The sequence below is a fragment of the Stenotrophomonas sp. MYb238 genome, from assembly GCF_009496535.1.
In the GTDB taxonomy this organism is placed as follows: Bacteria; Pseudomonadota; Gammaproteobacteria; order Xanthomonadales; family Xanthomonadaceae; genus Stenotrophomonas.
The window spans coordinates 1-114028 of the sequence record NZ_WIDL01000003.1 but is presented as its reverse complement, the minus strand read 5'-3'; the positions used below and the strand labels follow the sequence as shown (position 1 = coordinate 114028).

Genomic DNA, 114028 nt, shown 5'->3' with positions numbered 1-114028 from the left:
GGCAGCCTAGCAGGTTGGCAGGACATGCAGAAGGTAGGCGCGGGACTTGGACTGCGCCGCGCGTGTCCGCACAATGCCGCACCCTCAACTCCACGCCAGCTGCCAGGAGACCTGCATGTCCACCATCGACATCCGCCACGCCCATTCCCTGACCGAAGAGCGCGCGCGCGAGGCCATCGCCGAGGTCGCCCGCAAGCTGCAGGAACGTTTCGAGGTTAATGCCCGCTGGGAGGGCGACACCCTGCACTTCGCCCGCTCCGGCGTCGACGGCGCGATCGAGATGCTGCCCGGCGCGGTAAGGGTGAAGGCCGAGCTGGGTTTCCTGCTGTCGGCGATGAAGGGCATGGTCGAATCGGAGATCCAGCGGGTACTGGCCGAAAAGCTGGGCTGAACGAAAGCGCCCCGGGCCGGATTCCATCACGCCGCGCAGGCATCGCCGCCGCTACGGTGTTCCCCGGTCGCCAGCACAGAGGAACGCCACCATGAACACCCACGAACACCACGATGCCGGCCGCGACGCGGGCGGCGCCGCGCATGACCGGACCGGGCGTGCCGGCCGCAGCCTGGGCGAATCGGCGCAGCAGGTATGGCTGGCCGGACTTGGCGCGCTGTCGCGGGCCCAGGCCGAGGGCAGCCGGCTATTCGACTCATTGGTCCGGGAAGGCGAATCGATGGAGGCGCGCAGCCGAGAGGACTCCGCGCGCGGCGAGAGCCTGCGCGACTCGGTCGAGTCCACCCTGGGCAATGCCCGCGAACGCGCGGCCGGCACCTGGGACCGGGTCGAGAAATCCTTCGAGGACCGCGTGCAGCGGGTGCTGCGGCGCATGGACATTCCCAGCCGCTCGGACATCGAGGCGCTCAATGCGCGCCTGGACGCGCTCAACCACCGCCTGAACCGCGCCGAGGCCCACGCTACCCCGTCCCAGTCCACGTCGCCGCAGCCGCCCGGAAAACCATGATGTTGCAAAGCAACATCAACTGAGCAAGAATCGACCCGACCCGCCAGCAGTACCGCGCCGTTTGTTCCCTCCCCTCACGGCTCCGGATGGCGGGTTTTTTGTGCCCGCCGTCCATCGGCCGCAACCTGGCGGTCACCGAAGGGCGATGCCGGGAGCGGTCCGGACGATTCCTTCAGTCCGTCCGGAGCGTCCACGCTCCAGTTCCATCAGCGCCCCTGCGTCCGAACGCGTGCGCGACCCCGCGCCGCCGATCCATGTCCTCTGGCTAGCGCACGATCAGATCGATCAGCCACTGCGCCTTCCGATAGGGCGGCTTAAGCAGGTCGCCGCCGGTGCGCCGCGCCTGCCACAGGATCGGCAACTGCTTGCTCATCGCGTCGAAGCCGCTGCGGCCGTGGTAGGCGCCCATGCCGCTGGGGCCGATGCCGCCGAACGGCAGGCTGTTGATGGCGAAATGGAACAGCGTGTCGTTGACGCAGATGCCGCCGGCCAGCGTATTGCGCAGGATCGTCTCAACGCGGGCGCGGTCGTGGCTGAACGGATACAGCGCCAGCGGCCGGTCGTGCGCGTTGACGTAGGCGATGGCCTCCTCCAGCGAGCGCACGCTGCGGATCGGGAACACCGGGCCGAAGATCTCCTCCTGCATCACCGTCGCATCCTCGCCCGGCTCCAGCACCAGGGTAGGCGGGAACAGCCGCTGGGCCGGATCGGCCTCGCCCAGCACGATCACCTCCAGCCCGCGCGCGCGCGCGTCGTCCACCTGCGCCTGCAGCCGCGCGTACTGGCCGTCGTTGACGATGCGGCTGTAGTCGCCGTTGCCGGCCAGGCCCTGCCCGTAGCGCGCGCGCACCTGCTCGCGCAGCGCCTGCACCAGCGCGTCGCGGCGCGCCGCGTCGACCAGCACGTAGTCCGGGGCGATGCAGGTCTGCCCGCAGTTGAACCACTTGCCGGTCGCCAGCCGCGCGGCGGCCTGCTCCGGCGGGTAGTCGTCGCAGACGATGGCCGGCGACTTGCCGCCCAGTTCCAGCGTCAGCGGAGTCAGGTTCGGCGCGGCGGCGGCCATCACCTTGCGCCCCACCGCGGTGGAACCGGTGAATACCAGGTGGTCGAACGGCAGCGCGGCGAAGGCGCCGGCCACGTCCGCGCCGCCTTCGGCGACGGCGACGCGGTCGGCCGGGAACACCTCGGCCAACAGCGTGCGCAGGAAGGCGCTGGTGCGCGGCGTGTGCTCGGAGGGCTTCAGGTAGGCGTGGTTGCCGGCGGCGATGGCGGTCGCCAGCGGGATCAGCGCCAGGTTGACCGGGTAGTTCCACGGCGCGATGACGCCGACCACGCCGACCGGCTCGGGACGGATCTCCGCGCGTGCCGGCCAGAAGCGCCAGCCCACGCCGACGCGGCGCGGCTTCATCCAGCGGCGCAGGTGCCGGCGCAGGTGGTCGATCTCGTTGAGCACGGTCATGCCGTCGGCGATGCGCGATTCGTGCGGCGAGCGATGGCCGAAGTCGGCGGAGATGGCGGCCGCCATCTCGTCAAGCCGCCGCTTCAGGGCCTCGCGCAGGCGCAGCAGGTCGGCGCTGCGCTGCGCGTGGTCCGGCTTGTGCGCCTGCCAGGCGGCGCGCAGGCGGTCGAGGGTCGGGCGCAGTTCGGCGGGGGGCGTGGTGGCGTTGGTGTCCATGCGTCCAAGTCTACGAGGGGCGTCGATTCCGGCGGTGCCGCGGCAGGAGAAGCCTCCGCATCCATCGTGGATGCGGAGGCTTGCGCCAGCACCGGCAGTGCCGGCGGCTACGGCATGTGGCGTTGGATCAGAACCGGTACATCAGTTCCATGCCGTAGAAACGCGGTTCGCTGATGCCGGCGGCGGTGGTGCCGACCACCGTGGTGCCATAGGTGTACAGGCCGTTGACGTAGCGGTTGTCGAACGCGTTGTTGACGTAGGCGGCCACGCTCCACTGCGTGGAGGGCGAGCGCCAGCGCAGGTACAGGTCGGTGCGGTTGCGCTCCTCGCCGATGGTGAAGGTGGCGTAGCGCCCGCAGTTGCCCTGGCTGGAGGAGCCGGAGTTGCAGCGGCCGCGGCCGCCGTAGGAATGGCGGGCCGAGAACATCAGGTCGCCGTATTCGCCCAGCGGCACGGTGTAGGCGGCGCCGGCGGCGAAGGACAGGTTCGCCTCGCCGGTCGGCTGCCCGCTGAGGTCGATGCCGTCCGGGGTGACGAAATCCTTGTAGGTCGAATCGATCCACTCCACGGCGAAATCCATGCTCAGCCGGTCGGTGGCCTGCCAGCGCGCGCTGAAGTCCACGCCGCGCGCAGTGAGGTCGCTGGTGCTGACCACGTAGCGCGGGATGTCGGCCGAGGTGTCCAAGCGGATCGCCTGGCGGTTGTCGTACACGTAATAGAACGCCGAGGCTTCGTACTGGATGCGCAGCTCGCGCAGGTCGCGCTTGATGCCGGCCTCGAAGTTCCACACGCTTTCGTTGTCGAAGGCCGCGCCCGGCGAGAACACGTTGTAGCCGCCGGCCTTGTAGCCCTTGGCCACCGAGGCGAACAGCATGGTGTCGTCGGACGGGTGGTAGTCCACGACCAGGCGCGGGCTCCAGTCGCTCCACGCGTTCTTGGCGCGGTTGGTCACGCCCTTGTTGGCCATCGAGATCGGGTCGCTGAAGGCCAGGTCGAAACCGGCCAGGAACGCCGCGTCGATCGGGATCAGGCCATCGCCGTCCTCGTCCATGGCGCACAGGCCCAGCGCCTCGCACGGCACCGGCTGCGGCAGCACGCCGTATTGCTCCAGCGTCTGCAGCGCCTGGTTCAGCGCGTCGGCGCGGTGGTAGTCGTTGAACCAGGTGAACTTCTTCTCGTCGCGCGTATAGCGCAGGCCGAAGGTCAGGTTCAGCTTGTCGGTCGCGTGCCAGATCACGTCGCCGAACGCCGCATACGCGGTGGCGTCCACCGTGTTGTCGTACGACTCGCGCCATGGATGGCCGAACAGCTGCACGGGGATGCCGTAGAAATCGGCCGCCTGCTGCAGCATGCCGAACAGGGGCATCCCATACAGGCCGGCGGCGGCGGTATTGATGCTGTCGCTGGTCAGGTCGACCACGCTGGACTGGCTGGCCTTCTCCTGGAACCAGCTGGCACCGGCCACCCAGTCCAGGCGCTCGGTGTTGCCGCTGAACTTGAACTCCTGGTACCAGGTGGTGTTGTCCTCGATGTTGATGGTGTCCAGGTACAGCTCGCGGCGGTTGGTGCCGTCCTCCTCGGCGCGGTTGTAGGTGTCGAAGGTGCGCCAGGAGGTCATCGAGCTCAGGTGGCCCCACTCGAAGGCGTGGTCGAGGATCAGGGTCGCGCCATCGAACTTCCGGGTCTCGTCGTTGTCGGGCACGTCGGTGTACGCGGCGTGGCCGAACGGGTCCTGGTAACGCGCCGGGTCGGCGGGCACCGGCGGCACGTCCGGCGCCGGCGGCAGCGCGACGATGCCGATGGCCGGGCGCGAGCGCTGGTCCAGGTCCTCGTGGTCCCAGCTGAGCAGCATCTGCGTGTTGTCGCCGATGTCCCAGCGCAGCGCCGCGCGCGTGGCCCAGTTGCGGCCATCGTCCAGCGGCTTGCCGGTGGCCGCGTCCTTCATCCAGCCATCGGTCTGGCTGCTCATGGCATTGAGGCGGAAGGCCGTGGTTTCACCGGCCGGCAGGTTGAGCATGCCGTCGAAATACTGCTTGCCGTAATTGCCCATGCGCACGCGCGCACGGCCTTCGAGCTCGTTGCCGGGGCGCTTGGTCACGATGGATACCGCACCGGCGGCGGTGTTGCGGCCGAACAGCGTGCCCTGCGGTCCCTTCAGCACTTCGATGCGCTCCACGTCCAGGAACGGCAGCACCGTGCCGCCGCCGCGGCCGGCATAGACCCCGTCCACGTACACGCCGACGGTGGGATCGGTGCCGATGCCGAAATCGCCGGTGCTCAGGCCGCGCAGCTTGAAACCGGCCTGGGTCGGCTGGTCGTCGCTGACCGACAGGCCCGGAACGAAACTGTCCAGGTCGCCGAGGTTCTCGGCCATGGTCTGTTCGATGACGTTCTCGCCCACCACCTGCAGGGCGATGGGCACGTCCTTGAGTTCCTGCTCGCGGCTCTGCGCGGTGACCACGATCCGGTCCAGTTCGATGGCCTCGGCCTGGGCGGGCGCCGGCGGCGGTTGCTGCGCCTGCGCGGCCAGCGCCGGCGATGCCAGCAGCGAAGTCAGCAGGGCCTTGCGGACACCACGCGTCAATCTGTTGTACGTCATCGAGTTCCCCTTTCCCATTGAGTTCCCCTCACGTCGATTCCGCGCGGCGATGCGGGGCCGTGTGCCTGTTCCAACCACCTGCCTATGCGCCGCACTCCTGCGCGGACATGGCCGCGATCCACTGCCGTATCAGTTCCACGCCCTCCTCGTGGACGATGCTGCGCCCCAGCTCCGGCATCATCACGCCGGGGTCGGTGCTTTCCATGCGGTAGGTCAGGATCGAATCGTCCGGCTTGCCGGGCGCGATGTCCCAGGCCCGGTTGCCGGTGCCCTGCCCCGCGGCGATCGGCAGCTTGCAGCGGCCTACCCGCAGCGGATCGTGGGTGTTCGAATCCAGCCACATGCCCGACGTGCGCGCCGCGCCCTTCTGGCTGTGGCAATGCCCGCAGTTGATGTCCAGGTACGAACGCGCACGCGCTTCCAGCGGCGCCTGCGCGTCGTTCCAGGCGACGTTGCGCGGCAGCTCGCCGGCCGGCACGTCGGCCAGATAGCCCACGTCCTGCCAGTGCCGCAGCTGGTTGGCCTTGCCGCCGGCGTAGGCGAAGTCGTGGTTGAGGTGCCGCGCTTTCGGCCCGATCGGGAAAATCTGCTTGGACTTGAGGTCGGTGCCGTGGCAACCGGCGCACTGGTTCTCGTCCGGCACCAGGTATTCCAGCTGCTGGCGCTTGCCGTCCGCGCCGGCCAGAGTCAGCGGCACCAGCTCGCCGGTGCGCATCAGCCGGGCCTCGTTCTGTTCGGCGTTCCACACGTACGGCAGCGCGACCCAGCCCGAGGCGCGGCGCACCAGCAGCCGCGTCTCCACCAGCCGCACCTTGGCCAGCGTCAGGCCGCCGTCCGGCTCGGGGCCGGTGTCCTCGCTGCGCAGCACCGTGTCGCCTTCGCCACGGGGGTAGTAGAAGGTCTTGCTGATGATGGTGCCGACCGGGAAATCCATGGCCTCGTCCGGCTGGTAGCGCGCCGGCGTGCCGGCCGGCATCCACACCGTGCGCAGCTTGTGCGCGTGGTCGGTGAACAGCGCCGAGTCCAGGTCGTAGGGCAGCACCTGGGCGTTGAGCCGCAGCCGGCCGTCGGCCACGTACAGCACGCTCCAGTCGGACAGGCGCTCGGGCATGCCCTCGGCGAAGAACTGCACCGGCTTCGGCGCCGGGGTGCGGGCGCAGGCGGCCAGCATCAGCAGCGCGGCCAGCGCCGGCAGGGAGCGGAGCAACGACATGCGCGCCACCTCAACCGCGCTTCAGGTCGACCGCCGGCAGCGACGGCAGCGTGCAGTCGTAGGGCCTGGCGTCCTTGCTCGGGTTCTTGTAGCCGCCGGGACCGTCGGCGTTGAGCACGCCGGACACGTCGCGCAGGCAGATCTGCGGGCCGTCCTTGCGCTGCGGGTTGACGTAGCCGTCGAACAGCACGTCCGGGAAGCTGCCGGTAAGGCCGTACATCGCCACCTTCAGCGCCTTGAAGTCCATCCGGTCGGGCGAATCGCCGCCGCCGGACAGCCGGTTGCCGTGCACGTGGATGCGCTCGGGGTACGGATCGAACTCACCGGAGGCCTTGTCGTCCTTGTAGCCGGTGGAATACACGCTGGAGACGATGATGTTGGCGGTCTGGTTGCCGGTAATGTCGTTGTCGAAGATCTCGATGTTGTCGTTGGAGTTGATCACCACGCCGCTGCCGGCCGGCACGCTGGCCACCGGCGTGCCCTTGGCGCCGAAGTTGTCGTGGTTGTTCTCCACCACCTTGTTCTTGAACACGCGGATCGCGTCGCCCTGCTGGGTCAGCGCCGGCATGTTGAACACCAGGATGCCGCCGGTGTTGCCGGTGGCCACGTTGTCGTACACGTCGGCGTTGATGGTGTTCTCGATCTCGATGCCGGCCACGTTGCGCTCGGCGCGGTTGTTGCGCACGATCACATCGCGCGACTGGCCGACGTAGATGCCCGAATCCGAGGCGCCGATCGCCACCGAGTTCTCGATCAGCACGTTCCTGCACAGCACCGGGTACAGGCCATAGCCGCCGTTGCTGGTCTTGGGGCCGCCGGTCCATTCCACGCGCACGCCGCGGATGGTGACGTTCTCGGACTGGCTGATCTTGAAGCCATCGCCCTTGCTGTCCTCGATCGCCAGGTTCTCCAGGGTGAAGCCATCGGCGTTCACCAGCAGGCCTTCGGCGCCGGCCTTCTGGCCCTTGAAGCTGAGGATGGACTTGTCCATGCCCTTGCCGCGCAGGGTGACGTTGTCCACGCGCAGGCTGAGGCTGCGGTCGAACTGGAAGATGCCTTCGGGCACCTCGATCACGTCGCCGGGCTTGGCGTCCAGCAGCTTCTGCTGCAGCACCTTGGCGAAGCCGGCATCGCCGGGCGCCGGCGCCGGCGTGTCGGGCGCCTTCTGGCAGCCGGAGAGAAGGAGCGCAAGAGCGCCGATCGTGCCGACAAAAATGCTGCATTGCATGAATTCTCTCCCGTACGTGCTCGCCAAGTCTGCGCCGCAGTCTGGTGCGTATTGACGCGTTGCGCGAAGGGCCGAAGCGGCATACAAAGGGGGGCAAAACGGACAATCGGAAGGATTTCGGATGCGTTTCAACACCGCAATCGGTGATCGCCTGTCCGTCGCCGACCGGCCCACCAACATCCTCTGCGGCCTGATGCAGCTGGCCGCCGAGCGGGGCGTGGACTGCGACGACTGGTTCGCCGGAACCCGCCTGCAGCCCGCGGAAATCAGCCTGCCCGACACGCGCATGTCCTACCGCCAGGCCAGTACCGTGATCCGCCGCGCCCTGCTTGCGCTGTCGATGGAAGGCCTCGGGCTGGAACTGGGCAGCCGGCAGAACCTGGGCAACTTCGGGCTGCTCGGGCTGGCGATGAAGACCGCGCCCGACTTCGGCGAAGCGGTGCGCATCGGCCTGGCCTACCAGCGCAGCAGCGGCGCGCTGATGGACATGTCGCTGACCGAACGCGACACCGACTGCCTGGCCGCGGTCGCCACCGCGCCGGACGAGGCCTGCGACCTGCTGCCGTTCCTGTGCGAGGAACTGTTCTCCAGCGTGCTGAAACTGATCCACGAGCTGGTCGGCCCCGGCTTCCGCCCACTGCGCCTGGAACTTGGCTACCCGGCGCCGCGCTATGCGCAGCGCTACCGCGAGGTGTTCGGCTGCGACGTGCGTTTCGACCAGTCCCGGCACGCGATGGTGATCGAACGCTGCTGGCTGGAACTGCCGTTCGCCAGCTACAACCCGGTGACCTCCAACCAGGTGCTGACCCTGTGCCGCATGCAGCTGGATGCGCTGCCGGCGTGCGGCGAAACCACCGCCGCGCTGGAAAGCCACCTGCGCATGCGCCTGCGCGACAACCCGCAGATGGCCGAAATGGCCGCCGAACTGCACCTGAGCGAACGCACCCTGCGGCGCCAGCTCGCCGAGGAAGGCACCTCGTTCAGCGCGGTCCACGACCGCGTGCGCACCAACCATGCGATGGAACTGCTGCGCGACCCGAAGTTGAGCATCGTCGCCATCGGCGGCCAGCTGGGCTTCAACGACGCGCGCGAATTCCGCCGCGCGTTCAAGCGCTGGACCGGGCGCGCGCCGAGCCAGGCGCGGCGCTCCACCGGCTGACTGGCCGAGACGGCACAGCGCGCTGGTACCGGCTTGGATCGATGCCGACAAAGCGCCAGCGCGGCGAGTCCCGCTTGCGCGGCATACCGCCACGCGCTCTCCAGGCGGTTGTCCTGATCCGGGCGAAGACCCAAAAGAAACGCCGCGCATCGCTGCGCGGCGTCTGCCGTTGCCCTGCGGTGCCGATCAGGCGCGCAGCTGCGCCAGCGCCTCGCGCGTCATCGGATCGGCGATCTCCACCGCCTCGCCCTGCAGCGCAGGCAACAGCTGGTTGGCCAGCTGCTTGCCCAGCTCCACGCCGAACTGGTCGAAGGCGTTGATGCCCCACACCAGCGACTGCACGTAGACCGCGTGCTCGTACATGGCGACCAGCGCGCCCAGCGCGTGCGGGGTCAGCGCGTCGAGCAGGATCAGCGTGCTTGGGCGACCGCCGGGATACTGGCGGTGCGGATCGTCGCTGTCCTGGCCGTTGGCCAGCGCCTCGGTCTGCGCCAGCAGGTTGGCCAGCAGCGCCTGGTGGTTGACGGTGTACGGGTCGGCGTTGTGCACGCAGCCGATGAAATCGGCCGGCACGATGCTGGTGCCCTGGTGCAGCGCCTGGAAGAAGCTGTGCTGCACGTCGGTGCCCGCCCCGCCCCACCACACCGGCACGGTGTCGGCGTCGACCGGGCTGCCGTCGAGCTTGACCCGCTTGCCCAGGCTTTCCATCACCAGCTGCTGCAGGTAGGCCGGCAGCAGCGCCAGGCGCTGGTCGTAGGTCATCACCGCGTGCGTGGCGCGGCCGAGCGCGTTGCGGTTCCAGATGTCGGTCAGCGCGTGCAGCACCGGCAGGTTGCGTTCCAGCGGCGCGCTGGCCGCGTGCGCATCCATTTCCGCCGCGCCAGCCAGCAGCTGGCCGAAGCGCTCGAAGCCGATCGCCAGCGCGATCGGGAAACCCACCGCCGACCACAACGAGTAGCGGCCGCCGACCCAGTCCCACATCGGCAGCACGCGCGCGGCGTCGATGTCGAAGGCCTTGGCCGCGCGCTCGGGATTGGCGCTGACCGCGTACAGGCGCTCGCTGCCGCCCAGCCAGTCGCGCAGGATCGCGCCGTTGAGCAGGGTTTCCTGGGTGCCGAAGGTCTTGGAGATCAGGATGCCGGCGGTGGTGGCCGGGTCCAGCGTGGCCAGCGTGCGCTGCATCGCCGCGCCGTCGACGTTGGAGACGAAATGCACTCGAAAGCGCGCGCCGCTGGCCGGACGCAGCGCGTCGGCCACCAGGCGCGGGCCGAGGTCGGAGCCGCCGATGCCGACGCTGACGATGTCGGTGACGTCGCTGGCTTCCAGCGCCTGGACCAGTTCGCCCATGCGCCGCTGCACGGCCACCGCCTCGGCGTGTTCGGCCGCCGCCTTCGGGCTGGCGTCGCCACGCAATGCGCTGTGCAGCACCGCGCGGCCTTCGGTGACGTTGATCTTCTCGCCGCTGAACAGGCGCGCGAAGCCGCCGGCGACATCGCACGCGGCGGCCAGCTCGAGCAGCGCCTGCAGGGCCGCGCGGTCGTAACTCTGCCGCGCGAAGTTCACGTACAACGGACCGACCTTGAACGCCAGGGTTTTCACCCTGTCCGGCTCGGCGGCCAACAGCGAGGGAATACCCGTGCCCTGCAGACGCTGGGCGTGGGCGTGCAATGCGGTCAATCCGTTGTGCGTTGTCATGCGGCCTGTGTGGGGATGGAGTGGTTGGTATGGGTGATGCGGTTGTTGCCGTCGACGTAGACCAGCTTGGGCTGGAAGCTGTCGGCCTCGGCTTCGCTCATGCCGGCGAAGGCGGCGATGATGATCACGTCGCCCACCTGCACGTGGCGCGCGGCGCCGCCGTTGAGCGAGATCACGCCGCTGCCGGCCTCGGCGCGGATGGCGTAGGTGGAGAAACGCGCCCCGTTGGTCACGTCCCAGATGTGCACCTGTTCGAACTCGCGGATGCCGGTGGCTTCCAGCAGGTCGCCGTCGATCGCGATGGAGCCTTCGTAGTTCAGCTCCGAATGGGTGACGGTGGCGCGGTGGATCTTGGTCTTGAGCAGGGAAAGTTGCATGGCGATGCCGGAATACTGCGAAAGAAAGCACGCAGTCTAGCACCGGCGCGGGCCCTTGCCCGCACTGCAACATGGGCTGTCCGGCCCGGTCGCGGACGTGAAAATGGCGCCACGAGGGCGCCATCGCATGACGTTCGGCCGTCGCCGCCGGGACAGCGCCGGTCCCGGCGCGGGCGTCAGAACTCGATGTTGTCGATCAGCCGGGTATTGCCCAGCCGGGCCGCGACCAGCGCCACGCGGGCGCCGGCATCGCCCTCGCCCGGTTCGCCCAGGTCCGGCAGGCGCACCACCGCGTAGTCGACCTGGAAACCGGCCGCCTGCAGCTGCGCCGCGCCCTCGGCCTCGACCTGCGCCCGCGGGGCGCCGGCCAGGCTGGCCTGGCGCATGGCCAGCAGCACGCGGCGGATCACCGCGGCCTGCGGCCGGGTTTGCGCGGTGAGGTACTGGTTGCGCGAGCTCATCGCCAGGCCGTCGTCCTCGCGCACGATGTCGCCGCCGACGATCTCGATCGGGAACGCCAGGTCGGCCACCATCTGCCGGATCACCGCCAGCTGCTGGTAATCCTTGCGGCCGAACGCGGCCATGTCCGGCTGCACCTGGTTGAACAGGCGCGTGACCACGGTGCACACGCCATCGAAATGACCGGGCCGGTGCGCGCCTTCCAGCAGCGCGCTGACGCCCGGCACGTGGACATTGGCGGCCAGCTCGACGCCAAACGGGTACATGGATTCGACCGTCGGCAGCCACAGCACGTCGCAGCCGGCCTGCTCAAGCCCGGTGGTATCGGCCTCGGGCGTGCGCGGGTAGCGGGTGAAGTCCTCGTTCGGGCCGAACTGGGTCGGGTTGACGAACACGCTGGACACCACGCGGTCGGCATGCCGGCGCGCCAGCGTCACCAACGAGTAGTGGCCGGCGTGCAGGTTGCCCATGGTCGGCACGAAGCCCACCCGCAGGCCCTCGCGCTTCCAGCCGCCGACGATGGCGCGCAGCCGGGAAAGTTCGGTGACGGTCTCGATCATGATGCGTACGCATGCTCCGCGTCGGGGAAGGTGCCGGCGCGCACCGCGTCGGCGTAGGCGCGGACGGCGCCGGCCACAGAACCGCCTTCGGCAAGGAAATCCTTGACGAACTTGGGCCGGCGGTGGCCGCTGTCCAGGCCGAGGAAATCGTGCATCACCAGCACCTGGCCGTCGCAGCCGGCGCCGGCGCCGATGCCGATGGTGGGAATCGCCACCTCGGCGGTGACCTGCGCGGCCACCGGCGAGGGCACGCATTCGAGCACCAGCAGCGCGGCGCCCGCCTCGGCCACGGCGCGGGCATCGGCGCGCAGGCGTTCGGCGGCATCGCCCCGGCCCTGCACCTTGAACCCGCCCAATGTCAGCACCGACTGCGGGGTCAGGCCCAGGTGCGAGCACACCGGGATCTCGCGTTCGACCAGGTAGCGGATCACGTCCAGCTTGAAGCCAGCGCCTTCGAGCTTGACCATTTCCGCGCCGGCGCGCAGCAGCTGCAGCGAGGCCTCGAGCGCGCGCTCGGGCGTGGCGTCGGCGCCGAACGGCAGGTCGGCCACCAGCAGGGCGCGCTGCAGTACGCGCGCGACGGCAGTGGTGTGGTAGGCGATGTCGGCCACGGTGACCGGCAGCGTCGAGTCGTGCCCCTGAACCACCATGCCCAGCGAATCGCCGATCAGGATCAGGTCGACCCCGTTGGCGTCGAAGGCGCGCGCGAAACCGGCGTCGTAGGCGGTCAACATCACCAGTTTCTGGCCATTGCGCTTGGCCTGCGCCAGCGCCGGGACGGTCCAGGGCTTGCTGTCTGCGTGGGTGCTCATGTGGGGATAACGATCGGTGATGAGCCGCGCATTATCCCCCTATCGGCGCGATACCGCAGGTTTGAATGCCGGCCAGCACGCCACGCACCGTTCCATGGCCGGGAATGGCCGCCTCCGGCGCCACCTCGGCCAGCGGCAGCAGGGCGAAGGCGCGCTCGTGCAGGTGCGGGTGCGGGACCGTCAGCTGCGGCAGGTCGATCACCTGCTCCCCATACAGCAGCAGGTCCAGGTCGAGGGTGCGCGGCCCCCAGCGCTCGCCCGGCAGGCGCACGCGGCCGAAGGCCTGTTCGGTGGCCAGCAGCCGCTCCAGCAGCGTCGGCGCCGGCAGCGCGGTCTCCAGCGCCGCCGCGGCGTTGATGAAATCCGGCTGGTCCTGGTTGCCCCACGCCGGCGTGCGGTACAGCCGCGAGGCGGCCAGCAGGCGGCAATCAGGCAGTGTCGCCAGCGCCTGGATCGCCTCGCGCACGGTCGCCGGCGCATCGCCGAGGTTGGCGCCCAGCCCGATGCAGGCCACGACCATGGACGTTACTCGCCGGCGACCGCGCTGCTGCGACGGCGACGACGGCGCCGCCGCTTGGGCGCGCCTTCTTCCAGCGCGTCGTCGGCATGCAGCGAATCCAGCGCCGATTCCAGCTCGCGGCCGGACTGCTGCTGCGCCTCGCGCCAGAACTCGATGTCGGCCGCATGCTCGCTGGACGCGGCCTGGCGCAGCACCAGGAAGTCGAACGCGGCGCGGAAGCGCGGATGGGTCAGGGTGCGGAAAACGCGCTTGCGCTGGCGCGAGGAGAAGCGCGACTGCAGCAGCCAGATCTCCTGCATCGGCAGCGAGAACCGGCGCGGCAGCGCGATGGTGGTCAGCTGGTGCAGGGTGACCCGGTCGGCGGCGCGGCGCTGCGCTTCTTCCGGCGCCAGCCCCTGCCGCTGCAGGGAAATCAGGGTGCGGCAGAACGCCGGCCACAGCAGCAGGGCGAACAGGAAGGCCGGCGACACCGGCTCGTCGTTGGCCACGCGTTCGTCGGTGCTGCGCAGCCCCTCGACCACGAAACGGCGCAGCGCACCGCTGCGGTTGCTCTTCAGCGCGGCCGCGCTCTCCGGGAACAGCGCCGGCAGCAGCCCGTGGCGCTCCAGCCCCTCGAAACTGGCCACGCCGTGCCCGGACAGGAACAGCTTGAGCACTTCCTCGAACAGGCGCGCCGGCGCCGCTTCGTCCAGCAGGCCGGCCAGGCGCGGGAGCGGCGCGGCGGTGGCCGCCTCGATCTCGAAATCGAGCTTGGCCGCCAGGCGCACCGCGCGCAGCATGCGCACCGGGTCCTCGCGGTAACGCTCTTCGGGATCGCCGATCAGCTTCATGCGCCGCGCCAGCACGTCCTCGAAGCCGCCGACGTAGTCGCGCACCGAGAAATCCTCGATGGCGTAGTACAGGGCGTTGCAGGTGAAATCGCGGCGCACCGCGTCTTCCTCGATGCTGCCGTAGATGTTGTCGCGCACCAGCATGCCGTTCTCGACCTCGCGGTCGCCGCTGCCGTCGTCGCTGTTGGCGCGGAAGGTGGCGACCTCGATGATCTCGCGGCCGAACACCACATGCGCCAGGCGGAAGCGGCGGCCGATCAGCCGGCAGTTGCGGAACAGCTGCTTGACCTGCTCCGGCGTGGCGTCGGTGGCCACGTCGAAATCCTTCGGCCGCCCGCCCACCAGCAGGTCGCGGACGGCGCCGCCGACCAGATAGGCGCCGAACCCGGACTCGCGCAGGCGGTAGAGCACGCGCAGCGCGTTCGGACTGACGTCCTTGCGCGAAATGGTGTGCTGGTCGCGCGGGATGACGCGCAGGGTGAACGGCGTTGTAACTGTGGAATTGATGGTGGCGATTCCGGTTGGGGTTGCGGGGTTGCCTGGCGGCAAACAGGTGCATATACTAGCGCGCTCGCCGGACGCGACAAAACGCTCCCTTCGTCTAGTGGTTAGGACGTGGCCCTCTCAAGGCTAAAACAGGGGTTCGAGTCCCCTAGGGAGCGCCAACTCCGTCCGCGAAACCAGAGAACCCCGCCTGTGCGGGGTTTTTTGTTGCCGCCACCCAGAGCGGCAACCCCTTCGGGCCATCGACAAGCGATGTCGAAAACCGCTTCTGGCGGTTGCTGTCGGCTTCCCGGTATCCACCCAGCGCGACATTCAGGCGCGTTGCCGAAATGCCGGCGCCTTTCCGGCCAGCCCGGGAACGACGCCCCGGGCCTGCGACATCGCGTCGCAGCCGACGCACCACGCCGCCCCATCCGCTCTCGCGAAGAACGAAGCTTCAGCCGCTCCCGCTGATCGCCGCGCTCTGACAGCCGGCCCCGGGGTAGCGCGCAACCTGCCCGCAGCCGCACGCCCACGCGCGCAGACGCGCCGCGAATGAAAATGGTCCCGCCCTCCGGTCGCATCCTGCTCTAGAATTACGGGGTTCAATGCCGGACCCCGTCATGCCTTTCGTCGTCACCGAAAACTGCATCAAGTGCAAACACACCGATTGCGTCGAAGTCTGCCCCGTGGACTGCTTCCATGAAGGCCCCAACTTCCTGGTGATCGATCCGGACGAGTGCATCGACTGCACGCTGTGCGAACCGGAGTGCCCGGTCAACGCCATCTATCCCGAGGACGACGTGCCCGCCGGGCAGGAAGGCTTCGTCGCCCTGAACGCCGAACTGGCCAAGGCCTGGCCGGTACTGACGGTACGCAAGGATCCGCCGGCCGACGCCGCCGAATGGGACGGCAAGCCGGACAAGCTCAAGCTGCTGGAACGCTGAGCCTCCGGCGGGAACGGAAAAAGGGCGCCGCAGGCGCCCTTTTCGTTTCCGGCATGCCGTCGCCGGCGAGAGCCGAGCCATGGCGGCATCGCCGCCGCCATGGGCGGGCGCCAGCGCTTACTGCGCCAGCTTGGCCTTCAGCGCCTCGAGCAGCTTGATCGCCGCCGGGTCGGTGGCCGGCAGGCCGCGCGGATCCACCGCCGACACATAGGCACCGGCCTCGACGCCGACCACGCGCACCAGGAAGTTGCTGCCTTCATAGGCCACGTCGTAGGAACCCAGCAGCTGGGCGCGGCTGGCGATGGTCACGCCGTCGACGGCCGCGAGCGCGTCGCCGACCTTGCCGAACACCTCATCGCGGCTGCCCGGAACGGTGAAGCCGCCCTGCGCGGGCTTGGCCGCCGGGGCCGGGCGCGCGGCCGAGGCCAGCGCCGGCACCTGCGACGCGCCGGCGGTGTTGGGCAGGTTCAGGTCCGGCGGCACTTCGAGCGGGCGCATTTCCGGCGCCAGCGCGTAGTCGCCGCGTGCGCCGCGGTGGCAGCCGGTCGCGGTGACGGTGGTGGCGACGGCGAGCAGGGCCAGCGAAAGTGCGCGTACAGCGGAACGGGAATGACGCATGGTGGATCTCCAGGTTCTGGCCACTGCAGGTTCAGTGGCTGGATAGTTCTTCCAGCGCGCCCACGTCGGCCGCCAGGTGGTCGGCGGCGGCATGGTGCGAGGCGGAAAGCGGCAACAGCGGCAGGCGCAGCCCGTGGCCGATGCCAAGGCGCTGCAGCAGCGCCTTGACCGGGATCGGGTTGGACTCGAGGGTGAAGAAATCGTGGTAGGGCTGCAAACGCGCGTCCCAGGCCTCGGCTGCATCGTGGTTGCCGGCGCGGGCCAGGTCGCACATGGTGCGGAACGCGCCGGGCAGCACGTTGGAACCGACCGATACCATGCCGTCGGCGCCGGCCAGCATCGCGCGCGCGGCGCTGGCGTCGTCGCCGGCGAGGATGGCGAACCCTTCGCCGCGCAGTTCCAGCAGCGCCTTCAGGCGGGCCATGTCGCTGACCGCCTCCTTGATGCCGACGATGTTCGGGTGCGACGCCAGTTGGGCGACGGTGTCCGGCAGCAGGTCGCAGCCGGTGCGGCTAGGCACGTTGTACAGCACCACCGGCAGGCCGCCCTGTTCGGCGACGGCCAGGTAGTGCCGGTGCAGGCCTTCCTGGGTCGGGCGCACATACGGCGGGGGGACCACCAGCGCGTGGGTGGCGCCATTGCGCGCCGCGCGACGGGTCGCCTCGATGGTGCCGGCGGTACCGGACTGGCCGGTTCCCGCCAGCACCGGCATGCGGCCGCCGAGGAAATCCACGGCCGCGCGCAGCAAGCTGTCGTACTCGGCATCGGCCAGCATCGCCGCCTCGCCGGTGGAACCGGCCACCACCACGCCCTGCGCGCCACCGGCCACCTGCAGCGCCAGCAGGCGTTGCCAGCCCTCGGTATCGAGCGCGCCGTCGGCAAGGAAAGGCGTCGCCAGGGCGGTGATGAGGCCGGAAATGGACAAGGGAGCGCCGTTCTTCGTGGGGGCTGGGAATCCCGCCGGAACGCGGGTTCGTGACCGGGGGCATGTTACTTGCCGGTCGAAAGCACGGGCAAGTATGCTGGGTGCCAGTGAACGTGCCCGCGCCGGCGCCGTTCAGACTCACAGAGCATCCCGGAACCACCTTGACCAACAGCACCCCGCGGCCGCAGCCGACCGAAAACCACCTCCTGATCAACGCCTACACGACGCATCCGGAGTCCCCCCTGCTGTCCGTCACCCGCCGCATCGCCGACAGCGGCTGCAACCTGGTCGATGCGCGGCTGTCCACGGTGGGCCGCGACGTCTCGGTCACCACGCTGGCCACCGGCTCGTGGGATTCGGTGGCCAAGCTTGAGGCGATGCTGACCCGGCTGGAGCGCGAGGAAGGGCTGAAGCTGGTCTGGTACCGCACCGCCGCCAAGCAGGCGCAGTCCAACCTGCTGCCCTACATCGTCGAGGTGATCGCCGCGGACAAGCCCGGCATCCTGTTCCAGCTGGCCGATTTCTTCGACCGCCAGGGCATCACCATCGAGAACCTGCAGAGCACCCGCTACCAGGCCATGCAGACCGGCGCGGAGATGTTCTCGGCGCAGATCACCATCGGCGTGCCTGCCAACATGCACATCGCCGCCCTGCGCGACGATTTCCTCGAGTTCTGCGACCACCTCAACCTGGACGCGATCATGGACCCGATGAAGTTCTGAACATTCGCGCGCCCGTCACGGGCGTGCGGCGTTTCATGTAGCTGCAATGGAAGTACCCCAGGCTCCGGAAAGGATCTGATGAACATCGGCGATACCCTGGACCGCACCACCCTCGACCTGCCGCTGGCGCTGTCCGGCGGCGACACCACCACCCTCGCCGCGCAGGCCGGCCACTGGCTGGTGCTCTACTTCTACCCGAAGGACAGCACGCCCGGCTGCACCACCGAGGGCATCGACTTCAACGCCCTGCTGCCGGAGTTCAAGCGCGCCGGCGCGGTGGTGATGGGCGTCTCGCGCGACTCGGTGAAGTCGCACGACAACTTCTGCGCCAAGCAGGGTTTCAGGTTCCCGCTCGTCAGCGATGCCGACGAAGCGCTGTGCAGCGCCTTCGACGTGATCAAAATGAAGAACATGTACGGCAAGCAGGTGCGCGGGATCGAGCGCAGCACCTTCCTGGTCTCGCCCGACGGCACGCTGGTGCAGGAATGGCGCAAGGTCAAGGTCGCCGGCCATGCCGATGCCGTGCTCGACGCCCTGAAGGCCGCCCAGTCCAAGTGAGTCCCCTCGCCCACTCTGCCCGCCGCGCCCCTGCCCCGCAGGTCGTGGCGGCTTTTCCCTGCCCGTAACCAGGAATCGACGATGACCCGAGGCAAGCGCATCTACGTGCTGGATACCAACGTGCTGATGCACGATCCGACCGCGCTGTTCAAATTCGAGGAACACGACGTCTACCTGCCGATGCAGGTGATCGAGGAGCTGGACAACGGCAAGAAGGGAACTTCCGAGGCCAGCCGCAACGCGCGCCAGGTCAGCCGGTTCCTCAACGAGCTGATCGAATCCTCCGGCATCGGCGGCATCGCCAACGGCGTGCCGCTGGTGCTGCCGCAGGGGCTGCAGCTGCGCGGCGCGCGCAGCGCCGGCCACCTGTATTTCCAGACCAGCCACTTCGAGGCCGGCAAGAGCTTCGGCGCGGTGATCCCGGACAACGCCATCCTCGGCGCCATCCTGGCGCTGAAGGAGCAGACGCCGGAGGTGCCGGTGGTGTTCGTCTCCAAGGACATCAACCTGCGCATCAAGGCGGCCATCGCCGGCATCGACTCGGAGGACTACGAGAACGACCGCGCGCTGGACGACTTCAGCCTGCTGTACACCGGCGCCACGCCGCTGCCAGAGGATTTCTGGAAGAAGCATTCCGGCGACCTGCGCAGCTGGAGCGACAAGGGCCGCACCAGCTACGAGGTGCGCGCCACCGACGACGAGCAGTGGTTCCCGAACCAGTACGTCTACCTGCCGGGCGAGGACGAGGTCGAGCTGAAGGTCGCCAAGGTGGAGGCCGACGGCCGCGTCACCCTGACCCTGGTCGACGATTTCCGCCACGGCGCGCATTCGGTATGGGGCATCACCGCGCGCAACCGCGAGCAGAACTTCGCGCTCAACGCGCTGATGGACCCGGAGATCGACTTCGTCACCCTGCTCGGCACCGCCGGCACCGGCAAGACCCTGCTGGCGCTGGCCGCCGGCCTGGCGCAGACCATGGACACCCAGCGCTATCGCGAGATCATCATGACCCGCGCCACGGTCAGCGTCGGCGAGGACATCGGCTTCCTGCCCGGCACCGAGGAAGAGAAGATGACGCCGTGGATGGGCGCGCTCACCGACAACCTGGAAGTGCTCACCCACAACCAGGAAGGCGGCGCCTGGGGCCGTGCGGCCACCAACGACCTGCTCGCCTCGCGCATCAAGATCCGCTCGCTGAACTTCATGCGCGGGCGTACCTTCCTGTCGCGCTACCTGATCCTGGACGAGGCACAGAACCTCACCCCGAAGCAGATGAAGACCCTGATCACCCGCGCCGGCCCGGGCACCAAGATCGTCTGCCTGGGCAACGTCGAGCAGATCGACACGCCCTACCTGACCGAGACGACCTCGGGCCTGACCTACGCGGTGGACCGCTTCAAGAACTGGCCGCACAGCGCGCACATCACCCTGCGCCGCGGCGAGCGCTCGCGGCTGGCCGACTACGCCTCGGAAGTGCTGTGACCGGCGCCGGCCGCATGCCATGCATGCGGCCGGCTATGCTCTGTCTTCCTTCCACTCGCCGCCCCGGGCCAATGACCGGCAACAGGATCGAATACTGCAAATGCCTCACGCCGATGCAACCGGGCTACGTCCTGGGAAAGGCCATGGCAACCAGCACTCGATCACCGCATGGGCCCGGGGTCAGCCGCAGAAGTCGTTCTGGATGGGGCTCAAGTCACCGCCGGAAAAACTGGAAACCCGCGGTTACCGCTGCCCGCGCTGCGGTTATCTTGAAACCTGCGCCCCCGCCACCATCGCCTGACGTTTCCCCGCCCCACCGGAGTTTCCCGTGAAAGCCGTCCATCCGCTGCCCCTGCTCGCCACCTGCCTGCTCGCGCTGGCTGCCTGCACGCCGGCCAACGTCAAGCCCGGCGCAAGCGTGCCCACGGCGCTCAAGGCCGGACAGTCGTGGGTGGTCACCCGTCCCGCCGTCGCCGCGCAGGTGCTGGACACCTGCTCGCGCGACAGCCCTGCAAGGCATGCCGATGGCGTCAGCGGCTACTGGGCGCCCAGCCGCGCGCAGATCGACGCGCTGGAAAGCCGGCTGCAGCAGTTGCAACCGGCCATCGCCGAACCGGCGCGGTCCGGACGCCAATACGTGGGCTTCATCGCGCAGGGCCGTCAGCTGATCTACATCAACGCCTTCACCCTGCCCGACCACGAGAAGATCAACCCCGCGCGCGAGGCGGTGCGGGTCTGCGACGGCGGCGCCGCCTTCTGGGGCGCGGTATACGACCCGCAGGCAGGCACGTTCTCCGACATCGCGACCAACGGCGAGTTCTGAGCCGCCGGCGGCATGGGCATACAGCTTCCGCGTTGGGTGTGGATCGGTGCGATCGCGCTGTCCTGCGTGGCGGGCATGGTCAACGTGGTCGGCTTCCTCGGCTTCGAGCACCAGGCCGTCAGCCACCTCACCGGCACCACCAGCCAGCTCGGCATGGCGCTGGCGCAGGGCGACTGGCGCAACGTCGCCCACCTGTGGGGCATGCTGATCGCCTTCTCGCTGGGCGCGATGCTCAGCGGCCTGATCGTGCAGGACGGCGCGCTGCGCCTGGGCCGGCGCTACGGCGTGGTGCTGACCCTGGAATCGCTGTTGCTGCTGGTGGCGATCCCGCTGTTCAAGCAGCAGCAGATCTGGGGCGCGCTGGCCGCGGCGATGGCCTGCGGCCTGCAGAACGCCATGGTCACCACCTTCAGCGGCGCGGTGGTGCGCACCACCCACCTCAGCGGCATGTTCACCGACCTGGGCATCGGCCTGGGCCACCTGCTGCGCGGGCTGCCGCTGCAGGTGCGGCGGCTGACGCTCAGCGGCCTGATCATCAGCGGCTTCCTTGCCGGCGGCGTCATCGGCGCCTGGCTGTTCCTGCACTTCGGCTACGACGCGCTGCTGGCCCCGGCCCTGCTCACCGGCTGCACCGGCGCCACCTACATCGCCTACCGGCTGGCCCAGCGCGCGCCGCGCGACTGACCGCAGGCAGCGGCGAAACATTGCACAATCCCGCCATGACGCCTTCCACGCCCGTTTCCGCCCTCACCATCGCCGGCTCCGATTCCGGGGGCGGCGCCGGCATCCAGGCCGACCTCAAGGCCTTCGCCGCCCACCGCGTGCACGGCCTGTCGGCCATCGCCGCGCTGACCGCGCAGAACACGCGCGGCGTCACCGCGGTGCACGTGCCGCCACTGGAATTCCTGCAGGCCCAGCTCGATGCCTGCTTCGACGACTTCGACATCCACGCGGTCAAGCTCGGCATGCTCGCCAACGCCGAGGTAATCCATCTGGTCGCCGATGTCCTGGAGAAACACCGCCCGCCGCAGGTGGTGCTCGACCCGGTGATGGTCGCCACCAGCGGCGCGCGGCTGCTGGAGAACAGCGCGCTGCATGCCCTGCGCACGCGCCTGCTGCCGTTGGCCACGCTGCTGACCCCGAACACGCCCGAAGCAGAACTGCTGCTGGAACGCCGCATCGCCAGCGCCGCCGATGCCGAAGATGCCGCCGCCGCGCTGCTCGGGCTGGGCACCGGCGCGGTGCTGCTCAAGGGCGGCCACCTGGCCGAAGGCCCACGCGTGATCGACCGCTATTACGACGGCGTCGCCAGCGAGGAATTCAGCCATGCGCGCCTGCCCGTCGATGCGCACGGCACCGGCTGCACGCTGGCCTCGGCCATCGCCGCGCAGCTGTGCCGCGGCCTGTCCCTGCCCAACGCCTGCGAGGCGGCCATCGACTACGTCGCGCGCGGGCTGCGCGGCGGCTACCAGCCGGGGCGCAGCGAGGTCATGGTGCTGGATCACTTCGGCGCAGCCGGCCCGGCATGAACACTCACAGTGTGCTCGACGTCGTCGCGGCGGACGGACACCGCTTCGAACTGCTCGCCCAGGTGCCGTCCCGGCCCGTGGCGGCCGTGCTATGGCTGCCCGCGCTGGGCGTGGCCGCCCGCCATTACCTGCCGCTGGCCGAGGCGCTGGCGGCGCGCGGCGTCGCCGTGTTCGTCCACGAGTGGCGCGGCAACGGCAGCAGCAGCCTGCGCGCGGACCGGAACCACGACTGGGGCTACCGCGAACTGCTGCAGCACGACATCCCCGCCGCCGAAGCGGCCGCCCGCGCCGCGGCGCCCGGCATCCCGCTGCGGCTGGGCGGGCACAGCCTGGGCGGGCAGCTGGCCTGCTGCCATGCGGGACTGCATCCAGATGCCTTCGCCGGACTCTGGCTGGTTGCCAGCGGCACGCCGTGGTGGCACGGCTTTCCCGCGCCGCGGCGCTGGCTGCTTCCGCTGGCCTACCGTTTCCTGCCGTGGCTGGCGCAACGGCGCGGCGCGCTGCCCGGCCGCAGGCTCGGCTTCGGCGGCACCGAGGCGCGCGGCCTGATCCGCGATTGGGCCCGGGTCGGCCTCGGCGGCCGTTACGCCGCCGCCGGCCTGCCGGTCGACCTGGAGGCGGCGATGGGCGCGCTCACGTTGCCGGTGGAGGCGCTGCTGTTCGACGCCGACTGGCTCGCTCCCGCCGGTTCCATGCGCCACCTGCTGTCCAAGCTTCCGGCCGCGCCGGCGACGCTGCGGATCCTGACCGCCGCCGAACTGGGCACGCGCGCCGACCATTTCAGCTGGATGAAATCGCCTGCCATCGTCGCCGATGCGCTGACATCGCCGGCGTCCCAGGAATTTTCACAAAAGCGTTGACGCATGCGCGCCATATCAGCATAATTCCGCTCCTGACGACGCGCCCGTAGCTCAGTTGGATAGAGTACCTGGCTACGAACCAGGCGGTCGGGAGTTCGAATCTCTCCGGGCGCACCATTACACCGAACAGCAGGCCTTGCCTGCTGTTTTTTTTCGTCCCGGCGATGGCGCCCATTCCCATCGCCGCCGGCACGCATCGCAGAGCGCCGTATCGGCGGCCCCTTCCGCTCACGGGACACGACGGCCACATCGTCGATGGCCGGAGGATCGTCACTCCTGCTGGCGACAACAGAAACCCACCGGGCGCCGTTCGGCATCGCACAACGATGGCCAAGGGGCTGCTTCCATGCATGGCAAAAAAAAAACCGCCGGGAGCGGTTTTTGACATCGCTTGTCGATGGCCCGAAGGGTTGCCGCCAGGGATGGCGGCAACAAAAAAGCGCCGGCTTGCGCCGGCGCTTCCGATTCCACGCGGACTGCGGTCGATCAGGCTTCCGGCGGCGTCGCGGCCTGTTCCGCATCGACCGGCGGAGCATCCTCGTCCGCATCGTCGGCCGACTGCAGCGAGGCGTCCAGGCGTTCGACCGCCTGCAGCTTCTCGCCCTTGGACAGGCGGATCAGGGTCACGCCCTGGGTGTTGCGGCCCACGCGCGAGATTTCCGAGCCGCGGGTGCGCACCAGGGTGCCGCCATCGGAGATCAGCAGCACCTCGTCGCCCGTGCCCAGCAGCACCGCGCTGACCAGCCTGCCGTTGCGCTCGCTGGTCTGGATGCCGATCACGCCCTGCGTGCCGCGGCCCTTGCGCGGGTAGTCGACCAGCGGGGTGCGCTTGCCGTAGCCGTTCTCGGTGGCGGTGAGGATGTACTGCACGCCGGCATCGTCCGCGGCATCGACGATCTCGGCGCCGTCCACCACCCCGCTCTCACTCGACACGTCCTCGACGCCGTTGTCGTCCTCGTTCTCGTCCTCCACGCCGCCGGCGCTTTCGGCCACGATCAGGCTGACCACTTCCTCGCCCTTGGCCATCTTGATGCCGCGCACGCCGGTAGCGGTGCGGCCCATCGAACGCACCTTGTCCTCGCCGAAGCGCACGGTCTTGCCGTTGGAGGCGAACAGCAGGATGTCGCGCTCGCCGTCGGTCAGGCCGACGCCGACCAGCGCATCGCCCTCGTCGAGGTTGATGGCGATCTTGCCGCGCGCCAGGCGGAAGGCGAACTCGCTCAGCGGAGTCTTCTTCACCGTGCCGTTGCGGGTGGCGAAGAATACGAAGTGGTTGTCGTCGTATTCGCGCACCGGCAGCACCGCCTGCACGCGCTCGCCGTTCTCCAGCGCGATCCAGTTGATGATCGGGCGGCCACGCGCGTTGGAGCCGGCCTCCGGCAGCTGGTACACCGGCAGCCAGAACACCTTGCCCGAACTGGTGAAGGTCAGCAGCGTGTCATGGGTGTTGACCAGCCACAGCTGCTCGATCGAATCCTCGTCCTTGGTCGCCGCCGCGCTGCGGCCGCGGCCGCCGCGCTTCTGCGCGCGGTAGGCCGACACCGGCTGGCGCTTGACGTAGCCGGCGCGCGAGAGCGTCACCACCACGTCTTCCGGCGCGATCAGGTCGAGGATGTCCAGGTCTTCCTCGCTGTGGCGGATCTCGGTGCGGCGCTCGTCGCCGTACTCGGCGCGCACGCTTTCCAGTTCCTCGCGGATCACCTGCAGCAGGCGGTCGGGGTTTTCCAGGATATGGATCAGCCCGGCGATCACTTCCAGCAGCTGCTTGTATTCCTCGGTGAGCTTGTCCTGCTCCAGGCCGGTGAGGCGGTGCAGGCGCATTTCCAGGATCTGCGTGGCCTGCACGTCGGACAGCTGGTAGTTGCCGTCGACCAGGCCGATGCCCTTGGGCAGGTCCTCCGGCCGCGAGGCCTCGGCGCCGGCGGCGCCCAGCAGCGCGCCGACCAGGCCCGGCGACCACACCTTGGCGAGCATGCGCTCCTTGGCCTCGGCGGGGTTGGACGAGGTCTTGATCAGCTCGATCATCTCGTCGATGTTGGCCAGCGCGACGGTCAGGCCTTCCAGCACGTGCGCGCGGGCGCGCGCCTTGCGCAGTTCGAAGATGGTGCGGCGGGTGACGACCTCACGGCGGTGGCGGACGAACGCCTCCAGCATCTCCTTGAGGTTCAGCAGCTTCGGGCGGCCGTCGACCAGCGCCACCATGTTGATGCCGAACACCGACTCCATCTGGGTCTGCTGGTACAGGTTGTTCAGCACCACGTCGGCCGACTCGCCGCGCTTGACCTCGATGTAGATGCGCATGCCGTCCTTGTCGGACTCGTCGCGCAGCTCGCTGATGCCCTCGAGCTTCTTTTCCTTGACCAGCTCGGCGATCTTCTCGATCAGCCGCGCCTTGTTCACCTGGTAGGGAATCTCGGTGACGATGATCGACTCGCGGCCGTTGTCGGCCACCTCGATGTCGGCCCTGGCGCGGATGCGCACGCGGCCGCGGCCGGTGCGGTAGCCGGCGATGATGCCGGCGGTGCCGTTGATGATGCCGGCGGTCGGGAAATCCGGGCCCGGGATGTATTCCATCAGGCCATCGACGTCGATGGCCGGGTTGTCGATCAGCGCGATGCAGGCGTTGATCGATTCGGTGAGGTTGTGCGGCGGGATGTTGGTGGCCATGCCTACCGCGATGCCGGCCGAACCGTTGACCAGCAGGTTCGGGAAGCGCGTCGGCAGGACCGTCGGCTCCAGTTCCTTCTCGTCGTAATTGGGCTGGAAATCGACGGTTTCCTTGTCGATGTCGGCCAGCATCTCGTGGCTGATCCGCGACAGGCGCGACTCGGTGTAACGCATCGCCGCCGGGCTGTCGCCGTCGACCGAACCGAAGTTGCCCTGGCCGTCGATCTGCATGTAGCGCAGCGAGAACGGCTGCGCCATGCGCACCAGCGTGTCGTAGACCGCGCTGTCGCCGTGCGGGTGGTACTTACCGATGACGTCGCCGACGATGCGCGCGGACTTGTAGTACGGCTTGTTGGCGTGCGCGCCAAGCTCCTGCATCGCGTAGAGGACGCGGCGATGGACCGGCTTGAGGCCGTCGCGGGCGTCGGGGAGCGCACGTCCCACGATCACGCTCATGGCGTAATCGAGGTAGCTCTTGCGCATCTCGTCTTCCAGGTTGACCTGGATGATTTCCTTGGCGGTTTCTGCCATTCGGATTCCGTATTCTGGTAGCGGTCCGGAGCGGCGCCGATGGCCCTTCTGGGCGGTCCCGGCACAAGCCCGATTCAAGTGGCCGAGTTTACCACACGGCGCCGTCTGCCGCCTCCGGCAGCAGCACTTTTAGCGGAGCAAATCAGGGACTTAGCCGCCCGTTGCCGCCACTTGCGCCCATTGGCGCGGAGCGGTGCCGGATGACCGCCGCCGGCACTCGCGCGGACGGCGGGCGGGCGGCCGGATTCAGCCGCCGAAAGCGGCCCGCATGGCCTCGACGTCCGGATTCAGGATCACGCCCTTCTCGGTCACGATGGCGTCGATCAGGCTGCCCGGGGTCACGTCGAACACCGGATTCCAGGCGGCGATGCCCTCGGCCACGGTGCGCACGCCGCCGACGCCGAACAGCTCGCCGGGGTCGCGCTGTTCGATCTCGATTTCATCGCCATGCGCGGTGCCCATGTCCACGGTCGAGGACGGCGCCACCACCATGAACTTCACGCCGTGGTGGCGCGCGGCGATGGCCAGCTGGTAGGTGCCGATCTTGTTGGCGGTGTCGCCATTGGCGCAGATGCGATCGGCGCCGACGATCACCCACTGCACCGCGCCGGTTTTCATCAGGTGCGAGGCGGCCGAGTCGGCGACCAGGGTCGCGTCGATCCCGTCCTGCTGCAGTTCCCACACGGTCAGGCGCGCGCCCTGCAGCCACGGCCGGGTCTCGCCGGCGAACACGCGGCCGATGCGGCCCTGCGCCATGCCGGCGCGGATCACGCCCAGCGCGGTGCCGAAGCCGGCGGTGGCCAGCGAGCCGGTGTTGCAGTGGGTCAGCACGCCGCTGCCCGGCGCGATCAGCCCGGCGCCCAGTTCGCCCATGTGGCGGTTGGCGGCCAGATCTTCGTCGGCGATGGCCTGGGCTTCCAGCGCCAGCACCTGCTTCCAGTCGCTGCCGGCGGCGGCCAGCGCGCGGCGCATGCGCGCCAGCGCCCAGGCCAGGTTCACGGCGGTCGGGCGCGCGGCATTCAGGCACGCCATCGCCGGTTCCAGTTCCAGCAGTGCGGCGGCGCCATCATCGGCGTCGACCTCGCGCGCAGCCAGCACCACGCCCCAGGCGGCGGCGATGCCGATCGCCGGCGCGCCGCGCACGGTGAGCGCGTGGATGGCCCCGGCGACCGCGTCGCTGTCGCCACACAGCACGTGCTCGACCACGAACGGCAGTTTGCGCTGGTCCAGCAGTTCCAGCGCCTGGCCGGTCCAGCGGATCGGGCGGATGTGGTCGTAGCGGGCGTAATCGATGGCGTGGTTTTCGTTCATCGCGCCATTGTATCGGTGCCGCCGTCAGTCCGCGGAGAACTCGCCGCGGCAGCCCTTGTCCACCCATATGCCGGCGCGGTCCCAGCCCCAGCTGCGGCCCTCCTCGCAGGCGGCGTTGGACAGCTGTTTGACCAGGGTGACCCTGCGCTCGACGCTCACCCCGCATTCACGGCGCATCTCGCTCTTCGATTCGCAGGTGACCTGGCGCGGGATGTCCACGAACCCGGAGCCGTCCTCGGCCGCAACCTCGAACTGCCCCTCGCAGCCGCGGCTCACCCAGATCTCGTTGCGCCCGTATCCCCAGGTGCGCCCTTCCCGGCACGGCAGCAGCGACTGCTGGCGGATCAGCCGCACCGGCGCGCCGCGCAGCAGCACGGGACAGGTGATGGTGCGGCCGCCCTTGGATTCGCACCGCACCATGCGCCGGACCCGGCGCTGCGCGGCGGCCGGCGCCTCGGCGGCGAATTCGGCGCGGCAACCGCGGCTGACCCACACGCCGCGCTCGTCCACGCCCCAGCTGGTCTCGCGGATGCAGCTGTGCGTGGAAAGCTGGCGTACCAGCTGAACGCCGCGCGTCACGTCCATCGCGCAGTGCTGGCGCGCGCTTCCGTCCGCCTCGCAGCGCACCACCGGCGCATCGGCCGGCGACGCTCCGTCCTGCCCGGCAAGGGCCAGCATCGGCATCAGCCACAGCAACAGGCCGCAAACACCCTTCATCCGACCTTCCACCCTGCAATCGACGGAGTCCACCGATACGGACACTGCATCGGCAGCCGTGATCAGAGCATCATCGCCGGTAGACAGGCAATAGCGTGGCGCGGCGATCGTCGGCGCGGCCGGCGTACTGGAGACGTGGGCCGATCCGCGCATAAGCGGGCACGGGATCCCGCGTGCATCCGGAACGCATTCCGGATGCACGTGCCATACGCCAAATGCAGGCTCCAGACAGACCGATGAGCGGCGGGACGGCTAGGCGTGGGCGAAGTCGAAGGCCAGCACGTCGGCGATGCGGCCGGTGCCGAACAGCGCCATCAGCAGCCGGTCCACGCCCACCGCCACGCCGGCGCACGCCGGCAATGCCGGCAGCGCCGCCAGGAACGGCTCGTCCAGCGGCGGCTGCACGTCGCCGCGCGCGGCGCGCACCGCCAGGTCGCGCGCGAAACGCCTGCGCTGTTCTTCGGCGTCGTTCAGTTCGTGATAGCCGTTGGCCAGTTCCACCGCACCCAGGTACAGCTCGAAGCGCTCGGCCAGCGGCGGTTCGCCCGGGCGGATGCGCGCCAGCGCGGCCTGGGTGGCCGGCCAGTCGTGGATCACGGTGATGCGGTCGTCCGGGAAATGCGGCTGGATGCGATGTGTCATCAGCAGGTCCAGCCAGTCGTCGCGGGTGAGGCCGTCCGGATCGATGCCGATGCCGGCCAGCGGCGCGCGCAGCTGCGCCTCGTCGGCGCCGAACGGGTCCACGCCGACCGCGTCGACGAACAGCTCGCGGTAGGTCAGCACCTGCAGCGCCGCCTCGCGCCCGACCATCGCCAGCGCCGCGCGCACCAGTTCCACCGTCTCGTCGATCAGCCGGTGATGATCCCAGCCGACGCGGTACCACTCGAGCATGGTGAACTCGGGGTTGTGGCGGCCGCCGGCCTCGCCGTTGCGGAAGACACGGCCCAGCTCGTAGCAGTCGCCGACGCCGGCGGCGAGCAGGCGCTTGAGCGGATATTCGGGCGAAGTGCGCAGCCAGCGCACCGGCGAGCCGGCATCGACATGACCGCTGAAGCGGGTCTGGAAACCGTCGATGTTCGGCTCGGTGTTGCCGGCCGCCGACATGATCGGCGTCTCCACTTCCAGCACGTCGCGGCGGGCGAAGAAATCGCGGATCAGGGCGTTCAGGCGCGCACGCCGATGCAGGGCCTCGATCATGGCGCACACCTGGCCGCCATGGATGACGGGAATGCCGGTTTTGCAGGAGCAGAAACCGGCCGCGCGCCGCCCTTCGGGTGGCTTCGCCGTGAAAAACAGCTGTCCTGTCGTTTTTTCATGCCGCACACCTGACCGCCATAGATGGCGGAAATGCCGGTTTTGCAGGAGCAGAAACCGGCCGTGCGCCGCCCTTCGGGCGGCTTCGCCGTGAAAAACGGCTGTCCTGCCGTTTTTTCATGGATGCAGCCCCTTCGGCGTGACGGCCAGCGGCAGGGTCAGGATGTCGCGTTCGTCGTCGCGGTAGCCGGCCGACAGGTACAGCGCCTTGGCCCTGGCGTTGTGGTGGTTCACCTCCAGCCGCATCACGCTGGCGCCCTCGACGATCGCCCAGTCGCGCGCCAGCGCCAGCGCCAGCCGGCCCCAACCGCGACCGCGCGCGGCGGGCGCCAGGTACAACTCGTCCAGCAGCACGAAGCGGCCGCCCTGCTCCACGCTGAAGCACCAGCCCAGGGTGATGTAGCCGGCTTCGGCCACGTCGTCGCCTTCCAGCAGCAATACCGCGCCGCAGGCCGGTTCGGCCAGCAGCGTACGCAGGCCCGGCTCGACCAGCGCCGGATCGAACGCGATCCGGTCCTCGGCGTAGAAGGCGCGCACCATCGCGAGCAGGCGCGGGAAATCCTCGGGCGTGGCGAGGCGGAAACGCAGGTTCATGGCTGTTGTCCGTGTTCGGCGAGGAAAGCGAGCAGGCGCGGTTCGTCCCACACTTCCACGCCCAGGTCGTTGGCCTTGTCCAGCTTGGAGCCGGCCTCGCTGCCGGCGACCACGAAGGCGGTCTTCTTCGACACGCTGCCGGCGACCTTGGCGCCCAGCGCTTCGAGCTTGGTCTTGGCGGCATCGCGGGTCAGCACCGCCAGCGTGCCGGTCAGCACCACGGTCTGCCCCTCGAGCGGGCCGGCCGGCTGCGCGGCGGCTTCCGGCGCCAGTTCCAGCAGGCGCAGCATCTGCGCTTCGCCCTTGAGCAGCAACTGGCCGTGGTTCTCGCCTTCCAGCCACTGCACCAGCCCGCGCGCGGTGTCCTCCGGCAGGCCGGCGGCGATGAAGTGCTCCGGCTCGGCATCGAGTATCTGCTGCGCGGACGGCAATGCCGCCGCCAGCTTCTCGGCGCGCAGCCGGGTGATGCCGGGAATCTCGGCCTCGACCAGCAGCTGCGGCAGGTCCAGCCCCTCGCGCAGCCGCGCCGAGGGCAGATGGGTGTCGCCAATGCGCACCTGCCCGACCTGCAGCAGGTCGTCGATGGCCTGCTGGTTGCCTTCCTGTTCGAAGAAATGGCCGAGCGAGCGCGCCACCTCGCCACCGATGTCGGGCACGCGCTTGAACAGCGGCCACGGCAGATGGCGGATCAGCTCCAGGTCGCCGAACCACTGCGCCAGCGCCTTGGCGGTGCTCTCGCCGACATGCTCGATGCCCAGCGCGAACAGCAGCCGCTCCAGCGTGGCGTCGCGGCTGGCGTCGATCGCGGCGATCAGGTTGTCGGCCCACTTGCTGGCGATCTTCTTCGTGTTCCACTCGAAGACCACCGGCAATGCCAGCGCCTGCGCGCGCCAGCCGGCGTCGGTGCCATCGAGCCTGAGCACGGCGTTGAGCGCCGCGCCGCTGCCCTCGGCCGGCAGGTGCGGCTTGAGGCTGGCCGCCAGCGCCGACGGATCGTCCGCATCGAGCACCAGCTTCAGGTGCAGCAGCTGATCGCGGCGGAGCCGGTACAGGTCGGCCACGCCGCGCACGATGCCGGCATCGACCAGGGTCTCGATGTAGCGGTCGCCCAGCCCGTCGATGTCCATCGCGCGGCGCGAGGCGAAATGGGCGATGGTCTCCTTGCGCTGCGCCGGGCAGCTCAGTTCGCCCGAGCAGCGCCACGCCGCCGCGCCCTCCTCGCGCACGATCTCCGCGCCGCAGACCGGGCAGGCCGCCGGCATCGTCCACGGCTGCGTGCCCTCGGGGCGGCGCTCGGCGATGACGCTGACCACCTCGGGAATCACATCGCCGGCGCGGCGCACGATCACCGTGTCGCCCACGCGCACGTCCAGGCGCGCGATCTGGTCGGCGTTGTGCAGGGTGGCGTTGGTGACGGTCACCCCGGCCACCTGCACCGGCTGCAGGCGCGCCACCGGCGTGGCCGCGCCGGTGCGGCCGATCTGGATCCCGATCGCCTCCACCAGGGTGGTCTGTTCCTGCGCCGGGAACTTGTGGGCGATGGCCCAGCGCGGCGCGCGGGCGACGAAGCCCATCTCGCGCTGGCCCTCGCGGTCGTCGAGCTTGTAGACCACGCCGTCGATGTCGAAGGCCAGTCCGTCGCGGCGCGCGCCGATGTCGCGGTAATAGTCGAGCAGGCCGTCGGCGCCCTCGACCACGCGGCACAGGTCGCTCACCGGGAAGCCCCACCGCGCCAGCTGCGCCAGCGTGGCCGAATGCGTGGCCGGCAGCTCGCCGCCCGCGACCTCGCCGGTGCCGTAGGCATAGAAGCTCAGCGGCCGCTGCGCGCTGACCCTCGGGTCGAGCTGGCGCAGCGAGCCGGCCGCGCCGTTGCGCGGGTTGGCCAGCACCTTGCCGCCGTGCAGGCGCGCCTGCTCGTTGTATTTCTCGAAATCGGCGCGCGGCATGTAGACCTCGCCGCGCACCTCCAGCACCGCCGGCCAGCCCTCGCCGTCGAGCCGGGCGGGGATCACCTTGATCTGGCGCAGGTTGGCAGTGACGTCCTCGCCGGTGGTGCCGTCGCCGCGGGTCGCGCCCTGCACGAACGCGCCGTCCTCGTAGCGCAGGCTGATCGCCAGGCCGTCGAGCTTGGGCTCGGCCGAGAACAGCAGCCGCTGGCGATGCAGGCGCTCGTCGATGCGGCGCACGAAATCGTGCACTTCCTCGTCGCTGAAGGCATTGCCCAGCGACAGCATCGGCATCGCGTGCACCACCTCGGCGAAGCGCGAGGACGGCCTGCCGCCGACCTGGTGGCTGGGCGAATCGGCGCTGTCCAGCTGCGGATGCGCCGCTTCCAGCGCCTCCAGCTCGCGCATCAGCCGGTCGTACTCGGCATCGGGGATCAGCTGTTCGTCGCGCTCGTGGTAGGCGTGCGCGGCCACGGACAGCTGCTGGCGGAGCTCGGCGATGCGCTCGCGGGCGGGGGCGTCGGAAGTCATGCGCCGATTTTAACCGCGCGCCGGTGTATGCACCGCGTGTGGCGGGCCGCCGAAACGACAAGGGCGCCGCATGCGGCGCCCTTTGTTTACCCGGCTGGACTCACCAGCGCGGCGGCTTGGTCAGCGGCGGCGCCTGGTGCTGGCGGTCGTAGGCGCGCAGCTCGTCGCGGATGTGGGCGATGCGCTGGCGCCCGAGCGCGTTGCGGCTGTCGTCCAGCACCACGCCGTCGAGCAGTTCGGCCATGCGCTGCACGGTGGGCAGCATCTTTTCCCAGGCGTCGAGCGCGGTCATCGGCGCCGGCAGGGTCAGGAAGAAGGCGATGGCCGGGGTTTCCATCTCGCGGATGCGGGCCATGTCGAAGCTGCCCGGCTTCATGATGCTGGCCATGCTGAAGATCGGCCCGCGCTCGGGATGCCCTTCCACCAGCCGGTGGAAGACACCCATGTAGCCGAACACCAGCCCGGTCTTCTCGGCGGCGACCACGATGTCCTCGCCGCGCAGCACCTGGCCGGCACGCGCGGCCACGTACAGCGAGACGATCTTGTCGAAGTCCTGGCTGGCGCGCTTGCCCAGTTCGCTGCCGGCCGCGGCCTCGACGTCCGGCAATCCCAGCTCCGGCTGGCTCACTTCCGCGCCGGCGTCCGCATCGGCCACGGCATCGCCGCCCTCGCCGTCCGCGCCCAGCACCGGTTCGCGCCGCGGCTTGGCACCGTTATCAACCGGTTCGCGGCGCTTGCCCTGCGCCGGCTTCCGGGTCCTCCCGAACAGGAAGATCGCCGCGATCAGCAGCACTCCGGCGGCCAGGATGCCGATGCGCAACAGAGCCATGTCGGACATGCGGTGGGTTCTCCGGTCAACGTGTTCAGGTCGATAAAGAATGGCACGTCAGGCCGCGCCCGCCAAACGCGCGGCTTCCTCCAGGTCCACGCTGACCAGGCGGCTGACGCCCGGCTCGCGCATGGTCACGCCCGAGAGCTGGTGCGCGGCCTCCATCGTCGCCTTGTTGTGGCTGACGAACAGGAACTGCACCTTCTCGCTCATCTCCTTGACCATGTTGGCCAGGCGGCCGACGTTGGCCTCGTCCAGCGGCGCGTCCACCTCGTCGAGCAGGCAGAACGGCGCGGGGTTGAGCTGGAAGATGGCGAACACCAGCGCCACCGCGGTCATCGCCTTCTCGCCCCCGGACAGCAGCGAGATGCTGGACACGCGCTTGCCCGGCGGGCGCGCCATGATGGTCACGCCGGTGTCCAGCAGGTCCTCGCCGGTCAGTTCCAGGTAGGCGTGGCCGCCGCCGAACAGGCGCGGGTACAGCGCCTGCACGCCGGCGTTGACGCGGTCGAAGGTGTCCTTGAAGCGGCCGCGGGTCTCGCGGTCGATCTTGCGGATCGCCTCTTCCAGCGTCTCCAGCGCGGTGGTCAGGTCCACGTTCTGCGATTCCAGGTACTCGGCGCGCTGCGAGGCCTCGCCGTATTCGTGGATGGCGGCGAGGTTGACCGGTTCCAGCCGGCGCATGCGCGCGTCGATCTGCTGCACCGCCTGTTCCCACTCGCCGATGCGCGCGTCCTCGGGCAGGGTGTTGACCACGTCCTCCAGCACGAAGCCGGCCTTCTCCACCGCCGCCTGCAGCTGCTCGGCGCTGAGCACCAGCGCCTGCTGGTCGAGCTTGCGCTGGGAAATGCGCTCGCGCTGCGCCAGCGCCTGTTCGTCGCGCTGGTGGCGGGTCTGCTCCAGCGTGCGCAGTTCGGCGTCGATGCCGTCCAGCTGCGCGCGCGCCTCGGCCAGCACGCGGTCCACACGCACGCGCTCGCCCAGGGTGTTCTGGTGTTCGGCCTCCAGTGCCTGCACCGGCGTGTCGCCCTGGTCCAGCTGCGAATGCAGCTCGCCCAGGCGCGAATCCAGCTGCCCGCGCTGGGTGCTCATGCGTTCCAGCGCCTGCGACAGCGAGGCGATCTGCGCGCGTTGCGACTCCAGCGTCAGCGCCAGCGCGTGCATGCTGTCGCGCACGTTGCGCGCCGCGTCGCGCGCCAGGTCGCGCGCTGCGGTCAGCTGCCGGCGCTCGCCCTCCAATGCCTGCCGCGTGGTTTCCAGGCCGCCCATGCTGGACACGGCGTCCTCCAGCCGCACCCGCGCCTGCCCGGCCTGCTCGCGGCTGGTGTCCAGCGCGTCGAGCAGCTGCGCAAGCTCGGCCTCGATGTGCTCGATGCGGGTGCGCGCCGATTCCAGCCGGCCGCGCTGGCTCTGCATCTGCCCGGCCAGTTCCGAGGCGCCGCGATGCGCCTGGTACAGCGCCCGCTGCGCTTCCTCGCGCTGCTGCTCGGCGGCCAGCAGCTGTTCGCGGAACGCGCCGAGCTGGCGCTCGAGTTCGCCTTCGCGCTCCTGCAGGCCTTCGATCTGCTCGCGCAGGGCGACGATCTCGCGCTCGCGCAGCAGCGCGCCCTGCTTGGCCGCGCCCTGTCGCGACACCCGCACCCAGCCCTGGCCCAGGCGCTCGCCGTTGCGGGTGATGATCGAATCGCCCTCGTCCAGCCGCGGCTGCAGGTCGCGCGCGGCGGCCAGGTCCTCGGCGCCATGCAGGCGCGCCAGCAGGCGGCGGATCGCCAGCGGTCCCTGCACGCGCGCGGCCAGCGAGGTCGGCGCGAAATCCGCCTCGCCCGGGGTATCGGACACCAGCGCGATGCGGCCTTCGCCCAGTTCGCCCAGCGCATCGACCAGAGCTTCGGGCGCATCCACCAGCACGCCTTCGATCAACTGGCCCAGCGCGCTTTCCACCGCGTTTTCCCAGCCGCTTTCGACGGTGATGCGCTCGCCCACGCGCGCGGCCGAATCCAGCCCCTGCGCCTTCAGCCAGGCCACCGCGGCGCCCTGCTCCTGGCCGAGCGCGGCCTGCTGCAGGGTTTCCAGCGAAGACAGGCGGCCGCGCGCGGCCTGCGCCTGCTTGCGTACCTCGGCCAGTTCGGCCTGGCTGGTACGCTGCCGTTCCTGCAGCGTCGCCGCGCTTTCCTTGCGCAGTTCCACCTGCTCGTTCAGTTCGTCCAGCGTTGCGGCCTGGGATTCGTGCTGCAGCTGCAGCTGCTCGAACGCCTCGGCCAGCGCCTCCACGTCGAGGCCGGCGCGCTCGGCGGCCAGTGCCTCGCGGCGGCGGTCGGCTTCCAGGATCTGGCGATCGAGATAATCGACGCGGGTGCGCTCCACTTCGCCCGAGCGGGTGGCTTCGGAGGTGTTGCGGTTGTGCGCTTCCCAGCGCTGTTGCCAGTCGTGCAGCGCGGCTTCGGCCTCGCGCAGTCCTTCCTGGCGGAATTCGTTCTCTTCCTGCAGCTGTTCCAGCTGCGGCTCGGCGTTCTCCACCGCCTCGCGCAGCACCATCAGCCGCGCCTCGTCGCCGCTGATGTGCTGGCCCAGTTCGGCCAGCGCCTGGCGGGTCTCGTCGCGCGCCTTGTGCAGGCGCTGCGCCATCTCGCGCTGGTGCTGGATCTGCTGTTCCAGCCGCGCCAGCGTGCTGCCGACCTGGTAGACGTCGGCCTGCGCGCGGGCCAGCGTCTCGGCCGCTTCCTCGCGGCGCACGCGGCCGGTCTCGATGCGGCTCTCGGCCTCGCGCTGCTCGGCGATGAACTGCTGCAGCCGGGTTTCCTCGCGCGCCAGCGCCTCGCGCAGGCCGCCCAGGCGCGTATCCAGGCCGCGGTATTCCAGCGCCTTCCACTCGGCGTCCTTGACCCGGCGTTCTTCCTGCAGGGCCTGGTACTGCTCGGCCTGCCGCGCCTGGCGGCGCAGGTGCTCGAGCTGCTTGCCGATCTCCTCGCGCAGGTCGCCCAGGCGCTCCAGGTTCTCGCGGGTATGGCGGATGCGGGTCTCGGTTTCCTTGCGGCGCTCCTTGTACTTGGAGATGCCGGCGGCCTCTTCCAGGTAGACACGCAGGTCTTCCGGGCGCGCCTCGATGATCTGGCTGATCATGCCCTGCTCGATGATCGAGTAGCTGCGCGGGCCCAGGCCGGTGCCGAGGAACAGGTCGGTGATGTCGCGGCGCCGGCACTTGGTGCCGTTGAGGTAGTAGTTGCTGCTGCCGTCGCGGCTGACCAGGCGCTTGACCGAGATTTCGTTGAACGAGGCGTACTCGCCGGCGATGGTGTGGTCGGTGTTGTCGAAGATCAGCTCGACCGTGGCCTGCGAGACCGGCTTGCGCCCGGCAGAGCCGGAGAAGATCACGTCGGTCAGCGAATCGCCGCGCAGGCGGCTGGCCGAGCTCTCGCCCATCACCCAGCGCACCGCATCGATGATGTTGGACTTGCCGCAGCCGTTGGGCCCGACCACGCCGGTCATGTTGGTCGGCAGGTGCAGCGTCGTGGGATCGACGAAGGACTTGAAACCGGACAGTTTGATCGTGGATAGACGCATGGGGCAGCAGGGTTCCAGTGCCGGGCCGATGGGTGGCACCGTTGGGTTTTGCGGGGAATCAGGGCGCGGGAAAAACGGTCCGCGGGCAGTATAAGCCCCTCTCACCGCGGGAGAGGGGTTGGGTGCGGGTACGGGCGCAGCCTTGCGACATCCGGCTGCACGAGGCTTCGCCCGTACCCTCATCCGCCCCTCGCGTGCCGCTCCTGCGGCACGCCCCTCGGGCCGGCTTCGCCGTCCGCTTCGGCATCCTGCCTCGCGAGCGGGGCGCCTGCATCCGGCACATCCCTGTGCCCCACTCTCCGGGCGGCTTCGCCGCGCAATCCGGCAGTCCTGCCGGGTTGTCTCCTCAAGAGGGAAGCGACAAAAAGAACGGGCGCCTTGCGGCGCCCGTTCCGGATACAGCTTGAACCGCAGCGATCAGGCGTCGGCTTCGACGATGACCTTGACGGTGGTTTCCACGTCGGCGTGCAGCTTGATGATGACGTCGTACTCGCCGACGGCGCGGAAGGCGCCCTCGCCGAGGATGACTTCGCTCTTTTCCAGCGGCAGGCCGGCGGCGGTGAAGGCCTCGGCGATGTCGCGCGGGCCGACCGAGCCGTACAGCTTGCCTTCGGTCGACGCGTGCGCGCCGATGGTGACGCTGGCGTCGGCGAACTTGGCGGCGCGGGCTTCGGCGTCGTCGTGCGATGCCTTGGCCTTGGCTTCATAGTCGGCGCGCTTGGCTTCGAAGGCGGCGACGTTGGCTTCGGTGGCCGGCACGGCCTTGCCGTGCGGGACCAGGAAGTTGCGGCCGTAGCCCGGCTTCACGTCGACCAGATCGCCCAGGTTGCCCAGGTTGGTCACCTTCTGCAGAAGAATCAGCTTCATTTTCTTGCTCCGTTATTCGTTAGCGATGCCCCTTCAGGCACACCGCAACGCTTGCTGTCCGAATGGACGGGGGTGAAGGCGGGAACCAGCGATCAGGAACCAGAAACAGTGAAGGCCAGAGCCCTGCTGCGTTCCTCGTTCCCCAGCGGCGAAGCCGCCACTGGTTCCCGGCTTTCTCAGACGTCGTGGTTGTCCGTGTACGGGATCAGCGCCAGGAAACGGGCGCGCTTGACCGCCGTGGACAGCTGACGCTGGTACTTGGACTTGGTGCCGGTGACGCGGCTCGGCACGATCTTGCCGTTCTCGGTCAGGTACTGGCGCAGGGTGTTGAGATCCTTGTAGTCGATCTCCTTCACACCTTCGGCCGTGAACTTGCAGAACTTGCGGCGACGGAAGAACTTGGACATGAGCTGACTCCTTATTCGGCAGAGGCGGCGTCGTCGCCGGCTTCTTCATTGTTGGAATTGGCAGCTTCATCGTCGTCACGACGACGGCGCTCGCCACGCTCGGGCTTGTCGCCCTTCTCGTCCTTGCTCTTCATGATCAGCGACTGCTCGGTCTCGGCCTCGTCACGCTTGATGACCAGGTTGCGCAGCACGGCGTCGTTGAAGCGGAAGCTTTCGGTCAGTTCGTTCAGCACCGACTGGTCGGCTTCGATGTTCATCAGAACATAGTGGGCCTTGACCAGGTTCTGGATCGGATAGGCCAGCTGGCGGCGGCCCCAGTCTTCCAGGCGGTGGATCTTGCCGTTGTTGCCCTCGACCAGCGCCTTGTAGCGCTCGACCATGGCCGGGACCTGCTCGCTCTGGTCCGGATGGACCAGGAACACGACTTCGTAATGACGACTCATGTTTTTTTTCTACCTTTCGGATGTAGCCCTTTCGGGCCGGACAGCCCCCCGCCATGCAACGCGGTGGAGCAAGGACCCCCGCACCAGGGGCGCAGGGAGCCGCGCATTATCCACTGCGGACGGCTTGCGGACAAGTCGCGCCATCCTGCCGCCTGAACGCTGCGTTCGCCTGGTGGCACCGGCCCCGGGACCTCATGCTGCGCCGCAGCAGTACACTATGGAACCGTTTCCACGCCGATCCCGGATACGCCGTGCCCTCCCCCTCCTCCCTGGCCGCGACGCTGAACCCGCGGCAACGCACCCTCATCCTGCTGGCCCTGTCGCTGGGCGGTTTCGCCATCGGCACCAGCGAGTTCGCCAGCATGGGCCTGATGCTGGAAATCAGCCGCGGGCTGGCGATCAGCGAGGCCCAGGTCGGCCACCTGATCAGCGCCTACGCCATCGGCGTGGTGGTCGGCGCGCCGCTGCTGGCCTTCGCCGGTGCCGGCGTCAGCCGCCGCACCCTGCTGCTCTGGCTGATGGGCTTCTACGCCGCCGGCAACCTGGCCAGCGCACTGGCGCCCAACTACGCCAGCATGCTGCTGGCCCGCTTCGTGGCCGGCCTGCCGCATGGCGCCTACTTCGGCGTGGCGATGCTGGTGGCCGCCTCGATCAGCCCACCGGAACAGCGCGGCGCGGCGGTCTCGCGGGTGCTGCTGGGCCTGTCCATCGCCATCCTGGTCGGCAACCCGCTGACCACCTGGCTGGGCCAGCAGTTCGTCTGGCGCACGGCGTTCGCCCTGGTCAGCCTGCTGGCGCTGGCCACCGTGGCCATGCTCGCGCGCCATCTCCGCCCGGACCCGGACGAGGTCCGCACCACGCCGATGCGCGAACTGCGCGCCTTCAACCGCCCGCAGGTGTGGCTGGCGCTGGCGATCGGCGCGATCGGCTTCGCCGGCATGTTCTGCGTGTTCACCTATCTGGCGCCGACCCTGGTCGACGTCACCGGCGTGGACGAGCGCTGGATGCCGGTGGCGGTGGGGCTGTTCGGCGTGGGCGCGATCATCGGCAACGTCGCCGGCGGCAAGCTGGTCGACCGCCTGCAGTTCCGCGCCGCCGGCGTACTGCTGGCGTGGTCGATCCTGGTGCTGATGCTGTTCCCGCTGGCCGCCGGTTCGGCCTGGACCATGGCGCCGGCGATCATCGCGGTCGGCACCATGGGCGCGCTCGCCGTCGCCCTGCAGACCCGGCTGATGGACGCGGCCGGCGAGGCGCAGACCCTCGCCGCGGCCTCAAACCACGCCGCGTTCAACACCGCCAACGCGCTCGGCCCCTGGCTCGGCGGCATGGCGATCGGCGCCGGCTTCGGCCATGCCTCCACCGGTTACGTGGGCGCGGCCACCGCCGCGGTCGGCCTGCTGCTGTGGGTCGTGGCGATGCGACTGGACCGCCGCCGCGCGGCGCGGGCGCTGGCCTGCTGCCGGTGAACCGTCGGGCGCAGCGTCGGCCAGCGCCCGCCTGTTCCGCCTCAGCGGTGGCTTTCGTCGGTGGTGAAGCTTTCGCCGCAGCCGCACTCGGCGGTGGCGTTGGGGTTCCTGAAGGTGAAGGTCTCGCTCAGGCCCTGCTTGCCGAAATCGATCTCGGTGCCGTCCACCAGGGCCAGGCTGTCGGCGTCGACGAAGATGCGCACGCCGTCCTGCTCGAACACGGTGTCGTCCTCGCGCTGTTCGCGCGCCAGGTCGGTGACGTGGCCCCAGCCCGAGCAGCCGGTGCGGGTCACGCCGAAACGCAGGCCCAGCGCGCCGGGGGTCTGCTCGACGAAGCGCTGGACGCGGGCGAAGGCGACGGGAGTGAGGTGGATGGCCATGGGGGAGCGACTCCGGGGGATTGCGGGGGCGATTATAGGAAAAGCCGGCTGTACCGGCCCGGGATGGCGGATTCCTCGCCTGTCCGGCCGCGCAGCCGCTAGAATTCCGTGTTCACAGATCGAGTCGATCAGCAGAGGATTCAAGTCATGACGGTGGTCAGCGTTGCGCACGCCCTGGCCGGGAAGATCCCGGAAGGCGGAGAAGTCACGGTTCGCGGTTGGGTTCGCACGGTCCGTGCCTCCAACGGGCTGGCCTTCGTCAATGTCAGCGACGGCTCCGGCTTCGCTCCGATCCAGGTCGTGGCCACCGATGCGCTGGCCAATTTCGACGACGTCAAGCGCCTGACCCCGGGCTGCTCGGTCGTCGCCAGCGGCAGGCTGGTGAAGTCGCAGGGCAAGGGCCAGAGCTTCGAGATCCAGGGCGAAAGCCTGGAAATCGTCGGCTGGGTCGAGGACCCGCTGACCTACCCGATCCAGCCCAAGCCGATGTCGCCGGAATTCCTGCGCGAAGTGGCGCACCTGCGCCCGCGCACCAACCTGTTCGGCGCGGTCACCCGCATCCGCGACTGCCTGGCCAAGGCGGTGCACCGCTATTTCCACGAGAACGGCTACTACTGGATCAGCACGCCGATCATCACCACCTCCGACGCCGAGGGCGCCGGCCAGATGTTCCGCGTCTCCACGCTGGACATGGCCAACCTGCCGCGCGGCGAAGACGGCGGCATCGACTTCAGCCGCGACTTCTTCGGCAAGGAAACCTTCCTGACCGTGTCCGGCCAGCTCAACGTCGAGGCCTACTGCCTGGCGCTGAGCAAGGTCTACACCTTCGGCCCGACCTTCCGCGCCGAGAACAGCCACACCACCCGCCACCTGGCCGAGTTCTGGATGGTGGAGCCGGAAATCGCCTTCGCCGACCTGGCCGAAGACGCGCGCGTGGCCGAGGACTTCCTCAAGTACCTGTTCCGCGCCGTGCTCGACGAGCGCGCCGACGACATGGCCTTCATCGCCGAGCGCGTGCAGAAGGACGCCGTCACCCGCCTGGAGACCTTCGTCAACGCGCCGTTCGAGCGCATCGAGTACACCGATGCGGTCAGCCTGCTGCAGAAGTCCGGCAGGAAGTTCGACTACCCGGTCGAATGGGGCCTGGACCTGCAGACCGAGCACGAGCGCTGGCTGACCGAGGAACATGTCGGCCGCCCGGTGGTGGTGACCAACTACCCCGAGCACATCAAGGCCTTCTACATGCGCCTGAACGACGACGGCAAGACCGTCGCGGCGATGGACGTGCTGGCCCCGGGCATCGGCGAGATCATCGGCGGCAGCCAGCGCGAGGAGCGCCTGGACATCCTCGACGCGCGCATGGCGCAGTTCGGCCTGGATCCGGAGCACTACCAGTGGTACCGCGATTTCCGCCGCTACGGCTCGGTGCCGCACGCCGGCTTCGGCCTGGGCTTCGAACGGCTGGTGGTGTACGTCTGCGGCCTGTCCAACATCCGCGACGCCATCCCCTACCCGCGCGCGCCGGGCTCGGCGGAATTCTGACGGCGAGGAACCAGATGAGAAACGAGAAACCCGTGGACGCCAACGCAGCGCGCGGACGCGCCCAGCTCTGGCCCCTCGTTCCCGCTCGCTGGTTCCCGGCCCGATGACGCTCTTCCTCGCCCTGTGCTTCGTCGGCGTGGCCATCGCCGGGCTCAGCGCGTTCCTGATCTTCTGGCCGCTGACGCTGATCCACATCCGCGACCGGCATCCGGCGCTGGCGGCCGATTTCGGCGCCGGCGCCTTCCTCAAGCCGCAGTCGCTGCGCTGGCTGCTGGGCCGCGGCTTCGCCGGCATCCCCGACCCCTCGCTGTCCGGACTGGCCACGCCGGCCCGCATCGCCCTGCTGGTGATGTGCGGCGGGCTGGGCATGGCGCTGGCGCTGTGGCTCTTCTCGCAGGCAATGACATGAACGACATCGACACCTCCACCGACCAGTGGTGGCTGGCCAGCCTCGGCACCACCCTGGTCTGGGCGCGCCTGCGCGTGCGCCCGGCCGGTACCGCCGAGGTGCTGGACAGCGACGGCAACACCCTGAGCTACGACAGCGAGGACACCGCGCGCGCGCAGCTGTTCGACGCCGAGTTCGTCGCCTGGGACGGGCTGGACGAAGAGGATGCGCTGGCGCGCGGCTTCTCGCTGCACGAGGTGCAGCCGCCGCGGGCGGCCAGCGACGACGAACTGCGCGGACGCATGGTGCAGTCGCTGGGCGGACGCGCCTGAGCGGCCGATGTTCACCCCACGCGCCTTCGCCGAGCATGATCTGGTCTGGCTGGATCGCCTGCTGGCGCGCGACCCGTTCGTCACCGTGCTGACCACCGGCAGCGACGGCCTGCCCGAACTGACCCGGCTGCCGGTGCTGTACCGGCGCGACGGGCAACGCATCGAACTGCTCGGCCACTGGGCGCGGGCCAACCCGCAGGCGCGCCATGCCGGTGCCGCCAAGGTGCTGGTCGATGGCCCGCATGGCTACATCTCGGCCAGCTGGTATCCGGACAAGGACAGTGCCGCGCGCGTGCCGACCTGGAACTACGCCGGCGCCGAACTGTGCGGCCGCCTGGAACCGTTCGACGATGAAGACGCGCTGGCCGCGCTGGTAGGCGAACTCAGCGATCATTTCGAGGCGGGCGTGGGCCAGCACTGGCGTTTCGAACCCGAGCGCGGGGAACAGCGCCGCCAGCTGCGCGGCATCGTCGGCTTCCGCTTCCATACCGAACAGGTACAGATCAAGCTGAAACTTAGCCAGAACCATCCGGACGCCAACCGGCAGGCGGTGATCGCCGCGCTGGAACAGCTGCCGGGCCATGCGCCTGGCGAACTGGCGCAGTGGATGCGCCATCACCGCGGGCAGGCCGCCGCCGGCGACTGAGCGCACCCGTTTCCCGTGGCGGCACGGCCACCGCGGCCGCGCCCTCCTCCCCACCGACGTCAGGGACACCCGACATGAAAGACATCCGCAGGCTGCTGCAGAACAACCGCGAATGGGCGGACCGGATCGCCAAGGAAGATCCCGACTTCTTCCACCAGCTGGCCAAGCAGCAACATCCGGAATACCTGTGGATCGGCTGCTCCGATTCACGCGTGCCGGCCAACCAGATCATCGGCATGGCCCCGGGCGAGGTGTTCGTGCACCGCAACGTCGCCAACGTGGTGGCGCACAGCGACCTGAACTGCCTGAGCGTGGTGCAGTACGCGGTGGACCAGCTGAAGGTCAAGCACATCCTGATCGTCGGCCACTACGGCTGCGGCGGCGTGCACGCCTGCCTGCACAACACCCGCGTCGGCCTGGCCGACAACTGGCTGCGCCATGTCGGCGACGTGGTGCAGAAGCACTCGGCGATCCTCGATGCGATCGAGGACGACGAACTCAGGCACGCCCGCCTGTGCGAACTGAACGTGATCGAGCAGGTCGCCAACCTGTGCCGCTCGACCATCGTCGAGGATGCCTGGGCGCGCGGCCAGAAGTTGATGGTGCACGGCTGGGTCTACAGCCTGAAGGACGGCCGCGTCAGCGAGATGGGCATCGACGTGGGCGCGTCCGAAGACCTGAAGCCGGCCTACGAGAGCGCCCTGGCCTTCGTCCCGCGCCATGGCCGGCGCGACTGATTCCCGACAGGAGCCGACCATGCTCGCCTCGCCGATCAACCTGCACGCCTGGATCGAAGACAACCGCCACCTGCTCAAGCCGCCGGTGGGCAACCGGATGATCGACAACGGCGACTTCATCGTCATGGTGGTCGGCGGGCCCAATACGCGCACCGACTTCCATTACGACGAAGGCCCGGAGTGGTTCTACCAGCTCGAGGGCGAGATGGTGCTCAAGGTGCAGGAAGACGGCGCTGTGCGCGACATCCCGATCCGCGCCGGCGAGATCTTCCTGCTGCCGCCGCGGGTGCCGCATTCGCCGCGGCGCCCGCCCGGCGGCGTCGGCCTGGTGGTCGAACGCAAGCGCCTGCCGCACGAACTCGACGGCGTGACCTGGCACTGCGAGCAGTGCAACCACAAGCTGTACGAGGAATTCTTCCACCTGGGCAACATCGAGACCGACCTGCCCAAGGTGTTCGACCGCTTCCATTCCTCGCTGGCGCACCGCACCTGCGGGCAATGCGGCGCGGTGCACCCGCTGCCGGCGCAGGCCTGAGCGCCCCCCGCACGCAAAAAACGCACCGCCAAACGCCCCCCCGTAGGAGCGGCTTCAGCCGCGATAGGGCTTTACCGATCGAACCCTTCACCGCGCAAGCCCTATCGCGGCTGAAGCCGCTCCTACGACCGTGTGCCGCGGGCCGGCGGTACACTGCGGCCACACTTCAATGCACGCGCCCCGATGAACGAACTCCTGTCCCCGGCCCACGCCGCCGCGCTCGATGCGGCCGACCCGCTGCGCCAGCTGCGCGGCCAGTTCCTGTTCCCGCAGCACCAGGGCGCCGACCAGGCCTACTTCGTCGGCAACTCGCTCGGCCTGCAGCCGCGCGGCGCGCAGGCGATGGTGCAGGAAGTGATGGACCTGTGGGCGCGCATCGCGGTCGAAGGCCACTTCACCGGCCCGACCCACTGGATGAACTACCACCGCCTGGTACGCGACCAGCTGGCGCGCGTGGTCGGCGCGCAGCCGGTGGAAGTGGTGGCGATGAACACGCTGAGCGTGAACCTGCACCTGATGATGGTCAGCTTCTACCGGCCCACGCGCGAACGCCCGGCGATCCTGATGGAGGCCGGCGCCTTCCCCACCGACCGCCACGCGGTCGAGGCGCAGATCCGCTTCCATGGCTTCGACCCGGCCACCGACCTGATCGAAGTGCAGCCGGACGAGGCCAACGGCACGCTGTCGATGGCGGCGATCGAACGCGCCATCGCCGAGCACGGCAGGCGCGTGGCGCTGGTGCTGTGGCCCGGCGTGCAGTACCGCAGCGGCCAGGCGTTCGACCTGGACGCGATCACCCGGCTGGCGCGCGCGCAGGGCGCCAACGTCGGTTTCGACCTGGCGCACTCGGTCGGCAACATGCCGCTGGCGCTGCACGACGTCGCGCCCGATTTCGCGGTGTGGTGCCACTACAAATACCTCAACGGCGGGCCGGGCGCGGTCGCCGGCTGCTTCGTGCACGAGCGCCATGCCCGCGACGCCACGCTGCCGCGCTTCGCCGGCTGGTGGGGCCACGAGCAGGCCACGCGCTTCCGCATGGCGCCGGAGTTCGTGCCCGAGCTGGGCGCCGAGGGCTGGCAGCTGAGCAACCCGCCGGTGCTGGGGCTGGCGCCGCTGCGCGCATCTCTGGAACTGTTCGACCAGGCCGGCATGGACGCGCTGCGCGCCAAGTCGCTGCAGTTGACCGGCTATCTGGAAACGCTGGTGCGCACGCGCCTGTCCAGCGTGCTGCAGATCGTCACCCCCGCCGAGACCGAACGGCGCGGCTGCCAGTTGTCGCTGCGCGTGAGCGGCGGCCGCGAACAGGGCCGCTCGCTGTTCGAGTACCTGCAGTCGGTCGGCGTGCTCGGCGACTGGCGCGAACCGGACGTGATCCGCATTTCCCCGACCCCCATGTACAACCGCTACCGCGACGTGCTGCGCTTCGTCGAGGAAGTGGAAGCCTGGGCCGGCCCCTGATCCATCGGAAGCAATGACTTGAGCGTTTCCCCCACGCGTCACCTGACCCTGATCGGCGCCGGCCTGGCCGGCTCGCTGCTCGCCATCCTGCTCTCGCGCCGCGGCTGGCGCATCACCGTCTACGAACGCCGCGGCGACCCGCGCGTGGCCGACTACGAAAGCGGCCGCTCCATCAACCTCGCATTGGCCGAACGCGGCCGCAACGCGCTGCGCCGGGCCGGCGTGGAGGACGCGGTGATGGAACGCACGGTGATGATGCGCGGGCGCATGGTGCATCCGCGCGGCGGCGGCGCGGCGCAGTTGCAGCGCTATGGACGCGACGACAGCGAGGTGATCTGGTCGGTGCACCGCAAGGACCTCAACACCACGCTGCTGCAGCTGGCCGAGGATGCCGGCGCCCGCTTCCACTTCCACCATCGCCTGCACACGGTGGACTTCGATGCCGGCTACGCGCGTTTCATCGACGACCGCGACGACCAGCCGCAGGACATCCACTTCGACACGCCGCTGGTCGGCGCCGACGGCGCCGGCTCGGCGCTGCGCGCGGCGATGAACCGCAAGTCGCCGCTGGGCGAACGCACCGACTTCCTCGACCACTCCTACAAGGAGCTGGAGATCCCGCCCGGCGCCGACGGCGGATTCCTGATCGAACCCAACGCGCTGCACATCTGGCCGCGCGGCCGCTACATGTGCATCGCCCTGCCCAACGACGAAGGCACCTTCACCGTCACCCTGTTCCTGCCCAACGCGGGCGACCCCAGTTTCGCCACGGTGCGCAGCGGCGCCGAGGCCGAGGCGCTGTTCGCGCGCGAATTCGCCGACGCGCTGCCGCTGATCCCGCACCTGCGCCGCGACTGGGAACAGCATCCGCCCGGCCTGCTCGGCACCCTGTACCTGGACCGCTGGCACCTGGGCGGCAAGGCGGTGCTGCTGGGCGACGCGGCGCATGCGATGGTGCCGTTCCACGGCCAGGGCATGAACTGCGCCTTCGAGGACTGCATCGCGCTGGCGGACCTGCTGGAGACGCACGAGGACACGGCGCAGGCCTTCGCCGCGTTCGAGGCCGAGCGCAAGCCCAACGCCGCGGCGATCCAGCAGATGGCGCTGGACAACTACCTGGAGATGCGCGACCACGTCGCCGACCCGGCCTTCCTGCTGCAGCGCGAACTGGAGCAGGAGCTGCAGCGCCGCTGGCCGACGCGCTTCGTACCGCACTACACCATGGTCACCTTCCTGCATACGCCGTACGCGGTGGCGCTGGAACGCACCCGCCTGCAGCAGCGCATCCTCGCCGAGGCCACCGCCGGTCACGCCACGCTGGAGCGCATCGACTGGACCGCCCTGGAGAAGACCATCCACGCGCAGCTGGCGCCCCTGGAAGGAGCGCACTGATGGCGCGCGTCCTGCGACGGGCGACGGTACCGTCGCCGCGGATGATGCCGACGACTGGCCGACGGTAAGACCCCCATGCCCGATACCTTCCTGTTCTACGACCTCGAAACCTTCGGCCAGGACCCGCGCCGCACCCGCATCGCGCAGTTCGCCGCGGTGCGCACCGACGCGCAACTGCAGGTGATCGACGAGCCGGTCAGCTTCTTCGTCAAGCCGGCCAACGACCTGCTGCCCTCGCCCATCGCCACGCTGATCACCGGCATCACCCCGCAGCATGCGCTGGCCGAGGGCGTGAGCGAGGCCGAGGCCTTCGCCCGCATCAACGAACTGATGGCGCGGCCGCAGACCTGCACCCTGGGCTACAACACGCTGCGCTTCGACGACGAGTTCGTGCGCCACGGCCTGTTCCGCAATTTCTTCGATCCCTACGAGCGCGAGTGGCGCGGCGGCAACTCACGCTGGGACCTGCTGGACATGCTGCGGCTGGTGCACGCGCTGCGCCCGGATGGCATCGCCTGGCCGCAGCGCGAGGACGGCGCCACCTCGTTCAAGCTCGAACACCTGGCCTTGGCCAACGACGTGCGTCAGGGCGACGCGCACGAGGCGCTGTCCGACGTCTACGCCACCATTGGCATGGCGCGGAAGTTCCGGCAGGCGCAGCCGCGCATGTGGGACTACGCGCTGAAGCTGCGCGACAAGCGTTTCGTCGCCAGCCTGCTGGACGTGGTGGCGATGCAGCCGGCGCTGCACATCTCGATGCGCTACCCCGCCAGCCGCCTGTGCGCCGCGCCGGTGCTGCCGCTGGCCACGCACCCGCACATCGGCAACCGGGTGATCGTGTTCGACCTGGACGGCGATCCGCAGGCGCTGCTGGACCTGTCCGGGGAGGAGATCGCGCAGCGCCTGTACACCCGCGCCGCCGACCTGCCGGAAGGCCAGCAGCGCATTCCGCTCAAGGAAGTGCACCTGAACAAGGTACCGGCGCTGGTGGCCTGGAACCACCTGCGCGCCCCCGATTTCGAGCGGCTGTGCATCGACCCCGTGGCCATGGAGGCGCGCGCCGCGCAGCTGCGCGCGCACGGGCCCGAACTGGCCGAGAAGGTACGCCGGGTGTTCGCCCGCGAGCGTCCGGCCGAAGGTCCGCCCGATCCCGATGGCGCGCTGTACGACGGTTTCCTCGCCGATGGCGACCGCGCGCAGCTGGCGCGCGTGCGCGCCTGCCCGCCCGATGCGCTGGCGCAGCTGGAGGGGAATTTCCGCGACCCGCGCCTGCCGGAGCTGCTGTTCCGCTATCGCGCGCGCAACCACCCGCGCACGCTGGACGCCGGCGAACGGGCGCGCTGGGACGACTACCGCCGCCAGCGCTTCGCCACGCCGGGCATGGCCGAGCAGACGATGGACGACTACCTGACGCAGATCAGCGCGCTGCGCGGCGAACACCACGACAATCCCGCCTCGCTGGCCCTGCTCGATGCACTGGAGCAGTGGCGCCTCACCCTGCAGGAAACGCCATGACCGCCTATTTCAGCGACGCCAGCTTCAAGTTCCTGCGCGGCCTCGCCCGCCACAACGAGAAACCGTGGTTCGCCGAGCACAAGCACGAGTACGAGGAACACGTGCGGCAGCCGTTCCTGCGCCTGATCACCGACCTGCAGCCGGACCTGGCGCAGGTCAGCGCGCATTTCCGCGCCGATCCGCGCACCGTCGGCGGCTCGCTGTTCCGCATCTACCGCGATTCGCGCTTCTCCAACGACAAGACCCCGTACAAGACCTGGCAGGGCGCGCGCCTGTTCCACGAACGCCGCAAGCAGGTGCCGGCGCCGTCGTACTACATCCACCTGGCGCCGGGCGAGAGCTTCGTCGGCGCCGGCATCTGGCATCCGGAGCCGGACACGCAGCGCCGCATCCGCCAGTTCATCTTCGACAACCCCGGCAGCTGGAAAACCGCCGCGCATGCGCCGGCCACGCGCCGGCGCTACGAATTCGAGACCAGCGAGAAGCTGGTGCGCGCGCCGCGCGGCTTCCCCGCCGATTTCGAGTTCATCGACGACCTCAAGCACCGCAACTGGGTGCTGTGGCGCCCGCTGGACGATGCGGCCATGACCGGCCCGCGGCTGCGCCGGACCCTCGCCGCCGACCTCGCCGCGCTCGGCCCCTTCGTCGATTACCTGTGCGCGTCGCTGGACCTGGAGTTCTGAGCACGGCGGGATTCACGCCGTGCCGGCGGATTTGCGGCACCCTAGCCGGCAGTCGCCCCACCGGAGCCGCCGCATGGCCGCCATCCATCACCAGATCTGGATCGACGCACCGCTGGCCACCGTCCATGCCGGGCTGGCCACGGCCGGGGGACTGGGCCGCTGGTGGATCGCCCATACCGGCAGCGTGATCGACGGCGCGACGGTGCTCAGCCACAACCCGGGGCCGGCGCACGGCGTGGTGGCGATGAAGGTGCTGGAAGCGTCCGCGCACTGCGTGCGCTGGGAAACGATCAGCCGGCATCCGGCGCAGAGCCCGGCCTCGGCCTGGACCGGCACCGAGATCCGCTTCGAGCTGTCGCGCCGCGCCAGCCCCGGCGCCTGGCGCGGCCTGCCGCACGAGGGCGAGCCGATGACGGTGCTGGAATTCCGGCACCTGGGCTGGAACCCGGACAGCGAATTCCTCGGCTTCTGCAGCCAGGCCTGGGCCGAGACCCTGGTGATGCTGCGGCGCTGGGCCGAATCCCATCCCGACCTGCCAGCCTGAGACCGGAGCGCGCGCATGAAGAAATGGCTGCTTCCCGCCGTCGCCACGCTGCTGGTGCTGCTCGCCGGCTACGTGGCCGCCGGCCCCTGGCTGGCGATCCACGGCATCGGCAAGGCGATCGAACAGCGCGATGCGGCGCGCCTTTCCCGCCATGTCGATTTCCCCGCGCTGCGGGTCAACCTCAAGGCGCAGCTCGACGACCAGCTGGTGCGGCGGGCCGGCAGCGACATGCAGTCCAGCCTGTTCGGCGCGGTCGCGCTGGGCGTAGCCGGCCGCCTGACCGGCGCGGCGGTGGACGTGATGATCACCCCCGCCGGCATCGCCGCCCTGCTGCAGGGCCATGGCGTGTGGAAGCGCGCCACCGGCGATACCGCCGACGGCGACACCTGGGGTCCGCCCGCGCCCGCGCGTCCGCTGCAGGGTGCGCACGGACGCTACGAATCGCTGTCGCGCTTCACCGCCACCCGGCAACTGGACGATGGCAGCGACGTGGTCTTCGTGCTGACCCGGCAGGGCCTGCGCTGGCGCCTGACCGACATCACGCTGCCGCTGGACTCGCCGCGCTGAAGCCGGCCTGCCTGCCTGCATGATCCATGCACGGCACGGACTTTCGCACGCAATGCCTGACTCCGTCTTTGTCAGGCGTAGTGGCTGGAGAGGCGTGCCGGTCCCGGATGCGAACGGTATCGGAGAAACCCTGCATTCATCGCACGCACTCCGAGGACGGCGCGGTCCGGCATTGAGCCGATGGCCGCCTCTTTCCTGGCGGCAACGGGGCAGAACACAAGGCGGTCGACACGACGCGCGACGGTGATTTCGGCCCGCTGCCACGAGGCCGTCCGTGTCTTCCTCGGCAGTCATCGCGCAGCCTTGTCGCCGACGGAAAGAGAGCCTCGCCGCGCGGGACAAGCCGTGTCCCCAAGGGCATCACGGAAATCGGACATTCGCCATCGATCCACATCGTCTGCGGACGCGATCGATGCAACGCATGCCCAAGCCCACAAGGCGCGTGAAACCGCCAGCGCGTGCAAAGTGCTAGCATGCCCGTGCAGGCGATGCCTGCCCCGCGCGTTCCGCGCAGCCGCCAAGGCAGTTGCCCGCTCCGCTCCCTTTCCTGCGTCATCCGCTCCGGCGCATCCGGACGGCCGCTCAACGGGAGTATTCATGTACCCACACTCCACCTGCGGCAAACCGGCATCACGCCGGCCCGGCATCCGTTTCGGCGGGCAGGCATCGGCAGCGTCCTCCACGCCATGCGGCATGCAGGGAGGCAGGCTCTGAACCCGTCCACCCGGCGGACGCCTTCCGCGGTCCGTTGCACGTCCTGCGATGCTGTGTGCTGCCGCCTGACCGTGGTACTGGGCAGCGAAGACGTCGTCCCGGAGCACCTGACCACCCGGCTCCACGGCCTGCGGGTCATGGCGCGCGATCCGGAGGGCTGGTGCGTGGCCGTGGATGGGCAGCGGATGAACTGCCGGATCCATGCGAGCCGGCCGGCCGTGTGCAGATCCTTCGTCATGGGCGGCCCTTATTGCAGGTCCGTACGCGAGGAATACGCGCGCCCCGCAAGCGGCACCATCGAATCGACACTGGCATGAGGAAAGAAATGAGCACTCTGCGCAAGTCCGGCACTGCCGCACCGAAAAGAACGACCGCGGCATTCTCCAGCCCATCCCAGCACGGGCCATTGACCCGCGAGCGCATCGCCGAGGACCTGGCCGCGTTCGGCAAGGCCGGCGGAAAGATAGAAACCCTCGGCAACACCCCGTTGCGCGGCAAGGTCGAAAGCCCGAAACCCGCCCCGTCCGGCCGGGCCGGCAAGGCGCCGGCTGCCACCGACGGCACCGCAGGAAAACCCTGACCCCTCCCTCCCCAACGGACGACGACTTTGGCCAAGATCAACTATTCATTCGAAAAGCGTCAGCGCGAGCTGGCCAAGAAAAAGCAGAAGGACGCGAAGCTCGCCAAGAAGCGCGCCGACAACGGCACGGCGCCAGCCGATGCGGCCGACCGGCCGGCATCCGCCTCCTGATGTAGAAAGCGCACCGGCGCACCCTGTGCGCAGGTGCGCCCAGCCGCTTCAACGCGGGACCGCCCGGCAACGCATGACGGCGGTGCGCGGATTTTCCGTCAATGCCGCTTTGGGCGCGCCGGTGGTGCGACTGGGTACACCATGCCAGCAGGCGATGTCGAAAGGCAGGAGGCGGCATGCGGGATTCCATCGTCCTGACGCTTCGGGCGGGAAAGGAATCCTCCCACCGCTTCCAGCGGCTGCATGGCGCACTCCGTTCCAATGAAAAAGCCCGGCGTGAGCCGGGCTTTTTCATCAGGCGGTCGCAGGTCGGATCAGACCACGCGCACCTGGTCGGCCTGCATGCCCTTCTGGCCCTTCACCGCCACGTAGGTGACCTTCTGGCCTTCCTGCAGCGACTTGAAGCCGGACGATTCGATCGAGCGGAAGTGGACGAACAGGTCTTCGCCACCGCCATCCTGGGTGATGAAGCCAAAACCCTTGGCGTCGTTGAACCACTTCACGGTACCGGACTGGGACTGGGACATTTCAATGCTCCTTGTTACGGATGGAAGCCGCATTCGCGGCAGGACGCTGATTCCAAGGAGAATTGAGAAGCGGGTGCAACAGTGCAGAAGGCGAACCTCTACAGCATCGGGCCACGATTCAAGGTGACCCTTGTAATTCAGCACGCCCACGGTAGTGGCTTCTCGCGCGCAAAGCAAATGCGGGACCGGATCGCGGTTCAGTCTGAGCTCCTCTGCATGCGCCGCCGCGTCGTGTGCACGCGCTCCATACGGGCATGGTGAACTCAGCGCGGCACGGCGCGCGCCCATGCGGCGGACAACCGCTGGAAGCCGGCGCGCAGTTGTCCGCGCGCGCGCCATGGCAACGCGGCGAGCGCGGCGTCCACCGGCTCCGGATGCGGCATGCCGTTCCAGGCGATCGCCACCTTGTTGCTCATGTCCGGCTCGTCCAGCTTCAGCACGCGGCCGTCGAAACTGCGGCGCAGCCGCGTCAGGTGGGCGCGGGTGTCGGTGTCGTAGAGATTGCTGGCCATGACGCCGTCGGCGCCCAGCGCGGCGCGGCAGTCGTCGTAGAACGCCTGGGTGGACAGCGCCGCGGGAATGCCCTGCGCGTCGTAGGCATCGAGCAGCAGCAGGTCGAAGCAGCCGCGATGGCCGCGCAGCCAGTGCGCACCGTCGATGCACTCCACGCGCAGCCGCGCATCGTCGTCCGGGATGCGGAATTCGCCGCGCAGCGCGATCACGTCCGCATCGCTCTCGGCCACGTCGATGCGCGCCAGCGGCAGGTGGCGGTGGCAGAACTTTACCTGCGCGCCGCCGCCCAGCCCGATGATGCCGATGCGCCGCGGCCGCGGGTGCAGCCACAGCGCGGCGAGCATGGTGCGCGTATAGCCCACGTGCAGCCGCTGCGGGAACCAGCGCGACATGCGCGTCTGGGTGACGTCGCCACGGAACTGCAGTTCCACATGCCGCCAGGTGCGGCGGACGTGGGCGCCTCCGCCGCCGTTCATTCCGCGCGGTCGGCGTTGGCGATGCCGTGCGGCACGTGGCCGGCGGCGACGCTGTGGTGCTGGCGGGCGCTGTCGATGTTGTGCTGAGAATCGTCGAAAAAGATGTCCGCACCGAAGGCCTCCAGGAACGGTCCCTTGTGGCGGCCGCCGAGGAACAGCGCCTCGTCCAGGCGCACGCCCCACTCGCGCAGGGTGCGGATCACCCGCTCGTGCGCCGGCGCCGAGCGCGCGGTGACCAGCGCGGTGCGGATCGGCGCCTCCTCGCCCGCCGGGAACGCGGTCTGCAGCGCATGCAGCGCCGACAGGAAGTTGCGGAACGGCCCGCCGCTGAGCAGTTCGCGCGCGTTCTCGCGCTCGTGGCGGCCGAAGGCTTCCACGCCGTGCTCGCGCGAGATGCGCTCGCCCTCGTCGCCGAAGATCACCGCGTCGCCGTCGAAGGCGATACGCAGCTGCGCCGGCGGGCGGCCGGTATCGGTAGCCGCGGCGGCGGCGGACACCTCGCCGGGACCGCGCGGCAGGATGGTGGCCGCGGCGATGCCGTGCACCAGCGCGCGCCGCACCGATTCGGGGTTGGCGGACAGGAACAGGTCGGTGCCGAACGGCTTGACGTACGGCCAGGTCGGCTCGCCGGCGGTGAAGGTGGCGCGCACGATGCCCAGCCCGTAATGCTGGATCGAGTTGAAGATGCGCAGCCCGGTATCGGCCGAGTTGCGCGAGAGCAGGATCACCTCCACCCGCGGCGTTTCCACCGGCGCGCCGTCGTTCAGCGCCAGCAGCTTGCGCACCACCGGGAAGGCCACGCCGGGCTTGAGGATGTCGTCCTCGTGCTCGCGCTGGTAGGCGGCATAGGCTTCCACGCCCTCGCGCTCGAACAGGGCATGGCCTTCTTCAAGGTCGAACAAGGCGCGCGAGGTCACCGCGACGGTGAGCAGCCGGGGGGAGTTGTCGCCCATGAGGAAACCTGACGAAGGTGATGGAGTGGGAGCTGGAAGTCTAACCGGAAGCGCCCTTGTGCCTGCGGGAGAGAGTGCGGCAGGATTGCCAGGCTGCACGGAGAAGCCGCCAGGAAGGGGGGTACAGGATGTGCCGCATGCAGGTGCGCCGAGGGGCCAACGAGGTGTGAATGGATTGCGGATGGTTGACCATCGTGGTCTCCGCCCTCCCCTCACCCCAACCCCTCTCCCGGTGGGAGAGGGGCCTTGCGCCTTCTGGTAACGCAGGGAAAGCCCAATCGCGCACCCAGGCGCGCTCCTACGGTTCAGAACATGAACTGTTCGCTGAGGATGCGTTCTTCCAGATTGTGCTCGGGGTCGAACAGCAGCGTCACCCGGCGTTCGCGCGATTCGCGGATGGTCACTTCCACCACGTCGCGGGTCTCGTGCGAATCGGCGGTGACGCTGACCGGCCGCTTGTACGGATCGAGCACGCGGAAGCGTACCTCGGTCTCGGCCTTGAGGATGGCGCCGCGCCAGCGCCGCGGCCGGTACGGCGCCAGCGGCGTCAGCGCGATGGTGTTGGAGCCCAGCGGCAGGATCGGCCCATGCGCCGAGTAGTTGTAGGCGGTGCTGCCGGCCGGCGTGGAGACCAGTACGCCGTCGCAGATCAGTTCTTCCACGCGCTGCTGGCCGTTGAGGTCGATGCCGATGTGCGCGGCCTGCCGCGTCTGCCGCAGCATCGACACGTCGTTGTAGGCCAGCGAGCCGACCGTGGTGCCCGACTCGGTGCGCGCGATCATCTCCAGCGGCCGCAGGTGCGCCGGCTCGGCCTGCGCCAGCCGCTGCAGCAGGTCGTCGTCGCGGTGGTGGTTCATCAGGAAGCCGACCGTGCCCAGCTTCATGCCGAACACCGGCCTGCCCATGCTGCCGAAGCGGTGCAACGTCTGCAGCATGAAGCCGTCACCACCCAGCGGGCACAGCACGTCGGCATCGTCCGGCGCGTGGTCGCCATAGCGCGCGGCCAGGTGCCCGCGGGCCTGCTGCGCGGCATCGGTGCTGCTGGCGAGAAAGGCGATGCGGGGGGACATGGCCATCGTCGGTTGCCGTAGGGATTGCCGAGGATAACCCGCAATGGCCAACGGTGCGGCGGCAATCCGGCGCTGGCATTGAGGGCGCGCGGCCAGGAGCATCCTAGTTCCCGTCCGTAGGAGCGGCTTCAGCCGCGATTGCCTTTGCAACGCGCCCGGAAAGCATTCGCGGCTGAAGCCGCTCCTACAGGTGGAAAACGATGCGGGCGGACATGGCCATCGACGGGTGCCGTAGGGATTGCCGGGGATAACCCGCAATGGCGAACGGTGCGGCGGCAGTCCGGTGTTTGGCGCTGACCCTGCGGTAGACAGGCCGCGCGGCCAGGAGCGTCCTGGTTCCCGCCCGTAGGAGCGGCTTCAGCCGCGATTGCCTTTGCAACACGCCCGGAAAGCATTCGCGGCTGAAGCCGCTCCTACGGGTGGAAAGCATCGCGGCCCAGGCCGCTCCCACCGCAACACCCGTTGCATTGGCAGGAGCGGCCTGGGCCGCGACGTTTATCCGGCAGGTGCCGACTAACGGTCGGCACCCACCTGCCATCTTTCTGGAGCAAAGCCCCCTTCGTTGAGGGGGTGCAGCGACAGCCGCGGGGACAGGCAAGCCCGACGCGCTGCCGAAAGCCTGCAACGCAGGCTTTCGGGCCGGGCCGATGAAACCGGCCCGGCCCCGGGGTCAAACTCCGTGCGCCGCCAGCTGGCCCAGGCGCTGCACCGCGACCGAGACGGTGGGGTAGTCCAGCGTCTTCTGCTCGGCCAGCTCGGCCAGCATCGCCAGGGTGAAGCGCAGGCTGCTGTCGTCGCGGCCCAGCCAGGCGGCGACCTTGGCCTCGGCGCTGCCGCCCTTGATCGACAGCACCTGGCCGGCCAGGTTGCGCTGATGCGCGGCCAGTTCGTCGCGCAGCACGCCGCGGGCGACGGCATGCCAGCGGCCGTTGACCTCCAGCGCGTCGATCTGCTCGAACAGCCACGGCATCAGCAGCGCTTCGCCCAGGCGGAAATGGACCTTGGACACGTCCACCGGCTTGAGCTTGCGGGTACGGGCCAGTTCGATGATGTCGAACGCCGGCTCCAGGAACTGCAGCTCGGACAGCTGCTGCGCCAGCGCCGCCGGCAGGCCCTTCTCCTTCCACTGCCTGACGCTGGCCTCGTAGGCCGGGCGCTGCGAATCGGGCAGCACGCCCGAGGCGACGCGGATGTCGTTGAACGGGCCCTGGTAGCGCTCGACCGCGGCGGTAATGCCCGGCATCGCGCCCGGACGGTTCAGCAGCCAGCGCACGAACGAGCGCTGCAGCTTCCAGATCACTTCCAGCGCGTCGACCTGCACCGCTTCGGGCAAGGTGCCGTCCAGCGCGTCGATCTGGGTCCACAGCGCGCGCGCGTCCAGCGTCTCGCGGCTGATGGTGTAGGCCTTGGCGACCTCGGCCACGCTGCGGCCGGTGTCCTCCTGCATGCGCATCAGGAAGGTGGCGCCCATGCGGTTGATGGTCTGGTTGGTGACCGCGGTGGCGATGATCTCGCGCTTCAGGCGGTGGCCGTTCATCGCATCGGCGTACTTCTTCTGCAGCGGCTGCGGGAAGTAGCGCAGCAGCTCCTTGGACAGGTACGGGTCTTCCGGGATGTCCGATTCCAGCAGCTGCTGGAAGGCGACGATCTTGGAATAGGACAGCAGCACCGACAGCTCCGGACGGGTCAGGCCCTGCCCGCGCAGCTTGCGCGCGGACAGCTCGGCGTCGGACGGCAGGAACTCGATCTGGCGGTCGAGCAGGCCCTGCTGTTCCAGCGTGCGGATGAAGTGCTGCTTGGAACCCAGGCGCTTGACGCTCATCCGCTCCATCAGGCTGATGGCCTGGTTCTGGCGGTAGTTGTCCATCAGCACCAGCCCGGCGACCTCGTCGGTCATCGACGCCAGCAGCTTGTTGCGCTGCTCGACGGTGAGCTTTTTGGCGCGCACCACGTCGTTGAGCAGGATCTTGATGTTGACCTCGTGGTCGGAGGTATCAACGCCGGCGGAGTTGTCGATGAAGTCGGTGTTGAGCAGCACGCCGGTGTGCGCGGCCTCGATGCGGCCGAGCTGGGTCATGCCCAGGTTGCCGCCCTCGCCCACGATCCTGCAGCGCAGCTCGCCGCCGTTGACGCGCAGCGCGTTGTTGGCGCGGTCGCCGACGTCGGCGTTGGTTTCGGCCGCCGACTTGACGTAGGTGCCGATGCCGCCGTTCCACAGCAGGTCCACCGGCGCCTTGAGCGCGGCGTTGATCAGGTCGGTCGGCGCCATCGCCTTGATGCCGGCGTCGATGCCCAGCGCCTCGCGCACCTGCGGGGTGATCTCGATCGACTTCAGCGAGCGCGGGTAGATGCCGCCACCCTTGCTGATCAGCTTGGCGTCGTAGTCCGCCCAGCTCGAGCGCGGCAGCTTGAACATGCGCGCGCGTTCCTTGAACGACGTGGCCGCCACCGGATCCGGGTCGAGGAAGATGTGGCGGTGGTCGAACGCGCACACCAGGCGGATGTGCTCGGACAGCAGCATGCCGTTGCCGAACACGTCGCCGGACATGTCGCCGATGCCGACCACGGTGAAGTCCTGCTTCTGGCAGTCGCGGCCGAGCGCGCGGAAGTGGCGCTTGACCGACTCCCAGGCGCCGCGCGCGGTGATGCCCATGCCCTTGTGGTCGTAGCCGACCGAGCCGCCCGAGGCGAAGGCGTCGTCCAGCCAGAAGCCATGCGCGCGGGCGATGCCGTTGGCGGTGTCGGAGAAGGTCGCGGTGCCCTTGTCGGCGGCGACCACCAGGTACGGATCGTCCAGGTCGTGGCGCACCACGCCCACCGGCGGCACGATCTTGTTGCCGACGATGTTGTCGGTGATGTCGAGCAGGCCGTTGATGAAGCGCTTGTAGCAGGCCACGCCCTCGGCGAACCACGCGTCGCGGTCCACCGCCGGGTCCGGCAGCTGCTTGGCGTAGAAGCCGCCCTTGGAGCCGACCGGCACGATCACGGTGTTCTTCACCATCTGCGCCTTGACCAGGCCCAGCACCTCGGTGCGGAAGTCCTCGCGGCGGTCGGACCAGCGCAGGCCGCCGCGCGCCACCGGGCCGAAGCGCAGGTGGGTGCCTTCCACGCGCGGGCCGCACACGAAGATCTCGCGGTACGGACGCGGCTTGGGCAGGTCCGGCACCCTGGCGGCGTCGAACTTGAAGCTGATGTAGTCGGCCGGGCCGCCGTCGGCGCGCAGGCCGTCCTTGCGCGGCATGTAGTAGCTGGTGCGCAGGGTGGCTTCGATCACGCCGATGAAGCTGCGCAGGATGCGGTCCTCGTCCAGGCTCGACACGCCGTCCAGCAGCTTGACCAGGGTGTCGTGCACCAGCGCCATGCGCGCGTCGCGGCTGCCGCCGCGCGCCTTGACCACGCCCTCGAGCAGCTTGACGGTGGCGGCGTCGCCGCCGGCCAGCGCCTTGAACTGCGCCAGCTGCGCATTGGCCGTTGCCTTGTCCGCGGCCGGCGCCGGATCGAAGCGGGCCTCGAACAGCTCCACGATCAGGCGCGCCAGCAGCGGGTAGCGGTTGAAGGTGCCTTCGACGTAGGCCTGCGAGAACGGCACGCCGATCTGCAGCAGGTACTTGCAGTAGCCGCGCAGCACCGAGACCTGGCGCCAGTCCAGGCCGGTGGCCAGCACCAGGCGGTTGAAGCCGTCGTTCTCGGCCTCGCCGTGCCACACGCGGGCAAAAGCATCGGCGAAGGCGGCGCTGGCGGCGGCCGCGTCGATGGCGCCGACGGTCGATTCGACCTCGAAGTCCTGCACGTAGACCGGCGCGTCGTCCACCATCAGGCGGTACGGGCGCTCGGCGATCACGCGCAGGCCCATGTTCTCCATCATCGGCAGCACGTCGGACAGCGGGATGTCCTTGAGCTGGCGGTACAGCTTCATGCGCAGGCCATCGGCGCCGTCGCGGTGGATCGGCTGCAGGCTCAGGCGCAGGTCGTCGGGACCGGTGAGCGCGTCGAGCTGGGCCACGTCGGCGGCGGCGATCTCGGCGCTGGAGTCCTCGATGTAGCCGGCCGGCAGCGCCTTGCCGATGCGCGAGGCGATGCGCAGGCCTTCGCTTTCGCCGTGGCTGGCCACCAGCGCCTCGCGCAGGTCGTCCTGCCAGTTGCGCAGGACATGGGCCAGGCGCTTCTCCAGGCCTTCGGTATCCAGGTCCAGGCTCTGCCCGGCCTTCGGGCGCACGATCAGGTGCACCTGCGCCAGCGGCGAGTCGCCCAGCACCACGCTGGAATCGACGTATTCGCCCTGCAGCGCGTCGCGCAGCAGGCCCTCGATGCGCAGGCGCACATCGGTGTTGAAGCGTTCGCGCGGCAGGAACACCAGCGCGGAGATGAAGCGGCTGAACTTGTCGCGGCGCAGGAACAGGCGGCTGCGCACGCGCTCCTGCAGGCCGAGCACACCCATCGCGGTGCGGAACAGTTCGTCCTCGCTGGACTGGAACAGTTCCTCGCGCGGCAGCGATTCGAGGATGTGGCGCAGCGCCTTGCCACTGTGGCTGGACGGGCTCAGGCCCGAACGCTTCATCACGTTCTCGTAGCGCTGGCGCACCAGCGGGATTTCCCACGGGCGGCGGTTGTAGGCGCTGGAGGTGAACAGGCCGAGGAAGCGCTGCTCGCCGACGATCTTGCCCTTGGCGTCGAATTCCAGCACGCCGATGTAATCCATGTAGCCGCCGCGGTGGATGCGCGAGCGGGCGTTGGTCTTGGTCAGGATCAGCGCGTCGGTCAGGCCGCTGGTGGTGTTCAGGCCCTGCGCCGCCAGCCCCTTGACCGGGCGCGCCACCGAGGTGTCCTTGCCGCGCATCAGGCCCAGGCCGGTGCCGTTCTGGGCGGCCAGCACCTCTTCCTTGCCCTGCTTGCCGACCTTGTATTCGCGGTAGCCGAAGAAGGTGAAATGGTTGTCCGCGGCCCAGCGCAGGAATTCCTGCGCCTCGTGGCGCGATTCCTCACTCACCGGCAGCGTGCGCTGGCCCAGGTCGTCGGCCAGGGCCAGCGCCTTGTCGCGCATCGGCTCCCAGTCCTTGACGATGGCGCGCACTTCTTCCAGCGCCTCGTTCACGCGTTTTGCCACCGCGTCCATCGCCTCGGCCGGCTGGCGGTCGATCTCCAGCAGCATCACCGATTCCGGCGAACCCTCGCCGACGCCGGCCAGCTTGCCGGCCTTGTCGCGGCCCAGCGGGATCACCGGGTGGCCCAGCACGTGCACGCCCACGCCCTTGTCGGCCAGCGCCAGCGAGACGGTATCCACCAGGAACGGCATGTCGTCGTTGACGATCTGCAGCACGGTGTGGGCCGACTCCCAGCCGTCGCTCTTCAGGTTCGGGTTGAACACGCGCACGTTGGCCTTGCCCGGCTTGCGCACGCGGGCGAACTCCAGCATGCCGGCGGCCAGCGCCGCCCAGTCCTCGGGGCGATGCGCGCCGAACTCGTCCGCTTCCATGCGCTTGTAGAACGCCGAGGCGAAGGCCACCGCCTGCGCCTGGGCCGCGGCGGGGTAACGCTTGCGCAAAGCCGCAAATACCGGCTCCAGGGACAGGCCGGCCTCGGAAACACTCTGCTTGGCAGCCGGTTGGGATTTCGTTTTTGCGGACTTGGCAGCGTTGTTTTGCGATTTCATGGGTTGAGCTTTCAGTGGGCTCCTGGGGAGGCGCGATTGTAGCCCCCGCCATTTGAAGAACCTTGTTGCAGGGCCGCAATCGGGCTTTGCAGGATTCCACGAAACCCTAATCAAGCCATTGTTTACAAATGATTTTTCAATGAAAAACCATCGCCTTCGCAACGACGATAAAAAGTAGCGGCGAGCATCTTTTCGCGCCGCTTTACCAATTGTGAACTGGACGGTATAGTCCAAATCGTGCATCCCCAGCCCTCCCCATCCGCGCCCGTCGAGGCACGCGACCAGCGCGTGTTCGATGCCGTGCGCGAACTGCTGGCGACCCAGGGCATGCACCTGAGCATGGACGCGGTCGCCGCGCACGTGGGCTGTTCCAAGCAGACCCTCTACAGCCGCTACGGCAGCAAGCGCGAACTGCTCAGCCTGGTGATGCGGCAGAGCGCCTCGGCCGCGGCCGCGCCGCTGGGCGGCGGTGACGAACGCCCGCTGCGCGAGGTGCTGCTGGATTTCGCCCTGCGCTACCTGGAACACCGCAACCAGCCGCGCAGCCGCCAGGCCGCGCAGGTGATCGCCAGCGGCGTCCAGGAATTCCGCGAAGAAGCCCGCGCGCTCTACCACAGCAGCGCCGACGCGCTGCGCGACCAGCTGGCTGAATGGATGCGAACCGAGATGGCCCGCGGCCGCGTCATCCATGACGATCCGCATTTCATGGCCGAAATGTTAATAAGCATGATCGCCGGTCAGGATTTCGAACGACAACGCTTCCATGCTCCCCACCGCGACGACCCCACGTTGCGCCGCCGGTGGGCCGAATTCGCCGTCGATGCCTTCCTGCGCGCCTTTCCGGCGCCGCCGGCCGGCATCCCCGGCACTCGCTGAAAACAAAACTCCCGGAGTTTCCCCGATGACCTCCCCGCTCCGCATTCTCGCCCTCACCGGCGCCCTGGCCTTGGGCCTGACCGCCTGCAAGAAGCCCCAGGAACAGGCTGCTCCGCCGCCGCCGGACGTCGGTGTCGTCGAGGCCAGGGCGCAGACCCTGCCGCTGCAGCGCGAGCTGGTCGGGCGCCTGTCGCCGTTCCGTTCGGCCGACGTGCGCGCGCGCGTCTCCGGCGTGCTGCTCAAGCGCGTCTACGAGGAAGGCAGCGCGGTGAAGGAAGGCCAGCTGCTGTTCCAGATCGACCCGGCGCCGCTGCGCGCGTCGCTGGCCTCGGCCGAAGCGGCGCTGGCCGCGGCCCGTGCCAGCCACGCCAACGCCAGGACCACCGCCGAGCGCGCCCGTTCGCTGGCGCCGCAGAACTACGTGTCCAAGTCCGACCTGGACAACGCCGAGGCCGCCGAGCGCACCAGCGCGGCGGCCGTGCAGCAGGCCCAGGCCACCGTCACCAACGCCCGCATCAGCCTGGGCTATGCCAACGTCACCGCGCCGATCTCCGGCGTGGCCGGCAAGCAGCAGGTGACCGAGGGCGCGCTGGTCGGCCAGGGCGAAGCCACCCTGCTGACCACCATCGACCAGATCGACCCGCTGTACGTCAACTTCTCGATGACCGCCGACGAACTGAGCGCGCTGCGCGCCGCCCAGGACAAGGGCGCGGTGGCGCTGGCCGGCGACGGCAAGACCACCGTGCAGGTCAACCTGCCCGACGGCACGCCCTACGGCCACGAGGGCACGCTGGACTTCTCCGCGACCACGGTCGACCCGGCCACCGGCGCGGTCTCGCTGCGCGCGCAGTTGCCCAACCCCGAACGCACCCTGCTGCCGGGCTCGTTCGTCAGCTTCAAGGCCAATCTGGGCGAGCGCAACAACGCCTTCCTGATCCCGCAGCAGGCCGTGCTGCGCGATACCCGCGGCGGCTACGTGCTGGTGGTGGGCCAGGACGGCAACGTGGTGCGCAAGGACGTGGTGCTGGACAGCCAGCAGGGCGGCGACTGGCTGGTCTCCTCCGGCCTGGCCGCGGGCGACAAGGTCATCGTCTCGGGCGTGCAGAAGGTCAAGGAAGGCGCGCCGGCCAAGCCCTCGCCGTGGCAGCCGGCCGCGGCCCAGCCCGCCAAGCCCGCGGCCCCCGCGCCGACGCCGGCCAAGTAAGGAAAACGGGAATCCGCCATGCCTAAATTCTTCATCGAACACCCGGTATTCGCCTGGGTGGTGGCCATCCTGATCTCGCTGGGCGGCGTGATCTCGATCCTCAACCTGGGCGTGGAGTCCTACCCCAGCGTCGCCCCGCCGCAGGTCACGGTCAACGCCACCTACCCGGGCGCCAGCGCCGCCACCGCGGAGAAGTCGGTCACCCAGGTGATCGAGCAGCAGCTGACCGGCATCGACAACCTGGTCTACTTCAGCTCTTCCTCGTCCTCGACCGGCCGCGTCTCCATCACCCTGACCTTCGACAGCGGCACCGACCCGGACATCGCCCAGGTGCAGGTGCAGAACAAGGTCGCGCTGGCGACCCCGCGCCTGCCCTCGGAAGTGACCAAGCAGGGCGTGGTGGTGGCCAAGGCCAACGCCGGCTTCCTGATGGCCATCGGCGTGCGTTCGGACGACGGCTCGGTAGACCGCGACGCGCTCAACGACATCGTCGGCTCGCGCGTGCTCGACCAGATCTCGCGCGTGCCCGGCGTCGGCAGTACCCAGCAGTTCGGCTCCGAGTACGCCATGCGCATCTGGCTGAACCCGGAGAAGCTGCAGGGCTACCACCTGTCGGCCACCGACGTGTACAACGCCATCGGCTCGCAGAACCTGCAGTTCGCCGCCGGCTCGGTGGGCGGCGACCCGGCCCCGAACGGCCAGGCGTTCACCGCCACCGTCGCCGCCGAGGGCCGCTACAGCTCGCCGGAGGAATTCGAGAACACCATCCTGCGGGCGAACGCCGACGGCAGCGTGGTGCGGTTGAAGGACGTGGCGCGCGTATCTTTCGGCGCCTCCAACTACGGCTTCGACACCCGCTACAACGGCAAGCCGGTGGCCGCGTTCGCGGTGCAGCTGCTGCCCGGCGCCAACGCCCTGGACGTGTCCAAGGCGGTGCGCGCCAAGATGGACGACCTCGCCCCCAGCTTCCCGGCGGGCGTGAGCTGGTTCACCCCGTTCGACAGCACCACCTTCGTCAACATCTCGATCAAGGAAGTGATCCACACGCTGGTGGAAGCCATCGTGCTGGTGTTCCTGGTGATGCTGATCTTCCTGCAGAACTTCCGCGCCACGATCATCCCCACCCTGGTCATCCCGGTGGCCCTGCTCGGCACCTTCATGGGCATGCTGGCGATCGGCTTCACCATCAACCAGCTGACCCTGTTCGCGATGGTGCTGGCGATCGGCATCGTGGTGGACGATGCGATCGTGGTGATCGAGAACGTCGAACGCATCATGAGCGAGGACAGGCTCGACCCGAAGCCGGCCACGCAGAAGGCGATGGGCCAGATCACCGGCGCGGTGGTGGCCATTACCGTGGTGCTGGCGGCGGTGTTCATCCCCAGCGCCATGCAGCCCGGCGCCTCGGGCGAGATCTACAAGCAGTTCGCGCTGACCATCGCCATGTCGATGGGCTTCTCGGCGCTGCTGGCGCTGAGCTTCACCCCGGCGCTGTGCGCGGCCTTCCTCAAGCCGACCCACAACGACAGGCCGAACTGGGTCTACCGCACCTTCAACAGGTACTACGGCAAGCTCGAGAAGGGCTATGTCGGCACCGTCGGCAGCGTCATCAGGCACAGCCCGCGCTGGCTGATGGTGTTCGCGCTGCTGGTGGTGCTGTGCGGCTTCCTGTTCACCCGCCTGCCCGGCAGCTTCCTGCCGGAAGAGGACCAGGGCTATGCGCTGGCGATCGTGCAGCTGCCGCCGGGCGCGACCAAGAGCCGCACCACCGTGGTGTTCGACCAGCTGCTGGGCATGATGAAGGACGACCCGTCCTTCGAAGGCATGATGCAGGTCACCGGCTTCAGCTTCGTCGGGTCGGGCGAGAACGTCGGCATGGCCTTCATCCGCCTCAAGGACTGGGATGCGCGCGGCGAGACGGCGCCGGAGTTCATCCAGAAGATGAACGGCAAGGCGTTCGTCGGCATCAAGGACGCGCAGGTGTTCTTCGTCAACCTGCCCACCGTGCAGGGCCTGGGCCAGTTCGGCGGCTTCGACATGTGGCTGCAGGACCGCGCCGGCGCCGGCCAGGACGCGCTGATGGAAGCGCGCAACACCCTGCTGGCGGCGGCGTCGCAGGACGCCTCGCTGGCCGGCGTGCGTCCCAACACGCTGGAGAACTCGCCGCAGCTGCAGCTGAAGGTGGACCGCGTGCAGGCCCAGGCCATGGGCGTGTCGGTCAACGACGTCTATACCGCCATCCAGATGATGCTGGCGCCGGTGTACGTCAACGACTTCTTCTATGGCGGCCGCATCAAGCGCGTGAACATGCAGGCCGATGCCGCCTACCGCACCGGCCCGGAATCGCTGCGCAGCTACTACGTGCCCAGCTCGCTGAGCAAGGACTCCGATGGCCAGCGCTCGATGATCCCGCTCAGCACGGTGGTCAAGTCCGAGTGGATCTACGCGCCGCCGGCGCTGAGCCGCTACAACGGCTATTCGGCGGTCAACATCGTCGGCGCGCCAGCGCCGGGCGGCAGCTCGGGCCAGGCCATGACCACCATGGAGAACCTGGTCCACAACGACCTGCCCAACGGCTTCGGCTACGACTGGAGCGGCATGTCCTACCAGGAAATCCTGGCCGGCAATGCCGCCGCGCTGCTGATGGTGCTCTCGGTGGTCGTGGTGTTCCTGTGCCTGGCCGCGCTGTACGAGAGCTGGTCGATCCCGGTCTCGGTGCTGCTGGTGGTGCCGGTCGGCATCCTCGGCGCGGTGGTGTTCTCGCTGCTGCGCGGCCTGCCCAACGACCTGTACTTCAAGATCGGCATGGTGACGGTCATTGGCTTGGCCGCGAAGAACGCGATCCTGATCGTGGAATTCGCGGTGGAGCAGCGCGCCGCCGGCAGGACGTTGCGCGAAGCCGCCATCGAAGCGGCGCACCTGCGCTTCCGCCCGATCCTGATGACCTCGTTCGCGTTCATCCTGGGCGTGCTGCCGATGGCCATCTCCACCGGCGCCGGCGCCAACGCCCGCCACTCGCTGGGCACCGGCGTCATCGGCGGCATGCTGTTCGCCACCATCATCGGCGTACTGCTGATCCCGCTGTTCTTCGTCACCGTGCGCCGCGTGCTCGGCGACAAGCTGGACGAACAGTCCAAACAGTTCATCGAGCAGCACAAGGTGCGCACGGTGCAGCAGGATCGCTGATCCGACCGCACGCGCCACAACGACAAAGCCCCGGCATCGCCGGGGCTTTGTTTTTATGCCTTCTCCCATTGGGAGAAGGTGCCCCGAAGGGGCGGATGCGGGGCGAAGCCTCAGGCAGCCGGACATCGCGAGGGGCTTCGCCCCTATCTTCCCTCCCCCCGCTCCGCGCCCCGGCCCTTGCGCTGGCACAAGGCGTTCGAGGGGTAACGAACCGATGGTTCGCAAACTGCTTCTCTCACCCAGCAGAGAGAGGGGCTTTGCACGGCTTCAACGCACGCCGGTCTCGTTGCCGGCATTGTCGGGGCTTTTTTTATGCCTTCTCCCACCGGGAGAAGGTGCCCCGAAGGGGCGGATGAGGACTCGGGCGAAGCCTCATGCAGCCAGACATCGCGAGGGGCTTCGCCCCTGCCCTCTCCCCAACTCCCGCTCCGCGCCCCGGCCCTTGCGCTGGCGCAAGGGCGTTCGAGGAGCAACGAACCGATGGTTCGCAAACTGCCCCTCTCACCCCGCAGGGAGATGGGCTTGTGAAGCGTACTCAGCGCACGCCGGTCTCGTTGCGGGCGATGACCAGGCGCTGGATCTCGCTGGTGCCTTCGTAGATCTCGGTGATCTTGGCGTCGCGGAAGTAGCGCTCCAGCGGCATTTCCTTGGAGTAGCCCATGCCGCCGTGGATCTGCACGGCCTGGTGGGCGATCCACATCGCCGCTTCCGAGGCGGTGAGCTTGGCCACCGCGGCCTCGGTGGAGAAGCGCTTGCCCTGGGCCTTGGTCCAGGCCGCGCGCAGGGTCAGCAGCAGCGCCGCGTCCAGCCTGCACTTCATGTCGGCGATCTTGGCCTGGATCATCTGGAAGCTGCCGATCGGCGCGCCGAAGGACTTGCGCTCGCGCACGTAGGCCAGCGACGCCTCGTAGGCGGCGCGGGCGATGCCCACCGCCTGCGAGGCGATGCCGATGCGGCCGGAGTCGAGCAGGCTCATGGCGATCTTGAAGCCCTGGCCCTCGGCGCCGATGACGTCCTCGGCGCGGGCCACGTAGTCCTGGAACTCGATCTCGCAGGTGGCCGAGGCGCGCACGCCGAGCTTGGGCTCGGTCTTGCCGCGGCCGAAGCCCGGACGGGTGGTATCGACCATGAAGGCGGTGATGCCGCGTGCGCCCTGCGACGGGTCGGTCATCGCGAACAGCACGATGTAGCGCGCCACCGGACCGGAGGTGATCCAGCTCTTCTGGCCGTTGATCAGGTAAGACCCCTCGGCCTGCTTCACGGCGCGGCAGCGCATGGCGGTGGCGTCGGAACCGGACTGCGATTCGGTCAGGGCGAAGGCGCCGATCTCGCGGCCCTCGGCGATCGCGCGCACGTACAGCTGCTTCTGCTCCTCGCTGCCATGGCTGAGCACGGCGTTGCAGAACAGCGAGTTGTTGACCGACATGATGGTGGCGTGCGCCGCGTCGGCGGCGGAGACCTCCACGATCGCCAGCACGCTGGACACCGGGTCCATGCCGGCGCCGCCGTACTCGACCGGCACTTCGATGCCCATCAGGCCGTTCTCGCCGAGCAGGCGGATGTTCTCCAGCGGGTATTCGCCGGTCGCATCGTGGTGTTCGGCGCTGGGGGCGATCTTCTCTTGGGCGATGCGGCGGGCGACATCCTGCAGCATCAGTTGTTCGTCGGAAAAGCTGAAATCCACTGCACCCCTCCCAGGGCGTTACGAAGTTGCGATTGTAACTGTTAGGGCCGGAAACATAGAGGAGAGGAACCCGGAACAGGGTGAATGCGGGCGCCATCGCCATCCGGCCCCACTGGTTGCTCGTTCCTCCGCCGGATTCCCGGCTCCTTGACCCTGCCGCGCCGCATCAGCAAAATATCTCTCTATCTCGATAGGTAGATATTTATGGATCTGGAAGACTGGTCGACCCGCCTGAAGGTGTTCGCCGACGCCACCCGCGTGCGCCTGTTGACGCTGCTGGAACAGGAAGAGCTGACCGTGGCCGAGCTGTCGGCCATCACCACGCTGGCGCAGCCGCGCGTGTCCACCCATCTGGCCCGCCTGAAGGAAGCCGGGCTGGTGCGCGACCGCCGCGCCGGCGTGTCGGCCTATTACCGGTTCGACGAGGCCGCGCTGGATCCGGCGCAGCGCGCCTTGTGGCATGCGCTGAGCAACGGCAGCGACGACCCGCTGCTGCGCCAGGACGCCGAGCGCGTGCCTGCCGTGCTGGCGATGCGCGCCGCCGACCAGAACTGGGCCGACAGCGTGGCCGGCGACATGGAACGCCATTATTCCCCGGGCCGCACCTGGGAAGCGCTGGCGCGCAGCGCGCTGCCGCTGCTGGAAACCGGCGACGTGCTCGACATCGCCTCCGGCGACGGCGTGCTGGCCGAACTGCTGGCCCCGCACGCGCAGCGCTACGTCTGCGTCGACACCAGCGCGCGCGTGGTCGCCGCGGCCAGCGAGCGCCTGCGCAAGCTGCCCAACGTCGAAGTGCGCGAAGGCGACATGCACAAGCTGCCGTTCGACGACGGCAGTTTCGACTTGGTGGTGCTGATGCACGCCCTCACCTACGCCAGCCACCCGGCCAAGGCCGTGGCCGAGGGCGCGCGCGTGCTGCGCCCGGGTGGACGGCTGATGCTGTGCAGCCTGGCCCGCCACGAGCACAAGGCGGCGGTGGAGGCCTACGGCCACGTCAACCTCGGCTTCACCGGCAAGGACCTGCGCAGGTTCGTCGAGAAGGCCGGGCTGGACGTGTCCAGCCTGGAAACCGTCACCCGCGAGAAACGCCCGCCGCATTTCGAGGTGATCTCGCTGATCGCGCACCGCCCCTGAACCATCGCAACGCCCGCTGTCCCGCAACGCTCCCGCCCCAACGTCACGGCCCGCCCCATGCAAGCCCTCCCCTGGCTCCACCCCGACCGCGTCGCCAAGCTGCTGCGCGCCCTGGAACAGCGCATCCTGATCATCGACGGCGCGATGGGTACGATGATCCAGCGCCACGGGTTGGACGAGGCGGACTATCGCGGCCAGCGCTTCGCCGAAGGTTTCGACAGCGCCCACGTGCACGGCCCCCACTGCGGCCATGACCTGAAAGGCAACAACGACCTGCTGCTGCTGACCAGGCCCGACATCATCGCCGGCATCCACACCCAGTACCTGCAGGCCGGCGCGGACCTGGTGGAGACCAACACCTTCAACGCCACCTCGGTCAGCCAGGCCGACTACCACCTCGAACACCTGGTCTATGAGTTGAACAAGGCCGGCGCGCAGGTGGCGCGGCAGTGCTGCGACGCCATCGAGGCGCTCACCCCGGACAAGCCGCGCTTCGTCATCGGCGTGCTCGGCCCGACCAGCCGCACCGCCTCGATCAGCCCCAACGTCAACGACCCCGGCTTCCGCAACACCAGCTTCGACGAGCTGCGGCAGACCTACCGCGAGGCCATCGACGGTCTGATCGACGGCGGCGCCGACACGCTGATGGTGGAAACCATCTTCGACACGCTCAATGCCAAGGCGGCGCTGTTCGCCATCGAGGAAGTCTTCGACCAGCGCGGCGGGCGGCTGCCGGTGATGATCTCCGGCACCATCACCGATGCCTCCGGCCGCACCCTGTCCGGCCAGACCGCCGAAGCCTTCTACGCCTCGGTCGCGCACGGCCAGCCGCTGTCGATCGGCTTCAACTGCGCGCTGGGCGCCGCCGACATGCGCCCGCACGTGGAAACGCTGGCGCAGGTGTCCAGCGGCTACGTCAGCGCCCATCCCAACGCCGGCCTGCCCAATGCGTTCGGCGAGTACGACGAGACGCCCGAGGAAATGGCCGCCACGCTGAAGGAGTTCGCCACCTCCGGCCTGCTGAACCTGGTCGGCGGCTGCTGCGGCACCACTCCGGCGCACATCAGGGCGATCGCCGAGGCGGTGGCCGGCGTGCCGCCGCGTGCTGTCACCCCACTCACCAAGGCAGCCTGAGGAAACGCCATGAGGAAGAAGATCCTGTTGGTGGGTGCCAGCGGCACCTTGGGCAAAGCCGTTGCGGCACACCTGCGCCAACGGCATGAGGTAGTCACCGCCTCGCGTTCGGACGCCACGCATCCGGTCGACCTCGGCGACGAGTCGAGCGTATCGGCGCTGCTGCACGCCGCTGGCCCGTTTGATGCCATCGTCTCCACTACCGGCAACGTGCATTTCGGCCCATTGACGCAGATGACCGCCGCACAGTTCAACCAGGGGCTGCAGGACAAGCTGCTCGGTCAGGTGCGACTGGCGTTGCTGGGCCAGCATCATCTCAACGATGGCGGCTCGATCACGCTGACCAGCGGCATCCTTGCCGAGCAGCCGATTGCCCAGGGCGCCAACGCCACCGCGGTCAACGCCGCCGTCGAGGGCTTCGTCCGCGCCGCCGCGCTGGAGCTACCGCGCGGCCTGCGCATCAACGTGGTCAGCCCCAGCGTGCTGGCCGAGGCACTGGATGCCTACGGCGATTTCTTCCCTGGCTTCGAGCCGGTGACGGCCGCACGCGCTGCCCTGGCTTACCAGCGCAGCATCGACGGCATCGCCAATGGCCAAGTCTTCAAGGTCTGGTAATGGGCAACATATCTTCCACTGCTTGCCATACCCGCCTGTCCGGCCTGGAACCGCTGGTCATCACCCCGGACTTGCTGTTCGTCAACGTCGGCGAGCGCACCAACGTCACCGGCAGCGCGCAGTTCAAGAAGCTGATCAAGGAAGAGCGCTACGAGGAAGCGGTGGAGGTGGCGCGCCAGCAGGTCGCCAGCGGCGCGCAGATCCTCGACGTCAACATGGACGAGGGCCTGATCGATTCGGAGAAGGCGATGACCCGCTTCCTCAACCTGATCATGTCCGAGCCGGACATCGCCCGCATCCCGGTGATGGTCGATTCGTCCAAGTGGAGCGTGATCGAGGCCGGGCTGAAGTGCCTGCAGGGCAAGAGCGTGGTCAACTCGATCTCGCTCAAGGAAGGCGAGGCCGCCTTCATCGAGCATGCGCAGCTGGTGCGCCGCTATGGCGCCGCCGCGGTGGTGATGGCCTTCGACGAGGACGGCCAGGCCGACACCTGCGCGCGCAAGGTGGAAATCTGCACCCGCGCCTACCGCATCCTCGTCGAACAGGTCGGCTTCCCGCCGCAGGACATCATCTTCGACCCCAACATCTTCGCGGTGGCCACCGGCATCGAGGAGCACGACAACTACGCGGTGGACTTCATCGAGGCCACCCGCATCATCAAGCGCACGCTGCCGCACTGCCACGTGTCCGGCGGCGTATCGAACGTGTCGTTCTCCTTCCGCGGCAACGAGACCGTGCGCCAGGCGATCCACTCGGTGTTCCTGTACCACGCCATCGCCGCCGGCATGGACATGGGCATCGTCAACGCCGGCGCGATGCCGATCTACGACCAGCTCGACCCGGAGCTGCGCGAGCGCGTGGAGGACGTGATCCTCAACCGCCGCAGGGACGGCACCGAGCGCCTGCTGGAGATCGCCGAGCGCTACAAGGGAAAGAAGGGCGAGAAGAAGGAAGAGGACCTGGGCTGGCGCCGGCAGCCGGTGCGCGAACGGCTGGCGCATGCGCTGGTGCACGGGCTGGACGCGTGGGTCGAGGAAGACACCGAGCAGGCGCGGCAACAGGCCACGCGCCCGCTGGACGTGATCGAAGGCCCGCTGATGGACGGCATGAACGTGGTCGGCGACCTGTTCGGCGCCGGCAAGATGTTCCTGCCGCAGGTGGTCAAGTCGGCGCGGGTGATGAAGAAGGCGGTGGCCTACCTGCTGCCGTTCATCGAGGCCGAGAAGCTGCGCACCGGCGATGTCGGCAAGAGCAACGGCAAGATCGTCATGGCCACGGTCAAGGGCGACGTGCACGACATCGGCAAGAACATCGTCGGCGTGGTGCTGGCCTGCAACAACTTCGAGGTGATCGACCTGGGGGTGATGGTGCCGGCGCAGAAGATCCTGGATACCGCGCGCGCCGAGAATGCCGACCTGATCGGCCTGTCCGGGCTGATCACGCCGTCGCTGGAGGAAATGAGCCATGTCGCCCGCGAGATGCAGCGACAGGGCTTCAGCACGCCGCTGCTGATCGGCGGCGCCACCACCTCGCGCGCGCACACCGCCTTGAAGATCGACCCGCACTACAGCGCGCCGACGGTGTGGGTGAAGGATGCCTCGCGCGCGGTGGGCGTGGCGCAGTCGCTGATCTCGCAGGAGCTGCGCGGCGCCTTCGTCGCCGCCAACGACGCCGACTACGCCGACATCCGCCAGCGCCACCGCAACCGCGGCGACGCCAAGCGCCTGGTATCGCTGGAGCACGCGCGCGGCCAGCGCTTCACCTGCGACTGGGCGCAGTACGCGCCGCCGGTACCGGCGCAGCCCGGCCTGCACGTGTTCGAGGACTGGCCGCTGGACGATCTGCTGCCGTTCATCGACTGGACCCCGTTCTTCAGCGCCTGGGAACTGGCCGGGAAATTCCCGGCGATCCTCGAGGACGAGATCGTCGGCACGCAGGCCAGCGAGCTGTACCGCGACGCGCGCGCGATGCTGGACACGATCATCGCGGAAAAATGGCTGACCGCCCGCGCGGTGTTCGGGTTGTGGCCGGCGAACAGCCGCGGCGACGACGTGGTGGTGTCCCTGCCCGACGCCGAAACCACCCTGCACTTCCTGCGCCAGCAGGTGGACAAGCCGGCCGAGCGCCCGGATTTCTGCCTGGCCGACTTCATCGCGCCGCAGGACAGCGGCAGGCAAGACTGGATCGGCGGCTTCGCCGTTACCGCCGGCATCGGCATCGAGCCGCATGTGGCGCGCTTCGAGGCCGACCACGACGATTACAACGCGATCCTGCTCAAGGCCCTGGCCGACCGCCTGGCCGAGGCGCTGGCCGAGCGCCTGCACCATCGCGTGCGCACCGGGTACTGGGGGTATGCCGCGGACGAGGCGCTGGACAACGAGGCGCTGATCGCCGAGAAGTACGTCGGCATCCGCCCCGCGCCCGGCTACCCCGCCTGCCCCGAACACAGCGAGAAACGCACCCTGTTCGCCATGCTCGGCGCCGAACGCATCGGCATGTCGCTGACCGAGAGCTTCGCCATGCTGCCCACCGCGGCGGTGTCGGGTTATTACTTCAGCCACCCGCAGAGCCAGTACTTCGTGGTCGGCCGCGTGTCCAAGGAACAGGTGGCCGACTACGCCAAGCGCAAGGGGGTCGACCGCGCGCAGGCGGAGAGGTGGCTCGCTTCGAATCTGGACTACGACCCCGAATGAAGCATCTCGCAGATGCGGTGACATCCGGGCGCGTGGCGACGCGCCATGCACGGTCGGCGCCCAGGTTTCCCGGCGGTGCGGACTACGACCCGGAATAAGAACGGCCGCAGGCACGGCGACATCCATGCGCGTGTCGACCCGCCACAGGTGATCGGCGCCCTACTCCTCGCCGCGCGGCTGGCTTGCCGCCTGGACTGCGATCCCGAATGGAGGCCGTCACGCGCTGGTGAAAGCACGGTCGCGTACGCCGCATGCGGTCGAAGCTCCACGTGGTGCGTCTGCCTCCAGTGCGGGCAAGACCGGGAACAACGGCCGTCGCGGCATGCGGCCGCATCCGCACGTGACGATCCCGGCCGGGCGCCCTTTGGCTGCGCAGCGCTGACCCGCGCCGTCCATCCGCCAGTGCCGGGGCGAATGGGCTCCATCGCGATACTTCATTTCCGCTGCACCGGCACCGGGCCTATCGTGGCACCCCCGATCCGCCCCACGAAGCCGCCATGGTCGATCAGCTCTTCATCAACGCCGCCGGTCCCGACGGCCAGCCCCTGGAACTGGCCGTGGCCGACGGCCGCTTCGCCGCCATCGGCATGCAACTGCCGCGCACCGACGATGCGGCGCTGGTCGACCTGGGCGGGCAACTGGTGCTGCCCGGCTTCGTCGACGGCCACATCCACCTGGACAAGAGCTTCGTCGGCGACCGCTGGCATCCGCACCGTCCGGCGCAGACCCTGCGCGAGCGCCTGGCCATCGAGAAGCAGGAACTGGCGCTCGCGCCCGCCATCGCCGAGCGCGCGGACGCGCTGGTCGCGCAGGCGGCCGCGTTCGGCACCGTGGCGATGCGCAGCCATGTCGATGTCGACGCCACCACCGGCCTGGACAACCTGCGCGCGGTTAGCGCGGTGCGCGAACGCTGGCGCGGCATCGTCGATATCGAGCTGGTCGCGTTTCCGCAGGCCGGCGTGATGTCCTGCCCGGGCAGCGCGCAGGTGCTGGACGCGGCGATGCGCGAAGGTGCGCAGGTGATCGGCGGCATCGATCCGGACACGCTCGACGGCGACAGCGAAGGCCAGCTCGACGTGGTGTTCGGCATCGCCGAGCGCCATGGCGTCAAGGTCGACATCCACCTGCACGAACCCGGCCTGGGCGGCATCGGACAGCTGCGGCGCATCGCCGAGCGTACCCGCGCACTTGGCATGAAAGGACGCGTAGCAGTCAGCCATGCCTATTCGCTGGGCGAGGTGGACGAGGCGCAGGTGGACCGCATCGCCGCCGTGCTGGCCGATGCCGGCGTGGCGATCATGACCAATGCCCCGGGCGACCGCCCGTTCCCGCCGGTGCGCCGCCTGCGCGCGGCCGGCGTGGAAGTGTTCCTGGGCAACGACAACATCCGCGACGCGTGGTGGCCCTACGGCAACGGCGACATGCTGCAGCGGGCGATGCTGCTCGGCTACCGCTCCGGCTTCTACACCGACGAGGAGCTGTGCATGGCGCTGAAGATGGCCACCGGCGCCGGCGCGCGCGTGATCGGCCTGCAGGGCTACGGCCTGGCCGTCGGCAACGAAGCCACCTTCCTGGTGCTCGACGCGCCCAATGCCGCGGCCGCCGTAGCCGGCGTACCCTGCCGCCGCCGCATCGTCCGCCGCGGCCGGTTCGTGCAGGACGTCACCTGACCGGTTCGGCGGGAACGGCGCGCTGGCTGCTGTAGATGCGAGGCCCGTTCTCCGCATGGAGCGTTCCCGGTGCAGCCCCGGCAAGGGCAAACACCGCACCACCGTTCCTGCATCCGGTACCATCGCTGCCGCTGTTGCGCCCTCTGTAGAGTCGCCCCCACATGGATCCATCAAGGTTCCGTAGGAGCGGCTTCAGCCGCGATGAGGCTTTACCAGAACTCCTCACAACCGGCCCCGCCCTAAACCCGCGACTGCCCCAACATCTCCACCAGCATGTCGGCCAGCACCCGCACCTCCGGATCGGCCGACGGCCGCAGCAGGATCGCCAGTTCGATGCTGTCGATCTCCGGCAGCCCGCTTTCCGCCCCCAGCACCACGTGCGCCGGCGTCACCGTGCGCGCCGGCAGCAGGCTGATGCCCAAGCCATCGGCCACCGCCGCCTGGATGCCGCCCAGGCTGGAACTGGTGAAGCTGATGCGCCAGCGCCGGCCCAGCGCCTCGATCGCGTCGATCATGTCCTCGCGGTACAGCCCGCGCGGCGGGAACGCCACCAGCGGCACCGGGTCGAGCGCGAACGCCGGGCTGGCCGCGCTGTCGATCCAGCGCATCGGCTCGGGCCAGCAGGCCAGCGCCTCGCGGCTGCCGCGGCGCTGCTTGACCAGCACCAGGTCCAGTTCGCCGCGGTCGTAGCCCTCGCCCAATGCGCGGCTCAGGCCGCTGCTCACTTCCAGCTTCCCCCGCCGATGGCGGCGGTTGAAGTCGGCCAGCAGGTGCGTGGTGCGGCCGCCGGCGAAATCCTCCGGCACGCCGAGGCGGATGGTGGTGGCCACGCCCGCGCCGGACAGCGCCTCGCCCAGTTCCTCGTTCAGCGCCAGCAGACGCCGCGCATACCCCAGCACGGTCTCGCCGGTATCGGTGGGCCGCACGTCGCGCACGCCGCGGTCGAGCAGGCGGTGCCCGGCCAGTTCCTCCAGCCGCCGCACCTTCTGGCTGATGGTGGACTGGGTGGAATGCAGCCGCGCGGCGGCCGCGGTGAAGCTGCCGCAGTCGGCCACCGTCACCAGCGCGCGCAGCAGGTCGAGGTCGAACAGCGCCCTATTCGATTTCGGACTGATATCCATCGTTACATTTCATTTCTGGATGGAAGACACGGCTTGTAGCATCGACGCCGGCCGGGCGCAAACGCCCGCGACCGCGATGCGCGCCACAGGCGCATCCGCACGCCGCAGCAACAGGAGGCAGGCGATGTCCGTTCGACATTGGATCACCGCGCAGGCGCTGGCCACGGCCATGCTGGCCGCGTGCCCGGCAGGCGCCAGCGACAGCGCGTCGTCGCGGCAACTGTTCGCCGCCGCCGAATCGGGCGATGCGGAAACGGTGCGCCGGCTGCTGGCGCAGGGCGCGGACACAGGTGTCCGCGACGCCAGGGGCCGCACGCCGCTGCTGGCCGCCGTCCACGGCCGGCAGACCGGCGCGGCGCGCGCCTTGATCGACGCCGGCGCCGACGTGAACGCCAAGGACGCGATCAACGACAGCGCCTACCTGTACGCCGGCGCCAGCGGCCAGCTGGAGATCCTGCGGATGACGCTGGCCCACGGCGCCGACCTGCGCAGCACCAACCGCTACGGCGGCACCGCACTGATCCCGGCCGCCGAGCGCGGCCATGTGGAAACCGTGCGCACGCTGATCGACGCCGGCATCGATGTGGATCACGTCAACCGCCTGGGCTGGACCGCCCTGCTGGAGGCCATCATCCTCGGCGACGGCGGCGGGCGTCACCAGGACATCGTGCGCCTGCTGATCGATGCCGGCGCCGACGTGGACCTGGCCGATGGCGACGGCGTCACCCCGCTGCAGCACGCCCGCCAGCGCCGGCAGGCCGCCATCGAACGCCTGCTGGTCGCCGCCGGCGCCCGCTGACCCGCTTTCTCCGTTGTGCGGCCCGCCGCACGCCACTGGAACCGACCGATGAAAACCACGCTTTCCCTCGCCCTGTCCTCCCTGCTGGTACTGGCACCGCCGGCGCTGGCCGCACGCTCCAGCGCCGACCTGCTGGTCCGCCACGCCACCATCGTCGACGTCGAGCACGGCCGTGCCCTGCCCGGCCAGGCGGTGGCGATCCGCGGCCAGGACATCGTGGCGGTGGGCGAGGACGGCGCGCTGGCCAGCCAGTGGCGCGCGGCCAGGACCATCGACGCGAAGAACCGCTACCTGATCCCCGGCCTGTGGGACATGCACGTGCATTTCGGCGGCGGCCCGGCGCTGGTCGAGGAAAACAAGGCGCTGCTGCCGCTGTACGTCGCCCATGGCATCACCACCGTGCGCGACGCGTCCGGCGACCTGCCCGAACAGGTGCTGTCCTGGCGCGGGCAGATCGCCGGCGGCCAGCTGTTCGGCCCGCAGCTGTTCACCTCCGGCGCCAAGATCGAAGGCATCGCCCCGGTGTGGAAGGGCACCATCGAGGTCGGCGACAGGGCCGGCGTCGACGCCGCGCTGGATCGCGAGCAGCGCGACAAGGTCGATTTCGTCAAGATCACCGACAGCACGCTCAAGCCGGAGCTGTTCCTGTACGCGGTGTCCGAGGCGAAGAAGCGCGGCCTGCGCACCTCCGGCCACATCCCGATGGCGTTGACCGTCGGCCAGGCCGTCGATGCCGGCATCAGCTCCATCGAGCACCTGGACTATGCGTTCCAGGCCGGCATCCCGGACGAGGCGAAGATCGCCGCCGATTTCGCCGCCGGCCGCATCGACCGCGCCGAGGCCAGCCGCCGCCTGCACGAAGGCTTCGACCGCGACACCGCGATGGCTGCGTACCGCCGCTTCGCCGAACGCGGCGTTGCCGTCACCCCCACCCTCGACGGCGGCCGCATCATCAGCTTCCTGGACACCGAACCGCACGACGACGACCCGTACCTGGCCTACATCGGCCCGGGCCTGCGCAAGACCTACGCCTGGCGCGTGGAGCGCGCGGCCAAGGCGACGCCGGAACAGATCCAGGCGCGCCACGAACGCTACGCGCAGGTCGCCGCGGTGCTGCCGATGCTTCAGGAAGCCGGTGTGCGCATCATGGCCGGCACCGATGCCGGCTTCCTCAATTCCTACAACTTCCCCGGCATCGGCCTGCACAACGAACTGGCGCTGTATGTGCGCGAAGGGCTGACCCCGGCGCAGGCGCTGGTCGCGGCCACCCGCAACGGCCCGGCCTGGTTCGGCAGGCTGGACCGCTACGGCGCGGTCGAGGCCGGCAAGGCCGCCGACCTGGTGCTGCTGGAGCGCAACCCGCTGCAGGACATCGGCGCCACCCGCGCGATCGCCACCGTGGTGATGCGCGGCAAGGTCTACGACCGCGCCGCGCTGGACGCCATGCTCGCCGGAACCCGGGCCAAGGTCGCCGCCTGGAACGCCGAAGCGACGCCCTGACCGCGGGATACCGGGACACCGGCGAAATTCGTCCGGCGGTCGCGCGCGGACGAATGTCGCAGGAAAGAAGGCGGGCTGATGGATGCCGGGCCCGCTTCACCCGAAACCAGGGCCGCGGCGCAGGCCCAAGCGCTGCACGACAAGCCCCGCACCTGGCCGGGCTTGTTTCCTACGGGGCGCCGCTGCAGCGCGTATCGACGCGGTCGAGATAGACCTCGAAGCACTGATCCGGGTCGTTCCCCAGGCCGACGCACCGCTGGCAGGCATACCAGCAGGGCCGCTCGCAGCTGGCGCCGCTGGCGACGCCGCCGAAAACGGACATCGACAGAAATCCCAGGGCGCCGATGCGCCTGATCCACTGTTTCATGCCACTTCCCCTTTGCGCCTGTCATCAGGCAGGGCAAGGTTGGAACCAGAGGATCGCCTGCACCGGGCAACCGCGCACGGTTCCGGCCGGATCAGATTTTTCCTACAAAAGCCCGCATACGTTCGCCGCCCGTGCCTGGCCGAAATCGAGGGAGGCCACGCACCGCAGACTTTCCCGCTGCCTTGCCCACGGGGTACAGGGCACAATAGGCGCCGCGGCCATCACCGCGCCCTGCCCTCCCCGCGCCCCACGCGCACGCCCATGACCACCGTTGCCCTGCCGCGGCCGCCGGTTCCCGTCGCCCGGCTGTCCAGCTTCTATTTCTTCTACTACGCCGCGCTGGGCGCGTTCACCCCGTACTGGAGCCTGTACCTGCAGTCGCGCGGCATGGGCGTGACCGCGATCAGCGTGATGATGAGCCTGTGGTACGCCACCCGCGTGGTCGCGCCCAGCACCTGGACCTCGCTGGCCGCGGTGTCGCCGCGGCCGATCCGCTGGCTGCGCATCGGCTGCGCGCTGACGGTGATCAGCTTCGCCGGTTTCCTGCTGCCGCAGCCGCCGTGGATGCTGTACGTGGTGATGGTCGGGTTCTGCTTCTTCTACAACGCGGTGATGCCGCAGTTCGAGTCGATCACCCTCACCCACCTGGGCAGCGACAGCCACCGCTACGGCATGATCCGGGTGTGGGGCTCGCTGGGCTTCATCGCGGTGGTGACCGCGTTCGGCTGGGCGATCGAGCGGCACGGCGCCGGCCTGCTGCCGTGGCTGATGCTGCCGCTGTTCATGCTGATGACCGGCGCGTCCTTCCTCAACCGCTACGCCCGCCACGTCGGTACCCATGCCGCGCACGTGCAGGGCTTCTGGGCGATCGTGCGGCGGCCGCCGGTGCTGGCGTTCTTCGTCGCCGCCTTCCTCGAACAGCTCTCGTTCGGGCCGTACTACACGTTCTTCTCGCTGTACATGGACCACCACGGCTACAGCACCTCGCTGCTGGGGCTGATGTGGACGGTGGGCGTGGTGTTCGAGGTGGCGGTGTTCTTCCTGATCGCCGGCTTCTTCCGGCGCTGGGACGCCAGCTGGCTGCTGATCATCTCCATGGCCAGCGCCGCGCTGCGCTGGTGGGCCACCTCGCTGTGGCCGGAGAACATCCCGGTGATGCTGGTGGCGCAGGCCACCCACTGCCTGGGCTTCGCTGCGTTCTTCGCCTCGGCGATGCAGCTGCTGGCGCGCTACTTTCCCGGCAACCTCAACGGCCACGGCCAGGGACTGTTCTACGGCTTCTCGTCGGGGCTGGGCGGCGTGCTGGGCGCGCTGATCGCCGGGCAACTGTGGCCGTTCGGCGACGGCAAGGTCGCCTTCATCGCCGGCGGCTGCTTCGCCCTGGCCGGCGCGGTGATCGCGTTCTGCTTCGTGCCGGAGAGGAAGACATCCGTGTAGGCACGTACCCCGATGCGCGCCGCGCTCTACCGGCAACGCTTCATTGCACAAAAAGGCGCGCGCCCGCGACCTATTCTTCCAGCGCCATCAGGTGATTGCGGAAGGAAGGCAGCAATACCCGGTTGCCGTATCCGCTGAGGTGGTCGCCGTCGAAATAGAGCGGCTTTCCGCCTTCGTCCGGCAGGCACGGCGTTCCCGGGCAAAGGATGGGCAGCGGGTCCCACACGCTGGCGCCCGGCAAGGCCGCGGCGATCTCCCGCAGGCTGGAGAGCGCCGGTTCCCGCAATGCTTCCATCTCCGCACGCGGGATCGTCATGCCGCGCGAGCAGATCGGATTGCCGCGGTTGAACGCGTCGGAGCAACGGAACGGCGGCGCTGGCAGCACCGGCTTCGGAGCTTCCAGCACGATATGGACTCCGCGCCCGGCCAGCGGCAGAAGTTGCGCGATCGTGCTGACAACGACCTTGCCGCGCATGGCACGGGCGGCATCGCCCTGCTGCGCGGTGCGGGCCGCCTCCAGATCGAACTGGCGGTACTGCTCCACCAGGCGCGGAACCCTCAACCCCGGCAGGAACACGGTATCGCCGGGACGGGCATGCCGGCCCAACTCCTCGAACAGCGTGCGCAGATGGGCATCGCAGCCCTCATCGGCCGCCTGCCCGCCCAGCAACCCGATCGGCGTGCAGCCGCCCCTGCCGTCAAGCCGCACCTGGAAACCCTCGAGGATCGCCAGCCGGCTGAACATTTCCCCGTAGGCCAGCGCATGCGAGTCGCCCACCACGAACAAGCGTCGGCCATTACCCGCTTTTCCGGACGGGCAGGCCCCGCGCTCGATCTGCTGCACGCCGCCGGGCAACCACGAAACCGCCAGCCTGCATTCGGGGTACTCCTTCGCCACGCCCTTGACATAGGGATACCAGTCCAGGGGATTGCGGGTGACCGTACTGAAGGAAATGTAGCGGCTGTTCTTCGACACCTGCTTCTGGAGCCCCATGCCGACCAGCAACACCACGAGCCCGCACAGTACCCAGCGCGCATCGCTCGCGCGCCAGCGCAGGCCAAAACGCAGCGGCTGCTCCACCCAGCGCCAGGAGAGCCAGGACAGCAGAACCGTGCAGAGCAGCGCCGCCATGGCCGTACCGGCGGACTCCAGGCCGAGCGTCCAGCGGAACAGCACGAATACCGGCCAATGCCAGAGATACAGGGAATAGGACATCCGGCCGATCGTCACCATCGGTACCGAGGACAGGACGACCCCGATCCGGCCACCGGGCCAGCGATGCAGCACCGCCAGCATTCCCAGGGTTCCCAGCACGGCCCACGCGCTGTCCTCCCAGGGAGAATGCCCGGGACGCGCCGTCCAGAGCCCATAGCCCAGCAACAGCAGGCTCGAAAGCAGGAAGAACGGACGCAGGAACCGGGCGCCGCGCCCAAGCGCAGGCGCATTCGCGCCCTGGCGCATGGCCAGTACCTGGAACAACAGTACGCCTGCCCCCAGTTGCCAGAAACGCGTCGTGGTTTGGTAGAACGCTTCGGTTTCGTGCCCGCCTTGCCGGGACAGCGCCACGGCATGGGCCAACGAAGCGGCCGTTGCCAGCACGAACAGCAGCAACGAGACCCAGCGCGCCCTCCCGCCTTTGGGCCAGGCGAGGAACAACAGCGGAAACAGCAGGTAAAACTGCTCCTCGACGCCCAGCGACCAGGTATGGGTATAGGGATTGAACTCGCTGCGCGGCGAGAAATAGCTGTTCCCGTTATCCGCCAGTACCCAGTTGCTCAGCCCGACGAAGGCCATGCGCCCGGTCTTGCCACTGGTTTCGCTCAGCCAGGAGTCCGGAATGAACAGCGCAGCGAACAACGCGGTGGCCAGCAGGCACACCAGCAGCGCCGGCATGATGCGGCGCATCCGGCGTGCGTAGAACCACACTGCCCCCTTCCATCCGCTGAAAGCGGAAGCGCGCGCAACCGAGGCGCTGACCACGAAACCGGAGATGACGAAGAACACGTCCACGCCGGTGAACCCGCCCGGCAGCCAGTCCGGCCTGAGGTGATAGGCGATCACCGCCAGAACGGCGATGGCCCGCATGCCATCGATGTGGGGGTAGTAGCCTTCCTGCTGCGGTCGTCCCTGCATTGCCGCTCCCTGCATCACTTGCACGAAAAGCAGATGTCGCCGGCCTCCACCACTCCGGCTCCGCGTATCACCAGACCAGGTCGTCGGGTACCTGGTACATCGGATCGGCGTAAGGGTCGGCATCGGCGGGCGCGTTGGGATCGACCCTCAGCGCCACGGCCGGGGCGAAGATCGCCTCCGCCTCGGCCAGCAGTTCGGCGGTCACCAGCAGGTAGCGCCCGTTCTGCTGCAGCACGCCCAGCTGGCCGGCGTTGAGCGCCTTGAGCTGGTCGGCGGTGACGTAGATGCGCTTGATCTTGCCGCCATAGGGAAAGTGGCGGGCGATGTCGGCGTCGGCGATGTTCAACGCCTTGTCCTTGAGCAGCTCGTCCAGCTTCGCCTTCGCCTCGCGGCGCAGGCGTGCTTCCTCCTGCTTCTGGCGCTCGGCCTCGATGCGCTCGTCCTTCTCCCTCTGCGCGCGGATCGCATAGGCCTTGGCCAGGTCGATGTCTTCCTGCGAGCGCGGCTTGCGCGGGCCCTGCGCGCCGGCATGCGCGGCCTTGTTGCCGGGCGTCGGCCTGCCGGCATGGCCCGGTCTGTTGCCCGGTTTGCTGCCGGGCGTGTTGCCGGCCTGCGGACGGGCCTGCCCCGGCCTGCCCTGCGGGCGGCCGTCGCGGCGGGTGTCGGGCTTGCGCTCGGGTTTGGGCGCGGGCTTGAAACCCAGCCCCAGGAGCTGGTCGCGGAGAGTGTCGCTCATGCGTGCGGTACGTCGTATCAGTAGTGCGGGGGCGGCGGTTCGCTCGCCGGATCGGAGGCGTTCAGCGCGTTGCGGACCTTGCCCAGGTCCTCGAGCAGCACGCGCAGCACATCGGCGTTGCGGCTGCCCTGCATGCGCGCGTCGGCCAGCGCTTCGCTCAGTTCGGCCAGCGCCTGTTCCTGGAAGGACACGCGCATCTCCAGTTCCACCAGGCGGTCTTCCAGCGCCTGCTCACGGGCGCTCGGCAGCAGGTCAGACATGCAGGGAGCGCCCCCGGCCGATGCCGTAATAGGCCAGCCCGGCCGCCTCGATCTCGCGCGGGTCGTACAGGTTGCGGCCGTCGAACACCACCGCATCGCCCAGCGCTTGGCGGACGCGCGGGAAATCCGGGCTGCGGAACTGCTTCCACTCGGTGACCACGACCAGCGCGTCGGCGCCGTCCAGCGCATCGAACGCCGAGTCGCAGAACACCAGGTCCTCGCGCTCGCCGAAGATGCGGCGCGCCTCATGCATCGCCTCGGGGTCGTAGACGCGCACGCGCGCGCCGGCTTCCCACAGCTGCGCCAGCAGGCGGCGGCTGGAGGCTTCGCGCATGTCGTCGGTGTTGGGCTTGAACGCCAGCCCCCACACCGCGAAGGTCTTGCCGCGCACGCCTTCGTCCTCGCCACGGTCGTAGTGGCGCTGGACCAGTTCGAACAGGTGCCCCTTCTGCGCCTCGTTCACCGCTTCCACCGCGTCGAGCAGGCGCGGCGTGTGGCCGTGCTGCAGGGCGGTGCGGGCCAGCGCCTGCACGTCCTTGGGGAAACACGAGCCGCCGTAGCCGGCGCCGGGATAGATGAAGTGCCAGCCGATGCGCGGGTCCGAACCGATGCCCTGGCGGACCTGTTCGATATCGGCGCCGACGCGTTCAGCGATGTTGGCGATTTCGTTCATGAACGAGATCTTGGTGGCCAGCATCGCGTTGGCGGCGTACTTGGTCAGTTCGGCCGAACGCACGTCCATTTCCACCACGCGGTCGTGGTTGCGGTTGAACGGCGCGTACAGGCGGCGCATCACCGCCACCGGTTCCTCGCGGGTCGCACCGATGATGATGCGGTCCGGGCGCATGCAGTCGGCCACCGCGTCGCCTTCCTTGAGGAACTCGGGGTTGGAAACCACGTCGAAGTCGATTTCCACGCCGCGCGCGGCCAGCTCGTCGGCGATCGCCGCGCGCACCTTGTCGGCGGTGCCCACCGGCACCGTCGACTTGTTGACCACCACGGTCGGCACCTGCAGGTGCCGGCCGATGGTGCGGGCCACGGCCAGCACGTACTGCAGGTCGGCGCTGCCGTCCTCGTCGGGCGGCGTGCCGACCGCGATGAAGACCACCTGCCCATGCGCGATCGCGGTGGCGGCATCGGTGGTGAAGGCCAGCCGCGCCGCGGCATGGTTGGCCTTGACCATCGGCTCCAGTCCCGGCTCGTAGATCGGGATGACACCCCGGTTCAGGCCGTCGACCTTGGCCTGGTCGATATCGACGCAGACCACGTCGTGCCCGACCTCGGCCAGGCAGGTCCCGGTGACGAGCCCGACATAGCCGGTACCGAAAATCGCAACGCGCATAGGTGCAGTGGCTCCGTGGATTACTGCAGGACGCCCAGCAGCTCGACGTCGAAGGTCAGCGTCGCGTCCGGGCCGATCTGGCCGCCCGGGGTGCCGTTGCTGCCGTAGGCCAGTTCGGACGGGACCCAGAAGCGGTACTTGGAACCGACCGGCATCAGCGCCACGCCTTCGGTCCAGCCCTTGATCACCTGGTCCAGGCCGAAATCGGCCGGCTGGCCACGCTGGTAGCTGCTGTCGAACACGGTGCCGTCCAGCAGCTTGCCCTCGTAGTTCACGCGCACGCGGCTGCTCGCCATCGGGCGCTCGCCGCTGCCGGCGCGCAGCACCTGGTACTGCAGGCCCGAGGCGGTGGTCACCACGCCCGGCTGGGTCTTGTTCTTGGCCAGGAAGGCGTTGCCTTCCTCGCGGTTCTTGCCAGCGGCGGCGGCCTGCTTGGCGGTGCTGAACGCCTGCAGCGTGGCCTGCGCCTGCTGGCGGTCCATCAGCGGCGTGCCCTTGGCGAACAGGGTGCTGATGGCCTGGAAGGTCGCGTCCAGGTCGATCTCGCCCTTGATCGGCGCCAGCGACGGGCCGACGGCATAGCTGCCCAGCATCAGGCCGACCTTCTCGCGGTCCACCGGCGGCGGCTGGCTGCCCGGCGCCATGCCCGGCACCTGCTGGCCGGAACGGATCATCATCGCCACGCGCAGAGCCTGGTCGGTCTTCTGCGCTTCTTCCTGCGACAGCAGCGGCTGGCCGCCGGCGAAGGCGTTCTCCACGGCGCGGCGCAGCGCGGCGACATCGACTTCCGAGGCGATGGGTTCGAACGAACTGGCGACGTCCACGCCGATGGCATAGCCGATTTTTTCACGTTCCGAGGTCAAAACGGACTTCTCCTTGGTGGCCGCGGGGGCGGCAGGTTGTTGCGCGATCACGGCCGCGGGGACCGCCATCGCCAGAATCAGTAGCGACGCCACAGCGCCGCGCTTTCCCATCTTCATTCGCTGCATTCTCTGGAAGTGAACAGACGCCGCCATCGGCGCGAGGGGCGTCATTGTCGCATGCATGCCCGGGATGTAGGAGCGCGCCGCGATGCCGCGCGCCCATGCCGCGTGCGCCTCAGTGGTGCGGTACCGGCCTGGCCAGTTCGCGCTCGATCGCCGCGCGCAGTTCCGGATCGTCCGGCCGCACCTTGCTGGGGAACTGCGCCACCACCCGGCCGTCGCGCGACACCAGGTACTTGTGGAAATTCCAGCCCGGCGCCACGCCGGTCAGGCGGGTCAGGTCCTGGTACAGCGGCGTGGCCTCGGGGCCGATCACGTGCACCTTCTGGAACATGGGGAACTTCACCCCATAGGTGAGCGTGCAGAACTCCTGGATCTGCGCCTCGCTGCCCGGCTCCTGGCCCTTGAAGTCGTTGGACGGGAAGCCGAGCACCGCGAACCCACGGCCGGCCAGCTCCTGGTGCAGCGCCTCCAGCCCCTCGTACTGCGGCGTGAAGCCGCACTTGGACGCGGTGTTGACCACCAGCAGCACCTTGCCGCCGTAGGCGCGATTCAGGTTCACCTCTTCCTTTCCGGCGAGCGGGCGGTAGTCGCGGGCCAGCAGGGTGCCGTCGGCGGCAGCGGCCGCTCCCGCCATGGACATGGTCAACGCCATGCCAATCAGATAGTTGCGGATGGACATCGGGGTTCTCCTAGGGATGGACGGGCGTGCTGCGAAGACTAGGCCATCAGTTGGGTCACGGGGGAGTTGCATGCTGGCGTGTCGGTGTTATAGTTGCATACAACACCAGCCACCCTACACAGGGGGACCGCCATGAACCGAAGGCACCATCGACATGTTTTCCCGGCGCTGGCCGCTGCCGGCACGTTGCTGCTGATCGGTTGCACGCTGTCCTTCCCGGCCGGGCGTGGCGCGGTCCAGGATTATGCCGCCGGAGCCACCGGCGAAGAGCAGGAGGCCGACGCGCAGGAGAAGAGGAGCCGCCCCGTCCGCCGGATGCGCACCAGCCTCTCCCTGCCCTACTTCTCATTCGCACAGTCGCTGAATCCACGGAGCTGACCATGAGCGATATCCAGTGGAGCGATGGCGCTCCCATCTACCGCCAGCTGAAGGATCGCGTCATCGCGATGATGCTGGACGGCATCATCAAGCCGGGCGACGCCCTGCCCTCGGTGCGCCAGGTGGCCGCCGAGTACCAGTTGAACCCGATCACGGTCTCGCGCGCCTACCAGGAACTGGCCGACGAGAACCTGGTCGAGAAGCGCCGCGGCCTGGGCATGTTCATGACCGAGGAGGCCGCGCGCAAACTGCGCGGCAGCGAGCGCGACCGCTTTCTCAATGAAGAGTGGCCCGGCGTGCTGGAACGCATCCAGCGCCTGGGCCTGACTTTGGAAGATCTGCTGCCACCGGGGACCACACCATGAATGCCGCCGTCGAAGCCGTCGTTTCCGCCCAGGGCCTGCGCAAGGCCTACAAGCAGAAGCCGGCCCTGGACAACACCAGCTTCACCATCGCACCGGGCCGGATCGTGGGCCTGATCGGCCCCAACGGCGCCGGCAAGACCACCGCGCTCAAGGCCCTGCTCGGCCTGACCTCGTTCGAGGGCGACCTGCGCGTGCTCGGCATGGACCCGCGCAGCCAGCGCAACGCGCTGATGAACGATGTGTGCTTCATCGCCGACGTGGCGGTGCTGCCGCGCTGGATCCGGGTCAAGGAGGCCATCGACTTCGTCGCCGGCGTGCACCCGCGCTTCGACCGCGCCCGCTGCGAGCGTTTCTTGGCCAACACCAAGCTGCAGCCCAAGCAGCGCGTGTCCGAGCTGTCCAAGGGCATGGTGGTGCAGCTGCACCTGGCGCTGGTGATGGCCATCGACGCGCGCGTGCTGGTGCTGGACGAGCCGACCCTGGGCCTGGACATCCTCTACCGCAAGGAGTTCTACCAGCGCCTGCTGGAGGACTACTTCGACGAGCAGAAGACGATCATCGTCACCACCCACCAGGTCGAGGAGATCGAGCACATCCTTACCGACGTGCTGTTCATCCGCGACGGGAAGATCGTGCTGTCGGCCGACATGGAAAGCGTGTCCGAGCGCTACACCGAGCTGCTGGCCTCGGCCGACACCCTGCAGGCCGCGCGCGAACTGGCGCCGATCGACGAGCGTTCGCTGCCGTTCGGCAAGACCGTGCTGCTCTACGACGGCGCCGACCGCAACCAGCTCGATGCCCTGGGCGAAACCCGCAACCCCGGCCTCGCCGACCTGTTCGTGGCCATCATGAAGGGAACCTACGCATGAACGCCGTCCATCACATCACCCCGCTGGGCAAGTTCAAGTGGCTGCTCAAGCGCGAATACTGGGAAAACCGCGGCGGCTTCCTGCGCGCGCCGCTGGTGGCCGGCGGCATCTCCCTGCTGCTGTCGCTGATGGCGATCATCGCCGGCCTGTTCGCGGCGCGCCGCGCCGCCGAGAACGGCGACCTGCACATCAACGGCGTCAACGTCAACGGCCTGGACCTGGGCATGCTGACCCAGCAGATGACGCCGGCGGACATGGCCAAGTTCGGCGAGGGCATGAACGTCACCCTGCTGCTCAGCTCGGCGTGGCCGTTCATCACCCTGGCCTTCGTGGTGTTCTTCTACTGCCTGGGCGCGCTGTATGACGACCGCCGCGACCGCAGCGTGCTGTTCTGGAAATCGATGCCGGTTTCCGACACCCAGACGGTGCTGTCCAAGCTGGTCGGCGCGCTGGTCATCGCCCCGCTGCTGGCGGTCGCCGCCGCCATCGTGACCATGTTCGGCTTCATGGTGCTGATCAGCCTGGTGGTGCTGTTCCACGGCGGCAACCCCATGACCCTGATCTGGGCCTCGTCCAATCCGTTCTCGATCGCCGCCAGCCACCTGGCCTGGATCCCGGTCTATGCGCTGTGGGCGATGCCCACCGCCGGCTGGCTGCTGCTGTGCTCGGCCTGGGCCAAAAGCAAGCCGTTCCTGTGGGCGGTGATGCTGCCGGTGTTCGCCGGGGTCATCGTCAGCTGGTTCGACGTGATGAAGCTGTTCGGCCTGGACAGCGGCTGGTTCTGGGGGCACGTGGTGGCCCGCCTGCTGCTCAGCGCCACGCCGGGCATCGAACTGGCCTACCGCAGCCCCACGCCCACCGGCGAGTCGGTGCAGTCGATGCTGCAGGGCTTCTCGCCCGGCGTGCAGCTGGCCGGGCTGGCCAACCCCGAACTCTGGATCGGCGTGCTGGTCGGCGCCCTGTTCATCGCCGCCGCGATCTGGCTGCGCCAGCGCCGCGACGAGATCTGACTGCCATTCACGCCCTGCCGCAACCGCGAGGAACCCGATGGATATCAAGCACGCAACGATCAAGCACGCCCTGTTCGCCCTGGCCCTGCTGCCCGGCGCCGCGCTGGCCGACGAGCACTGCAAGTTCAGCCAGCCCAAGGCGCTGGAACTGGAACTGGCCGGCGCCAAGGCGGTGGTCTTCGAGGTCAACAGCCACGACCTGAAGCTGCAGGCCACGCCCGGCGCCCGCGCCGCGCTGTCCGGCCGCGCCTGCGCCTCCAGCCAGGACCTGCTGGCCCAGCTCTCGCTCACCCAGGAAAAGGTCGGCGACAAGCTCGTCGTGCGCCTGCAGCGCGAGAGCCGCGGCATGAACATCAACTTCGGCTCCAGCTACGCGTGGCTGGACATCGGCGGCACGCTGCCGGACGACGTGCTGGTCCAGCTCAAGGTCGGTTCGGGCGACGCCACGCTCGCCGGCGCCCAGGCGATGAGCGCCGATGTCGGCTCGGGCGACGTGAAGGCGCGCGGCATCAAGGGACTGGCCACCGCCGCGGTCGGCTCCGGCGACATCGAGCTGGACGACGTCGGTGCGCTGCACGTGGTCTCGATCGGCTCGGGCGACGTGCGCATCGACGGGGTGCGCGGCGACGCCAAGGTGGGCAGCATCGGCTCGGGCGACCTGGAACTGCGCGGCGTGCAGGGCGATGTCGAGATCGGCAGCATCGGTTCGGGCGATGCCGACATCGGCGACGTGCGCGGCGCGGTGAACCTGGGCAGCCTGGGCTCGGGCGACCTGCGCGTGCGCAACGCCGCCAGCCTGCGCGTGCAGCGCACCGGCAGCGGTTCGATCGACCACTCCGGCATCGGCGGCAGCGTCGACCTGCCGAAGAAACATTGATTCCCCTTCTTGCCAGCCACGGAAGCACCTACATGAAGACCGTCAAAGCCCCCCTGCTCGCGCTGATGCTGTGCCTGCCGCTGCTCGCCTGCGGCAACCGCCCACAGGCCAACGACGCCGGCGGCGACACCAGCCTCGGCCAGAAGGTCCGCGAAGCCACCAACAAGGCACGCAAGGAAATGGCAGGGAAGAACATCAGCGTTTCCAGCGACGACGGCGCCAAGGTCGAGATCTCGCCCGCCGGCGACCTGCTGATCAACGGCAACACCGTCGCCGTCGACGATGCCCAGCGCAAGCTGCTGCTGCAGTACCGCGAGCAGGTGATGCAGGTGGCCGAGGCCGGCATCGAGATCGGCGTGCAGGGCGCCAACCTCGGCGCGCGCGCCGCCGGCGAGGCGATCAAGGGCATCCTCTCCGGCGACACCGACAAGATCGAGGAGCGCGTCAACGCCGAGGCGAAGAAGCTGGAGGAAAGCGCGGCCAAGATCTGCGACCGCCTGCCGGCGATGCTCGCCACCCAGCAGCAGCTGGCCGCGGCCATTCCCGAGTTCAAGCCCTACGCGAAGATGGACCAGGGCGACATCGACGAATGCCGCGATGGCCACGTGACCGTGCGTTGACCGCCGGCGGCGGCGGGGGCGGTAGAATCGCCGCTCCCCCGCCGTACCGCTCCACCACGCCATGAAGAAACTGCTGCTGCCCGTCCTGCTGGCCTGCATCGCCACCGTCGCCGGCTGCGGCGACCGCGAGCAATACGCCGCCCACCGCGCCGAGCGCAGCAAACCCAAGATGGAAGTGGGCGCGGCCATGGTCTCGGTGCGGCGCGCGCCCTATCCGAACCTGGACATCCTGCCCGACGGCAGGCTGCGCGTGGACGACATCGAGATCCCGCTCGACGAGGGCCAGCGCGAATTGCTGAAGACCAGCTTCGTGAGGCTGCAGATCCTGCGCCAGAACACGCTGACCGATCCGACCGGGCCCGCCGATGCCAGCGGCCGCACCGTACCGCTCGAGATGCCGGCCGGCCAAACGCCGTTCCCGCCGGACCTGGCCCAGCGCATTCCCGAGTTCAAGGACTACGCCGAAGCGCTGGCCAACCCGCGCGCTCTGCGCTGAATCGAAGAATTCCCACGCGGGGCGTCGAAGTCTTCTTCGGTGCGAGAAAGCACGGCCCGCGCCTTGGGCGCGCATGCGTTGGAGCGCCCACGTCGCTGGTGTGGTCCCCGGCGCTGCGCGCCACCTTCTCCCACAGGGAGAAGGGAAAGCCACGGGCTTATAGCCCCTCTCCCTCCGGGAGAGGGGTTGGGGCGAGGGCCGGAGCGAAGCCCCGCACCATCAAGCTGCAAGAGGCTTCGCCCGTACCCTCATCCGGCGCTGCGCGCCACCTTCTCCGCAGGGAGAAGGGAAAGCCACGGGCTTGTAGCCCCTCTCCTTCCGGGAGAGGAGGTTGGGGTGAGAGCCGGAGCGAAGCCCTGCACCATCAAGCTGCAGGAGGCTCCGCCCGTACCCTCATCCGGCGCTGCGCGCCACCTTCTCCCGCAGGGAGAAGGGAAAGCCACGGGCTTGTAGCCCCTCTCCTTCCGGGAGAGGGGTTGGGGTGAGAGCCGGAGCGAAGCCCCGTACCATCAAGCTGCAGGAGGCTTCGCCCGTCCCCTCATCCGGCACTTTGCGCCACCTTCTCCCGCGGGAAGAAGGGAGCTGCATGCCGGTAGCCCCTCCCCGCGGGAGAGGCGTTGGGGTGAGGGCCGGAGCGAAGCCCTGCACCATCAAGCTGCAGGAGGCTTCGCCCGTACTCTCGTCCGGCGCTGCGCGCCACCTTCTCCCGCTGGGAGAAGGGAAGGACGTTGAAGTCAGCCTTCGTGGATGCCGCCGCGCGTCAGCGCCGCCGGGTCCAGCAGGCGCCTGAGCTCGGCTTCCGGCAGGCCGCTGTCCTCGCGCGCCACGTCCAGCACCGGGCGCTGCTCCTTGTAGGCGCGCTTGGCGATGGCCGCGGCCTTCTCGTAGCCGATGATCGGATTGAGCGCGGTCACCAGGATCGGGTTGCGCGCCAATGCCTCGCGTACCCGGTCCTGCCGGACCACCAGCCCGGCGAACACCTTGTCGGCCAGCAGGTTCATCACGCTGGACAACAGCTGGATCGAATCGAGCAGGTTGGCCGCGATCAGCGGCAGCGCCACGTTCAACTGGAAGTTGCCGGTCTGCCCGGCCACGGTGATCGCGGTGTGGTGGCCGATCACCTGCGCAGCCGCCATCACCGTCGCTTCCGGGATCACCGGGTTGACCTTGCCCGGCATGATCGAACTGCCCGGCTGCAGCGCCGGCAGCTCGACTTCGCCCAGCCCGGCCAGCGGCCCGGAGTTCATCCAGCGCAGGTCGTTGGCGATCTTGATCAGCGCCACCGCCAGCGCGTTCAACTGCCCGGACAGTTCCACCGCGTCGTCCTGCGCGGCCAGTCCCTCGAACTTGTTCTGCGCGCTGTCGAACGTCGTTCCGGTGGCGGCCGAAAGCGCGCGCGCCACCTTGCCGCCGAAGCGCGGATCGGCGTTGATGCCGGTGCCGATCGCGGTGCCGCCCAGCGGCAGCCGGCGCAGCCGCTTCAGCGCGTCCTCGATGCGCCCCTGCGCCGACACCAGCTGCGCCGACCAGGCGCCGAATTCCTGCGCGAAGGTCAGCGGCATCGCGTCCATGAGGTGGGTGCGGCCGGTCTTGACCACCTTGTCCAGCGCGCGCCCGCGCCTGTCGATGGCCTTGCGCAGGTACCGCAGCGCCGGCAGCAGCGTTTCCACCGTTTCCAGCTGCGCCGAGACGCGGATGGCGGTGGGGATCACGTCGTTGGAGCTCTGGCCGAGGTTGACGTGGTCGTTGGGATGCACGCGTGTCTTGCCGGCCTTGCCGCCTTGGTTGGCGAGCGTGGCGATGACCTCGTTGGCGTTCATGTTCGACGAGGTGCCCGAACCGGTCTGGTAGACGTCGATGGGGAAGTGCGCGTCGTGGTCGCCGGCCGCCACTTCCAGCGCCGCCGCGCGGATCGCCCGGCCCACGCCCTTGGGCAGCAGTCCGAGCGCGGTGTTGACCTCGGCGGCGCTGGCCTTCACCAGCCCCAACGCACGGATGAAGGCGCGCGGCATGCGCTGCCCCGACACCGGGAAGTTCTGTACCGCGCGCTGGGTCTGTGCGCCCCACAGCGCGTCGGCCGGCACCTGCAGTTCGCCCATGCTGTCGTGTTCGATCCGGTATTTCTGCTTCATTCGCTTGTCTCCGCGCATCTTCGGTGGATGAAAGTCAGCGGCTGGCGGCACGGGCTGGCGGCTGCATGCAGCATACGGCGTGGCGGCACGCGGGGCGATGACGGTCCAGGCCCTCGCCGTACCGTAGGAGCGACTTCAGTCGCGATGGGGCTTTGCCGGGAAAGCCCCTTCGCGACTGAAGTCGCTCCTACGGTCGCTCCTACCCCGGGCATCGCGGCGGCTGCCGGCCCGCCCTGCCGTAGAATATGCGCCCCGCCCTGTCGCCCTGCCCTCCGCCATGACCGATCCCGCCCGTCCAGAAGCCGCCCTGCTCGCCCTGTCCCCGCTCGATGGCCGCTACGCCCCCAAGGTCGACGCGCTGCGCCCCATCTTCTCCGAGTACGGCCTGATCAGGGCGCGCGTGAAGGTGGAGATCGAGTGGCTGCTGGCGCTGGCCGCCGAACCGGGCATCGGCGAGCTGGCCGACTTCTCCGCCGCCGCAAAGGCGCGCCTGCACGCGCTGGCCGAGGGCTTCTCGGTGGCCGACGCGGCCCGCGTCAAGGACATCGAGCGCACCACCAACCACGACGTCAAGGCGGTGGAGTACTTCATCAAGGAACGGCTCAAGGACGACGCCGAACTGGCGCCGGCGCTGGAATTCGTGCATTTCGCCTGCACCAGCGAGGACATCAACAACCTGTCCTACGGCCTGATGCTGGCCGAAGCGCGCGGCAAGGTGCTGCTGCCGACCCTGGACGGCGTCGCCGCCACGCTGCGCCGGCTGGCCCATGCCCAGGCCGAGCAGCCGATGCTCTCGCGCACCCACGGCCAGACCGCCTCGCCGACCACGCTGGGCAAGGAAATCGCCAACGTCGTCGCCCGCCTGGAACGGCAGATCCGCCAGATCGGCGCGGTCGAGCTGACCGGCAAGATCAACGGCGCGGTGGGCAACTACAACGCGCACGTGGTGTCCTACCCGGACGTGGACTGGCCGGCCTTCGCCGAACGTTTCGTCGCCTCGCTGGGCCTGGTGTTCAACCCCTACACCACCCAGATCGAGCCGCACGACAACGTCGCCGAGATCGGCGATGCCGCGCGCCGCGCCAACACCATCCTGATCGACCTGGCCCGCGACATCTGGGGCTACGTCTCGCTGGGCTACTTCAAGCAGAAGCTCAAGGAAGGCGAAGTCGGCTCCTCGACCATGCCGCACAAGGTCAACCCGATCGACTTCGAGAACGCCGAGGGCAATTTCGGCATCGCCAATGCGCTGTTCGAGCACTTCAGCGCCAAGCTGCCGATCAGCCGCTGGCAGCGCGACCTGACCGACTCCACCGTGCTGCGCGCCCTGGGCACCGCCTTCGGCCACACCCAGGTGGCGCTGGAATCGCTGGCCAAGGGCCTGGGCAAGCTGGAAGTGAACCCGCAGCGCCTGGACGCCGACCTCGACGCGGCCTGGGAAGTGCTGGCCGAGGCCGTGCAGACGGTGATGCGCCGCCACGGCCTGCCCAACCCGTACGAGCAGCTCAAGGCGCTGACCCGCGGCCAGGGCATCACCGCCGCGTCGATGCGCGGGTTCATCGAGTCGCTGGACCTGCCGGCCGACGCCAGGCAGCGCCTGCTCGATCTCACCCCCGGCGGCTACGCCGGCCTGGCCGCGCGGCTGGCCAAGGCGATCTGACGGCCCGCCGCCGGGTCCGGCCGGCGCTCCTGCGATCCCCTGCCCCCGACGGCGAAGCGCGAGCTTCGCCGTCGTTGCATGCGCGGGGTCGATCGCCTTTTCCCGTCGCGAACCGCTCCTCGCCGCGCCACGCCCGCGGCCATCGCCGGCCGCCGCCCTGGACAAGCAGCTGGAACAATCGCCGCCAATCGTGTAGAAAAGCGCGGTCGAAAGGTACCGCCGTTGGCGGTGACCGGCTTTGCCGGGCAGGACGCAAGGGCCTGCAAGACGAAGCGCCATGACAGCCACTCCCGCGGGGTGGCTGTCATGGCGCTTTTTTCATGCCCATTTTTCAACAGGGGGATTCATGGGTGCTGTCGAAACATCGTGGACGTCGCACGGGCGCGAACCGGCCATTGCGGCGGACCGGCTGTTCCTGCTGATGCTGGCGCTGCTGGGCGCGGCGTCGCTGGCCCACGCGCTGCATTCGGGCCGATGGGGGCTGCTGCTGGTCGTCGGCCTGCCGGCCGCCGGGTTCGCCGTCCGGCAGGCATGGCGCGCGCCCGGCAGCCGCCGCAGCCGCGCCGCGATCGCGATCGCGCTGGTGGCGCTGCTCGCCGCGCCGGCGGCGGGCGGCCTGGCGATTCCGCAGGCCTGCGAAATCGCCGTCATCGCCCTGCTGCCGTATTACCGCGACAGGTTGCCGGTAGCGCTGGCCGCGGGCGCCAGCCTTGTCCTGCATGCCTGCCTGCTGGCGCTGGACGCGCGGTATTCCGCCGCCGTCGCGGTTCCGCAGCTGCTGCTGATCGGGACGACGGCGGCGTTCGCCTGCGCGATCGCGGCGCGGCTGCGCGCGCTCGACGCGCGGCAGGAACGGCCCGCGCACGAAGCGCCCGCGCCGTCCGACGCGGCGGCCGGCGACGCGCCCGCCGCCGCTTTCCACGTGGAAACCGCGTTGTGCGCGCTGCGCACCGGCATGATGATCGCCGACCCGGACCACCGCATCGTCTACGCCAACCAGGCGGTCATCGCGATCCTGCGCAACCAGCGGCAGGAACTGCTCAAGGCCTTCCCCGGCTTCGATCCGGACCAGCTGATCGGCGCCAGCATCCATTGCTTCCACCGCGACCCGGCGCGCATCCGCGCCCTGCTCGACGTGCTCGAGGGCAGCCACGCCGGCCGGATCCAGATCGGCGAGGCGCATTTCAGCCTGAACGTCACCCCGATGATCGAGGCCGACGGCCGGCGCCACGGCTTCGTCGTCGAATGGCACGACCGCACCGCCGAGACCCGCATGGAGCACGACATCGCCGCCATCATCGACGCCGCCGCCCAGGGGCGGCTGGACCAGCGCCTGCATGCCGCCGGCGGGAGCGGCCTGATGGGACGCCTGGCCGAGGGCGTCAACCGGCTGCTGGACGCCACCTCCGAAAGCGCCGACGAGATGCGCCGGCTGCTGTCCGCGCTGTCGCGCGGCGACCTCAGCCAGCGCATCACCCGCGAATTCGACGGCGTGTTCGGGCAGATGAAGACCGACGCCAACGCCACCGCCGAACAACTGGCCGGCATCGTCGCCAGTATCCAGCAGTCGGCCGGCAGCATCTCGGCCACGGCGGCGGGCATCGCCGGCGGCAACGGCGAGCTGTCCGCGCGCACCGAACGGCAGGCGGCCACGCTGCGCGAGGCGGCCGCGTCGATGGAACAGCTCACCGCCACCGTCGGCGACAACGCCGGATCGGCCGACCATGCCCGCCAGCTCGCCGAAGGCGCCGCGGCGGTCGCCCACCAGGGCGGACAGGCGGTGGACGAGGTGGTGCTCACCATGCAGGCCATCGAGCGCGCGTCGCGCAGGATCGGCGAGATCATCGGCGTGATCGACGGCATCGCCTTCCAGACCAACATCCTGGCCCTGAACGCGGCGGTGGAAGCCGCGCGCGCGGGCGGGAGCGGGCGTGGCTTCGCGGTGGTCGCCGCGGAAGTGCGGACCCTGGCGCAGCGCTCGGCCACCGCCGCCCGGGAGATCAAGGCGCTGATCGGCGATTCGGTCGACAAGGTCGCCGACGGCTCGGCGCTGGTGGACAGGGCGCGCCGCACCATGGTCGAGATCGTGTCCTCGGTGCAGCGGGTCACCGCGCTCACCGCCGAGATCGCGGCCGCCTCGCGCGAACAGAGCCTGGGTATCGGGCAGGTCAACCAGACCATCGCGCAGATGGACCGCACGACGCGGCAGAACGCGGCGCTGGTGCAGGAAACCAGCGCGGCCACCCGCGACATGGAGCACCAGGCCGGCATGCTGGCGCGCGCCGCGGCACGCTTCCAGCTCGCCGCGCCGCCGCCTTGCCCGCCCGCGCACGCGGCGCCGGATGCACGAACCGCGGCCGGTTGAACCACAGAGCGGCGCGACGGCGCACGATGGCCAGGCTTTTCACCGCAACACCGAACAGCAAGGGAGAGTGAACATGCTCCACACGACAGCCGAGGCCGCAGGCGGTCCGGCGGACGCGGGACCGGGCGCCACGCGCGCGGCGGCACGAACCACAGGAATGCGGCATGGTCCGGATCATCTGCACTGACCCGGGCATGGCCACGCGGCTGCGCGTGCTCCTTGCCGATGCGGATGGCGCGGAAATCATCAGCCAGAGCTGCGACTGCGGGCATGCGCCGCTGTGCCGCTGGCTCGATCCCGATCCGCTGGGACCCACCGGCCAGGTGCAGGCCGCGCTGCACGAAGCGATCGAGACGCTGGAGCGCAGCCGGCATGCCTTCCGCTCGCGCGAGATGGGCCAGCTGCGGCAACGCCTGACCCGCCTGCTGGAAGACCTGGCAGGCGCCGCCTGACCCGTCCCGGGTGCCGCGCGGCGCGCGGCCCCGCTTTGCCGGGCAGCACGCAGGGAACCGCAGGACGAAGCACGGCGGCGGCATTCCGGACGGAGCGGCCGCGCTGGTGCTTTTGCCATGCCCGCCTTCAACGCAAGAGGAAACCATGGGTGCCGTCGACACACTGCAGGAACTGATGCGGCGCATCGGCCTGGAGCAGGCAGAAATCAGCGAACGCTCGCGCCTGCTGGAATGGCGGGAAGAAGATGCGCGCCGCCTCAACCAGGCCGCCGGCCGCATGGCCGCCGCGCAGGCCGGGTTCATCGAGAAGCTCTACCGCCACCTCGACGACTTCGCCGCGCCGGCCGCGCTGCTGGGCGACCCGACCACCGTGCACCGGCTCAAACAGCGGCAGCTGGAGTACTACCAGCGCCTCTGGCAGGGACCGTACGACCGCGACTATGTCGACAACCGCCTGCGCATCGGCCTGATCCACCACATCAACGGCGTCGAGCTGAAGTGGTACCTGGGCGCCTACCGGCTGTACCTGGAGCAGATGCTGGCGCCGCTATGCGGCCAGGGCGAGGACGCGCAGCTGTTCTCCAGCCTGCTCAAGGCCGTCTTCTTCGACATGACCCTGGCCATCGACACCTACAGCGCCGCCCAGCGCAAGGCGCTGGAAGACAGCGAGGCCCGCTTCGCGCGCGCCCTGCGCGGCGCCCACGACGGCATCTGGGACTGGCATCCCGGCGCGGACACGCTGTACGTGTCCGAGCGCTGGGCCGAAATGATCGGGCTGGACCGCGCCAGCCTGGGCCAGACCAGCGACGCCTGGTTTTCCCGCGTCCACCCCGACGACCTGCCCGGCCTGCACCGCGCCATCAACGCGCACCTGCACGCCGAGTCGGACTCGATCCACCACGAGTACCGCATCCGCTGCCGCAACGGTGACTGGCGCTGGGTGCTGAGCCGCGGCGTGGCCGAGGCCGACCGCGACGGCCAGTTGCGCATCACCGGTTCGCAGAGCGACATCGGCCGGCGCAAGGCCATCGAGCAGCAGCTGCACCACGCCGCGCGCCACGATCCGCTGACCGGGCTGGCCAACCGCCTGCGCCTGGACGAACTGCTCCTGCACACCCAGCGCCGGCTGCACGAAACCGGCAGCGGCCAGGCCGCGCTGCTGTTCATCGACCTGGACCGCTTCAAGCTGATCAACGACAGCTTCGGCCACCTGTTCGGCGATGCCGTGCTGGTCGAGGTCGGCCACCGGCTCGCGCAGTGCCTGCGCGCGGACGACCACCTGTTCCGGTTCGGCGGCGACGAGTTCGTGGTGCTGCTCGCCGACCTCGGTCCCGGCACGCAGGCCGAGCAGGTCGCCCAGCGCATTCTCGAGCGGCTGCACCAGCCGATGCGGCTGGACGACCGCACCCTGGTGGTCAACGCCAGCATCGGCATCGCCAGCCTGCAGGCCAGCGCGGACCTGCACGACGCCCTGCAGGCGGCCGACCTGGCGCTGCACCTGGCCAAGCAGGCCGGCAAGGCGCAGTTCGCCCACTACAGCGCCGGGCTGCAGGCCAGCGCGCAGCACCAGCTGGAACTGGAGAGCGCGCTGGGCCAGGCGCTGGCGCGCGAGGAGTTCGTGCTGCACTACCAGCCCATCCACGATCTCGACCCGGCCGCTCCGCGCATGGTCGGGGTCGAGGCGCTGCTGCGCTGGCGCCACGACGGCCGGCTGGTGCCGCCGCTGGAATTCATTCCTTCGCTGGAGGAATCGGGCGAGATCGTCCAGGTCGGCGACTGGGTGCTGCGCGAGGCCTGCCGCCAGACCCGCGCCTGGCAGCAGGCCGGTCACCGCGACCTGTACTGCTCGGTCAACCTGTCCCGGCGCCAGCTGCAGCAGGACGATTTCGTCGCCCGGCTGGTCGGCATCCTGGACGCGACCGGCCTGCCGCCGGCCAGCCTGGTGCTGGAGATCACCGAGACCCACCTGATGCAGGACAGCAACGCGACCCTGGGCGCGCTGCGCCAGCTGGCCGCGCTCGGGGTGCGCCTGGCGCTGGACGACTTCGGCACCGGCTATTCCTCGCTGGGCTACCTGAAACGGTTCCCGCTGCACATGCTGAAGATCGACAAGAGCTTCATCGGCGGATTGCCCCAGGACGCCGAACTGGCGGTGATCAGCCGCGCCATCATCGGCCTGGGCCACAGCCTGGGGTTGGAGGTGGTCGCCGAGGGCGTGGAGCACGCGCAGCACCTGGAATTCCTGCGCGGCGAAGGCTGCCTGCTGGCGCAGGGCTTCGGGTTCAGCCCGCCCTGCCCGGCCGCGGTGCTGGAACGCCTGCTCGACGGCGCGCCCGCGCCGGTGCTGCCCGCCGGCGGCCCGGCGGCGACGCTAGGCGCTCCGCCGGCGCCTGGGCGACAATGACGCTTCCGTCGGCGACCCACGCCGCCCCCGTTTTCCAATGGTATTGCGCGCGATGAAAAAGACTTCCTCCTCCCTGCCCATCGAGATCAGGGCCAGCGCCCGCCATCCGCTCGGCATGCCCGCCGAGCGCTTCCTGCGCGACTACTGGCAGAAACGCCCGCTGCTGATCCGCGGCGCGTTCCCCGATTTCCAGACCCCGGTGATGCCCGAAGACCTGGCCGGCCTGGCCTGCGAGGAAGGCGCGCTGGCGCGCCTGGTCACCCACGACCGCGCCACCGACGGCTGGAGCCTGCGCACCGGCCCGTTCCAGGAAGAGGACTTCCCGGGCATGCCCGACCACGACTGGACCCTGCTGGTGCAGGACGTGGACAAGTGGGACCCGGAGGTGCGCGACCTGCTCCAGCACTTCAGCTTCCTGCCGCGCTGGCGCATGGACGATGTGATGATCAGCTTCGCCGCCACCGGCGGTTCGGTCGGCGCCCACGTAGACCAGTACGACGTGTTCCTGCTGCAGGCCCATGGCCACCGCCGCTGGCAGATCGACGCCAGCGAATCGATCAAGGGCAAGCGCCCGCCGCTGGATTTCCGCCCCGACGTCGAACTCAAGCTGCTGCGGAAGTTCAAGCCGACCCACGACTGGGTGCTGGAACCGGGCGACATGCTGTACCTGCCGCCGAACGTACCGCACCACGGCGTGGCCGAAGACCCGTGCCTGACCTTCTCCTTCGGCATGCGCGCGCCGTCCTCGGCCGAGCTGATCAGCGACTGGCTGGACGACCTGGTGGCCGACGCCGACGAGGCCATCCGCTACCAGGACCCGGACCTGAAGCTGCCGGAAGACCCCAACGAGATCGACGCTGCGGCGATGAAGCGGGTGGTCGCCGCGCTCAACGCGCTGCGCATGAACGACCCCGACCGCCTGGGCGACTGGTTCGGCCGCTTCATCACCACCTACCGCGCCGCCGGCGACATCCTGCCCTCGCAGGCGCCGCCGGCCCCGGCGGACGTGGACGCGGTGCTGGACGAGGGCGGCCTGCTCGAGCGCCACCCGTGGGCGCGCCTGGCCTGGCGCCGCGCCACCCGCGGCGCGGCGCTGTACAGCAGCGGCCACGCCTTCCAACTGCCGGTGAAGGACGCGCAGGGCCTGGCCGCCGCCGAACGGATCGACGCGGCCATGTTCGGCAAGCTGTCGGCCAAGGGCCGCAGCGCCGTGCTGGAACTGCTGGCTGGCGGCCACTACCAGCTGCTCGACGCCGAGACCCTGGCGGCGATGCAGGCCGAGCAGGACGCGCTCGAGGTGATGGAGGAAGAACTCGACGACGATTTCGACGACGAGGCCGATACCCCGGAACTCGAAATCGAGGTGTTCGAATACGCCCAGGCCGGCCAAGGCGAGCCGGCCAGCGGCGCCATCGACACCGTGCAGGTGAACGAGGAAGGCGTCGAGGTCGTGGTGATCTGCGACGACGACGGCGACGACGAGGACAGCCCGGCGGCATGACACCGGCGGCGTTCCACGTCGAGACGGCCGACTACGCCGTGCGGCACGCGCTGCTGCACGGCGTGCGCCATGCCGTGTTCGTCGGTGAGCAGCAGGTGCCGGCCGAGCTGGAGACCGACGACCTGGACCCGCTCAGCCACCACGTGGTGGCGCTGGATGGCGATGGCCATGCCATCGGTACCGGGCGGCTGACGCCGCAGCGGCGCATCGGCCGCATGGCCGTGCTGTCCGGCTGGCGCGGCCATGGCGTCGGCGAGGCGCTGCTGCAGGCGCTGGTGGCCGAAGCCGCCCGCCGCGGCTGGGACGAGGTTTCCCTGCACGCCCAGGTCCATGCCCGCGATTTCTATGCGCGCAACGGCTTCCTGCCCGAGGGCGCGGAATTCGAGGAAGCCGGCATCGTCCACCAGACCATGCGCCGCCGCATGGACGGCGCCATGCGCGTGCACGACGCCGGCCAGGCCGAGGCGGCGATGGCCGCGGTGATCCAGCGCGCCCGGCGCCGGCTGCTGCTGGGCTGCGGTGCCGGCGATGCCGCCCTGCTCGGCCGGCCGGCGGCATTGCAGGCGCTGCGCCGCTTCGCCACCGCGCGCCACGACAAGCAGGCCCTGGTGCTGCTGCACGACGGCGATCCGGCGGCGTTGCCGGCGGCGCTGCTCGCGCTCGTCCAGCGCCTGCCCAGCGTGTTCCAGCTGCGCCAGCCGGCCGACCCGGCCGATGCATCGCTGCCGCGCGGCGCGGTCAACGACAACGGCGACTGCTACTTTCGTCCAATGGGCGAACGCGCCGACGGCGAACTGGTGCTGGACATGCCGGCCCACGCCCGCCGGCAGGACGCGCTGTTCCAGCGCGCATGGGACGCCGCCGCCGTCTGCGAAGGGCTCCGGACAGCCGGCATCTGAGCGCTGTCGGGCCAGGACAAGGCATGGCCCGACATTAACCCGGTGGACAGCGTGTGTGCCCCTTCCTGTCCCCGCGAGGGTATAATTCAGCGGTTTCATCACGCCCGCGCGGCGTCCTGCTGCAAGGTCCCGCCGGTTCCAGAAGCCATACCCCACAAGCGAATCCGACCCTCCATCGTGGACAATCTCCTGAAGCAGTTTGCGCAGTCATCGCAACTCGCCGGCGGCAACGCCTCCTACATCGAGGATCTGTACGAGCAGTACCTCGTCTCCCCGGACAGTGTGGACCCCAAATGGAAGTCCTACTTCGACGGCTTCAAGGGCCGCGAAGCAGGTGATGTCCCGCATTCGGCCGTCATCGCCCACATCGCCGAGGCCGGCCGCAACGCGTCCGCCGCCGTGGCCAGTGCCGGCGGCGGCGACGAGCGCGAACGCAACGTCGGACGCCTGATCACCGCCTACCGCTCGCGCGGCCACCTCGCCGCGCAGCTCGACCCGCTGGGCCTGACCCCGCCAGTCAACCCGCCCGACCTGGGCCTGCCCTTCCACCACCTGTCCGACGCCGACCTCAACGACGAGTTCAGCACCGGCGGGGTCGGCGGGCAGCCGCGCATGAAGCTGCGCGACCTGCTGGCGCGCCTGAAGGCGACCTACACCGGTTCCATCGGCGCCGAGTTCATGTACATCGCCGAGGTCGACCAGCGCCAGTGGTTGTACCAGCGCCTGGAAAGCGCCGGCGGCAACTACAACCTCGATGCCGGCACCAAGCGCCGCACGCTGGAGCGCCTGACCGCCGCCGAAGGCCTGGAACGCTACCTGCACACCAAGTACGTCGGCCAGAAGCGCTTCTCGCTGGAAGGCGGCGACTCGCTGATCCCGATGATGGACACGGTGATCCGCGACGCCGGCAAGGACGGCGTCAAGGACGTCATCATCGGCATGGCCCACCGCGGCCGCCTGAACGTGCTGGTCAACACCCTGGGCAAGAGCCCGCGCAAGCTGTTCGACGAGTTCGAAGGCCGCTTCGAGCACGACGACCGCGCCGTGGCCGGCGACGTGAAGTACCACATGGGCTTCTCGGCCGACGTCGCCACCGACGGCGGCCCGGTGCACCTGGCGCTGGCGTTCAACCCGTCGCATCTGGAGATCGTCGACCCGGTGGTCGCCGGCTCGGTGCGTTCGCGCCAGGAGCGCCGCGGCGACACCGCGCGCCGCCAGGTCATGCCGATCCTGATCCATGGCGACGCCGCGTTCGCCGGCCAGGGCGTGGTGATGGAGCTGTTCCAGATGTCGCAGGCGCGCGGCTTCGCCGTCGGCGGCACCGTGCACATCGTCATCAACAACCAGGTCGGCTTCACCACCTCCAACCGCGACGACTCGCGCTCGACCCTGTACTGCACCGACATCGCCAAGATGGTCGGCGCGCCGGTCCTGCACGTGAACGGCGACGACCCCGAAGCGGTGGTGTTCGCCGCGCAGCTGGCCTACGACTTCCGCCAGCAGTTCCACAAGGACGTGGTGATCGACCTGGTCTGCTACCGCCGCTGGGGCCACAACGAGGCCGACGAGCCGGCGATCACCCAGCCGCTGATGTACCAGGTGATCCGCAAGCACAAGACCACCCGCGAGCTGTACGCCGAGAAGCTCGAGGCCGCCGGCGTGATCCCGGCCGGCGAAGGCAAGGCGCTGGTCGATGCCTACCGCGACAAGCTCGACTCGGGCGAGGTCACCACCGAGCTGGCCAAGGTCGAGAAGACCCCGCCGACCAGCAAGTTGTACGTGGACTGGCCGAAGCTGCTGGCCGGCAAGCTGTCCGACCCGGTCAGCACCAAGGTGCCGATGGCCGAGCTGACCCGCCTGGCCACCCTGATCAACACCATCCCCGAGGGCGTGGAACTGCACTCGCGCGTGGCAAAGGTCTACGACGACCGCCGCAAGATGGCCGCCGGCGAGGTCCCCGGCGACTGGGGCTTCGCCGAGAACCTGGCCTACGCCACCCTGCTCGACCAGGGCCACACCCTGCGCCTGGTCGGCCAGGACGTGGGCCGCGGCACCTTCACCCACCGCCACGCGATCCTGCACGACCAGAAGACCGACGCTTATTACCTGCCGCTGCGCCAGCTGGTGCAGTCGCCGGAGCAGGCCACCATCATCGACTCGCTGCTCAGCGAGGAAGCGGTGATGGCCTACGAATACGGCTTCTCCACCACCGATCCCAACACCCTGTGCATCTGGGAAGGCCAGTTCGGCGACTTCGCCAACGGCGCGCAGGTGGTGATCGACCAGTTCATCGCCTCCGGCGAGGCCAAGTGGGGCCGCATCTCCGGCCTGACCCTGCTGCTGCCGCACGGCTACGAAGGCCAGGGCCCGGAACACAGCTCGGCGCGCCTGGAGCGCTTCCTGCAGCTGTGCGCGCTGGAGAACATGCTGGTCTGCGTGCCGTCGACCCCGGCGCAGGCCTTCCACATGCTGCGCCGCCAGCTGTGCATGACCACCCGCAAGCCGCTGATCGTCATGTCGCCCAAGTCGCTGCTGCGCCACAAGCTGGCCGTCTCGACCCTGGACGAACTGGCCAATGGCGAGTTCCAGCACCTGATCGGCGATGCCACCGCGGACGCCAAGAAGGTCAAGCGCGTGGTGCTGTGCTCGGGCAAGGTCTACTACGACCTGCTGGAAGACCAGACCAAGCGCGGCCAGGACGATGTGGCCATCCTCCGTGTGGAGCAGCTGTACCCGTTCCCGCGCCCGCAGCTGGCCGCCGAACTGAAGAAGTACGGCAAGGCCGCCGACGTGGTGTGGTGTCAGGAAGAGCCGATGAACCAGGGCGCGTGGTACCAGATCCGCCACCACCTGCAGGCCTGCCTGGCCGAGGGCCAGAACCTGCACTACGCTGGCCGCCCGCGTTCGCCGTCGCCGGCCGTCGGCCACATGGCCGACCACCTGCGCGAACTGCAGCAGCTGCTCGCCGATGCGCTGGTCAATCCCTTCAACGACCAGTTCGCTGAATAACTCTCCCCCTTTCACGAAGAATACGAACCAGGAAGCCCCTGCATGGCCACCGAAGTCAAAGCCCCGGTACTGCCCGAATCCGTCGCCGACGGCACCATCGCCACCTGGCACAAGAAGGTCGGCGACGCGGTCAAGCGCGACGAAAACCTGCTTGACCTGGAAACCGACAAGGTCGTGCTCGAGGTCCCGTCGCCGGTCGATGGCGTGATCAAGGAAATCAAGTTCCCCGAAGGCGCGACCGTGACCAGCAGCCAGGTCGTGGCGATCATCGAGGAAGGCGCCGCCGCGGCGGCGCCGGCCCCGGCTGCCGCCGAGGCACCGAAGGCCGCTGCAGCGGCCCCGGCTCCGGCCGCCGCAGCCGCCGCTCCGGCGCCGGCCGCCAAGTCGGCCGCCGACAGCCTGCCCCCGGGCGCCCGCTTCTCGGCCATCACCGAAGGCGTGAATCCGGCCGATGTCGCCGGCACTGGCCGCCATGGCGCGGTGACCAAGGAAGACATCGTCAACTTCGCCCGCAACGGCGGCGTCGGCAAGGCCGGCGGCGCGCGTCCGGAAGAACGCGTGCCGATGACCCGCATGCGCAAGCGCATCGCCGAGCGCCTGATGCAGTCCAAGGAATCCATCGCCATGCTGACTTCGTTCAACGAAGTCAACCTGGCCAAGGTCTCGGCCGCGCGCAAGGAACTGCAGGACGAGTTCCAGAAGGCCCACGGCATCAAGCTGGGCTTCATGAGCTTCTTCGTGAAGGCCGCCGCCAACGCGCTGCAGCGCTTCCCGCTGGTCAACGCCTCGGTCGACGGCGACGACATCATCTACCACGGCTACTCGGACATCTCCATCGCCGTGTCCACCGACAAGGGCCTGGTGACGCCGGTGCTGCGCAACGTCGAGCGCATGTCCTTCGCCGACATCGAGAAGGGCATCGCCGACTACGCCAAGAAGGCGCGCGACGGCAAGCTGTCCCTGGACGACCTGCAGGGCGGCACCTTCACCGTCACCAACGGCGGCACCTTCGGCTCGCTGATGTCGACCCCGATCGTCAACCCGCCGCAGAGCGCCATCCTCGGCATGCACACGATCAAGGAGCGCCCGATCGCCGAGAACGGCCAGGTCGTGATCGCGCCGATGATGTACATCGCCCTGTCCTACGACCACCGCATCATCGACGGCAAGGACGCGGTGCAGTTCCTGGTGGACATCAAGAACCAGCTGGAAAACCCGGGCCGCATGCTGTTCGGCCTGTAAGACCCCGCCGGACCCCTCCTTCACCGGAGGGGTTCGTCGCTCCGGGGCCGGCACGCACCCGCCCCTTCCCCGGCGCCCCGCGCCACCGGCTTCGCCCCGAAGCCGAAGGAAAGCATCAAGGAACCTCAAATGGCTGAACAATTCGACGTCGTCGTCATCGGTGCCGGCCCGGCCGGTTACCACGCCGCCATCCGCGCCGCCCAGCTGGGCCTGAAGACCGCCTGCATCGACGCGGCGCTGGGCAAGGACGGCAAGCCGGCGCTGGGCGGTACCTGCCTGCGCGTGGGCTGCATCCCGTCCAAGGCGCTGCTGGATTCCTCGCACCAGTACCACAACATGCAGCACCAGTTCGCCCAGCACGGCATCAGCTTCAAGGACGGCGCCATCGACGTGGGCACGATGGTCGCGCGCAAGGACGCCATCGTGAAGCAGTTCACCGGCGGCATCGCCATGCTGTTCAAGGCCAACAAGGTGACGCCGTACTACGGCTTCGGCCAGTTGCAGCCCGGCAATGTGGTCAAGGTCAAGCAGCACGACGGCAGCGAGGTCGAGCTGAAGGGCACCAATGTCATCATCGCCGCCGGTTCGGATTCGATCGAACTGCCGTTCGCCAGGTTCGACGGCGAGACCATCGTCGACAATGTCGGCGCGCTGGACTTCCTTGAGGTGCCCAAGCGCCTGGCCGTCATCGGCGCCGGCGTGATCGGCCTGGAGCTGGGCAGCGTGTGGAAGCGCCTCGGCGCGGAAGTCACCATCCTCGAAGCGATGCCGGAGTTCCTGCCGGCCGCCGATGCGGAAGTGAGCAAGCTGGCCGCGCGCGAGTTCAAGAAGGAAGGCCTGAACATCCTGCTCGGCGCCAAGGTCAGCAAGACCGAGGTGACCGGCAAGGGCAAGAAGAAGGAAGTGGTCATCAGCTACGCCGACAAGGATGGCGAGAAGACCCTGACCGTGGACAAGCTGCTGGTGGCCGTGGGCCGCCGCGCGGCGAGCAAGGGCCTGCTGGCCGACGGCACCGGCGTGCAGCTCAACGAGCGCGGCCAGGTGGTGGTCGACGACCACTGCCACACCGGCGTCGATGGCGTCTGGGCGATCGGCGACTGCGTGCGCGGGCCGATGCTGGCGCACAAGGGCTTCGAGGAAGGCATCGCGGTGGCCGAACTGATCGCCGGCCTGCCGGGCCACGTCAACCTCGACACCATTCCCTACGTCATCTACACCAGCCCGGAAATCGCCTGGGTCGGCAAGACCGAGCAGCAGCTCAAGGCCGAGGGCGTCGCCTACAAGACCGGCAGCTTCCCGTTCGCCGCCGTGGGCCGCGCGGTGGCGATGGCCGAGCCGACCGGCTTCGTCAAGGTGATCGCCGACGCCGAAACCGACCGCGTGCTCGGCCTGCACCTGATCGGCCCGAACGTAAGCGAGCTGGTGCACGAAGGCGTGCTGACCATGGAGTTCAGCGGCAGCGCCGACGACCTGGCCCGCATCTGCCACGCCCACCCCAGCCTGTCCGAAGCCGTGCACGATGCGGCGATGGCGGTGGCCAAGCGTTCGATCCACAAGGCCAACTGAGCGGGGAACAAGGAACAGGGAACGGGGAATGAAACATCCCGGCCCCTGTTTCCTCCCCCAGCGAACGCCGGCAGCGATGCCGGCGTTCTGCTTCCTCCGTTTCCTTCATTCCCCGTTCCCCGCACCCATGAAATCCATCTGCGTCTACTGCGGCTCCAACCCCGGCGCCAAACCCGTCTATGTCGAGCGCGCCACCGAACTGGGCCGGCGCATCGCCCACGAAGGCCTGCGCCTGGTGTATGGCGGCGGCCGCACCGGACTGATGGGCGCGGTGGCCGATGGCGTGCTGGCCGCCGGCGGCGAGGTCACCGGGGTGATCCCGCAGCACCTGGTGGACCTGGAAGTCGCGCACCAGGGCGTGACCACGCTGGAGATCGTGGGCTCCATGCACGAACGCAAGTCGCGCATGTTCGACCTGTCCGATGCCTTCGTCGCCCTGCCGGGCGGCTTCGGCACCGCCGAGGAGATCTTCGAGATGCTGACCTGGCGCCAGCTCGGCATCGGCAAGAAGCCCTGCGCCTTCCTCGACATCGACGGTTTCTACGCGCAGCTGATCGGCATGATCGACCACATGGTGGAGGAACGCTTCCTGCACCCCGAGCAGCGCCAGGACCTGTGGTACGGCGACGACACGGAGCGGATGCTGGCGTGGATGCGCGCGTATTCGCCGGCGCAGGCGGACAAGTGGTTCGACGAGAAGCTCAGGGCTGCGTTGCGGTAAACCACCGGCGCCTGGCGAGGCGGCGTGGCGGCGAGCGTGGCTGTTCCATCGATCTCCGCTTGGCGCCATTCGCACGGGAAAACGCAGCGCATTGCGGCAAGCCATGGGCACGTGGCGGCGCGAAGCATCGCTGACGTCCTCATGTGCCAGCACGGCGCTATTCCGCGCCCAGACCCCCCCCCCCGCAGTAACGCGCCTTCGCGCGACAGGCATCAACCGGAACGCCCGACCGCGCACCCGGATGCAGGCATGCGGGCCGGCTTCACGCCTGTTTCTGCAGCGTCGCCTCGCGCGGCAGCGGATAGCCGAGCAGATAGCCCTGGCCGAAATCGCAGCCGATCTCGCGCAGCGTGCGCAGCTGGCGCTCGTCCTCCACGCCTTCGCCGATGGTCTCGATGCCCAGCGTGCGGGCCAGCGACACCACGCCCTCGACCAGCGCCTGGGTGCTCTTGCCGTTGCCGGCGTGCAGGCCGGCGACGAAGCTGCGGTCGATCTTCAGCGCGCTGATCGGGAAGCGGTGCAGGTAGGACAGCGCCGAATAGCCGGTGCCGAAATCGTCCAGCTGCACCACGATGCCGCGCTCGCGCAACTGGTGCAGGATGCGCAGCGTGCGCGGCGCGTCCTCCAGCAGCGCCATCTCGGTGATCTCCACCCGCAGCCGCCCCGGATCGGCGCCAGCCGCGTCCAGCAACCCGAGCAGGCGCGTGGCGAACTCCGGCGAGCGGAAGTGGCGCGGCGAGACGTTCACCGAGATGTAGCCCGACGACGTGCCGGCCAGGTCGTGCACCACCTGCTCGTAGATCAGCCAGTCCACCTGCTCGATCAGGCCGCTTTCCTCGCCCAGTTCGATGAACTCGCCCGGCAGCAGCAGCCCGCGGCCTTCGTGCTGCCAGCGCAGCAGCGCCTCGTGGCCGATCTCGCGGCCGTCGGCCAGCGACACGATCGGCTGGTAGAACGGCACGAAGTCGTTGCTGATGATGGCCCGGCGCAGGTCGGCCTCCAGCTCCAGGCTCTGCAGCGACTGCTCGCGCATCGCCTCGTCGAACACCATGCAGCGGTCCTGGCCCATGCCCTTGGCGCGGTACATCGCCGCATCGGCGTCGCGCAGCAGCTCGGCGCCGGAGGTGTAGCGCGGGCTCCACACCGCGATGCCGATGCTGCCCGACGGAAACAGCTCGCGCCCGTCCACCCACATCGAGTGCTCCAGCGAGCGCAGCAGGCGCCGCCCCACGTCCATCGCCGCCTCGGCGCCCTCGCAGCGCACCAGCAGCGCGAACTCGTCGCCGCCCAGGCGCGCCACCACGTCGTCGCTGCGCAGCATGCCGACCAGGCGCTGCGCCACCTCCACCAGCATGCGGTCGCCGGCGGCATGGCCGATGCTGTCGTTGACCCACTTGAAACGGTCCAGGTCCAGGAACAGCAGCGCGAACACCGGACCCACGCCCAGCTGCGCGTGTTCGATGGCCTCCTCGAGCTTTTCCAGCAGATGCAGGCGGTTGGGCAGGCCGGTCAGCACGTCGTGCATCGCCAGGTGGGTCAGGCGCTGCTCCACGCGCATGCGCTCGCCGATCTGCGCCAGCAGTTTCTGGTTGACCTCGCCCAGTTCGCGGGTGCGCTCGACCACCCGCCGCTCAAGTTCGGCATGCGCCTGCAGCAGGCGGTTGCGGTCGCGCTGGCGGGCCAGGCTGTTGCCGATGTTGCGCGCCACGAACGCCAGCAGCCGCTGGTCGTGGGCGGTGAAGGTGACGTCGGGGTTGTAGCTCTGCACCGCGATGACGCCCACCACCTCGTCGTCGCTGAACAGCGGCACGCCCAGCCAGCACTGCGACTTGGCGCCGAACTCGCGCACGTCGCCGCGTGCGATCAGCGTGTCGATCTCCGCGCGGGTCGCCAACAGCGGCTGGCCGTTGCGGATGGTGTATTCGGTCAGGCCGCCGCTGAAGGGGCGCGAGGCGCGCACCCGGTTGAACTCGTCCACCGAATAGACGAAATCCAGCCCGTCGCCCTGCTCGTTGACCAGCGCGATGTAGAAATTGCTCGCGTCCAGCAGCCCGCCGATCACCCGGTGCACCTCGGCGTGGAACTCGGCCTGGCTGCCGCAGCTCATCGCCAGTTCGGAAATGTTGAACAGCGCCGCCTGCAGGGCCTCGGCGCGGCGCCGCTCCTGGATCTCGTCCTGCAGGCTGGCGTTGGCCCGCTCCAGCTCCAGCGTGCGCCGCTGCACGTGCTGTTCCAGTTGCACGTGCGCCTGGCGCCGGTCCATCGCGGTCAGGATGTGCTTGGCCACGAAGTTGAGCACCGCGCGGTCCTCGTCGCCGTACTGCACGCCCGCCTCGTAGCTCTGCACCACGATCGCGCCGCAGACGGTGTTGTCGCGCCACATCGGCACGCCCAGCCAGTCGGCGCTGTCCGGCCCGCTGTGCACCGAATGCGCCTGGTCGAGCGCGGCCAGCAGTTCGCGCGAGGGCCCGTGCATCGTCTTGCCCCGGCGCAGCACGGCGAAGGTCAGGCTGTCCTGCATCTCCTCGTAGCGGAAGCGCCGCTCCGGGTCCGGGGCGAAGGTGTCCCAGGTGTCGGCGAAATACAGGAAGCGCAGGCTGCTCTGGTGCTCGTCGCATTCGACGATGTAGCAGTTCTCCGCGTACATCAGCGTGCGCAGGATGCGGTGGAACTGGGCCAGCATCTGCGGCATTTCCAGATCGGTGCCGGCCAGGTCGGCGATCTCGAACAGCGCCCGCTGCAGCTGCTTGGCGCGTTCGAGCTGCTCGATCTGCACGCCCTGCCGCAGCGACACCAGCACCGCGGCGACCAGCGCATGCGCCGTGCCCAGCCAGGCCTGCCGCTGCGCCCCGGAGAACGCGGGATCGGCCTCGGCCAGCACCACGATGCGCGCGCCGCCGTCGCCGTCGGTCCAGCTCTCCATCAGCGGCTGCCGCAGCCCGTCCGGCAACGGCGCGCCGGCCAGCAGCCCGCGCACCGCATCGCGCAGCGCCTCGGCCCCGGGGCTGACGCAATCACCCTGGCCGAGCACGGCGTCATCCCAGGCCAGCGCCACGGTGCTGTCGCCCGGCAGCAGGCCGTGCAGGGTCGCCACCACCCGGCTGGCGGGCGAATCGGTGTCCACGCGGCCGTTGCCGGCATGCACGTCGGATTGGCTGTGCGACATGGTCTCCATGTGTCTTCTCGGGTTCCGGTGATCCGGAACTCCCCCCTGCCATGCAGCATAACGCCGCAACCCCCGGCTCCGGTGCGCACGCCTCGACATTTCCTGAACCCCGCCCGGCGCGCGCCCGCGCATGACTAGGCAGCGGCATGCACAGCGCTTAGGCTGCCGCACGTGGATACCGCCGTCCAAGCCCCGAGCGACGAAGCGCTGATGCTGGCCTACGCCGAAGGCGACGGCGGAGCGTTCGCCGAGCTGTATGCGCGCCATCGCGCGCGCCTGTTCCACTACCTGCTCGGGCAGCTGCGCGACCGCTCGCTGGCCGAAGAGCTGTTCCAGGACGTGTGGCAGCGGCTGATCCACGCGCGCAGCGGCTGGAAGCCGGAAGCGGCCTTCGCCACCTGGCTGTTCCGCATCGCCCACAACCGCCTGAACGACCACTGGCGCGCGGCGCGCCACCGGCCGGCGGCGCCGGACGACGCCGACGAACGCACCGCGCGGCTGGCCGACACCTGCACACCGGAACTGCTGGCCGACGAGCAGGACGAACGGCTGCGGCTGCGCCAGGCGATGGCCGAGCTGCCGCAGGAACAGCAGGAAGTCCTCATCCTGCGCCTGGAACAGGAACTGAGCCTGGAGGAGATCGGGCAGATCACCGGCGTGGGCCGGGAAACCGTCAAGTCGCGGCTGCGTTATGCGATGGACAAGCTGCGCGCGAGGTTGAGCGAATGAACATGAGCGACCCGCTGACTCCCGAAGAACGCGAACTGGCGCGCCTGCTGGGGCGTCCCGCCGCCGCGCTGCCCTCGCCCGGGATCGACGAGGCCATCCTCGCCCAGGCGCGCGCACCGGCCGCATCGGCATCGGCGCCAACGCCACGGCCTTCCGCGCCGCCGGCCGCGTTCAGCACCGGCGCCTCCCGCTCCCGCCACGGACGCCGCCGCGGCCTGGTGTCGTCGCTGGCGGTGGCCGCTTCGCTGGTCCTGGTCGTCGGCCTGGCCTGGCAGCTGCGGCCGCCCCCCCCACCGCCGCCCGCTGCCGCCGTGGCGGTGTCCGCGCCTGCGGCGGACGCGCAGGCGCCCGCATCGCCGGAAGCCTCCGCTTCGGCCGCAGCATCCGATGCGGCAGCGCCCGCGCCTGCATCGGTGCCTG

The 114028-nt window shown here is 69.2% G+C and carries 96 protein-coding genes, 2 tRNA genes and 2 pseudogenes; 60 read left to right on the top strand and 40 right to left on the bottom strand.

All coding sequences use genetic code 11. The features are described 5' to 3' along the window. Nucleotides 1-115: 115 nt before the first annotated feature. Nucleotides 116-391 (top strand): polyhydroxyalkanoic acid system family protein, encoded by a 276-nt coding sequence (locus tag CQ393_RS03185; RefSeq protein ID WP_153190179.1) that lies wholly within the window; start codon nucleotides 116-118, stop codon nucleotides 389-391. Nucleotides 392-482: 91 nt separating this feature from the next. After that, entirely contained in the window at nucleotides 483-959 is a 477-nt protein-coding gene (locus CQ393_RS03180) for a phasin family protein (RefSeq protein WP_153190178.1), read from the top strand. 265 nt (nucleotides 960-1224) lie between these two features. Here CQ393_RS03180 and CQ393_RS03175 read toward each other — a convergent pair whose 3' ends face one another. The 4 genes from CQ393_RS03175 to CQ393_RS03160 form a co-directional block, all read right to left on the bottom strand. Further along, the gene (locus CQ393_RS03175) at nucleotides 1225-2634 is read right to left on the bottom strand and encodes a coniferyl aldehyde dehydrogenase (RefSeq protein WP_153190177.1); all 1410 of its coding nucleotides are present in this window, start codon (nucleotides 2632-2634) and stop codon (nucleotides 1225-1227) included. 127 nt (nucleotides 2635-2761) lie between these two features. Continuing rightward, complete coding sequence (locus tag CQ393_RS03170; RefSeq protein WP_194269571.1) at nucleotides 2762-5233, bottom strand: TonB-dependent receptor; 2472 nt, start codon at nucleotides 5231-5233, stop codon at nucleotides 2762-2764. An 82-nt stretch (nucleotides 5234-5315) separates the two neighbouring features. Further along, on the bottom strand, nucleotides 5316-6446 hold the full coding sequence (locus tag CQ393_RS03165; RefSeq protein ID WP_153190175.1) for an SO2930 family diheme c-type cytochrome: 1131 nt from the start codon (nucleotides 6444-6446) through the stop codon (nucleotides 5316-5318). 10 nt (nucleotides 6447-6456) lie between these two features. After that, nucleotides 6457-7674 (bottom strand): parallel beta-helix domain-containing protein, encoded by a 1218-nt coding sequence (locus CQ393_RS03160; protein WP_153190174.1) that lies wholly within the window; start codon nucleotides 7672-7674, stop codon nucleotides 6457-6459. Nucleotides 7675-7795: 121 nt separating this feature from the next. On the opposite strand from CQ393_RS03160, the gene CQ393_RS03155 reads away from it, so the two are divergent. Beyond that, nucleotides 7796-8833, top strand: coding sequence for an AraC family transcriptional regulator (locus CQ393_RS03155; RefSeq protein WP_153190173.1), 1038 nt, complete (start codon nucleotides 7796-7798; stop codon nucleotides 8831-8833). 186 nt (nucleotides 8834-9019) lie between these two features. Here the strand turns inward: CQ393_RS03155 and pgi are convergent, their stop codons facing one another. The 6 genes from pgi to pcnB all read right to left on the bottom strand — a co-directional run bounded on the left by pgi (nucleotide 9020) and on the right by pcnB (nucleotide 14635). Continuing rightward, nucleotides 9020-10528 (bottom strand): glucose-6-phosphate isomerase, encoded by a 1509-nt coding sequence (gene pgi, locus CQ393_RS03150; protein WP_153190172.1) that lies wholly within the window; start codon nucleotides 10526-10528, stop codon nucleotides 9020-9022. After that, entirely contained in the window at nucleotides 10525-10905 is a 381-nt protein-coding gene (gene panD, locus CQ393_RS03145) for an aspartate 1-decarboxylase (protein ID WP_153190171.1), read from the bottom strand. The genes pgi and panD overlap by 4 nt, the downstream gene beginning before the upstream one ends. Nucleotides 10906-11081: 176 nt before the next feature. Continuing rightward, the gene (gene panC, locus CQ393_RS03140; RefSeq protein ID WP_153190170.1) at nucleotides 11082-11924 is read right to left on the bottom strand and encodes a pantoate--beta-alanine ligase; all 843 of its coding nucleotides are present in this window, start codon (nucleotides 11922-11924) and stop codon (nucleotides 11082-11084) included. After that, nucleotides 11921-12736, bottom strand: coding sequence for a 3-methyl-2-oxobutanoate hydroxymethyltransferase (gene panB / locus CQ393_RS03135; RefSeq protein WP_153190169.1), 816 nt, complete (start codon nucleotides 12734-12736; stop codon nucleotides 11921-11923). Before panB ends, panC begins: the two co-directional genes overlap by 4 nt. A 31-nt stretch (nucleotides 12737-12767) precedes the next feature. Further along, complete coding sequence (gene folK / locus CQ393_RS03130) at nucleotides 12768-13256, bottom strand: 2-amino-4-hydroxy-6-hydroxymethyldihydropteridine diphosphokinase (RefSeq protein ID WP_153190168.1); 489 nt, start codon at nucleotides 13254-13256, stop codon at nucleotides 12768-12770. 5 nt (nucleotides 13257-13261) lie between these two features. After that, nucleotides 13262-14635, bottom strand: a complete 1374-nt coding sequence (gene pcnB / locus CQ393_RS03125) for a polynucleotide adenylyltransferase PcnB (protein WP_153190167.1) — start codon at nucleotides 14633-14635, stop codon at nucleotides 13262-13264. Nucleotides 14636-14676: 41 nt separating this feature from the next. On the opposite strand from pcnB, the gene CQ393_RS03120 reads away from it, so the two are divergent. Both CQ393_RS03120 and fdxA read left to right on the top strand, forming a co-directional pair. Continuing rightward, nucleotides 14677-14751, top strand: a tRNA-Glu gene (locus tag CQ393_RS03120). Nucleotides 14752-15192: 441 nt separating this feature from the next. Then, a complete protein-coding gene (gene fdxA, locus CQ393_RS03115; protein WP_153190166.1) occupies nucleotides 15193-15516 on the top strand; it encodes a ferredoxin FdxA in 324 nt (107 codons plus the stop codon). A 117-nt stretch (nucleotides 15517-15633) separates the two neighbouring features. On the opposite strand, the gene CQ393_RS03110 is transcribed toward fdxA, so the two are convergent. Together CQ393_RS03110 and dapA are read right to left on the bottom strand one after the other, a co-directional pair. Further along, entirely contained in the window at nucleotides 15634-16134 is a 501-nt protein-coding gene (locus CQ393_RS03110; protein ID WP_153190165.1) for a hypothetical protein, read from the bottom strand. A 31-nt stretch (nucleotides 16135-16165) separates the two neighbouring features. Beyond that, complete coding sequence (gene dapA, locus CQ393_RS03105) at nucleotides 16166-17059, bottom strand: 4-hydroxy-tetrahydrodipicolinate synthase (protein WP_153190164.1); 894 nt, start codon at nucleotides 17057-17059, stop codon at nucleotides 16166-16168. A gap of 161 nt (nucleotides 17060-17220) precedes the next feature. On the opposite strand from dapA, the gene CQ393_RS03100 reads away from it, so the two are divergent. The 9 genes from CQ393_RS03100 (at nucleotide 17221) to CQ393_RS03060 (ending at nucleotide 23150) form a co-directional block, all read left to right on the top strand. Continuing rightward, on the top strand, nucleotides 17221-17781 hold the full coding sequence (locus CQ393_RS03100; RefSeq protein ID WP_055764916.1) for a glycine cleavage system protein R: 561 nt from the start codon (nucleotides 17221-17223) through the stop codon (nucleotides 17779-17781). A 78-nt stretch (nucleotides 17782-17859) separates the two neighbouring features. Continuing rightward, nucleotides 17860-18339, top strand: coding sequence for a peroxiredoxin (locus CQ393_RS03095; protein WP_153190163.1), 480 nt, complete (start codon nucleotides 17860-17862; stop codon nucleotides 18337-18339). Between the two features lie 81 nt (nucleotides 18340-18420). Beyond that, nucleotides 18421-19821, top strand: coding sequence for a PhoH family protein (locus CQ393_RS03090; RefSeq protein WP_153190162.1), 1401 nt, complete (start codon nucleotides 18421-18423; stop codon nucleotides 19819-19821). A 100-nt stretch (nucleotides 19822-19921) separates the two neighbouring features. After that, nucleotides 19922-20122, top strand: coding sequence for a hypothetical protein (locus CQ393_RS03085; protein ID WP_153190161.1), 201 nt, complete (start codon nucleotides 19922-19924; stop codon nucleotides 20120-20122). A gap of 27 nt (nucleotides 20123-20149) precedes the next feature. Next, nucleotides 20150-20644, top strand: coding sequence for a hypothetical protein (locus CQ393_RS03080; RefSeq protein WP_343199475.1), 495 nt, complete (start codon nucleotides 20150-20152; stop codon nucleotides 20642-20644). Between the two features lie 12 nt (nucleotides 20645-20656). Beyond that, nucleotides 20657-21328 carry a YoaK family protein gene (locus tag CQ393_RS03075; RefSeq protein ID WP_153190160.1) on the top strand — a complete coding sequence of 224 codons (672 nt, stop codon included), beginning with the start codon at nucleotides 20657-20659 and terminating at the stop codon, nucleotides 21326-21328. Nucleotides 21329-21363: 35 nt separating this feature from the next. Beyond that, the gene (gene thiD, locus CQ393_RS03070) at nucleotides 21364-22173 is read left to right on the top strand and encodes a bifunctional hydroxymethylpyrimidine kinase/phosphomethylpyrimidine kinase (protein WP_153190159.1); all 810 of its coding nucleotides are present in this window, start codon (nucleotides 21364-21366) and stop codon (nucleotides 22171-22173) included. Further along, nucleotides 22170-23033, top strand: coding sequence for an alpha/beta fold hydrolase (locus CQ393_RS03065; protein WP_153190158.1), 864 nt, complete (start codon nucleotides 22170-22172; stop codon nucleotides 23031-23033). Before thiD ends, CQ393_RS03065 begins: the two co-directional genes overlap by 4 nt. Nucleotides 23034-23073: 40 nt before the next feature. Next, nucleotides 23074-23150: transfer RNA gene (locus tag CQ393_RS03060), tRNA-Arg, on the top strand. A gap of 369 nt (nucleotides 23151-23519) precedes the next feature. Here the strand turns inward: CQ393_RS03060 and gyrA are convergent. The 11 genes from gyrA to rpsF form a co-directional block, all read right to left on the bottom strand. Continuing rightward, nucleotides 23520-26231 carry a DNA gyrase subunit A gene (gene gyrA / locus CQ393_RS03055; protein WP_153190157.1) on the bottom strand — a complete coding sequence of 904 codons (2712 nt, stop codon included), beginning with the start codon at nucleotides 26229-26231 and terminating at the stop codon, nucleotides 23520-23522. A 246-nt stretch (nucleotides 26232-26477) separates the two neighbouring features. Further along, on the bottom strand, nucleotides 26478-27542 hold the full coding sequence (gene mtnA / locus CQ393_RS03050; protein WP_153190156.1) for an S-methyl-5-thioribose-1-phosphate isomerase: 1065 nt from the start codon (nucleotides 27540-27542) through the stop codon (nucleotides 26478-26480). Nucleotides 27543-27566: 24 nt separating this feature from the next. Next, a complete protein-coding gene (locus tag CQ393_RS03045; RefSeq protein ID WP_153190155.1) occupies nucleotides 27567-28259 on the bottom strand; it encodes a DUF3011 domain-containing protein in 693 nt (230 codons plus the stop codon). 252 nt (nucleotides 28260-28511) lie between these two features. Beyond that, complete coding sequence (gene epmA, locus CQ393_RS03040) at nucleotides 28512-29456, bottom strand: EF-P lysine aminoacylase EpmA (protein WP_153190154.1); 945 nt, start codon at nucleotides 29454-29456, stop codon at nucleotides 28512-28514. A gap of 234 nt (nucleotides 29457-29690) precedes the next feature. Next, nucleotides 29691-30167, bottom strand: a complete 477-nt coding sequence (locus CQ393_RS03035) for a GNAT family N-acetyltransferase (RefSeq protein ID WP_153190153.1) — start codon at nucleotides 30165-30167, stop codon at nucleotides 29691-29693. Then, nucleotides 30164-32644, bottom strand: coding sequence for an NAD-dependent DNA ligase LigA (gene ligA, locus CQ393_RS03030; protein WP_153190152.1), 2481 nt, complete (start codon nucleotides 32642-32644; stop codon nucleotides 30164-30166). The genes CQ393_RS03035 and ligA overlap by 4 nt, the downstream gene beginning before the upstream one ends. A 100-nt stretch (nucleotides 32645-32744) precedes the next feature. Then, nucleotides 32745-33482: a cell division protein ZipA gene (gene zipA / locus CQ393_RS03025; RefSeq protein ID WP_153190151.1), complete on the bottom strand. Its 738-nt coding sequence runs from the start codon at nucleotides 33480-33482 to the stop codon at nucleotides 32745-32747. 48 nt (nucleotides 33483-33530) lie between these two features. Then, nucleotides 33531-37034 (bottom strand): chromosome segregation protein SMC, encoded by a 3504-nt coding sequence (smc, locus tag CQ393_RS03020; RefSeq protein WP_153190150.1) that lies wholly within the window; start codon nucleotides 37032-37034, stop codon nucleotides 33531-33533. Between the two features lie 417 nt (nucleotides 37035-37451). Next, entirely contained in the window at nucleotides 37452-37901 is a 450-nt protein-coding gene (gene rplI / locus CQ393_RS03015; RefSeq protein ID WP_153190149.1) for a 50S ribosomal protein L9, read from the bottom strand. Nucleotides 37902-38077: 176 nt separating this feature from the next. After that, entirely contained in the window at nucleotides 38078-38308 is a 231-nt protein-coding gene (gene rpsR / locus CQ393_RS03010; RefSeq protein WP_054666474.1) for a 30S ribosomal protein S18, read from the bottom strand. An 11-nt stretch (nucleotides 38309-38319) separates the two neighbouring features. Beyond that, nucleotides 38320-38751, bottom strand: coding sequence for a 30S ribosomal protein S6 (gene rpsF / locus CQ393_RS03005; RefSeq protein WP_153190148.1), 432 nt, complete (start codon nucleotides 38749-38751; stop codon nucleotides 38320-38322). Between the two features lie 251 nt (nucleotides 38752-39002). Here rpsF and CQ393_RS03000 point away from each other — a divergent pair, with 251 nt between their 5' ends. Beyond that, nucleotides 39003-40217, top strand: a complete 1215-nt coding sequence (locus tag CQ393_RS03000; protein WP_343199473.1) for an MFS transporter — start codon at nucleotides 39003-39005, stop codon at nucleotides 40215-40217. A 41-nt stretch (nucleotides 40218-40258) separates the two neighbouring features. Here CQ393_RS03000 and CQ393_RS02995 read toward each other — a convergent pair whose 3' ends face one another. After that, nucleotides 40259-40597 carry an iron-sulfur cluster assembly accessory protein gene (locus tag CQ393_RS02995; protein ID WP_153190146.1) on the bottom strand — a complete coding sequence of 113 codons (339 nt, stop codon included), beginning with the start codon at nucleotides 40595-40597 and terminating at the stop codon, nucleotides 40259-40261. 147 nt (nucleotides 40598-40744) lie between these two features. On the opposite strand from CQ393_RS02995, the gene asnS reads away from it, so the two are divergent. The 15 genes from asnS to CQ393_RS18015 all read left to right on the top strand — a co-directional run bounded on the left by asnS (nucleotide 40745) and on the right by CQ393_RS18015 (nucleotide 52401). Further along, entirely contained in the window at nucleotides 40745-42139 is a 1395-nt protein-coding gene (gene asnS, locus CQ393_RS02990; protein WP_153190145.1) for an asparagine--tRNA ligase, read from the top strand. 103 nt (nucleotides 42140-42242) lie between these two features. After that, entirely contained in the window at nucleotides 42243-42548 is a 306-nt protein-coding gene (locus tag CQ393_RS02985) for a hypothetical protein (protein ID WP_153190144.1), read from the top strand. Beyond that, nucleotides 42545-42859: a hypothetical protein gene (locus CQ393_RS02980; protein WP_153190143.1), complete on the top strand. Its 315-nt coding sequence runs from the start codon at nucleotides 42545-42547 to the stop codon at nucleotides 42857-42859. Before CQ393_RS02985 ends, CQ393_RS02980 begins: the two co-directional genes overlap by 4 nt. Before the next feature lie 7 nt (nucleotides 42860-42866). Continuing rightward, on the top strand, nucleotides 42867-43505 hold the full coding sequence (locus CQ393_RS02975) for an FMN-binding negative transcriptional regulator (protein ID WP_153190142.1): 639 nt from the start codon (nucleotides 42867-42869) through the stop codon (nucleotides 43503-43505). Between the two features lie 74 nt (nucleotides 43506-43579). Then, entirely contained in the window at nucleotides 43580-44242 is a 663-nt protein-coding gene (gene can / locus CQ393_RS02970) for a carbonate dehydratase (RefSeq protein WP_153190141.1), read from the top strand. A 19-nt stretch (nucleotides 44243-44261) separates the two neighbouring features. Next, a complete protein-coding gene (locus CQ393_RS02965; RefSeq protein WP_153190140.1) occupies nucleotides 44262-44777 on the top strand; it encodes a 3-hydroxyanthranilate 3,4-dioxygenase in 516 nt (171 codons plus the stop codon). Nucleotides 44778-44960: 183 nt separating this feature from the next. Beyond that, nucleotides 44961-46235 carry a kynureninase gene (gene kynU / locus CQ393_RS02960; protein ID WP_153190139.1) on the top strand — a complete coding sequence of 425 codons (1275 nt, stop codon included), beginning with the start codon at nucleotides 44961-44963 and terminating at the stop codon, nucleotides 46233-46235. 18 nt (nucleotides 46236-46253) lie between these two features. After that, on the top strand, nucleotides 46254-47627 hold the full coding sequence (locus tag CQ393_RS02955; protein WP_153190138.1) for an NAD(P)/FAD-dependent oxidoreductase: 1374 nt from the start codon (nucleotides 46254-46256) through the stop codon (nucleotides 47625-47627). Nucleotides 47628-47702: 75 nt separating this feature from the next. Further along, entirely contained in the window at nucleotides 47703-49142 is a 1440-nt protein-coding gene (gene sbcB / locus CQ393_RS02950; RefSeq protein WP_153190137.1) for an exodeoxyribonuclease I, read from the top strand. Then, nucleotides 49139-49825 (top strand): DUF2461 domain-containing protein, encoded by a 687-nt coding sequence (locus tag CQ393_RS02945; protein WP_153190136.1) that lies wholly within the window; start codon nucleotides 49139-49141, stop codon nucleotides 49823-49825. The genes sbcB and CQ393_RS02945 overlap by 4 nt, the downstream gene beginning before the upstream one ends. Before the next feature lie 73 nt (nucleotides 49826-49898). Then, a complete protein-coding gene (locus CQ393_RS02940; RefSeq protein ID WP_153190135.1) occupies nucleotides 49899-50369 on the top strand; it encodes a hypothetical protein in 471 nt (156 codons plus the stop codon). Between the two features lie 15 nt (nucleotides 50370-50384). Further along, nucleotides 50385-50936 carry a DUF2939 domain-containing protein gene (locus CQ393_RS02935; protein WP_153190134.1) on the top strand — a complete coding sequence of 184 codons (552 nt, stop codon included), beginning with the start codon at nucleotides 50385-50387 and terminating at the stop codon, nucleotides 50934-50936. Nucleotides 50937-51622: 686 nt separating this feature from the next. Further along, entirely contained in the window at nucleotides 51623-51967 is a 345-nt protein-coding gene (locus CQ393_RS02930; RefSeq protein WP_153190289.1) for a YkgJ family cysteine cluster protein, read from the top strand. Between the two features lie 8 nt (nucleotides 51968-51975). Beyond that, on the top strand, nucleotides 51976-52230 hold the full coding sequence (locus CQ393_RS02925; RefSeq protein WP_153190133.1) for a hypothetical protein: 255 nt from the start codon (nucleotides 51976-51978) through the stop codon (nucleotides 52228-52230). A gap of 27 nt (nucleotides 52231-52257) precedes the next feature. After that, on the top strand, nucleotides 52258-52401 hold the full coding sequence (locus tag CQ393_RS18015) for a hypothetical protein (protein WP_194269570.1): 144 nt from the start codon (nucleotides 52258-52260) through the stop codon (nucleotides 52399-52401). 314 nt (nucleotides 52402-52715) lie between these two features. Here CQ393_RS18015 and CQ393_RS02920 read toward each other — a convergent pair whose 3' ends face one another. The 5 genes from CQ393_RS02920 to CQ393_RS02900 form a co-directional block, all read right to left on the bottom strand. Then, complete coding sequence (locus CQ393_RS02920) at nucleotides 52716-52928, bottom strand: cold-shock protein (protein ID WP_055764855.1); 213 nt, start codon at nucleotides 52926-52928, stop codon at nucleotides 52716-52718. 263 nt (nucleotides 52929-53191) lie between these two features. After that, entirely contained in the window at nucleotides 53192-53917 is a 726-nt protein-coding gene (locus CQ393_RS02915; protein ID WP_153190132.1) for a transferase, read from the bottom strand. Further along, nucleotides 53914-54870, bottom strand: coding sequence for a 5'-nucleotidase (locus tag CQ393_RS02910; RefSeq protein WP_153190131.1), 957 nt, complete (start codon nucleotides 54868-54870; stop codon nucleotides 53914-53916). Before CQ393_RS02910 ends, CQ393_RS02915 begins: the two co-directional genes overlap by 4 nt. Before the next feature lie 305 nt (nucleotides 54871-55175). Beyond that, nucleotides 55176-55946, bottom strand: a complete 771-nt coding sequence (locus CQ393_RS02905) for an NAD kinase (RefSeq protein ID WP_153190130.1) — start codon at nucleotides 55944-55946, stop codon at nucleotides 55176-55178. Between the two features lie 664 nt (nucleotides 55947-56610). Further along, nucleotides 56611-61590: an NAD-glutamate dehydrogenase domain-containing protein gene (locus tag CQ393_RS02900; protein WP_153190129.1), complete on the bottom strand. Its 4980-nt coding sequence runs from the start codon at nucleotides 61588-61590 to the stop codon at nucleotides 56611-56613. A gap of 237 nt (nucleotides 61591-61827) precedes the next feature. On the opposite strand from CQ393_RS02900, the gene CQ393_RS02895 reads away from it, so the two are divergent. The 3 genes and pseudogenes from CQ393_RS02895 to CQ393_RS02885 all read left to right on the top strand — a co-directional run bounded on the left by CQ393_RS02895 (nucleotide 61828) and on the right by CQ393_RS02885 (nucleotide 66856). Beyond that, nucleotides 61828-62466: a TetR/AcrR family transcriptional regulator gene (locus tag CQ393_RS02895; protein ID WP_343199471.1), complete on the top strand. Its 639-nt coding sequence runs from the start codon at nucleotides 61828-61830 to the stop codon at nucleotides 62464-62466. 25 nt (nucleotides 62467-62491) lie between these two features. Further along, nucleotides 62492-63595: pseudogene (locus tag CQ393_RS02890) on the top strand (efflux RND transporter periplasmic adaptor subunit); the annotation flags it as partial. 93 nt (nucleotides 63596-63688) lie between these two features. Beyond that, complete coding sequence (locus CQ393_RS02885; RefSeq protein ID WP_153190126.1) at nucleotides 63689-66856, top strand: multidrug efflux RND transporter permease subunit; 3168 nt, start codon at nucleotides 63689-63691, stop codon at nucleotides 66854-66856. Nucleotides 66857-67391: 535 nt separating this feature from the next. Here CQ393_RS02885 and CQ393_RS02880 read toward each other — a convergent pair. Beyond that, nucleotides 67392-68540 carry an acyl-CoA dehydrogenase family protein gene (locus CQ393_RS02880; protein WP_343199470.1) on the bottom strand — a complete coding sequence of 383 codons (1149 nt, stop codon included), beginning with the start codon at nucleotides 68538-68540 and terminating at the stop codon, nucleotides 67392-67394. A gap of 204 nt (nucleotides 68541-68744) precedes the next feature. Between CQ393_RS02880 and CQ393_RS02875 the strand changes: the two genes are divergently transcribed. The 5 genes from CQ393_RS02875 to CQ393_RS02855 all read left to right on the top strand — a co-directional run bounded on the left by CQ393_RS02875 (nucleotide 68745) and on the right by CQ393_RS02855 (nucleotide 75786). Next, nucleotides 68745-69674, top strand: coding sequence for an ArsR family transcriptional regulator (locus tag CQ393_RS02875; RefSeq protein ID WP_153190125.1), 930 nt, complete (start codon nucleotides 68745-68747; stop codon nucleotides 69672-69674). Between the two features lie 57 nt (nucleotides 69675-69731). Continuing rightward, a complete protein-coding gene (locus tag CQ393_RS02870) occupies nucleotides 69732-70808 on the top strand; it encodes a homocysteine S-methyltransferase family protein (RefSeq protein WP_153190124.1) in 1077 nt (358 codons plus the stop codon). Between the two features lie 9 nt (nucleotides 70809-70817). Next, nucleotides 70818-71423: a short chain dehydrogenase gene (locus CQ393_RS02865; protein WP_153190123.1), complete on the top strand. Its 606-nt coding sequence runs from the start codon at nucleotides 70818-70820 to the stop codon at nucleotides 71421-71423. Beyond that, nucleotides 71423-74116, top strand: coding sequence for a methionine synthase (metH, locus tag CQ393_RS02860; protein WP_153190122.1), 2694 nt, complete (start codon nucleotides 71423-71425; stop codon nucleotides 74114-74116). The genes CQ393_RS02865 and metH overlap by 1 nt, the downstream gene beginning before the upstream one ends. A 497-nt stretch (nucleotides 74117-74613) precedes the next feature. After that, nucleotides 74614-75786, top strand: a complete 1173-nt coding sequence (locus tag CQ393_RS02855; protein ID WP_153190121.1) for an amidohydrolase family protein — start codon at nucleotides 74614-74616, stop codon at nucleotides 75784-75786. A 239-nt stretch (nucleotides 75787-76025) separates the two neighbouring features. Here the strand turns inward: CQ393_RS02855 and CQ393_RS02850 are convergent, their stop codons facing one another. Beyond that, a complete protein-coding gene (locus CQ393_RS02850; RefSeq protein WP_153190120.1) occupies nucleotides 76026-76907 on the bottom strand; it encodes a LysR substrate-binding domain-containing protein in 882 nt (293 codons plus the stop codon). A 169-nt stretch (nucleotides 76908-77076) separates the two neighbouring features. Here CQ393_RS02850 and CQ393_RS02845 point away from each other — a divergent pair, with 169 nt between their 5' ends. Together CQ393_RS02845 and CQ393_RS02840 are read left to right on the top strand one after the other, a co-directional pair. Continuing rightward, a complete protein-coding gene (locus tag CQ393_RS02845) occupies nucleotides 77077-77706 on the top strand; it encodes an ankyrin repeat domain-containing protein (protein ID WP_153190287.1) in 630 nt (209 codons plus the stop codon). A gap of 48 nt (nucleotides 77707-77754) precedes the next feature. After that, the gene (locus CQ393_RS02840) at nucleotides 77755-79206 is read left to right on the top strand and encodes an amidohydrolase family protein (RefSeq protein WP_153190119.1); all 1452 of its coding nucleotides are present in this window, start codon (nucleotides 77755-77757) and stop codon (nucleotides 79204-79206) included. A 169-nt stretch (nucleotides 79207-79375) separates the two neighbouring features. Here the strand turns inward: CQ393_RS02840 and CQ393_RS02835 are convergent, their stop codons facing one another. Further along, entirely contained in the window at nucleotides 79376-79573 is a 198-nt protein-coding gene (locus CQ393_RS02835) for a hypothetical protein (protein WP_153190118.1), read from the bottom strand. Nucleotides 79574-79834: 261 nt separating this feature from the next. Between CQ393_RS02835 and CQ393_RS02830 the strand changes: the two genes are divergently transcribed. Then, nucleotides 79835-81010 (top strand): MFS transporter, encoded by a 1176-nt coding sequence (locus CQ393_RS02830; protein ID WP_153190117.1) that lies wholly within the window; start codon nucleotides 79835-79837, stop codon nucleotides 81008-81010. A gap of 70 nt (nucleotides 81011-81080) precedes the next feature. Here the strand turns inward: CQ393_RS02830 and CQ393_RS02825 are convergent, their stop codons facing one another. The 6 genes from CQ393_RS02825 to CQ393_RS02800 form a co-directional block, all read right to left on the bottom strand. Beyond that, complete coding sequence (locus tag CQ393_RS02825; RefSeq protein ID WP_153190116.1) at nucleotides 81081-83144, bottom strand: acyltransferase family protein; 2064 nt, start codon at nucleotides 83142-83144, stop codon at nucleotides 81081-81083. 67 nt (nucleotides 83145-83211) lie between these two features. After that, complete coding sequence (locus tag CQ393_RS02820; protein WP_153190115.1) at nucleotides 83212-83880, bottom strand: DUF2058 family protein; 669 nt, start codon at nucleotides 83878-83880, stop codon at nucleotides 83212-83214. Nucleotides 83881-83897: 17 nt separating this feature from the next. After that, nucleotides 83898-84140, bottom strand: a complete 243-nt coding sequence (locus CQ393_RS02815) for a SlyX family protein (RefSeq protein WP_153190114.1) — start codon at nucleotides 84138-84140, stop codon at nucleotides 83898-83900. Then, nucleotides 84133-85482, bottom strand: a complete 1350-nt coding sequence (locus CQ393_RS02810) for a UDP-glucose/GDP-mannose dehydrogenase family protein (protein WP_153190113.1) — start codon at nucleotides 85480-85482, stop codon at nucleotides 84133-84135. The genes CQ393_RS02815 and CQ393_RS02810 overlap by 8 nt, the downstream gene beginning before the upstream one ends. A gap of 20 nt (nucleotides 85483-85502) precedes the next feature. Then, a complete protein-coding gene (locus CQ393_RS02805) occupies nucleotides 85503-86462 on the bottom strand; it encodes an FKBP-type peptidyl-prolyl cis-trans isomerase (RefSeq protein ID WP_153190112.1) in 960 nt (319 codons plus the stop codon). A gap of 118 nt (nucleotides 86463-86580) precedes the next feature. Continuing rightward, nucleotides 86581-87147 carry a glutathione peroxidase gene (locus tag CQ393_RS02800; RefSeq protein ID WP_194269568.1) on the bottom strand — a complete coding sequence of 189 codons (567 nt, stop codon included), beginning with the start codon at nucleotides 87145-87147 and terminating at the stop codon, nucleotides 86581-86583. A gap of 132 nt (nucleotides 87148-87279) precedes the next feature. Between CQ393_RS02800 and CQ393_RS02795 the strand changes: the two genes are divergently transcribed. The 7 genes from CQ393_RS02795 to CQ393_RS02765 all read left to right on the top strand — a co-directional run bounded on the left by CQ393_RS02795 (nucleotide 87280) and on the right by CQ393_RS02765 (nucleotide 91762). Next, nucleotides 87280-87525: a hypothetical protein gene (locus tag CQ393_RS02795; protein ID WP_153190111.1), complete on the top strand. Its 246-nt coding sequence runs from the start codon at nucleotides 87280-87282 to the stop codon at nucleotides 87523-87525. A gap of 2 nt (nucleotides 87526-87527) precedes the next feature. Further along, on the top strand, nucleotides 87528-87890 hold the full coding sequence (locus tag CQ393_RS02790) for a GntR family transcriptional regulator (protein ID WP_055764809.1): 363 nt from the start codon (nucleotides 87528-87530) through the stop codon (nucleotides 87888-87890). Continuing rightward, nucleotides 87887-88759: an ABC transporter ATP-binding protein gene (locus CQ393_RS02785; RefSeq protein WP_153190110.1), complete on the top strand. Its 873-nt coding sequence runs from the start codon at nucleotides 87887-87889 to the stop codon at nucleotides 88757-88759. Before CQ393_RS02790 ends, CQ393_RS02785 begins: the two co-directional genes overlap by 4 nt. Further along, complete coding sequence (locus tag CQ393_RS02780) at nucleotides 88756-89769, top strand: hypothetical protein (protein ID WP_153190109.1); 1014 nt, start codon at nucleotides 88756-88758, stop codon at nucleotides 89767-89769. Before CQ393_RS02785 ends, CQ393_RS02780 begins: the two co-directional genes overlap by 4 nt. Before the next feature lie 37 nt (nucleotides 89770-89806). Then, on the top strand, nucleotides 89807-90646 hold the full coding sequence (locus CQ393_RS02775) for a DUF4097 family beta strand repeat-containing protein (protein WP_153190108.1): 840 nt from the start codon (nucleotides 89807-89809) through the stop codon (nucleotides 90644-90646). 32 nt (nucleotides 90647-90678) lie between these two features. Beyond that, complete coding sequence (locus CQ393_RS02770; RefSeq protein WP_153190107.1) at nucleotides 90679-91266, top strand: DUF2884 family protein; 588 nt, start codon at nucleotides 90679-90681, stop codon at nucleotides 91264-91266. Nucleotides 91267-91327: 61 nt separating this feature from the next. Continuing rightward, nucleotides 91328-91762, top strand: a complete 435-nt coding sequence (locus CQ393_RS02765; protein WP_153190106.1) for a hypothetical protein — start codon at nucleotides 91328-91330, stop codon at nucleotides 91760-91762. 734 nt (nucleotides 91763-92496) lie between these two features. Here CQ393_RS02765 and CQ393_RS02760 read toward each other — a convergent pair. Then, nucleotides 92497-93894 (bottom strand): class II fumarate hydratase, encoded by a 1398-nt coding sequence (locus CQ393_RS02760; RefSeq protein WP_153190105.1) that lies wholly within the window; start codon nucleotides 93892-93894, stop codon nucleotides 92497-92499. A gap of 277 nt (nucleotides 93895-94171) precedes the next feature. Here CQ393_RS02760 and purB point away from each other — a divergent pair, with 277 nt between their 5' ends. The 10 genes from purB (at nucleotide 94172) to CQ393_RS02710 (ending at nucleotide 109713) form a co-directional block, all read left to right on the top strand. Continuing rightward, nucleotides 94172-95554 carry an adenylosuccinate lyase gene (gene purB / locus CQ393_RS02755; protein ID WP_153190104.1) on the top strand — a complete coding sequence of 461 codons (1383 nt, stop codon included), beginning with the start codon at nucleotides 94172-94174 and terminating at the stop codon, nucleotides 95552-95554. Between the two features lie 346 nt (nucleotides 95555-95900). Continuing rightward, nucleotides 95901-97919: a methyl-accepting chemotaxis protein gene (locus CQ393_RS02750; RefSeq protein WP_153190103.1), complete on the top strand. Its 2019-nt coding sequence runs from the start codon at nucleotides 95901-95903 to the stop codon at nucleotides 97917-97919. 164 nt (nucleotides 97920-98083) lie between these two features. Continuing rightward, on the top strand, nucleotides 98084-98371 hold the full coding sequence (locus CQ393_RS02745) for a hypothetical protein (RefSeq protein ID WP_153190102.1): 288 nt from the start codon (nucleotides 98084-98086) through the stop codon (nucleotides 98369-98371). Nucleotides 98372-98516: 145 nt separating this feature from the next. Next, on the top strand, nucleotides 98517-100775 hold the full coding sequence (locus tag CQ393_RS02740; protein WP_153190101.1) for an EAL domain-containing protein: 2259 nt from the start codon (nucleotides 98517-98519) through the stop codon (nucleotides 100773-100775). Nucleotides 100776-100827: 52 nt separating this feature from the next. Next, complete coding sequence (locus CQ393_RS02735) at nucleotides 100828-102276, top strand: cupin domain-containing protein (protein WP_228114238.1); 1449 nt, start codon at nucleotides 100828-100830, stop codon at nucleotides 102274-102276. Then, nucleotides 102273-103175 carry a GNAT family N-acetyltransferase gene (locus CQ393_RS02730; RefSeq protein ID WP_153190099.1) on the top strand — a complete coding sequence of 301 codons (903 nt, stop codon included), beginning with the start codon at nucleotides 102273-102275 and terminating at the stop codon, nucleotides 103173-103175. The genes CQ393_RS02735 and CQ393_RS02730 overlap by 4 nt, the downstream gene beginning before the upstream one ends. A gap of 177 nt (nucleotides 103176-103352) precedes the next feature. Next, nucleotides 103353-106184 carry a 2-oxoglutarate dehydrogenase E1 component gene (locus CQ393_RS02725; RefSeq protein WP_343199467.1) on the top strand — a complete coding sequence of 944 codons (2832 nt, stop codon included), beginning with the start codon at nucleotides 103353-103355 and terminating at the stop codon, nucleotides 106182-106184. Between the two features lie 42 nt (nucleotides 106185-106226). Then, complete coding sequence (sucB, locus tag CQ393_RS02720) at nucleotides 106227-107426, top strand: dihydrolipoyllysine-residue succinyltransferase (protein ID WP_153190098.1); 1200 nt, start codon at nucleotides 106227-106229, stop codon at nucleotides 107424-107426. A gap of 129 nt (nucleotides 107427-107555) precedes the next feature. After that, nucleotides 107556-108992: a dihydrolipoyl dehydrogenase gene (gene lpdA, locus CQ393_RS02715; protein ID WP_153190097.1), complete on the top strand. Its 1437-nt coding sequence runs from the start codon at nucleotides 107556-107558 to the stop codon at nucleotides 108990-108992. 127 nt (nucleotides 108993-109119) lie between these two features. Continuing rightward, nucleotides 109120-109713: a TIGR00730 family Rossman fold protein gene (locus CQ393_RS02710; RefSeq protein WP_153190096.1), complete on the top strand. Its 594-nt coding sequence runs from the start codon at nucleotides 109120-109122 to the stop codon at nucleotides 109711-109713. Nucleotides 109714-109975: 262 nt separating this feature from the next. Here the strand turns inward: CQ393_RS02710 and CQ393_RS02705 are convergent, their stop codons facing one another. Beyond that, nucleotides 109976-112879: an EAL domain-containing protein gene (locus CQ393_RS02705; RefSeq protein ID WP_153190284.1), complete on the bottom strand. Its 2904-nt coding sequence runs from the start codon at nucleotides 112877-112879 to the stop codon at nucleotides 109976-109978. A gap of 171 nt (nucleotides 112880-113050) precedes the next feature. On the opposite strand from CQ393_RS02705, the gene CQ393_RS02700 reads away from it, so the two are divergent. Next, nucleotides 113051-113608: an RNA polymerase sigma factor gene (locus CQ393_RS02700; RefSeq protein WP_343199466.1), complete on the top strand. Its 558-nt coding sequence runs from the start codon at nucleotides 113051-113053 to the stop codon at nucleotides 113606-113608. Nucleotides 113609-113610: 2 nt separating this feature from the next. Next, a pseudogene (locus tag CQ393_RS02695) lies at nucleotides 113611-114028 on the top strand (hypothetical protein); the annotation flags it as partial.

What these genes read in the sequence shown, in the direction of transcription:
- CQ393_RS02900 (WP_153190129.1), bottom strand. Translation starts at nt 61,590, where the DNA reads ATGAAATCGCAAAACAACGCTGCCAAGTCCGCAAAAACGAAATCCCAA.
- CQ393_RS02930 (WP_153190289.1), top strand. Translation starts at nt 51,623, where the DNA reads ATGCGGCATGCAGGGAGGCAGGCTCTGAACCCGTCCACCCGGCGGACG.
- CQ393_RS02995 (WP_153190146.1), bottom strand. Translation starts at nt 40,597, where the DNA reads ATGGCCATCCACCTCACTCCCGTCGCCTTCGCCCGCGTCCAGCGCTTC.
- gyrA (WP_153190157.1), bottom strand. Translation starts at nt 26,231, where the DNA reads ATGGCAGAAACCGCCAAGGAAATCATCCAGGTCAACCTGGAAGACGAG.
- rplI (WP_153190149.1), bottom strand. Translation starts at nt 37,901, where the DNA reads ATGAAGCTGATTCTTCTGCAGAAGGTGACCAACCTGGGCAACCTGGGC.
- mtnA (WP_153190156.1), bottom strand. Translation starts at nt 27,542, where the DNA reads ATGAACGAAAACCACGCCATCGATTACGCCCGCTACGACCACATCCGC.
- CQ393_RS02820 (WP_153190115.1), bottom strand. Translation starts at nt 83,880, where the DNA reads ATGAGCGACACTCTCCGCGACCAGCTCCTGGGGCTGGGTTTCAAGCCC.
- CQ393_RS02920 (WP_055764855.1), bottom strand. Translation starts at nt 52,928, where the DNA reads ATGTCCCAGTCCCAGTCCGGTACCGTGAAGTGGTTCAACGACGCCAAG.
- CQ393_RS02850 (WP_153190120.1), bottom strand. Translation starts at nt 76,907, where the DNA reads ATGGATATCAGTCCGAAATCGAATAGGGCGCTGTTCGACCTCGACCTG.
- metH (WP_153190122.1), top strand. Translation starts at nt 71,423, where the DNA reads ATGGGCAACATATCTTCCACTGCTTGCCATACCCGCCTGTCCGGCCTG.
- CQ393_RS02825 (WP_153190116.1), bottom strand. Translation starts at nt 83,144, where the DNA reads ATGCAGGGACGACCGCAGCAGGAAGGCTACTACCCCCACATCGATGGC.
- CQ393_RS02870 (WP_153190124.1), top strand. Translation starts at nt 69,732, where the DNA reads ATGCAAGCCCTCCCCTGGCTCCACCCCGACCGCGTCGCCAAGCTGCTG.
- CQ393_RS02795 (WP_153190111.1), top strand. Translation starts at nt 87,280, where the DNA reads ATGAACCGAAGGCACCATCGACATGTTTTCCCGGCGCTGGCCGCTGCC.
- CQ393_RS02710 (WP_153190096.1), top strand. Translation starts at nt 109,120, where the DNA reads ATGAAATCCATCTGCGTCTACTGCGGCTCCAACCCCGGCGCCAAACCC.
- CQ393_RS02965 (WP_153190140.1), top strand. Translation starts at nt 44,262, where the DNA reads ATGCTCGCCTCGCCGATCAACCTGCACGCCTGGATCGAAGACAACCGC.
- rpsR (WP_054666474.1), bottom strand. Translation starts at nt 38,308, where the DNA reads ATGTCCAAGTTCTTCCGTCGCCGCAAGTTCTGCAAGTTCACGGCCGAA.
- sbcB (WP_153190137.1), top strand. Translation starts at nt 47,703, where the DNA reads ATGCCCGATACCTTCCTGTTCTACGACCTCGAAACCTTCGGCCAGGAC.
- thiD (WP_153190159.1), top strand. Translation starts at nt 21,364, where the DNA reads ATGACGCCTTCCACGCCCGTTTCCGCCCTCACCATCGCCGGCTCCGAT.
- panD (WP_153190171.1), bottom strand. Translation starts at nt 10,905, where the DNA reads ATGCAACTTTCCCTGCTCAAGACCAAGATCCACCGCGCCACCGTCACC.
- panC (WP_153190170.1), bottom strand. Translation starts at nt 11,924, where the DNA reads ATGATCGAGACCGTCACCGAACTTTCCCGGCTGCGCGCCATCGTCGGC.
- smc (WP_153190150.1), bottom strand. Translation starts at nt 37,034, where the DNA reads ATGCGTCTATCCACGATCAAACTGTCCGGTTTCAAGTCCTTCGTCGAT.
- CQ393_RS03085 (WP_153190161.1), top strand. Translation starts at nt 19,922, where the DNA reads ATGCCTCACGCCGATGCAACCGGGCTACGTCCTGGGAAAGGCCATGGC.
- CQ393_RS02945 (WP_153190136.1), top strand. Translation starts at nt 49,139, where the DNA reads ATGACCGCCTATTTCAGCGACGCCAGCTTCAAGTTCCTGCGCGGCCTC.
- CQ393_RS03035 (WP_153190153.1), bottom strand. Translation starts at nt 30,167, where the DNA reads ATGAACCTGCGTTTCCGCCTCGCCACGCCCGAGGATTTCCCGCGCCTG.
- CQ393_RS03095 (WP_153190163.1), top strand. Translation starts at nt 17,860, where the DNA reads ATGAACATCGGCGATACCCTGGACCGCACCACCCTCGACCTGCCGCTG.
- CQ393_RS02705 (WP_153190284.1), bottom strand. Translation starts at nt 112,879, where the DNA reads ATGTCGCACAGCCAATCCGACGTGCATGCCGGCAACGGCCGCGTGGAC.
- pgi (WP_153190172.1), bottom strand. Translation starts at nt 10,528, where the DNA reads ATGACAACGCACAACGGATTGACCGCATTGCACGCCCACGCCCAGCGT.
- CQ393_RS03160 (WP_153190174.1), bottom strand. Translation starts at nt 7,674, where the DNA reads ATGCAATGCAGCATTTTTGTCGGCACGATCGGCGCTCTTGCGCTCCTT.
- CQ393_RS02810 (WP_153190113.1), bottom strand. Translation starts at nt 85,482, where the DNA reads ATGCGCGTTGCGATTTTCGGTACCGGCTATGTCGGGCTCGTCACCGGG.
- CQ393_RS03090 (WP_153190162.1), top strand. Translation starts at nt 18,421, where the DNA reads ATGACCCGAGGCAAGCGCATCTACGTGCTGGATACCAACGTGCTGATG.
- ligA (WP_153190152.1), bottom strand. Translation starts at nt 32,644, where the DNA reads ATGACTTCCGACGCCCCCGCCCGCGAGCGCATCGCCGAGCTCCGCCAG.
- sucB (WP_153190098.1), top strand. Translation starts at nt 106,227, where the DNA reads ATGGCCACCGAAGTCAAAGCCCCGGTACTGCCCGAATCCGTCGCCGAC.
- CQ393_RS02855 (WP_153190121.1), top strand. Translation starts at nt 74,614, where the DNA reads ATGGTCGATCAGCTCTTCATCAACGCCGCCGGTCCCGACGGCCAGCCC.
- CQ393_RS02985 (WP_153190144.1), top strand. Translation starts at nt 42,243, where the DNA reads ATGACGCTCTTCCTCGCCCTGTGCTTCGTCGGCGTGGCCATCGCCGGG.
- CQ393_RS02740 (WP_153190101.1), top strand. Translation starts at nt 98,517, where the DNA reads ATGGGTGCCGTCGACACACTGCAGGAACTGATGCGGCGCATCGGCCTG.
- CQ393_RS02830 (WP_153190117.1), top strand. Translation starts at nt 79,835, where the DNA reads ATGACCACCGTTGCCCTGCCGCGGCCGCCGGTTCCCGTCGCCCGGCTG.
- CQ393_RS02765 (WP_153190106.1), top strand. Translation starts at nt 91,328, where the DNA reads ATGAAGAAACTGCTGCTGCCCGTCCTGCTGGCCTGCATCGCCACCGTC.
- CQ393_RS03110 (WP_153190165.1), bottom strand. Translation starts at nt 16,134, where the DNA reads ATGCGTCATTCCCGTTCCGCTGTACGCGCACTTTCGCTGGCCCTGCTC.
- CQ393_RS03075 (WP_153190160.1), top strand. Translation starts at nt 20,657, where the DNA reads ATGGGCATACAGCTTCCGCGTTGGGTGTGGATCGGTGCGATCGCGCTG.
- CQ393_RS02775 (WP_153190108.1), top strand. Translation starts at nt 89,807, where the DNA reads ATGGATATCAAGCACGCAACGATCAAGCACGCCCTGTTCGCCCTGGCC.
- CQ393_RS02980 (WP_153190143.1), top strand. Translation starts at nt 42,545, where the DNA reads ATGAACGACATCGACACCTCCACCGACCAGTGGTGGCTGGCCAGCCTC.
- CQ393_RS03180 (WP_153190178.1), top strand. Translation starts at nt 483, where the DNA reads ATGAACACCCACGAACACCACGATGCCGGCCGCGACGCGGGCGGCGCC.
- asnS (WP_153190145.1), top strand. Translation starts at nt 40,745, where the DNA reads ATGACGGTGGTCAGCGTTGCGCACGCCCTGGCCGGGAAGATCCCGGAA.
- CQ393_RS02905 (WP_153190130.1), bottom strand. Translation starts at nt 55,946, where the DNA reads ATGGCCATGTCCCCCCGCATCGCCTTTCTCGCCAGCAGCACCGATGCC.
- CQ393_RS02975 (WP_153190142.1), top strand. Translation starts at nt 42,867, where the DNA reads ATGTTCACCCCACGCGCCTTCGCCGAGCATGATCTGGTCTGGCTGGAT.
- CQ393_RS02875 (WP_153190125.1), top strand. Translation starts at nt 68,745, where the DNA reads ATGGATCTGGAAGACTGGTCGACCCGCCTGAAGGTGTTCGCCGACGCC.
- kynU (WP_153190139.1), top strand. Translation starts at nt 44,961, where the DNA reads ATGAACGAACTCCTGTCCCCGGCCCACGCCGCCGCGCTCGATGCGGCC.
- CQ393_RS03065 (WP_153190158.1), top strand. Translation starts at nt 22,170, where the DNA reads ATGAACACTCACAGTGTGCTCGACGTCGTCGCGGCGGACGGACACCGC.
- rpsF (WP_153190148.1), bottom strand. Translation starts at nt 38,751, where the DNA reads ATGAGTCGTCATTACGAAGTCGTGTTCCTGGTCCATCCGGACCAGAGC.
- folK (WP_153190168.1), bottom strand. Translation starts at nt 13,256, where the DNA reads ATGGTCGTGGCCTGCATCGGGCTGGGCGCCAACCTCGGCGATGCGCCG.
- CQ393_RS02735 (WP_228114238.1), top strand. Translation starts at nt 100,828, where the DNA reads ATGAAAAAGACTTCCTCCTCCCTGCCCATCGAGATCAGGGCCAGCGCC.
- CQ393_RS03165 (WP_153190175.1), bottom strand. Translation starts at nt 6,446, where the DNA reads ATGTCGTTGCTCCGCTCCCTGCCGGCGCTGGCCGCGCTGCTGATGCTG.
- CQ393_RS02840 (WP_153190119.1), top strand. Translation starts at nt 77,755, where the DNA reads ATGAAAACCACGCTTTCCCTCGCCCTGTCCTCCCTGCTGGTACTGGCA.
- can (WP_153190141.1), top strand. Translation starts at nt 43,580, where the DNA reads ATGAAAGACATCCGCAGGCTGCTGCAGAACAACCGCGAATGGGCGGAC.
- CQ393_RS02925 (WP_153190133.1), top strand. Translation starts at nt 51,976, where the DNA reads ATGAGCACTCTGCGCAAGTCCGGCACTGCCGCACCGAAAAGAACGACC.
- CQ393_RS02915 (WP_153190132.1), bottom strand. Translation starts at nt 53,917, where the DNA reads ATGAACGGCGGCGGAGGCGCCCACGTCCGCCGCACCTGGCGGCATGTG.
- CQ393_RS02800 (WP_194269568.1), bottom strand. Translation starts at nt 87,147, where the DNA reads ATGTCCATCCGCAACTATCTGATTGGCATGGCGTTGACCATGTCCATG.
- lpdA (WP_153190097.1), top strand. Translation starts at nt 107,556, where the DNA reads ATGGCTGAACAATTCGACGTCGTCGTCATCGGTGCCGGCCCGGCCGGT.
- CQ393_RS02935 (WP_153190134.1), top strand. Translation starts at nt 50,385, where the DNA reads ATGAAGAAATGGCTGCTTCCCGCCGTCGCCACGCTGCTGGTGCTGCTC.
- CQ393_RS02845 (WP_153190287.1), top strand. Translation starts at nt 77,077, where the DNA reads ATGCTGGCCGCGTGCCCGGCAGGCGCCAGCGACAGCGCGTCGTCGCGG.
- CQ393_RS03175 (WP_153190177.1), bottom strand. Translation starts at nt 2,634, where the DNA reads ATGGACACCAACGCCACCACGCCCCCCGCCGAACTGCGCCCGACCCTC.
- CQ393_RS03045 (WP_153190155.1), bottom strand. Translation starts at nt 28,259, where the DNA reads ATGAAGGGTGTTTGCGGCCTGTTGCTGTGGCTGATGCCGATGCTGGCC.
- CQ393_RS02780 (WP_153190109.1), top strand. Translation starts at nt 88,756, where the DNA reads ATGAACGCCGTCCATCACATCACCCCGCTGGGCAAGTTCAAGTGGCTG.
- purB (WP_153190104.1), top strand. Translation starts at nt 94,172, where the DNA reads ATGACCGATCCCGCCCGTCCAGAAGCCGCCCTGCTCGCCCTGTCCCCG.
- CQ393_RS02790 (WP_055764809.1), top strand. Translation starts at nt 87,528, where the DNA reads ATGAGCGATATCCAGTGGAGCGATGGCGCTCCCATCTACCGCCAGCTG.
- epmA (WP_153190154.1), bottom strand. Translation starts at nt 29,456, where the DNA reads ATGATCGAGGCCCTGCATCGGCGTGCGCGCCTGAACGCCCTGATCCGC.
- CQ393_RS03155 (WP_153190173.1), top strand. Translation starts at nt 7,796, where the DNA reads ATGCGTTTCAACACCGCAATCGGTGATCGCCTGTCCGTCGCCGACCGG.
- CQ393_RS02730 (WP_153190099.1), top strand. Translation starts at nt 102,273, where the DNA reads ATGACACCGGCGGCGTTCCACGTCGAGACGGCCGACTACGCCGTGCGG.
- CQ393_RS02835 (WP_153190118.1), bottom strand. Translation starts at nt 79,573, where the DNA reads ATGAAACAGTGGATCAGGCGCATCGGCGCCCTGGGATTTCTGTCGATG.
- CQ393_RS02885 (WP_153190126.1), top strand. Translation starts at nt 63,689, where the DNA reads ATGCCTAAATTCTTCATCGAACACCCGGTATTCGCCTGGGTGGTGGCC.
- fdxA (WP_153190166.1), top strand. Translation starts at nt 15,193, where the DNA reads ATGCCTTTCGTCGTCACCGAAAACTGCATCAAGTGCAAACACACCGAT.
- CQ393_RS03185 (WP_153190179.1), top strand. Translation starts at nt 116, where the DNA reads ATGTCCACCATCGACATCCGCCACGCCCATTCCCTGACCGAAGAGCGC.
- CQ393_RS02910 (WP_153190131.1), bottom strand. Translation starts at nt 54,870, where the DNA reads ATGGGCGACAACTCCCCCCGGCTGCTCACCGTCGCGGTGACCTCGCGC.
- CQ393_RS02785 (WP_153190110.1), top strand. Translation starts at nt 87,887, where the DNA reads ATGAATGCCGCCGTCGAAGCCGTCGTTTCCGCCCAGGGCCTGCGCAAG.
- CQ393_RS03170 (WP_194269571.1), bottom strand. Translation starts at nt 5,233, where the DNA reads ATGACGTACAACAGATTGACGCGTGGTGTCCGCAAGGCCCTGCTGACT.
- CQ393_RS02770 (WP_153190107.1), top strand. Translation starts at nt 90,679, where the DNA reads ATGAAGACCGTCAAAGCCCCCCTGCTCGCGCTGATGCTGTGCCTGCCG.
- CQ393_RS02760 (WP_153190105.1), bottom strand. Translation starts at nt 93,894, where the DNA reads ATGAAGCAGAAATACCGGATCGAACACGACAGCATGGGCGAACTGCAG.
- zipA (WP_153190151.1), bottom strand. Translation starts at nt 33,482, where the DNA reads ATGTCCGACATGGCTCTGTTGCGCATCGGCATCCTGGCCGCCGGAGTG.
- CQ393_RS02805 (WP_153190112.1), bottom strand. Translation starts at nt 86,462, where the DNA reads ATGAAGATGGGAAAGCGCGGCGCTGTGGCGTCGCTACTGATTCTGGCG.
- CQ393_RS02865 (WP_153190123.1), top strand. Translation starts at nt 70,818, where the DNA reads ATGAGGAAGAAGATCCTGTTGGTGGGTGCCAGCGGCACCTTGGGCAAA.
- CQ393_RS02745 (WP_153190102.1), top strand. Translation starts at nt 98,084, where the DNA reads ATGGTCCGGATCATCTGCACTGACCCGGGCATGGCCACGCGGCTGCGC.
- panB (WP_153190169.1), bottom strand. Translation starts at nt 12,736, where the DNA reads ATGAGCACCCACGCAGACAGCAAGCCCTGGACCGTCCCGGCGCTGGCG.
- CQ393_RS02940 (WP_153190135.1), top strand. Translation starts at nt 49,899, where the DNA reads ATGGCCGCCATCCATCACCAGATCTGGATCGACGCACCGCTGGCCACC.
- CQ393_RS02750 (WP_153190103.1), top strand. Translation starts at nt 95,901, where the DNA reads ATGGGTGCTGTCGAAACATCGTGGACGTCGCACGGGCGCGAACCGGCC.
- CQ393_RS02815 (WP_153190114.1), bottom strand. Translation starts at nt 84,140, where the DNA reads ATGTCTGACCTGCTGCCGAGCGCCCGTGAGCAGGCGCTGGAAGACCGC.